77 protein-coding genes (2 of these 77 running past the window's edge) are annotated in these 115,343 nt (G+C 51.1%); 76 read left to right on the top strand and 1 reads right to left on the bottom strand.

From position 1 onward, the window contains the following. The 17 genes from K7B67_RS14830 to K7B67_RS14750 form a co-directional block, all read left to right on the top strand. Positions 1 to 980 carry the 3' portion of a C2H2-type zinc finger protein gene (locus K7B67_RS14830; RefSeq protein WP_252176672.1) on the top strand. 883 nt of this gene lie to the left of the window's left edge, so the window shows 980 of its 1,863 coding nt (coding positions 884-1,863); the start codon falls outside the window, past its left edge; its stop codon occupies positions 978 to 980. 106 nt (positions 981 to 1,086) lie between these two features. Further along, positions 1,087 to 2,355, top strand: a complete 1,269-nt coding sequence (locus tag K7B67_RS14825) for a hypothetical protein (RefSeq protein WP_252176671.1) — start codon at positions 1,087 to 1,089, stop codon at positions 2,353 to 2,355. Positions 2,356 to 2,454: 99 nt separating this feature from the next. Next, positions 2,455 to 3,876, top strand: coding sequence for a C2H2-type zinc finger protein (locus K7B67_RS14820; protein WP_252176670.1), 1,422 nt, complete (start codon positions 2,455 to 2,457; stop codon positions 3,874 to 3,876). Positions 3,877 to 3,982: 106 nt separating this feature from the next. Beyond that, on the top strand, positions 3,983 to 5,344 hold the full coding sequence (locus K7B67_RS14815; RefSeq protein WP_252176669.1) for a hypothetical protein: 1,362 nt from the start codon (positions 3,983 to 3,985) through the stop codon (positions 5,342 to 5,344). A 75-nt stretch (positions 5,345 to 5,419) separates the two neighbouring features. After that, positions 5,420 to 6,919, top strand: coding sequence for a hypothetical protein (locus tag K7B67_RS14810; protein WP_252176668.1), 1,500 nt, complete (start codon positions 5,420 to 5,422; stop codon positions 6,917 to 6,919). 99 nt (positions 6,920 to 7,018) lie between these two features. Continuing rightward, on the top strand, positions 7,019 to 8,758 hold the full coding sequence (locus K7B67_RS14805; protein WP_252176667.1) for a C2H2-type zinc finger protein: 1,740 nt from the start codon (positions 7,019 to 7,021) through the stop codon (positions 8,756 to 8,758). 99 nt (positions 8,759 to 8,857) lie between these two features. Next, on the top strand, positions 8,858 to 10,276 hold the full coding sequence (locus K7B67_RS14800; protein ID WP_252176666.1) for a C2H2-type zinc finger protein: 1,419 nt from the start codon (positions 8,858 to 8,860) through the stop codon (positions 10,274 to 10,276). 99 nt (positions 10,277 to 10,375) lie between these two features. Further along, positions 10,376 to 11,581: a hypothetical protein gene (locus K7B67_RS14795; protein WP_252176665.1), complete on the top strand. Its 1,206-nt coding sequence runs from the start codon at positions 10,376 to 10,378 to the stop codon at positions 11,579 to 11,581. Positions 11,582 to 11,680: 99 nt separating this feature from the next. Beyond that, positions 11,681 to 13,279, top strand: coding sequence for a C2H2-type zinc finger protein (locus K7B67_RS14790; RefSeq protein ID WP_252176664.1), 1,599 nt, complete (start codon positions 11,681 to 11,683; stop codon positions 13,277 to 13,279). A 99-nt stretch (positions 13,280 to 13,378) separates the two neighbouring features. After that, the gene (locus K7B67_RS14785) at positions 13,379 to 14,623 is read left to right on the top strand and encodes a hypothetical protein (protein ID WP_252176663.1); all 1,245 of its coding nucleotides are present in this window, start codon (positions 13,379 to 13,381) and stop codon (positions 14,621 to 14,623) included. A 99-nt stretch (positions 14,624 to 14,722) separates the two neighbouring features. Continuing rightward, complete coding sequence (locus K7B67_RS14780; protein ID WP_252176662.1) at positions 14,723 to 16,426, top strand: C2H2-type zinc finger protein; 1,704 nt, start codon at positions 14,723 to 14,725, stop codon at positions 16,424 to 16,426. A 3-nt stretch (positions 16,427 to 16,429) separates the two neighbouring features. Next, positions 16,430 to 17,935 (top strand): hypothetical protein, encoded by a 1,506-nt coding sequence (locus K7B67_RS14775; RefSeq protein WP_252176661.1) that lies wholly within the window; start codon positions 16,430 to 16,432, stop codon positions 17,933 to 17,935. Positions 17,936 to 17,938: 3 nt separating this feature from the next. Further along, positions 17,939 to 19,393: a C2H2-type zinc finger protein gene (locus K7B67_RS14770; protein ID WP_252176660.1), complete on the top strand. Its 1,455-nt coding sequence runs from the start codon at positions 17,939 to 17,941 to the stop codon at positions 19,391 to 19,393. Next, the gene (locus tag K7B67_RS14765; RefSeq protein WP_252176659.1) at positions 19,390 to 21,372 is read left to right on the top strand and encodes a C2H2-type zinc finger protein; all 1,983 of its coding nucleotides are present in this window, start codon (positions 19,390 to 19,392) and stop codon (positions 21,370 to 21,372) included. Before K7B67_RS14770 ends, K7B67_RS14765 begins: the two co-directional genes overlap by 4 nt. Before the next feature lie 99 nt (positions 21,373 to 21,471). Next, complete coding sequence (locus K7B67_RS14760; RefSeq protein ID WP_252176658.1) at positions 21,472 to 23,073, top strand: hypothetical protein; 1,602 nt, start codon at positions 21,472 to 21,474, stop codon at positions 23,071 to 23,073. A gap of 97 nt (positions 23,074 to 23,170) precedes the next feature. Further along, positions 23,171 to 24,781 (top strand): C2H2-type zinc finger protein, encoded by a 1,611-nt coding sequence (locus K7B67_RS14755; RefSeq protein WP_252176657.1) that lies wholly within the window; start codon positions 23,171 to 23,173, stop codon positions 24,779 to 24,781. A gap of 143 nt (positions 24,782 to 24,924) precedes the next feature. Then, positions 24,925 to 25,425: a hypothetical protein gene (locus K7B67_RS14750; protein WP_252176656.1), complete on the top strand. Its 501-nt coding sequence runs from the start codon at positions 24,925 to 24,927 to the stop codon at positions 25,423 to 25,425. On the opposite strand, the gene K7B67_RS14745 is transcribed toward K7B67_RS14750, so the two are convergent. Then, positions 25,422 to 25,586: a hypothetical protein gene (locus K7B67_RS14745; RefSeq protein WP_252176655.1), complete on the bottom strand. Its 165-nt coding sequence runs from the start codon at positions 25,584 to 25,586 to the stop codon at positions 25,422 to 25,424. The genes K7B67_RS14750 and K7B67_RS14745 overlap by 4 nt on opposite strands. A 77-nt stretch (positions 25,587 to 25,663) precedes the next feature. Between K7B67_RS14745 and K7B67_RS14740 the strand changes: the two genes are divergently transcribed. The 59 genes from K7B67_RS14740 to K7B67_RS14450 form a co-directional block, all read left to right on the top strand. Further along, positions 25,664 to 27,223: a hypothetical protein gene (locus tag K7B67_RS14740; protein ID WP_252176654.1), complete on the top strand. Its 1,560-nt coding sequence runs from the start codon at positions 25,664 to 25,666 to the stop codon at positions 27,221 to 27,223. Further along, positions 27,220 to 27,813, top strand: coding sequence for a hypothetical protein (locus tag K7B67_RS14735; RefSeq protein WP_252176653.1), 594 nt, complete (start codon positions 27,220 to 27,222; stop codon positions 27,811 to 27,813). The genes K7B67_RS14740 and K7B67_RS14735 overlap by 4 nt, the downstream gene beginning before the upstream one ends. Positions 27,814 to 28,056: 243 nt before the next feature. Next, positions 28,057 to 29,829: a C2H2-type zinc finger protein gene (locus tag K7B67_RS14730; RefSeq protein WP_252176652.1), complete on the top strand. Its 1,773-nt coding sequence runs from the start codon at positions 28,057 to 28,059 to the stop codon at positions 29,827 to 29,829. 74 nt (positions 29,830 to 29,903) lie between these two features. Next, complete coding sequence (locus K7B67_RS14725; protein ID WP_252176651.1) at positions 29,904 to 31,046, top strand: hypothetical protein; 1,143 nt, start codon at positions 29,904 to 29,906, stop codon at positions 31,044 to 31,046. Between the two features lie 99 nt (positions 31,047 to 31,145). Then, positions 31,146 to 32,564 (top strand): hypothetical protein, encoded by a 1,419-nt coding sequence (locus tag K7B67_RS14720; RefSeq protein WP_252176650.1) that lies wholly within the window; start codon positions 31,146 to 31,148, stop codon positions 32,562 to 32,564. A gap of 99 nt (positions 32,565 to 32,663) precedes the next feature. Next, a complete protein-coding gene (locus K7B67_RS14715; protein ID WP_252176649.1) occupies positions 32,664 to 34,010 on the top strand; it encodes a hypothetical protein in 1,347 nt (448 codons plus the stop codon). A 98-nt stretch (positions 34,011 to 34,108) separates the two neighbouring features. Further along, positions 34,109 to 35,776, top strand: coding sequence for a hypothetical protein (locus tag K7B67_RS14710; RefSeq protein ID WP_252176648.1), 1,668 nt, complete (start codon positions 34,109 to 34,111; stop codon positions 35,774 to 35,776). A 99-nt stretch (positions 35,777 to 35,875) separates the two neighbouring features. Next, positions 35,876 to 36,988: a C2H2-type zinc finger protein gene (locus K7B67_RS14705; protein ID WP_252176647.1), complete on the top strand. Its 1,113-nt coding sequence runs from the start codon at positions 35,876 to 35,878 to the stop codon at positions 36,986 to 36,988. Between the two features lie 74 nt (positions 36,989 to 37,062). Further along, entirely contained in the window at positions 37,063 to 38,541 is a 1,479-nt protein-coding gene (locus K7B67_RS14700) for a C2H2-type zinc finger protein (RefSeq protein ID WP_252176646.1), read from the top strand. Positions 38,542 to 38,650: 109 nt separating this feature from the next. Further along, the gene (locus K7B67_RS14695; RefSeq protein WP_252176645.1) at positions 38,651 to 40,231 is read left to right on the top strand and encodes a hypothetical protein; all 1,581 of its coding nucleotides are present in this window, start codon (positions 38,651 to 38,653) and stop codon (positions 40,229 to 40,231) included. Positions 40,232 to 40,278: 47 nt separating this feature from the next. Beyond that, positions 40,279 to 41,895, top strand: a complete 1,617-nt coding sequence (locus tag K7B67_RS14690) for a hypothetical protein (protein WP_252176644.1) — start codon at positions 40,279 to 40,281, stop codon at positions 41,893 to 41,895. A gap of 99 nt (positions 41,896 to 41,994) precedes the next feature. Further along, positions 41,995 to 43,890: a hypothetical protein gene (locus K7B67_RS14685; protein ID WP_252176643.1), complete on the top strand. Its 1,896-nt coding sequence runs from the start codon at positions 41,995 to 41,997 to the stop codon at positions 43,888 to 43,890. Between the two features lie 99 nt (positions 43,891 to 43,989). Then, the gene (locus K7B67_RS14680; protein WP_252176642.1) at positions 43,990 to 45,711 is read left to right on the top strand and encodes a hypothetical protein; all 1,722 of its coding nucleotides are present in this window, start codon (positions 43,990 to 43,992) and stop codon (positions 45,709 to 45,711) included. A gap of 99 nt (positions 45,712 to 45,810) precedes the next feature. Next, entirely contained in the window at positions 45,811 to 47,025 is a 1,215-nt protein-coding gene (locus tag K7B67_RS14675) for a hypothetical protein (RefSeq protein ID WP_252176641.1), read from the top strand. A 99-nt stretch (positions 47,026 to 47,124) separates the two neighbouring features. Then, positions 47,125 to 48,630 (top strand): hypothetical protein, encoded by a 1,506-nt coding sequence (locus tag K7B67_RS14670; protein ID WP_252176640.1) that lies wholly within the window; start codon positions 47,125 to 47,127, stop codon positions 48,628 to 48,630. 99 nt (positions 48,631 to 48,729) lie between these two features. Continuing rightward, positions 48,730 to 50,442 carry a C2H2-type zinc finger protein gene (locus K7B67_RS14665; RefSeq protein ID WP_252176639.1) on the top strand — a complete coding sequence of 571 codons (1,713 nt, stop codon included), beginning with the start codon at positions 48,730 to 48,732 and terminating at the stop codon, positions 50,440 to 50,442. A 77-nt stretch (positions 50,443 to 50,519) separates the two neighbouring features. Next, positions 50,520 to 52,088: a hypothetical protein gene (locus K7B67_RS14660; protein ID WP_252176638.1), complete on the top strand. Its 1,569-nt coding sequence runs from the start codon at positions 50,520 to 50,522 to the stop codon at positions 52,086 to 52,088. 99 nt (positions 52,089 to 52,187) lie between these two features. Continuing rightward, positions 52,188 to 53,690, top strand: a complete 1,503-nt coding sequence (locus K7B67_RS14655; RefSeq protein WP_252176637.1) for a hypothetical protein — start codon at positions 52,188 to 52,190, stop codon at positions 53,688 to 53,690. A gap of 99 nt (positions 53,691 to 53,789) precedes the next feature. Then, positions 53,790 to 55,133 carry a hypothetical protein gene (locus K7B67_RS14650; RefSeq protein WP_252176636.1) on the top strand — a complete coding sequence of 448 codons (1,344 nt, stop codon included), beginning with the start codon at positions 53,790 to 53,792 and terminating at the stop codon, positions 55,131 to 55,133. A gap of 87 nt (positions 55,134 to 55,220) precedes the next feature. Continuing rightward, the gene (locus K7B67_RS14645) at positions 55,221 to 56,834 is read left to right on the top strand and encodes a C2H2-type zinc finger protein (protein ID WP_252176635.1); all 1,614 of its coding nucleotides are present in this window, start codon (positions 55,221 to 55,223) and stop codon (positions 56,832 to 56,834) included. 99 nt (positions 56,835 to 56,933) lie between these two features. Further along, on the top strand, positions 56,934 to 58,259 hold the full coding sequence (locus K7B67_RS14640; protein ID WP_252176634.1) for a hypothetical protein: 1,326 nt from the start codon (positions 56,934 to 56,936) through the stop codon (positions 58,257 to 58,259). Between the two features lie 99 nt (positions 58,260 to 58,358). Then, entirely contained in the window at positions 58,359 to 59,396 is a 1,038-nt protein-coding gene (locus K7B67_RS14635; protein ID WP_252176633.1) for a hypothetical protein, read from the top strand. Between the two features lie 99 nt (positions 59,397 to 59,495). Next, complete coding sequence (locus K7B67_RS14630) at positions 59,496 to 60,533, top strand: hypothetical protein (RefSeq protein WP_252176632.1); 1,038 nt, start codon at positions 59,496 to 59,498, stop codon at positions 60,531 to 60,533. A gap of 99 nt (positions 60,534 to 60,632) precedes the next feature. Beyond that, positions 60,633 to 61,979, top strand: coding sequence for a hypothetical protein (locus K7B67_RS14625; RefSeq protein ID WP_252176631.1), 1,347 nt, complete (start codon positions 60,633 to 60,635; stop codon positions 61,977 to 61,979). Between the two features lie 27 nt (positions 61,980 to 62,006). After that, a complete protein-coding gene (locus tag K7B67_RS14620) occupies positions 62,007 to 63,446 on the top strand; it encodes a C2H2-type zinc finger protein (protein ID WP_252176630.1) in 1,440 nt (479 codons plus the stop codon). A 99-nt stretch (positions 63,447 to 63,545) separates the two neighbouring features. After that, positions 63,546 to 64,781: a hypothetical protein gene (locus K7B67_RS14615; RefSeq protein ID WP_252176629.1), complete on the top strand. Its 1,236-nt coding sequence runs from the start codon at positions 63,546 to 63,548 to the stop codon at positions 64,779 to 64,781. A 99-nt stretch (positions 64,782 to 64,880) separates the two neighbouring features. After that, positions 64,881 to 66,257, top strand: coding sequence for a hypothetical protein (locus tag K7B67_RS14610; RefSeq protein ID WP_252176628.1), 1,377 nt, complete (start codon positions 64,881 to 64,883; stop codon positions 66,255 to 66,257). A 99-nt stretch (positions 66,258 to 66,356) separates the two neighbouring features. Then, the gene (locus K7B67_RS14605; RefSeq protein ID WP_252176627.1) at positions 66,357 to 68,297 is read left to right on the top strand and encodes a hypothetical protein; all 1,941 of its coding nucleotides are present in this window, start codon (positions 66,357 to 66,359) and stop codon (positions 68,295 to 68,297) included. Positions 68,298 to 68,394: 97 nt separating this feature from the next. Then, positions 68,395 to 69,672 carry a hypothetical protein gene (locus tag K7B67_RS14600; protein ID WP_252176626.1) on the top strand — a complete coding sequence of 426 codons (1,278 nt, stop codon included), beginning with the start codon at positions 68,395 to 68,397 and terminating at the stop codon, positions 69,670 to 69,672. Between the two features lie 99 nt (positions 69,673 to 69,771). Next, the gene (locus tag K7B67_RS14595) at positions 69,772 to 71,982 is read left to right on the top strand and encodes a C2H2-type zinc finger protein (protein ID WP_252176625.1); all 2,211 of its coding nucleotides are present in this window, start codon (positions 69,772 to 69,774) and stop codon (positions 71,980 to 71,982) included. A 99-nt stretch (positions 71,983 to 72,081) separates the two neighbouring features. Next, entirely contained in the window at positions 72,082 to 73,629 is a 1,548-nt protein-coding gene (locus K7B67_RS14590; RefSeq protein WP_252176624.1) for a C2H2-type zinc finger protein, read from the top strand. Positions 73,630 to 73,672: 43 nt separating this feature from the next. Beyond that, positions 73,673 to 74,848 carry an MSCRAMM family adhesin SdrC gene (locus K7B67_RS14585; protein WP_252176623.1) on the top strand — a complete coding sequence of 392 codons (1,176 nt, stop codon included), beginning with the start codon at positions 73,673 to 73,675 and terminating at the stop codon, positions 74,846 to 74,848. 75 nt (positions 74,849 to 74,923) lie between these two features. Continuing rightward, positions 74,924 to 75,952: a hypothetical protein gene (locus K7B67_RS14580; protein WP_252176622.1), complete on the top strand. Its 1,029-nt coding sequence runs from the start codon at positions 74,924 to 74,926 to the stop codon at positions 75,950 to 75,952. Between the two features lie 75 nt (positions 75,953 to 76,027). Then, positions 76,028 to 78,133, top strand: a complete 2,106-nt coding sequence (locus tag K7B67_RS14575) for a hypothetical protein (protein WP_252176621.1) — start codon at positions 76,028 to 76,030, stop codon at positions 78,131 to 78,133. Between the two features lie 78 nt (positions 78,134 to 78,211). Beyond that, positions 78,212 to 79,840, top strand: coding sequence for a hypothetical protein (locus K7B67_RS14570; RefSeq protein ID WP_252176620.1), 1,629 nt, complete (start codon positions 78,212 to 78,214; stop codon positions 79,838 to 79,840). A 96-nt stretch (positions 79,841 to 79,936) separates the two neighbouring features. Then, positions 79,937 to 81,121 (top strand): hypothetical protein, encoded by a 1,185-nt coding sequence (locus K7B67_RS14565; RefSeq protein ID WP_252176619.1) that lies wholly within the window; start codon positions 79,937 to 79,939, stop codon positions 81,119 to 81,121. A gap of 99 nt (positions 81,122 to 81,220) precedes the next feature. Then, positions 81,221 to 82,525: a hypothetical protein gene (locus tag K7B67_RS14560; protein WP_252176618.1), complete on the top strand. Its 1,305-nt coding sequence runs from the start codon at positions 81,221 to 81,223 to the stop codon at positions 82,523 to 82,525. A gap of 100 nt (positions 82,526 to 82,625) precedes the next feature. Beyond that, the gene (locus K7B67_RS14555) at positions 82,626 to 83,876 is read left to right on the top strand and encodes a hypothetical protein (protein ID WP_252176617.1); all 1,251 of its coding nucleotides are present in this window, start codon (positions 82,626 to 82,628) and stop codon (positions 83,874 to 83,876) included. Between the two features lie 99 nt (positions 83,877 to 83,975). Continuing rightward, positions 83,976 to 85,181 carry a hypothetical protein gene (locus K7B67_RS14550; RefSeq protein ID WP_252176616.1) on the top strand — a complete coding sequence of 402 codons (1,206 nt, stop codon included), beginning with the start codon at positions 83,976 to 83,978 and terminating at the stop codon, positions 85,179 to 85,181. Between the two features lie 99 nt (positions 85,182 to 85,280). Then, positions 85,281 to 86,636 carry a hypothetical protein gene (locus K7B67_RS14545; protein WP_252176615.1) on the top strand — a complete coding sequence of 452 codons (1,356 nt, stop codon included), beginning with the start codon at positions 85,281 to 85,283 and terminating at the stop codon, positions 86,634 to 86,636. Between the two features lie 99 nt (positions 86,637 to 86,735). Beyond that, on the top strand, positions 86,736 to 88,877 hold the full coding sequence (locus K7B67_RS14540; RefSeq protein WP_252176614.1) for a hypothetical protein: 2,142 nt from the start codon (positions 86,736 to 86,738) through the stop codon (positions 88,875 to 88,877). A 99-nt stretch (positions 88,878 to 88,976) separates the two neighbouring features. Beyond that, the gene (locus tag K7B67_RS14535; RefSeq protein ID WP_252176613.1) at positions 88,977 to 90,578 is read left to right on the top strand and encodes a hypothetical protein; all 1,602 of its coding nucleotides are present in this window, start codon (positions 88,977 to 88,979) and stop codon (positions 90,576 to 90,578) included. 99 nt (positions 90,579 to 90,677) lie between these two features. Beyond that, a complete protein-coding gene (locus K7B67_RS14530) occupies positions 90,678 to 91,877 on the top strand; it encodes a hypothetical protein (protein WP_252176612.1) in 1,200 nt (399 codons plus the stop codon). A 99-nt stretch (positions 91,878 to 91,976) separates the two neighbouring features. Beyond that, positions 91,977 to 93,053: a hypothetical protein gene (locus K7B67_RS14525; RefSeq protein WP_252176611.1), complete on the top strand. Its 1,077-nt coding sequence runs from the start codon at positions 91,977 to 91,979 to the stop codon at positions 93,051 to 93,053. 98 nt (positions 93,054 to 93,151) lie between these two features. Continuing rightward, on the top strand, positions 93,152 to 94,624 hold the full coding sequence (locus K7B67_RS14520; protein WP_252176610.1) for a C2H2-type zinc finger protein: 1,473 nt from the start codon (positions 93,152 to 93,154) through the stop codon (positions 94,622 to 94,624). A gap of 75 nt (positions 94,625 to 94,699) precedes the next feature. Then, a complete protein-coding gene (locus K7B67_RS14515; RefSeq protein ID WP_252176609.1) occupies positions 94,700 to 96,037 on the top strand; it encodes a hypothetical protein in 1,338 nt (445 codons plus the stop codon). 75 nt (positions 96,038 to 96,112) lie between these two features. Continuing rightward, positions 96,113 to 96,922, top strand: a complete 810-nt coding sequence (locus K7B67_RS14510) for a C2H2-type zinc finger protein (protein ID WP_252176608.1) — start codon at positions 96,113 to 96,115, stop codon at positions 96,920 to 96,922. A gap of 99 nt (positions 96,923 to 97,021) precedes the next feature. After that, on the top strand, positions 97,022 to 98,365 hold the full coding sequence (locus K7B67_RS14505; RefSeq protein WP_252176607.1) for a hypothetical protein: 1,344 nt from the start codon (positions 97,022 to 97,024) through the stop codon (positions 98,363 to 98,365). Between the two features lie 97 nt (positions 98,366 to 98,462). Beyond that, positions 98,463 to 100,049, top strand: a complete 1,587-nt coding sequence (locus K7B67_RS14500; protein WP_252176606.1) for a C2H2-type zinc finger protein — start codon at positions 98,463 to 98,465, stop codon at positions 100,047 to 100,049. 261 nt (positions 100,050 to 100,310) lie between these two features. After that, positions 100,311 to 102,377: a hypothetical protein gene (locus tag K7B67_RS14495; RefSeq protein ID WP_252176605.1), complete on the top strand. Its 2,067-nt coding sequence runs from the start codon at positions 100,311 to 100,313 to the stop codon at positions 102,375 to 102,377. A gap of 99 nt (positions 102,378 to 102,476) precedes the next feature. Next, on the top strand, positions 102,477 to 104,102 hold the full coding sequence (locus K7B67_RS14490; protein WP_252176604.1) for a hypothetical protein: 1,626 nt from the start codon (positions 102,477 to 102,479) through the stop codon (positions 104,100 to 104,102). Between the two features lie 75 nt (positions 104,103 to 104,177). Beyond that, positions 104,178 to 105,209, top strand: coding sequence for a hypothetical protein (locus K7B67_RS14485; protein WP_252176603.1), 1,032 nt, complete (start codon positions 104,178 to 104,180; stop codon positions 105,207 to 105,209). Between the two features lie 75 nt (positions 105,210 to 105,284). Then, positions 105,285 to 106,394, top strand: coding sequence for a hypothetical protein (locus K7B67_RS14480; protein ID WP_252176602.1), 1,110 nt, complete (start codon positions 105,285 to 105,287; stop codon positions 106,392 to 106,394). Between the two features lie 99 nt (positions 106,395 to 106,493). Continuing rightward, entirely contained in the window at positions 106,494 to 107,849 is a 1,356-nt protein-coding gene (locus K7B67_RS14475; protein ID WP_252176601.1) for a hypothetical protein, read from the top strand. Positions 107,850 to 107,924: 75 nt separating this feature from the next. Next, positions 107,925 to 109,319: a hypothetical protein gene (locus K7B67_RS14470; RefSeq protein WP_252176600.1), complete on the top strand. Its 1,395-nt coding sequence runs from the start codon at positions 107,925 to 107,927 to the stop codon at positions 109,317 to 109,319. A gap of 99 nt (positions 109,320 to 109,418) precedes the next feature. Continuing rightward, the gene (locus K7B67_RS14465; RefSeq protein WP_252176599.1) at positions 109,419 to 110,750 is read left to right on the top strand and encodes a hypothetical protein; all 1,332 of its coding nucleotides are present in this window, start codon (positions 109,419 to 109,421) and stop codon (positions 110,748 to 110,750) included. Positions 110,751 to 110,918: 168 nt separating this feature from the next. Continuing rightward, the gene (locus K7B67_RS14460; protein WP_252176598.1) at positions 110,919 to 112,754 is read left to right on the top strand and encodes a hypothetical protein; all 1,836 of its coding nucleotides are present in this window, start codon (positions 110,919 to 110,921) and stop codon (positions 112,752 to 112,754) included. 99 nt (positions 112,755 to 112,853) lie between these two features. Continuing rightward, positions 112,854 to 114,290, top strand: coding sequence for a hypothetical protein (locus K7B67_RS14455; protein WP_252176597.1), 1,437 nt, complete (start codon positions 112,854 to 112,856; stop codon positions 114,288 to 114,290). Between the two features lie 99 nt (positions 114,291 to 114,389). Next, positions 114,390 to 115,343: the 5' portion of a hypothetical protein gene (locus K7B67_RS14450; protein ID WP_252176596.1), read on the top strand. Its footprint extends 762 nt past the window's final position; the window shows 954 of its 1,716 coding nt (coding positions 1-954); its start codon is at positions 114,390 to 114,392; its stop codon lies off the right edge, out of view.

The raw sequence follows: 115,343 nt of genomic DNA, 5'->3' as shown, positions 1-115,343 counted from the left end.
AAGGCTGCAACTACAGAACCCGCTTTCCGGCCCATTTGAAAACACACAAACAGACCCACCTGCCTGCCGACCAGAGACCCAAGCGGCACCGGTGTGACCATCAGGGCTGCAACCACAGCACCGACAACGCGAGCGATCTGAAAAGGCACAAACAGACCCACCTGCCTGCCGACCAGAGACCCAAGAGACTGAAGGTGCATCTGTGTGACCAGGAGGGCTGCAACTATAGCACCGCCCAGACGAGCGATCTGAAAAGGCACAAACAGATTCACTTGCCTGCCGGCCATAGACCTAAGAGACCTAAGATCCACCAGTGTGACCATGAGGACTGCAACTACAGCACCGAGCATGCGAGCGATCTGAAAAGGCACAAACAGACACACTCGCCTGCCGACCAGAGACCCAATGGATCCAAGAACCTCCAGTGTGACCATGAGGGCTGCAACTACAGCACCGATCGGGCGAGTAATATGAAAAGACACAAACAGACCCACCTGCCTGCCGACCAGAGACCCAAGCGGCACCAGTGTGACCATCAGGGCTGCAACTACAACACCGGCCAGGCGAACGATCTGAAAAGGCACAAACAGACACACTTGCCTGCCGACCAGAGAGCCAATCGGCACCAGTGCGACCATAAGCGCTGCAACTATAGCACCGAGCAGGCGAGCGATCTGAAAAGGCACAAGCAGACCCACTTGCCTGCCGACCAAAGAGTCAAGGTGTACCAGTGTGATCATGAGGGCTGCAACTACAACACCGACAAGGGGAGCGATCTGAAAAAACACAAACAGACTCACTTGCCCGCCGACCAGAGACTCAAGATGCATCAGTGTGACCATGAAGGCTGCGACTACAGCAGCGACCGGGTGGGCAATCTGAAAAAACACAAAAAGACCCACTTTTCTGCAGGCCAGAGCTCTAAAAGGAAAGCCTGTGACCAGCCGTCATCTAATAAGAAAAGAAAGAAGGTAGATTAAAAAATGATCCTCCTTCCAACCCGCTTCAAAGGAAGTTCCGACCTCCCTCCAGATTTTGACTAACCTGATTTCCAAATAAACAGTTCAACGATTGGGAACCCGGGCCTTGCTATCCAAAAAACCATTGATTTTGACCTTGGTCATTGCCTTTTCTGTGCATTGCTTCAATGGCTATGCTCAGGAAAACAGGTTGCCTTTGCGCTTCGCTCTGGCTGTCGGCAAGGCGCTGCGGGATGGGCTACCAGATCAACAAGAAAGCGAAGCCATTGAATGGTGGGAGTTGAAGGTTCACAGTCGGGCAGCCTCTGATGATAGTGCCTACAGCGAAGACAGTGACAGCGAAGACAGTGACAGTGAAGGCAGCAGCACCTCTGATGAAAGCAACGACAAACGCTCAAACGAAGATGAAGACGAAGCTAGTGCTGAATCTGATGTTTGGTATGAAACCACAACACTGAATCCCTTTCGGGTAGCCAATGAAACCAGTCAGTATTGTACAACTCTGGAGTTTAAAAACATTAAGCAGGAGCCCGTTTCAGACAGTGAAATACTCACTGAGTCAGAGATAGACGTGATAAAAGTGGACGCTGCTAAGCACCAGTGTGACTATGAGGGCTGCAACTACAGAACCGACCACAGGGGCAGTCTGAAAAGGCACAAAAAGACCCACTTGCCTGCCGACCAGAGACTCAGGGCGCACCGGTGTGACCATGAGGGCTGCAATTACAGCACCGACCACAGGAGCAATCTGAAAAGGCACAAACAGACCCACTTGCCTGCCGAACAGAGAGTCAAGGTGTACCAGTGTGATCATGAGGGCTGCGACTACAACAGCGACTGTACGAGCGTTTTGAAAAGGCACAAAAAGACCCACTTGCCTGCCGACCAGAGACTCAGGGCGCACCGGTGTGACCATGAGGGTTGCAACTACAGCACCGGCCACCTGGGCAATCTTAAAAAGCACAAAGAGACCCACCTGCCTGCCGACAGGAAACCCAAAGTGCACCAGTGTGATCATGAGGGCTGCAACTACAACACCGACCAAAAGATCGATCTGAAAAAGCACAAACAGATCCACCTGCCTATCAAGCAGAAAATTAACGTGTACCAGTGTGATCGTGAGGGCTGCAACTACAGGACCGACTGGGCGGGCAATCTGAACAGACACAAACGGACCCACCTGCCTGCCGACCAGAGACCTAAAAGAGCCAAGGTGCACCAGTGTGACCATGAGGGCTGCGACTACAGGGCCGAGTATGTGTGCCGTCTGAAAAAGCACAAACAGAACCACCTGCCTCCCGGCCAGAGACCCAAAAGAAAAGCCCGTGCCCAGCCGCCATCTAACGCGAAAAGAAAGAAAGGCGATAAAGAATGATCCGTCTTCCAACCTACCTCAAAGAAACCTCCGACCTCTCTCCAGATTTTGACTAACCTGATTTTCCAATAAACATTTCAATGACTGGGAAGACAAGCTTTGCTATCGAAAAAAACATTGATTTTGACCTTGGTCATTGCCTTGTCTGTGCATTGCTCCAATGGCCGCGCTCAGGAAAACAGGTTGCCTTTGCTGGTTGCTCTTGCTGTCGGCAAGGCGCTGATCAACGCCCCGAAGCCCTTTATTAAGGTCTTATCCACGAAAGGAGCCTACGTTATGGGCATTGAAACTATTCTTCTCCCTCTTTTCCCGGTCCGGGATGGGCTACCAGATGAACAAGAGAGCGAGGCCATTGAATGGTGGGAGTTGAAGGTTCACAGTCGGGCAGCCTCTGATGATAGTGCCTACAGCGAAGACAGTGACAGTAAAGGCAGCAGCACCTCTGATGAAAGCAACGACAAACGCTCAAACGAAGATGAAGACGAAGCTAGTGCCGAATCTGATGTTCAGTATGAAACCACAACACTGAATCCCTTTCGGGTAGCCAATGAAACCAGTCAGTATTGTACGACTCTGGAGTTTAAAAACATTAAGCAGGAGCCCGTTTCAGTCAGTGAAATAGCCACTAACGGCACCTCTGATGAAAGCAGCAACCGTTCAAACGAAGACGAATCTGATGTTCGGTATGAAACCACGACACTTAATCCCTTTCGAGTATCAAATGAAATCAGTCAGTATGGTGCGACTCTGGAACTTAAAAAGATTAAGGAGGAGCCCGTTTCAGACAGTGAAATACTCACTTACAGCACCGACGACCAGAGAATCAAGAAACCCAAGATCCACCAGTGTGAGCATGAGGGTTGTGACTACAGCACGAACCGGGCGGAGAATCTGAAAACACACAAACAGACCCACCTGCCCGCCGACCAGAGACCCAAGAGACCCAAGATCCACCAGTGTGACCATGAGGGCTGCAACTTCAGCACCTACCGCATGAGCAATCTGAAAATGCACAAAAAGACACACTTGCCCGCCGACCAGAGAGTCAAGGCGTACCAGTGTGATCATGAGGGCTGCGACTACAACACCGACTGGGCGAGCGTTCTAAAAAAGCACAAAGAGACCCACCTGCCTGCCCACCAGAGACTCAAGGAGCACCAGTGCGACCATCAGGGCTGCAACTACAGCACCGACAACAGTGGCAGTCTGAAAAAGCACAAAAAGACACACCTGCCCGCCAACCAGAGACCCAGGAGACTCAAGGTGCACCAGTGTGACCATGGGAGCTGCAACTACAGCAGCCAACATCTGGGACATCTGAAAAGGCACAAACAGATCCACCTGCCTGCCGACCAGAGAGTCAAGGTGTACCAGTGTGATCATGAGGGTTGCGACTTCAGCACCATCCATGCGAGCAATCTGAAAAGGCACAAACAGACCCACCTGCCTGCCAACCAGAGAGCCAAAAGGAAAGCGTATGACCAGCTGCCATCTAACGAGAAAAGAAAGAAGTGTGATTAGAGAATGACCCGCCTCCCAACCCACATTAAAGAAACTTCTGACCTCTCTCCAGATTTTGACTAACCTGAATTCTCAATAAACAGCTCAATGATTGGGAATCCGGGCTTTGCCATCCAAAAAACCATTGATTTTGACCTTGGTCATTGCCTTGTCTGTGCATTGTTCCAATGGCCGCGCTCAGGAAAACAGGTTGCCTTTGCTGGTTGCTCTTGCTGTCGGCAAGGCGCTGAGCAACGGCCCAAAGCCCTTTATGGAGTTCTTATCCACGAAAGGAGCTTACGTTACGGGCATTGAAACTATTCTTCTCCCTCTTTTCCCGGTCCGGGATGGGCTACCAGATGAACAAGAGAGCGAGGCCATTGAATGGTGGGAGTTGAAGGTTCACAGTCGGGCAGCCTCTGATGATAGTGCCTACAGCGAAGACAGTGACAGTGAAGGCAGCAGCACCTCTGATGAAAGCATCGACAACCGTTCAAACGAAGACGAATCTGATGTTCAGTATGAAACCACAACACTGAATCCTTTTCGGGCATCCAATGAAATCAGTCAGTATTGTACGACTCTGGAGCTGAAAAACATTAAGCAGGAGTCCGTTTCAGACAATGAAATACTCACTGATTCAGCGGTAGATGTGACAAAAGTGGACGCTGCTAAGCACCAGTGTGACCATGAGGGCTGTAACTACAGCGCTGCTTACGCGAGCTATCTGAAAAGGCACAAACAGACTCACCTGCTTGCCGACCAGAGACTCAAGAGACCCAAACCCAAGCTCCACTATTGTGAGCATGAGGCCTGCAACTTCAGCACGGAATATTCAAGCAATCTGAAAATACACAAACAGATCCACCTGCCCGCCGACCAGAGACTCAAGGTGCATCAGTGTGACCATGAGGGCTGCAACTACAGCACCGACCATAAGCACCATTTAAAAAAACACAAACAGACCCACCTGCCTGCCGACCAGAGACCTAAAAGAGCCAAGTCGTACCAGTGTGAGCATGAGGGCTGCGACTATAAGGCCTACTATGAGTGCAATCTGAAAAAGCACAAACAGATCCACCTGCCTGTCGACCAGAGACCTAAAAAAGCCAAGCCGCACCAGTGTGACCATGAGGGCTGTGACTACAGGTCCGACCGTAGGTGCCGTCTGAAAAAGCACAAACAGACCCACCTGCCTGCCAACCAGAGACCTAAAAGAGCCAAGGTTCACCAGTGCGACCATGAGGGCTGCGACTACAGAGTAGAACAAGCGTACGCTTTGAAAAGGCACAAACTGACCCACCTGCCTGCCGACCAGAGAGTCAAGGTGTACCAGTGTGATCATGAGGGCTGCGATTACAACACACACTGGCCGTACAATCTGAAACGGCACAAACAGGCCCACCTGCCTGCCGACCAGAGGCTCAAGAGAAAAGCCTATGACCAGCCACCCTCTAACAAGAAAAGAAAAAAGGGTGATAAAGAATAGAAATCTCCGACCTCGCTCCAGATTTTGACTAACCTGATTTTCGAATAAACATTTCAACGACTGGGAAACCAGACCTTGCTATCCAAAAAAACGTTGATTTTGACCTTGGCCGTTACTTTTTCTGTGCATTGCTCTAATGGCCAGGCTCAGGAAAATAGCTTGCCTTTGCTGTTCGTTGAATGGTACCACTGCGATATGGCACGGGTTTGCTTCGGTGATGACATTCTCTTAAAGCCACTCTTAAAGTCAGACAGTCGCTATTGCTTTTCTCCTGATCTTGATCTTTACGCGACGGCTTACCGTCAGGCAGCCTCTGATAATAGTGCCTACAGCGAAGACAGTGACAGTGAAAACAGTAACAACTCTGATGAAAACAGCGACAACCCTTCAGACGAAGACGAAACTGAGACCGAAACGGATGCTCAGTGTGTAAACACGACAACTGACCCTTATCGAGCATTAAACATAATCAGTCAGTATTGCGATACTCTGAGACTGGAACTGATTCAGCAGGAGTCCATTTCAGACCCCACGGACCATCTGAAAACACACAAACAAACCCACCTGCCTGCCGACCAGAAACCCAAGTTGCACCTGTGCGATCATAAAGGCTGCAACTACAACACCAACCATATAGGAAATCTGAAACAGCACAAACGGATCCACCTGCCTATCGACCAGAGACCCAAGGTGCACCTGTGTGACCATGACGGCTGCAACTTCAGCACCGACAGAAAAGGCAGTCTGAAAAGGCACAAAGAGACCCACCTGCCTGCCGACCAGAGAATTAAAGTGCACCAGTGTGACCATAAGGGCTGCGAATACAGCACGGACCTGGCCGGCAATCTGAAAAAGCACAAACGGATCCATCTGCCTATCGACCAGAGAATTAAAGTGCACCAGTGTGACCATGAGGGCTGCGAATACCGCACGGACCTGACAGGCAATCTGAAAATACACAAGCAGATCCACTTGCCTATCGACCAGAGAATTAAGGTGCACCAGTGTGACCATGAAGGCTGCAACTACATCACCAACTACATGAGCGATCTAAAAAAGCACAAATGGATACACCTGCCTATCGAACAAAGACTCAAGCTGCACACGTGTGACCATGAAGGCTGCAATTACAACTCCAAGCAGAAAAAAAATCTGAAAAGGCACAAACAGACCCACCTGCCTGACGACCAAAGACTCAAGGTGCATCAGTGTGACCATGAGGGCTGTAACTACAGGACTGAACAGTTGTGCCGTTTAAAAAAGCACACACAAACTCACCTGCCTGCGCACCAGAGATCCAAGGTGTACCAGTGTGACCATGAAGGCTGCGACTACAGCAGCGACCACAAGAGCGATCTGAAAAAGCACAAAGAGACCCACCTGCCTATCGACCAGAGAATTAACGTGTACCAGTGTGATCATGAGGGCTGCGACTACAGCTCCGGCTGGGCGGGCAATCTGAAGCGGCACAAACAGACCCACCTGCTTGCCGACCAGAGATCTAAAAGACCCAAAAGAAAAGCGTCTGACCAGCTGCCATCTAACGCGAAAAGAAAGAAAGGCGATAAAGAATGATCTGCCTTCCAACCCACTTCAAAGAAACCTCCGACCTCGCTCCAGATTTTGACTAACCTGATTTCCAAATAAACAGTTCAACGATTGGGAAACCAAGCCTTGCCATCCAAAAAACCATTGATGTTCATCTTGGCCATTGCCTTCTCTGTGCATTACTCTCATGGTCACGTTGAGGAAAATAGGTTGCCTTTGCTTTTCTCTATGGTTGTCGGCAAGGCGCTTATCAACACCCCAAGGCCCTTTATCAACCACAGCGATATGGCACGGGTTTGCCTCGGTGATGACATTCTCTTAAAGCCAGGCACTCGTTATTGCTTTTCTCCTGACTCTGGCGTCGAAGCTAAGGTTCACAGTCGGGCAGCCTCTGATGATAGTGCCTACAGCGAAGACAGTGACAGTGAAGACAGTGGCAACTCTGATGAAAACAGCGACAATCCTTCAGACGAAGACGACACTGGAACCGAAACGAATGTTCAGTGTGTAAACACGACAACTGACCCTTATCGAGCATTAAACATAATCAGTCAGTATTGCGATACTCTGAGACTGGAACTGATTCAGCAGGAGTCCATTTCAGATCCCACGGACCATCTGCAAACACACAAACAAACCCACCTGCCTGCCGACCAGAGACCCAGGGCTCATCAGTGTGACCATGAGGGCTGCAGCTACAGCACCGATCTGGTGTCTAACTTCAAGAGGCACAAAAAGATCCACCTGCCTGCCGACCAGAGACCGAAGGAGCACCTGTGCGATCATGGAGGCTGCAACCACCGCTCCGACCAGAAGAACAATCTGAAAAAGCACAAACGGACTCACCTATGTGCCGGCCAGAGACCCAAGGAGCACCAGTGTGACCATGAGAATTGCAACTACAGGTCCGACGATAAAGGCAACCTGAAAGTGCACAAGCGAACCCACCTGCCTGCCGACCAGAGATCCAAGAGATTCAATGTGCACCGGTGTGACCATCAGGGCTGCGACTACAGCACCGACCGGACGAGTCATCTGAAACAGCACAAAAAGATCCACTTGCCTGCCGACCAGAGAGTCAAGCTGTACCGGTGTGATCATGAGGGCTGCGACTACAACGCCGACTGGAGGAGCGATCTGAAAAAGCACAAAAAGACCCACTTGCCTGCCGACCAGAGAGTCAAGGTATACCAATGTGATCATGAGGGCTGCAACTACCGCACCGACAACAGTGGCAATCTGAAAAAGCACAAACAGACCCACCTGCCTGCCGACCAGAGACTCAGGGTGCACCAGTGTGACCATGAGGGCTGCAACTACCGCACCGACCAGACGGGCGATCTGAAAAAGCACAAACGGACTCACCTACCTGCCGACCAGAGACCCAAGGTGCACCAGTGTGACCATGAGAATTGCAACTACAGGTCCGAACATAAAGGCAACCTGAAAGTGCACAAGCAGACCCACCTGCCTGCCGACCAGAGATCCAAGGTGCACCAGTGTGACTATCAGGGCTGCAACTACAGAACCGACCACAGGATCATTCTGAAAAGGCACAAACAGACCCACTTGCCTGCCGACCAGAGAGTCAAGGTGTACCAGTGTGATCATGAGGGCTGCGACTACAACACCAACCAGGCGAGCGATCTGAAGAAGCACAAAAGGACCCACCTGCCTGCCAACCAGAGACTCAAGGTGCACCAGTGTGACTATGCGGGCTGCAACTACAGCACCGACAACAGCAGCAATCTGAATAAGCACAAACAGATCCACCTGCCTGCTGACCAGAGACCTGAAAGACTCAAAAGGAAAGCGCATGGCCAGCTGACATCTAACGCGAAAAGAAAGAAGGGTGACAAAGAATGATCCGCCTCCCAACCCACCTTAAAGAAATCTCCGACCTCTCTCCAGATTTTGACTAACCTGATTTTCCAATAAACAGTTCAACGACTGGGAAGCCAGACCTTGCTATCCAAAAAACCATTGATGTTCATCTTGGCCATTGCCTTCTTTGTGCATTACTCTCATGGTCACGTTGAGGAAAATAGTATGCCTTTGCTTTTCTCTCTGGTTGTCGGCAAGGCGCTTATCAACACCCCAAGGCCTTTTATCAACCACAGGGATATGGCAGGGGTTTGCCTCGGTGATGACATTCTCTTAAAGCCAGGCACTCGTTATTGCTTTTCTCCTGACTCTGGCGTCGAAGCTAAGGTTCACAGTCGGGCAGCCTCTGATAATGGTTCTGACAGTGAAGACAGTGGCAACTCTGATGAAAACAGCGACAACCCTTCAGACGAAGACGAAACAGGGAACGAAACGGATGTTCAGTGTGTAAACACGACAACTGACCCTTATCGAGCATTAAACATAGTCAGTCAGTATTGCGATACTCTGAAACTGGAACTGATTCAGCAGGAGTCCATTCCAGACCCCACGGACCATCTGAAAACACACAAACAAACCCACCTGCCTGCCGACCAGGGACCCAGGGCACATCAGTGTGACCATGAGGGCTGCAGCTACAGCACCGATCTGGTGTCTAACTTCAAAAGGCACAAAAAGATCCACCTGCCTGCCGACCAGAGACCCAAGGAGAACCAGTGTGACCATGAGAATTGCAACTACAGGTCCGACGATAAAGGCAACCTGAAAGTGCACAAGCGAACCCACCTGCCTGCCGACCAGAGATCCAAGAGATTCAATGTGCACCAGTGTGACCATCAGGGCTGCGACTACAGCACCGACCGGACGAGTCATCTGAAACAGCACAAAAAGATCCACTTGCCTGCCGACCAGAGAGTCAAGCTGTACCGGTGTGATCATGAGGGCTGCAACTACAGAACCGACCACAGGATCATTCTGAAAAGGCACAAAAAGACCCACTTGCCTGCCGACCAGAGAGTCAAGGTGTACCAGTGTGATTATGAGGGCTGCGACTACAACACCGACCAGGCGAGCGATCTGAAGAAGCACAAAAGAACCCACCTGCCTGCCAATCAGAGACTCAAGGTGCACCAGTGTGACTATGCGGGCTGCAACTACCGTACCGACCGAGCTGAGAATCTGAAAAAGCACAAACAGACCCACCTGCCTGCCGACCAGAGACTCAGTGTGCACCAGTGTGACCATGAGGGCTGCAGCTACAGCACCGATCTGGTGTTTAATTTCAAAAGGCACAAACAGACCCACCTGCCTGCCGACCAGAGACCCAAGGCGCACCAGTGTGACCATGAGGGCTGCAACTACCGCACCGACAACAGTGGCAATCTGAAAAAGCACAAACAGACCCACCTGCCTGCTGACCAGAGACCTGAAAGACTCAAAAGGAAAGCGCATGGCCAGCTGATATCTAACGCGAAAAGAAAGAAGGGTGACAAAGAATGATCCGCCTCCCAACCCACCTCAAAGAAATCTCCGACCTCTCTCCAGATTTTGACTAACCTGATTTTCCAATAAACAGTTCAACGACTGGGAAGCCAGACCTTGCTATCCAAAAAACCATTGATGTTCATCTTGGCCATTGCCTTCTCTGTGCATTACTCTCATGGTCACGTTGAGGAAAATAGTATGCCTTTGCTTTTCTCTCTGGTTGTCGGCAAGGCGCTTATCAACACCCTAAGGCCCTTTATCAACCACAGGGATATGGCACGGGTTTGCCTTGGTGATGACATTCTCTTAAAGCCAGGCACTCGTTATTGCTTTTCTCCTGACCCTGACGTCAAAACCAGGACTTACTGTCGGGCAGCCTCTGATAATGGTTCTGACAGTGAAGACAGTGGCAACTCTGATGAAAACAGCGACAACCCTTCAGACGAAGACGAAACTGGGACCGAAATGGATGCTCAGTGTGTAAACACGACAACTGACCCTTATCGAGCATTAAATATAATCAGTCAGTATTGCGATACTCTGAGACTGGAACTGATTCAGCAGGAGTCCATTCCAGACCCCACGGACCATCTGAAAACACACAAACAAACCCACCTGCCTGCCGACCAGAGACCCAGGGCACATCAGTGTGACCATGAGGGCTGCAGCTACAGCACCGATCTGGTGTTTAACCTCAAAAGGCACAAACAGACCCACCTGCCTGACGACCAGAGACCCAAACTGCACCAGTGTGACCATGAAGGCTGCAACTACCGCACCGACTGGAGGAGCGATCTGAAAAAGCACAAACGGACTCACCTACCTGCCGACCAGAGACCCAAGGTGCACCAGTGTGACCATGAGAATTGCAACTACAGGTCCGAATATAAAGGCAACCTGAAAGTGCACAAGCAGACCCACCTGCCTGCCGACCAGAGATCCAAGGTGCACCAGTGTGACTATCAGGGCTGCAACTACAGAACCGACTACAGGATCATTCTGAAAAGGCACAAAAAGACCCACTTGCCTGCCGACCAGAGAGTCAAGGTGTACCAGTGTGATCATGAGGGCTGCGACTACAACACCGACCAGGCGAGCGATCTGAAGAAGCACAAAAGGACCCACCTGCCTGCCAACCAGAGACTCAAGGTGCACCAGTGTGACTATGCGGGCTGCAACTACAGTACCGACAACAGTAGCAATCTGAATAAGCACAAACAGACCCACCTGCCTGCTGACCAGAGACCTGAAAGACTCAAAAGGAAAGCGCATGACCAGCTGACATCTAACGCGAAAAGAAAGAAGGGTGACAAAGAATGATCCGCCTCCCAACCCACCTCAAAGAAATCTCCGACCTCTCTCCAGATTTTGACTAACCTGATTTCCAAATAAACAGTTCAACGACTGGAGACAAAGGCCTTGCTATCCAAAAATCCATTGATTTTGACCTTGGTCGTTGCCTTTTCTATGCATTCCTCTAATAGTCATGCTAAGGAAAACAGGTTGCCTTTGCGCTTCGCTCTGGCTGTCGGCAAGGTGCTCCCGGTCCGGAATGGGCTACCAGAACTTGACTCTACGGCTAAAGCGATCGCCACTGAGACACAGCAAAGAGAGGATCAGCAACGGGAAATCATTGCAACAGCCAAACAAAGTTGGAGTCTGGTGCTCTCTTGCTTTATAGGCTGGCTTGGGGAACCAGAAGAAGAGGGCATTGAAGAAGAGGGCATTGAAGAAGAGAGCGAGGCCATTGAATGGTACCACTTCGATATGCCACGAATTTGTTTCGGTGATGATATCCTCTTAAAGCCACTCTTAAAGTCAGACAGTCGCTATTGCTTTTTGCCTGCCACCGGCGTCTTTCCTGCCACCGGCGTCGAAGCTAAGGCTTACAGCCAGGCAGCCTCTGATGAGGATTCTGACACCGAAGACAGTAGCACCTCTGATGAAAGCATCGACAACGATTCAGACGAAGACGAATCTGATGTTCGGTATGTAACCACGATGCTTAATCCCTTTCGAGCATCAAATGAAATCAGTCAGTATGGTGCGACTCTGGAACTGAAAAAGATTAAGGAGGAACCTGTTTCAAACAGTGAAATACTTACTGATTCAGAGGTAGACGTGACAAAAGTCGACGCTCCTGGGCACCAGTGTGACCATGAGGGCTGCAACTACAGCGCCGACTATAAGAGCCATTTAAAAATGCACAAACAGGCTCACCTGCCTGCCGACCAGAGACCCAAGGTGCACCAGTGTGACCATGAGGGCTGCAACTACAGAGCCTACCACGGGATCATTCTGAAAAGGCACAAAAAGACCCACTTGCCTGCCGACCAGAGAGTCAAGGTGTACCAGTGTGATCATGAGGGCTGCAATTACAGAACTGACGAAAAGAGTAGTCTGAAAACCCACAAACAGATCCACCTGCCTGCCAACCAGAGGCTCAAGGTGCACCAGTGTGACTATGTGGGCTGCAACTACAGCACCGACAACAGTAGCAATCTGAAAAAGCACAAACAGACCCACCTGCCTGTCAGGCAGAGGGCCAAAGTGCACCAGTGTGACCATGAGAAGTGCAACTACAGAACCGACCTCGTAAGCAATCTGAAAAGGCACAAACAGATCCACCTGCCGGCCGACCAGAGGTCCAAGGTGCACCAATGTGACCATCAGGGCTGCAACTACAGCACCGACTTCAAGAACCATCTGAAAAAGCACAAAAAGACCCACCTGCCTGCCAACCAGAGAGCCAAGGTGCACCAGTGTGACCACGAGAAGTGCAACTACAGCACCGAACACTTAAGCGATCTGAAAAAGCACAAACAGACCCACCTGCCTGTTGACCAGCGACTCAATGTGCACCAGTGTGACTATGCGGGCTGCAACTTCAGTACCGACCGCGCGAGCAATCTGAAAGCGCACAAACAGACCCACCTGACTGCCAACCAGCGACTTAAAAGAAAAGCCTATGACCAGCCGCCGTCTAACAAGAAAAGAAAGAAAGGTGATAAAGAATGATCCGCCTCCCAAGCCACCTCAAAGAAACCTCCGACCTCTCTCCAGATTTTTACTAACCTGAATTTTCAATAAACAGTTCAATGACTGGGAACCCGGGCTTTGCCATACAAAAAACCATTGATTTTGACCTTGGTCATTGCCTTTTCTGTGCATTGCTTCAATGGCCACGCTCAAGAAAACAAGTTGCCTTTGCGCTTCGCTCTGGCTGTCGGCAGGGTGCTCCCAAAGTCAGACAGTCGCTATTGCTTTTTTCCTGCCACTGGCGTCTTTCCTGCCACTGGCGTCGAAGCTAAGGTTCACAGTCGAGCAGTCTCTGATAATGGTTCTGACAGTGAAGACAACAGCACCTCTGATGAAAGCATCGACAACCGTTCAAACGAAGACGAATCTGATGTCCAGTATCAAACGACAACACTTAATCCTTTTCGGGTATCCAATGAAATCAGTGAGTATTGTGCGGCTTTGGCACTGAAAAATATTAAGCAGGAGCCTGTTTCAGACAGTGAAATACTTACTGATTCAGAGGCAGACTTGACAAAAGTGGACGCTGCTAAGCACCAGTATGACCATGAGGGCTGCAACTACAGAACCGACCACAGGGCCAGTCTGAAAAGGCACAAACGGTCCCACTTGCCTACCGACCAGAGAGTCAAAGTGCACCGGTGTGACCATGGGGGCTGTGACTACAACACCGGTCAGGCGAGCGATCTGAAAAAGCACAAAAAGACCCACTTGCCTGCCAACCAGAGACTCAATGTGCACCAGTGTGACTATGCGGGCTGCAACTACAGTACCGACCGCGCGGACAATCTGAAAACGCACAAACAGATCCACCTGCCTACCGACCAGAGACTCAAGAGGTATCGGTGTGACCATGAGGGCTGTAGTTTCAGCACCAACCGAAGGGACGACCTGAAAAAGCACAAATGGATCCACCTGCCTGCCGACCAGAGACCCAAGATGCACCGGTGTGACTATGCAGGCTGCAACTACAGCACCGACCGTGCGGGCAATCTGAATAAGCACAAGCAGACCCACCTGCCTGCCGACCAGAGACTCCGGAAACCCAAAGTGCACCAATGCGATCATGAGGGCTGCAATTACAAAACCGACCAGAAGTGCAATCTGAAAGCGCATAAGCAGATCCACCTGCCTGCCGACCAGAGACTCCGGAAACCCAAAGTGCACCACTGCGATCATGAGGGCTGCAATTACAGCGCCGGCCAGGCGGGTAATCTGAACAGACACAAACAGACCCACCTGACTGCCAACCAGCGACTTAAAAGAAAAGCCTATGACCAGCCGCCGTCTAACAAGAAAAGAAAGAAAGGCGATAAAAAATGATTCGCCTCCCAAGCCACCTCAAAGAAACCTCTGACCCCTCTCCAGATTTTGACTAACCTGAATTTTCAATAAACAGTTCAATGACTGGGAACCGGGGCTTTGCCATCCAAAAAACCATTGATTTTGACCTTGGTCATTGCCTTTTCTGTGCATTCCTTCAATGGCCAGGCTCAAGAAAACAAGTTGCCTTTGCGCTTCGCTCTGGCTGTCGGCAAGGCGCTGATCTACTCTCCAAAGCCCTTTATTGAGGTCTTATCCATGAAGGGAGTCTACGTTACGGGCGTTGAAACTGTTCTTCTCCCTCTTTTCCCAGTCCGGGGTCGGCTACCAGAACTTGACCCTACGGCTAAAGCGATCGCCACTGAGATAGAGCAAAGAGACGATCGGCAACGTGAAATCATTGCAACAGCCAAACAAAGAGGGAGTCTTATGCTCTCTTGCTTTGGAGGCTGGCTTGAGGAACCAGAAGAAGAGGGCATTGAAGAAGAGAGCGAAGCCATTGAACGGTACCACTTCGATATGTCACGAATTTGCTTCGGTGATGATATCCTCTTAAAGCCACTCTTAAAGTCAGACAGTCGCTATTGCTTTTTTCCTGCCACTGGCGTCTTTCCTGCCACTGGCGTCAAAACCAAGACTTACCGTCGGGCAGCCTCGGATGAGGGGTCTGACAGTGAAGACAGCGGCGCCTCAGATGAAGAAAGCAACAACCGTTCAGACGAAGGCGAAGCTGATGCTGAATCTGATGTTCAGTATGTAGCCACGGCGCTGAATCCTTTTCCGGTATCAAATGAAATCAGCCAGTATTGTGCAACTCTGACACTGAAAAAGATTAAGCAGGAGCCCGTGTCAGACAGTGAAGTAGCCACTGAGTCAGAGGTAGACGTGACAAAAGTGGACGCTGCCAAGCACCAGTGTGACCATGAGGGCTGTAAATACAGCACCCGAAATCCGAAGAATCTGAAAAAGCACAAACAGATCCACCTGCCTGCCAACCAGAGACCCAGGGTGCACCACTGTGACCATGCTGGCTGCAACCACAGCGCCTACCGCGGGAGCGATCTGAACAAGCACAAAAAAACCCATCTGCCCGCTGACCAGAGATTCAAGGTGCACCACTGTGACCATGCTGGCTGCAACCACAGCGCCTACCGCGCGAGCGATCTGAACAAGCACAAAAAAACCCACCTGCCCGCTGACCAGAGATTCAAGGCGCACCAGTGTGATTATGCGGGCTGCAACTACAGCACTGACTTCGCGGGCCATCTGAAAAGGCACAAACAGATCCATCTGCCTGCCGACCAAAGACCTAAGAGACCTGAGAAACCCAAGGTGCACCAGTGTGACCATGAGGGCTGCAACCACAGCTTCCAATATCCGGAGAATCTGAAAAAACACAAACAGACCCACTTGCCTGCCGACCAGAGAGTCAAGGCGTACCAGTGTGATTATGAGGGCTGCGACTACAAAACCAACTGGGGGAGCGATCTGAAAAAGCACAAACAGACCCACCTGCCTGCCAACCAGAGACCCAGAGTGCACCAGTGTGACCATGCTGGCTGCAATCACAGCACCTACCGCGCGAATCATCTGAAAAAGCACAAACAGATCCACTTGCCCGCCGACCAGAGACCCAAGGTGCACCAGTGTGACCACGAAGGCTGCGACTACAGCACCGACCGGGCGAACAATCTGAAAACGCACAAACAGATTCACCTGCCCGCCGACCAGAGACCTCAGAGACCTAAAAGGAAAGCCTGTGCCCAGCCATCATCTAACAAAAAAAGAAAGAAGGGTGATTAAAAAATGATCCGCCTTCCGATGTTGACCTTGGTCATTGCCTTTTCTGTGCATTGCTCCAATGGCCGCGCTCAGGAAAACAGGTTGCCTTTGCGCTTCGCTCTGGCTGTCGGCAAGGCGCTGATCAACGCCCCGAGGCCCTTTATTGAGGTCTTATCCATGAAAGGAGCCTACGTTGCAGGCGTTGAAGCCAAGGTTCACAGTCGGGCAGCCTCTGATGATAGTGCCTACAGCGAAGACAGTGACAGTGAAGGCAGCAGCACCTCTGATGAAAGCAACGACAAACGCTCAAACGAAGATGAAGACGAAGCTAATGCTGAATCTGATGTTCAGTATGAAACCACAACACTGAATCCTTTTCGGGTAGCCAATGAAACCAGTCAGTATTGTACGACTCTGGAGCTGAAAAACATTAAGCAGGAGCCCGTTTCAGACAGTGAAATACTCACTGATTCAGAGGTAGGCGCGACAACAGTGGACGCTGTTAAGCACCAGTGTGACCATGAGGGTTGCGACTACAAGACCAAGCGGTCGAATGATCTGAAAAGGCACAAACAGAGACACCTGCCTGCCGACCAGAGACTTAAGGTCCACCAGTGTGACCATAAGGGCTGTAACTACAGAAGCGACTTGGTGGGCAGTCTGAAACGGCACAAACAGATCCATCTGCCCGCCGACCAGAGAACCAAGGTGCATCAGTGTGACCATGAGGGCTGCAACTACAGCGGCAACCGGGCGGAACGTCTGAAAATGCACAAACAGACCCACCTGCTCGTCGACCAGAGACCCAAGGTGCACCATTGTGACTATGAGGGCTGCGACTACAGAGTCGAACACGCGTACAGACTGAAAAGGCACAAACAGATCCACTTGCCTGCCGACCAGAGACCCAAGAGACCTAAGAGACCTAAGATCCACCACTGTGAGCTTGAGGGCTGCAACTACAGTGGCAACCGGGCGGAACATCTGAAAAAGCACAAACAGACCCACCTGCCCGCCGACCAGAGACCCACAAGATGCAAGGTGCACCAGTGTGACCGTGAGGGCTGCGACTACAGCACCGACCGGGCGTACGATCTGAAAAAGCACAAACAGACCCACCTGCCCGCCGACCAGAGACCCAAGGTGCACCAGTGTGACCATGAGGGCTGCGACTACAGCACCAACCGGAAGCATCATCTGAAAAGGCACAAACAGACTCATCCGCCCGCCGACCAGATTCCCAAGGTGCACCAGAGACCCAAGGTGCACCATTGTGACCATGAGGGCTGCAACTACAGCAGCAAGTGGGTGAGTAATCTGAACAGACACAAACAGACCCACCTGCCTGCCGACCAGAGACCCAAGCGGCACCGGTGTGACCATCAGGGTTGCAACTACAGCACCGACAAGGTGAGCGATCTGAACAGACACAAACAGACCCACTTGCCTCCCGACCAGAGACCCCAGAGACCTAAAAGGAAAGCCTGTGCCCAGCCATCATCTAACAAAAAAAGAAAGAAGGGTGATTAAAAAATGATCCGCCTTCCGATGTTGACCTTGGTCATTGCCTTTTCTGTGCATTGCTCCAATGGCCACGCTCAGGAAAACGGGTTGCCTTTGCGCTTCGCTCTGGCTGTGGGCAAGGCACTGATCAACGCCCCTAAGCCCTTTATTGAGGCCTTATCCATAAAAGGAGTCTACGTTACGGGCGTTGAAGAAGAGAGCGAGGACATTGAATGGTACCACTTCGATATACCACAAATTTGCCTCGGTGATGACATCCTCTTAAAGCCACTCTTAAAGCCAGGCAGTTGCTATTGCTTTTTTCCTGCAACTGGCGTTTTTCCTGCCACTGGCGTTTTTCCTGCCACTGGCGTTTTTCCTGCCACTGGCGTTTTTCCTGCCACTGGCGTTTTTCCTGCCACTGGCGTTTTTCCTGCTACTGGCGTCGAAGCTAAGGTTCACAGTCGAGCAGCCTCTGATAATAGTGCCTACAGCGAAGACAGTGACAGTGAAGACAACAACACCTCTGATGAAAGCAGCGACAACTGCTCAAACGAAGACGAATCTGATGTTCAGTATGAAACCACAACACTTAACCCTTTTCGGGTAGCCAACGAAATCAGTCAGTATGGTGCGGCTCCGGCACTAAAAAACATTAAGCAGGAGTCTGTTTCAGACAGTAAAATAGCCACTAATGGCACCTCTGATAAAAGCATCGACAATCGTTCAAACGAAGACGAATACGATGTTCAGTATGAAACCACAACACTTAATCCTTTTTGGGTAGCCAACGAAATCAGTCAGTATGATGCGACTCTGGAACCGAAAAAGATTAAGGAGGAGCTTGTTTCAGACAGTGAAATACTTACTGATTCAGAGGTAGACGTGACAAAAGTGGCCGCTGCCAAGCACCAGTGTGACCACCAGGGCTGCAACTACAGTAGCAACCGGCTGGACAGTCTGAAAAAGCACAAATGGATCCACCTGCCTGCTGACCAGAGACCCAGGGTGCACCAGTGTGACTATGAGGGCTGCAACTACAGAACCGACCACGGGACCACTCTGAAAAGGCACAAACAGACCCACTTGCCTGCCGACCGGAGAGTCAAGGTGTACCAATGTGATCATGAGGGCTGCGACTACAACGCCAACTGGGCGAGCGATCTGAAAAGGCACAAACAGACCCACCTGCCTGCCGACCAGAAACTCAAGTTGCACCAGTGTGACCATGCGGGCTGCAACTTCAGCACCGGTCGCGCGAGCAGTCTGAAAACGCACAAGCAGACCCACCTGCCTGCCGACCAGAGACTTAGGATACCCAAAGTGCACCAATGCGATCATGAGGGCTGCAATTACAAAACCGGCTACGCGAGCAATCTGAAAAATCACAAACAGATCCACCTGCCTGCCGACCAGAGACTCAAAAGAAAAGCCTGTGACCAGCCGCCATCTAACGCGAAAAGAAAGAAAGGCGATAAAGAATGATCCGTCTTCCGATTTTGACCTTGGTCATTGCTTTTTCTGTGCATTGCTCCAATGGCCACGCCCAGGAAAACAGGTTGCTTTTGCGCTTCGCTCTGGCTGTCGGCAAGGCGCTGATCAACGCCCCGAAGCCCTTTATTGAAGTCTTATCCATAAAAGGAGTCTACGTTACCGGCATTGAAGAAGAGAGCGAGGCCATTGAATGGTGGGAGTTGAAGGTTCACAGTCGGTCAGCTTTTGAGAATGGTTCTGACAGTGAAGGCAGCAGCCCCTCTGATGAAAGCAACGACAACCGTTCAAACGAAGATGAAGACGAAGCTAATGCCGAATCTGATGTTCAGTATGAAACCACAACACTGAATCCTTTTCGGGTATCAAATGAAAGCAGCCAGTCTTGTGCGACTCTGGCACTGAAAAAGATTAAGCAGGAGCCCATGTCAGACAGTGAGATAGCCACTAACACCTCTGATGAAAGCAGCAACCGTCCAAACGAAGACGAATCTGATGTTCAGTATGAAAGCACGACACTTAATCCCTTTCGAGTATCCAATGAAATCAGTCAGTATGGTGCGACTCTGGAACTGAAAAAGATTAAGGAGGAGCCCGTTTCAGACAGTGAAATACTCACTGATTCAGAGGTAGGCGCGACAAAAGTGGACGCTGTTAAGCACCAGTGTGACCATGAGGGCTGCGACTACAACACTGACCATAAAGGTCATCTGAAAGCACACAAACAGACTCACCTGCCTGCCGACCAGAGACTCAAGAGACCCAAGGCGCATCAGTGTGACTATGAGGGCTGCAACTTCAGCAGCGGCTATAAGAGTCATCTGAAAGCACACAAACAGATCCACCTGCCTGCCGACCAGAGACCCAAGAAACCTAAAGTGCACCAGTGTGCCTATGAGGGCTGCGACTATAGAGCTAACCATTCAGGCAATCTGAAAATGCACGAACAGATCCACCTGCCTGCCGACCAGAGACTCAAGGTGCATCGGTGTGACCACGAGGGCTGCAACTACTCCACCGACCGGATGGGCAGTCTGAAAAAGCACCAACAGACCCACTTGCCCGCCGACCAGAGGCTCAAGGTGCTCCAGTGTGACCATAAGGGCTGCGACTACAGGACTGACCAGTCGGGCAATCTGAAAAAGCACAAACAGATCCACCTGCCTGTCGACCAGAGGCTCAAGGTGCGCCAGTGTGACCATGAAGGCTGCGACTACAGGACCGACCGGATGGGCAGTCTGAAAAAGCACCAACAGACCCACTTGCCTGCCGACCAGAGACTCAAGGTGCACCAGTGTGACCATGAGGGCTGCAACTACAGCACCGGCCATAAGGGCCATTTAAGAATACACAAACAGATCCACCTGCCTGCCGACCAGAGACCTAAAAGAGCCAAAGTGCACCAGTGTGACCATGATGGTTGCGACTACAGAACCGACTATGTGTACTTTCTGAAAAGGCACAAACAGATCCACCTGCTTGCTGACCAGAGACCTGAAAGAGCCAAGGTGAAGCAGTGTGACCATGAGGGCTGCGACTACAGGACCGATAGGCAGGAGTATCTGAAAAGGCACAAACAGATCCACCAGCCTGCCGACCAGAGACCCAAGGTGCACCAGTGTGACCATGAGGGCTGCAACTTCAGCGCGGGTCATTCAAGCCATCTGAAAGAGCACAAACAGACCCACCTGCCTGCCGACCAGAGACTCAGGGTGCACCAGTGTGACCACGAGGGTTGCAACTACGCTACCGACCGGATGGGCAATCTGAATATGCACAAACTGACCCACTTGTCCGCCGACCAGAGACTCAAGGTGCACCAGTGTGACCATGAGGGCTGCGACTACAGCACCAACCGGGTGGGCAATCTGAAAAAGCACAAACAGACTCACCTGCCCGCCGACCAGAGACCTAAAAGGAAAGCCGATGACCAGCCGTCATCTAATAAGAAAAGAAAGGTGATTAAAAAATGATCCTCCTTCCAACCCACATCAAAGAAATCTCCAACCTCTCTCCAGATTTTGACTAACCTGATTCCCCAATAAACATTCCAACGACTGGGAACTCAGCCCTTGCTATCCAAAAAACAACTGATTTTGACCTTGGTCATGGCCTTTTCTGTGCATACTTCTAATGGTCATGCTCAGGAAAATACTATGCCTTTGTTCTTCGCTCTGGCTGTTGGCAAGGTGCTTATTAGTACCTCGAAGCTCTTTATTGAGGTCTCAGTACGGCAGGGAAACAACCAACCCACTTTGATAAGGCTTCTACCTGACGGAAGTGAAGAGAGTGAGACCATTCAATGGTCTTACACTCGGGCAGCCTCTGATGATAGTGCCTACAGCGAAGACAGTGGCAGTGAAGACAGCGACACTGCTGATGAAAACAGCGACAACTGCTCAAACGAAGACGAAACTGATACCACAACAGTTCAGTGTGTAAACACGACGGTTGATCCTCTTCGAGTATTAAACGAGTTCAGTGACTATTGTGCGACTCTGAGACCGAAAATGATTAATCAGGAATCCATTTCAGAAAGCAAAATACCCACTGAGTCAGAGTCAGAAATGACAAAAGTAGACCCTGCTAACCATCAGAAAACCACCTCACCTGCTCACAGCAGTGACCAGGCGGGTCATCTGAAAAGGCACAAACAGACCCACCTGCCTGCTGACCAGAGACTCAAAAAAACCAAGTTGCACCCGTGTGACCATGAGGGCTGCTACTACAGAGCTGGCCGGGCGGACCATCTGAAAGTGCACAAACAGACCCACTTGCCTGTTGACCAGAGACGCAGGAATCATCGGTGTGACCATGAGGGCTGCAACTACAGGACCGATCACTTGAGCCATCTGAAAACGCACAAAGAGAGCCACCTGCCTGCTGACCAGAGATCCAGGAATCACAAGTGTGACCATGAGGGCTGCGACTACAGCAGCGACCGGGCGAACTCCCTGAAAAAGCACAAAAAGAGCCACCTGCCTGCCGACCATAGACGCAGAGATCACAAGTGTGACCATGAGGGCTGCAACTACAGCAGCGACTATTCAAACAATCTGAAAGCGCACAAACAGACCCACCTGCCTGCCGACCAGAGAGTCAAGATGTACCAGTGTGACCATGAGAGCTGCAAGTACAGAACCAATCACCTGGGCCATCTGAAAAAGCACAAAAAGACCCACCTGCCTGCCGACCAGAGACCCAGGGTGTGCCAGTGTGACTATGAGGGCTGCAACTACAGCAGCGGATGTGCGAGCTTTGTAAAAAGGCACAAACTGACCCATCTGCCTGCTGACCAGAGACCCAGGGTGCACCAGTGTGACCATGAGGGCTGCGACTACAGCACTGACCGGGTGGATCATCTGAATAAGCACAAACAGACCCACCTGCCTGCTGACCAGAGACTCAGGGTACACCAGTGTGACCATCAGGGCTGCGACTACAGCAGTGACCGGGCGGAACATCTGAAAAAGCACAAAAATATTCATCTGGATGCGAGCCAGAGACCCAAGGTGCACCATTGTGATCATGAGGGTTGCGATTACCGCACCGACTTGATGGGCAATCTGAAAAGGCACAAACAGATTCACCTGCCTGCCAACCAGAGACCCAAAAGAAAAGCGTATGACCAGTTGCCATCTTCCGGGAAAAGAAAGAAGGGTGATAAAGAATGATCCATCTCCCAACCCACATCAAAGAAACTTCCGACCTCTCTGGATTTTGACTAACCTGATTTTCCAATAAACAGTTCAACGACTGGGAAGCCAGGCCTTGCTATACAAAAAACCATTGATTTTGGCCTTGGCCCTTGCCTTTTCTGTGCATAGCTCTAGTAGCCAGGCTCAGGAAAACAGTGTGCCTGACACAGAGTGCTTAGGTGATGACATCCTCTTAAAGCCAGACACAGGCTACTGTTTTTCTCCCGACCCTGGCGTCAAAGCCAAGGCTTGCACCCGGGCAGCCTCTGGTGATAGTGCCTACAGCGAAGACAGTGGCAGTGAAGACAGCGACACCTCTGATGAAAACAGCGACAACGGTTCAAACGAAGATGAAACTGATACCCCAACTGAAGTTCAGTGTGTCAACACGACGGTTGATCCTCTTCGACTATTAAACGAGTTCAGTGAGTATTGTGCGACTCTGAGACTGAAAATGATTAATCAGGAGTCCATTTCAGACAGCAAAATACCCACTGAGTCAGAGTCAGAAATGACAAAAGTAGACCCTGCTAACCATCAGAAAATCACCTCACCTGCTCACAGCAGTGACCAGACGGGTCATCTGAAAACGCACAAACAGACCCACCTGCCTGCCGACCAGAGACCCGAGAGACCCAAAGTGCACCAGTGTGACCATAAGGGCTGCGACTACAGCAGCGCATGGGCGGAAAATCTGAAAAGGCACAAACAGATCCACCTGCCTGCCGACCAAAGACCCAAGAGACCCAAGAGACCCAAGAGACCCAAAGTGCACCAGTGTGACCATGAGGGTTGCGACTACAGAACTGACCGGACGAACAATCTGAAAAGGCACAAACAGATCCACCTGCCTGCCGACCAGAGAGTCAAAAGACCCAAGGTGCACCATTGTGACCATAAGGGCTGCAACTACAGCACCGACCGGGGGGACAGTCTGAAAGCGCACAAACAAACCCACCTGTCTGCCGACCAAAAACTCAAGAGACTCAAGCTGCATCAGTGTGACCATGAGGGTTGCGACTACAGAACTGACCGGATGAACCATCTGAAAAAGCACAAACAGATCCACCTGCCTGCCAACCAGAGACCTAAAAGAGCCAAGGTGCACCAGTGTGACCATGAGGGTTGCGACTACAGCGTCGAACAAGCGTACAGACTGAAAAGGCACAAACAGACCCACTTGCCTGCCGACCAAAGACCTAAGGTGCACCAATGTGACCATGAGGGTTGCGATTACAGGGCCGGGCAGTCGGAGGATCTGAAAAGGCACAAACAGACCCACTTGCCTGCCGACCAGAGACCCAAGCTGCACCGGTGTGACCATGAGGGCTGTGACTACAGCACCGACCGGAAGGACAATCTGAAAAAGCACAAGCAGATCCACCTGCCTGTCGACCAGAGGAGACCCAAGAGAGGCAAGATTTACCAGTGTGACCATGAGGGCTGCAGCTACAGCACCGATCACATGGGCAATCTGAAAATGCACAAACAAACCCACCTGCCTGACGACCAGAGAGCCAGGGCGTACCAGTGTGACCATGGGGGCTGCAACTACAGAACCGACCTGTCGAGCAATCTGAAAAGGCACAAAAAGATCCACCTGACTCCTGACCGGAGACCCAAAAGGAAAGCGTATGACCAGCCGCCATCTAACAAGAAAAGAAAGAAGGATAATCAAGAATGATCGGCCTCCAGTGTTTCATCCAGGTGGTCAGCGTCCGGCTGTCTGCCGTGCTGGCGGGTGGGTCAATAATGCCCGGTTTTTTGTTGTTAGCGTCGTTCATGGTCTATGCTTACGCCTCTTTCATCCATTAACAGGGGCTGAGCGTGTCGGAATCGCTGTTTAAACAACTCAAAGACATCGGCATTGATGAGGAACTGGCGGCAAAGGTCAGTGCCTCCCTCGACCCGGAACACAATGCCACCAAGAAAGACCTGCTTAATATGCAAGAGGCCATCTTGCAGCACCAAGCCCGCAGCGATCAAAAAATGGCCGACATGAACGCCAAGTTCGATGCCGAATTCAAAGCAATGAACGCCAGGTCAGATGCCGAATTCAAAGCAATGAACGCCAAGTCAGATGCCGAATTCAAAGCAATGAAAGTCGAGGCTGACGCTCGCAAAGCCGAGGCTGACGCTCGCTACTACGAACTTAAAATGGAAAGTTCCAAGATAGATGCCGAACTGAAAGTTAAACTCGCCAATGCCTACGCCGAACTGAAAACCGAAATCCACACTGTCATCAACCGGCAATACCTGGCCACCTTTGGCAGCGCCCTGATGACCATTGCTTCCGTACTGGCGGTTAACTGGTACTTTAATGTTTAAATCAACTCACTCACACTCTGCGCCACTTCCATCTGCCGCACCGGACTGGTGCCTGCCACCTCAATCTGCACCACACGACCAGCGTAGCCTGAAGGCATCTGAAACGGTTTTTTTTCGGTAACCACCTGTTCATGGCGCATCACATCATCCACAAACCTCAAAGAAACCTCCGACCTCTCTCCAGATTTTGACTAACCTGATTTCCCAATAAACAGTTCAACGACTGGGAAGCCAGGCCTTGCTATACAAAAAACCATTGATTTTGGCCTTGGCCCTTGCCTTTTCTGTGCATAGTTCCAATGGCCACGTTCAGGAAAACAGTGTGCCTGACACAGAGTGTTGGCACACTGAAATTTTTTTCCCACTCCGGGATGTGTTACCGGAACTCGATGCTATGGCTAAAGCTATCGCTACTGTGATGCAGCAAAGAGGCAGCCAGCAACGTGATGACATCCTCTTAAAGCCAGACACAGGCTACTGTTTTTCTCCCGACCCTGGCGTCAAAGCTAAGGCTTGCACCAGGGCAGCCTCTGGTGATAGTGCCTACAGCGAAGACAGTGGCAGTGAAGACAGCGACAACGGTTCAAACGAAGACGAAACTGATACCCCAACTGAAGTTCAGTGTGTAAACACGACGATTGATCCTCTTCGACTATTAAACGAGTTCAGTGAGTATTGTGCGACTCTGAGACTGAAAATGATTAATCAGGAGTCCATTTCAGACAGCAAAATACCCACTGAGTCAGAGTCAGAAATGACAAAAGTAGACCCTGCTAACCATCAGAAAATCACCTCACCTGCTCACAGCAGTGACCAGGCGGGCCATCTGAAAAGGCACAAAAAGGCTCACCTGCCTGCCGACCAGAGACCCAAGAGACCCAAAGTGCACCAGTGTGACCATAAGGGCTGCGACTATAGCAGCGCATGGGCGGAAAATTTGAAAAGGCACAAAAAGACGCACCTGCCTGCCGACCAAAAACCCAAGAGACTCAAGAGGCTCAAGATGCACCAGTGCGACCATGAGGGCTGCGACTACAGCACGGATAGGACGATCGTTCTGACAAGGCACAAACAGATCCACCTGCCTGCCGACCAGAGAGACTTTGAGCACCATTGTGACCATGAAGGCTGCAACTACGCTACTGACCAGATGGGCAGTCTGAAAAGGCACAAACAGACCCACCTGCCTGCTGACCAGAGAGTCAAGATGCACCAGTGTGACCATGAGGGCTGCAACTACATCACTGACCACATGGGCAATCTGAAAATGCACAAACAGGCACACTTGCCTGTCGACCAGAGAGGCAAGGTGTACCACTGTGACCATGAGGGCTGCAACTACATCACTGACCACACGGGCCATCTAAAAACACACAAACTGACTCACCTGCCTGCCGACCAGAGACCCAAGAGACCCGAGAGACCCATGCACCACTGTGACCACAAGGGCTGCGGCTACAGCAGCGACCGGATGAGCAATTTGAAAACGCATAAACAGTCCCACCTGCCTGCCGACCAGAGACTCAAAGTGCACCAGTGTGACCATGAGGGCTGCGACTACAGCACCGACTGTGCAGGCAGTCTGAAAGCACACAAACAAACCCACCTTCCTGCTGACCAGAAAATCATGCACCGGTGTGACCATGAGGGCTGCAACTACAGCTCCGACCGGATGGGTAATCTGAAAATACACAAACAAACCCACGTGCCTGCCAACAAGAGACCTGAAAGACCCAAAAGGAAAGCGAATGACCAGCCGCCATCTAACAAGAAAAGAAAGAAGGATAATCAAGAATGATCGGCCTCCAGTGTTTCATCCAGGTGGTCAGGGTCCGGCTGTCTGCCGTGCTGGCGGGTGGGTCAATAATGCCCGGTTTTTTGTTGTTAGCGTCATTCGTGGTCTATCCTTCCACTTCTTCCATCCATTTACAGGAGCTGAGTGTGTCGGAATCGCTGTTTAAACAACTCAAAGACATCGGCATTGATGAGGAACTGGCGGCAAAGGTCAGTGCCTCCCTCGACCCGGATCACAATGCCACCAAGAAAGACCTGCTTAATATGCAAGAGGCCATCTTGCAGCACCAGACGCTTTTCAATCAAAAAATGGCCGACATGAACGCCAAGTTCGATGCCGAATTCAAAGCAATGAACGCCAAGTCAGATGCCGAATTCAAAGCAATGAAAGCCGAGTCAGACGCTCGCTACTTCGAACTTAAAATGGAAAGTAACAAGATAGATGCCGAACTGAAGGTTAAACTCGCCAATGCCTACGCCGAACTGAAAACCGAAATCCACACTGTTATCAACCGGCAATACCTGGTCACCTTTGGCAGCGCCCTGATGACCATTGCTTCCGTACTGGCGGTTAACTGGTACTTTAATGTTTAAACCAACTCACTCACACTCTGCGCCGCTTCCATCTGCCGCACCGGACTGGACTGGTGCCTGCCACCTCAATCTGCACCACACGACCAGCGTAGCCTGAAGGCATCTGAAACGGTTTTTTTTCGGTAACCACCTGTTCATGGCGCATCACATCATCCACAAACCTCAAAGAAACCTCCGACCTCTCTCCAGATTTTGACTAACCTGATTTCCAAATAAACAGTTCAACGACTGGGAAGCCAGGCCTTGCTATACAAAAAACCATTGATTTTGGCCTTGGCCCTTGCCTTTTCTGTGCATAGTTCCAATGGCCACGTTCAGGAAAACAGTGTGCCTGACACAGAGTGTTGGCACACTGAAATTTTTTTCCCACTCCGGGATGTGTTACCGGAACTCGAAGCTATGGCTAAAGCTATCGCTACTGAGATGCAGCAAAGAGACAATCAGCAACGTGAAATCATTGCAACAGCCAAACAAAGAGGGAGTCTTATACTCTCTTGCTTTAGAAGTGACAAAAGGTCTGAGGCACCAGGAGAAGAGGGTGTTGAAGAAGAGAGCGAGGCCATTGAAGACACAGGCTACTTTTTTTCTCCCGACCCTGGCATCAAAGCCAAGGCTTACACCCGGGCAGCCTCTGATGATAGTGCCTACAGCGAAGACAGTGGCAGTGAAGACAGCGACACCTCTGATGAAAACAGCGACAACGGTTCAAACGAAGACGAAACTGATACCCCAACTGAAGTTCAGTGTGTCAACACGACGGTTGATCCTCTTCGAGTATTAAACGAGTTCAGTGAGTATTGTGCGACTCTGAGACTGAAAATGATTAATCAGGATTCCGTTTCAGGCGTTCAGATACCCGCTGGGTCAGAGGCAGACGTGGACTCTGTTAACCACCCGGAAATTACCTCACCTGCTCACAGCAGCGACCACATGGCTCACCCGAAAAAGCACAAACAGAGCCACCTGCCTGCCGACCAGAGAGCCAAAAGACCCAAAGTGCACCAGTGTGACCATGAGGGCTGCGACTACAGCACCAACCGGAAGCATCATCTGAAAAGGCACAAACGGACCCACCTGGCTGCCGACCAGAGAACCTGTGAGCACCAGTGTAACCATGAAGGCTGCAACTACATCACTGACCACAGGGGTCATCTAAAAACGCACAAACAGACCCATCTGCCTGCCGATCAGAGATCCAATAGGCACCGGTGTGACCATGAGGGCTGCAACTACAGATCCGATCTGGTGGGTAATATCAAAAAGCACAAACAGATCCACCTGCCTCCCGACCAAAGACCCAAGAGACCCATGAGACCCAAGGGACCCAAAGTGCACCAGTGTGATCATGAGGGCTGCGACTACAGAACCAACCGGAGGAATCATCTGAAAAAGCACAAACAGATCCACCTGCCTGCCGACCAGAGACCCAAGGTGCATCACTGTGACCATGAGGGCTGCAACTACAGCGCCTACCGGGCGGGTGATCTGAAAAAGCACAAACAGATCCACCTGCCTGCTGACCAGAGACCCAAGGTGCATCAGTGTGACCATGAGGGCTGCAACTACAGAACCGACAACAGTAGCAGTCTGAAAAAGCACAAACAGACTCACCTGCCTGCTGACCAGAGACCCGAGAGACTCAAGGTGTACCAGTGTGACCATGAGGGCTGCAACTACAGCACGGGCCATTCAGGCAATATGAAACAGCACAAACAGACCCACCTGCCTTTCGACCAGAGAAAGAGATTAAATGTGCACCAATGTGACCATGAGGGCTGCGACTACAGCGTTAACCGAACGGACCATCTGAAAAAGCACAAACAGACCCACCTGCCTGCCGACCAGAGAATCAAGGTGCACCAGTGTGACCATGAGGGCTGCAACTACAGTACCGACCGCAAGAGCAATCTGAAAGCACATCAACAGATCCACCTGACTCCCGGCCGGAGTCCCAAAAGGAAAGCGTATGACCAGCCGCCATCTAACCGGAAAAGAAAGAAGGGTGATTTAGAATAAAACCTCCAACCTCTTTTCAGATTTTGACTAACCTGATTTCCCAGTAAACAGTTCAACGACTGGGAACCCAGGCCTTGCTATCCGAAAAACCATTGATTTTGGCCTTGGCCATTGCTTTTTCTGTGTGGGGGGCTAATGCCCTGCCATTCTCTGACATCCAGTGCTTAGGTGATGACATCCTCTTATTAAAGCCAGACACAGACGAATGTTTTTCTCCCGACTCTGGCGTCAAAGCCAAGGCTTACATCCGGGCAGCCTCTGATGATAGTGCCTACAGCGAAGACAGTGGCAGTGAAGACAGCGACACCTCTGATGAAAACAGCGACAACGGTTCAAACGAAGACGAAACTGATACCGAAGCTGAAGTTCAGCGTGTAAACACGACAGTTGATCCTTTTCGGGCATTAAACGAAATCAGTCAGTATTGTTCGGCTCTGAGACTGAAAATGATTGAGCAGGGCTCCATTTCAGACAGTGAAATACCCACTGAGCCAAGGCCCCACCTGCCTGCCGACCAGAAACCCAGGAACCCCAGGTTGCACCAATGTGACCATGAAGGCTGCAACTACAGCACCGACCGGGCGGGTCATCTGAAAAGGCACAAACAGATCCACCTGCCTGCCGACCAGAGAGCCAAGGTGCACCAGTGTGACCATGAGGGCTGCAACTATCGCACCGACTACACGAGCGATCTGAAAATGCACAAACAGACCCACCTGCCTGCCGACCAGAGACCCAAGATGCACCAATGTGACCATGAGGGCTGCAATTACCGCACCGAACGGTCGGGCGATCTGAAAAGGCACAAAAAGAGCCACCTGCCTGCTGACCAGAGACCCAAGATACACCAGTGTGACCATAAGGGCTGCAACTACCACACCGACTTCATTAGCAGTCTGAACAGGCACAAAAAGCGCCACCTGCCTGCCAGGCAGAGAGCGAAAATGCACCGGTGTGACCATGAGAAGTGCAACTACAGAACCGACGTCATAACCAATCTGAAAAGGCACAAACAGACCCACCTGTCGGCCGAGCAGAGACTCAGCAGGCACCGGTGCGACCATGAGGGCTGCAACTACATCACCCACTACACGGGCAATCTGAAAAGGCACAAGCGGACCCACCTGCCTGCCGACCAGAGAACCAAAAGACACAAAAGGAAAGCGGATGAACAGCGGCCATCTAATACGAAAAGAAAGAAGGGCAATGAAGAATGATCCGCTTCCCAGCTCGCCTCAAAGAAACTTCCGACCTTTCTCCAGATTTTGACTAACCTGATTTCCCAATAAACAGTTTAACGACTGGGAAGCCAAGTCTTGCTATTCAAAAAAACATTGATTTTGATCTTGGTCATGGCCGTTTCTGTGCATTGCTGTCATGGCCACGCTCAGGAAAACAGGTTGCCTTTGCTTTTCGCTCTGGCTGTCGGCAATGCGCTTATCAATATACAGATCGAAAACATTCTTCTCCCTCTTTTCCCAGTCCGGGATGGGCTACCTGAACTTGACTTAAAATCAGGCATCCGCTATTGCTTTTCACCTGACCCAGGTGTCGAAGCTGAGGCTTACCGTCGGGCAGCCTCTGATGATAGTGCCTACAGCGAAGACAGTGACAGTGAAGACAGCGGTACCTCTGATGACAGCAGCGACAACTGTTCTGACGAAGACGAAACTGATGTTCAACCTGTAAACAAGGCACCTGATTCTTTTCAAGCATTAAACGAATTCAGTCAGTATTGTGCGACTCTGAGACTGAAAATAATGGATCAGGAGTCCATTTCAGACAGTAAAATACCCACCGAGTCAAAGCCCCATCTGCCTGCCGACCAGAAACCCAAAAAGCAGCACCAGTGTGACCATGAGGGATGCAATTACAGCTCCAACTATGCGGGCGATCTGAAAAGGCACAAGCAGACCCACCTGCCTGATGATCAGCGTCTCAGGGGGCACCATTGTGACCACGGAGCCTGCAACTACAGAACCGACACGATGCAGAATTTGAAAAGGCACAAACAGACCCACCTGCCTGCCGACCAGAGAGCCAAGGTGCACCAGTGTCGCCATGAGGGCTGCGACTACAGCACTGACACGAAGCAGCATCTGAAAAGGCACAGACTGATCCACCTGCCTGCCGACCAGAGACCCAGGGGGCACCAGTGTGACCATGAGGGCTGCAATTACAGCAGCGACCATTCGAGTGATCTGAAAAAGCACCAGCAGAGCCACCTGCCTGCCGACCAGCGGCCCAGGGTGCATCAGTGCGACCGTGGGGGCTGCAATTTCAGAACTGTCTATGTGAGCGATCTGAAAAAGCACAAGCAAACCCACCTGCCTGTCGACCAGCGGTCCGGGGTGAAACAGTGTGACCATGAGGGCTGCAACTACATCACCAACTACCCGGGCAATCTGAAAAAGCACCAACAGACCCACCTACCTGCTGACCAGAGACCCAAGGTGCACCAGTGTGACCATGAAGGCTGCAACTACAGCAGCGACCAGAAGGGCAATCTGAAAAAGCACCAACTGACCCACCTGCCTGCTGATCAGAGAGTCCAAAAGCTCAAACTGCACCGGTGTGACCATGAGGGCTGCAACTACATCACCAACTACACGAGCAATCTGAAAAAGCACAAACAGACCCACCTGGCTGCCAACCAGAAAACCAAAAGACACAAAAGGAAAGCGAATGAACAGCGGCCATCTAGTAAGAAAAGAAAGAAGGGCAATGAAGAATGATCCGCTTCCCAACCCGGTTCAAAGAAACCTCCGACCTCTTTCCAGATTTTGACTAACCTGACTTCTCAATAAACAGTTCAGCGACTGGGAAGCCAATCCTTGCTATCCAAAAAACCATTGATTTTAACCTTCGCCATTGTTTTTTCTGTTTACTGCTCCAATGGCCACGCTCAGGAAAACAGGTTGTCTTTGCTCTCCACTCTGGCTGTCGGCAAGGCGCATATTGAATGGTACTACTTCGATATGCCACGGGTTTGCTCAGGCACCCGCTATGGCTTTTTGCCTGCCACAGGCGTCTCTCCTGACTCTTCTCCTGACTCTGGCGTCGAAGCTAAGGCTTACAGCCGGGCAGCCTCTGATGCTAGTGCCTACAGCGAAGACAGTGACAGCGAAGACAGTGACAGTGAAGACAAGGGTACCTCTGATGAAAACAGCGACAACCGTTGTGAAGAAGACGAAACTGATACCGAAACCGATGTTCAGTGTGTAAACACGACACCTGAGCCTTTTCGAGCATTAAACGAATTCAGCGAGTACTGTGCGACTCTGAGACTGCAAATGATTAATCAGGAGTCCACTTCAGGGAGTGAAATAGCCACCGAGTTACACAAACAGACCCACCTGCCTGCCGACCAGAGACCCAAGGTGCACCAGTGTGACCATAAGGGCTGCAACTACAGCACCAACCAGAGGGGGCATCTGAAAAGGCACAAACAGACCCACCAGCCTGCCGACCAGAGACCCAAGGTGCACCAATGTGACCATCAGGGCTGCAACTACAGCACCGACCTGAAGGGCAATCTGAAAAAGCACAAACAGACCCACCTGCCTGCCGACCAGAGACCCAAGGTGCACCAATGTGACCATCAGGGCTGCAACTACAGCACCGACCTGAAGGGGAATCTGAAAAAGCACAAACAGACCCACCTGCCTACCGATCGGAGAACCAAAGGACTCAAGATTCACCAGTGTGACTATGAGGGCTGCGACTACAGCACCAACCGGACGCACCATCTGAAAACGCACAAACAGACCCACCTGCCTGTCGACCAGAGACTCAGGGCGTACCAGTGTGACCATGAGGGCTGCAACTACAAAACCGACCACAGGGGCAGTCTGAATAGACACAAAGAGACCCACCTTCCTGCTGACCAGAGGCCCAGGAAGCCCAAGATGCACCAGTGCGATCATGAGGGCTGCAACTACGACACAAGCAACAAAAACCATCTGAAAAGGCACAAACAAATCCACCTGTCTGCCGACCAGAGACCCAAGGTGCACCAGTGTGACCATCAGGGCTGCGATTACAGCACCGACCGGGCGAGCGATCTGAAAAAGCACAAAGAGACCCACCTGCCTGCCGACCAGAGACCCAAGAGACCCAAAAGAAAAGCCTATGACCCGCCGCCATCTAACAAGAAAAGAAAGAAGGGTGATAAAGAATGATCCGCATCTAACCCGACCTAAAGAAACCACCCACATCTCTCCAGATTTTGACTAACCTGAATTTCCAATAAACAGTTCAACGACTGGGAAGCCAGGCCTTGCTATCCAAAAAACCATTAATTTTGACCCTGACCATTGCTTTTTCTGTGCACTGCTCCAATGGTCACGCTCAGGTAAAACCAGACACCCACTATGGCTTTTCTCCTGATTATGACTTCGGAGCCAGGACTTACAGCCGGGCAGTCTCTGATGATAGTGCCTACAGCGAAGACAGTGGCAGTGAAGACAAGGGTACCTCTGATAAAAACAGCGACAGCAGTCCTGAAGAAGACGAAACTGATACCGAAACCAATGTTCAGTGTGTAAACACGACACCTGAGCCTTTTCGAGCACTAAAAGAAATCAGTGAGGTTTGTGCGACTCTGAGACTAGAAATGATTAATCAGGAGCCCACTTCAGACAGTGAAATAGCCACCGAGTTACACAAACAAACCCACCTGTCTGCTGACCAGGGACCCAAAGAGCATCAGTGTGACCATGAGGGCTGCAACTACAGCACCGGCAACAAATGCCATCTAAAAACGCACAAACAAACCCACCTGCCTGCTGACCAGAGACCCAAAGTGCACCAGTGTAGCCATGAGGGCTGTAACTACAGCACCGGCTACAAAAGCCATCTGAAAAGCCACAAACGGACCCATCTGCCTGCCGACCAGAGACCCAAGGTGCACCAGTGTAACCATCGGGGCTGCGATTACAGCACCGACCGGGCGAGCGATCTGAAAAAGCACAAACAGATCCACCTGCCTGCCGACCAGAGACCCAAGGTGCACCAGTGTGACCATCAGGGCTGCGATTACAGCACCGACCGGGCGAGCGATCTGAGAAAGCACAAACAGATCCACCTGCCTGTCGACCAGAGACCCAAAGTGCACCAGTGTGATCACCAGGGCTGCGATTACAGCACCGACCGGGCGTGCGATCTGAAAAAGCACAAACATATCCACCTGCCTGTCGACCAGAGACCCATAAGACCCAAGGTGCATCAGTGTGACCATGAGGGCTGCAACTACAGAACCTACCTGAAGGGCAATCTGAAAACGCACAAAAAGACCCACCTGCCTGCCGACCAGAGACCCACAAGACCCAAGGTGCACCATTGTGGCCATGAAGGCTGCAACTTCAGCACTGGCCTCAAGGGCAATCTGAAAACGCACAAAGAGACCCACCTGCCTGCCGACCAGAGACCCATAAGACTCAAAGTGCACCAGTGTGACCATGAGGGCTGCGATTACCGCAGCAAATGGGCGAGCGATCTGAAAAAGCACAAACGGATCCACCTGCCTGCCGACCAGAGACCCATAAGACTCAAGGTGCACCAGTGTGACCATGAGGGCTGCAACTACAGAACCTACCTGAAAGGCAATCTGAAAACGCACAAACAGACCCACCTGCCTGCTGACCAGAGACCCATAAGACTCAAGGTGCACCAGTGTGACTATGAAGGCTGCAACTACAGCACCGACCTGAAGGGCAATCTGAATAAGCACCAACAGATCCACCTGCCTGCCGACCAGAGACCCATAAGACTCAAGGTGCACCAGTGTGACCATGAGGGCTGCGATTACCGCAGCAAATGGGCGAGCGATCTGAAAAAGCACAAACGGATCCACCTGCCTGCCGACCAGAGACTTAAGAGACCCAAAAGAAAAGCGAATGACCAGCCGCCATCTAACAAGAAAAGAAAGAAGGACGATAAAAAATGATCCACCTCCCAACCCGCCGCAAAGAAACCTCCAACCTCGTTCCAGATTTTGACTAACCTGAATTTACAATAAACAGTTCAACGACTGGGAAGCCAAGTCTTGCTATTCAAAAAAACATTGATTTTGATCTTGGTCATGGCCGTTTCTGTGCATTGCTCTCATGGTCATGCTCAGGAAAACAGGTTGCCTTTGCTCTTCGCCCCGGCTGTCGGCAAGGCGCTCATTAATATCCCGAAGCTCGTTATTGAGGTGTTCTTCGGAAATAACCAACCCACCCGGATAAGGCTTCTACCTGCACCTGACCCTGGTGTCGAAGCTGAGGCTTACCGTCGGGCAGCCTCTGATGATAGTGCCTACAGCGAAGACAGTGACAGCGAAGACAGTGACAGCGAAGACAGCGGTACCTCTGATGACAGCAGCGACAACTGTTCTGACGAAGACGAAACTGATGTTCAACCTGTAAACAAGGCACCTGATTCTTTTCAAGCATTAAACGAATTCAGTCAGTATTGTGCGACTCTGAGACTGAAAATAATGGATCAGGAGTCCATTTCAGACAGTAAAATACCCACCGAGTCAAAGCCCCACCTGCCTGTCGACCAGAGACCCAAAAAGCAGCACCAGTGTGACCATGAGGGATGCAATTACAGCTCCAACTATGCGGGCGATCTGAAAAGGCACAAGCAGACCCACCTGCCTGCCGACCAGAGACCCAGGAAACTCAAGGTGCACCTGTGCGACCATGAGGGATGCAACTACAGCAGCAACCTGGCGGGCAATCTGAAAAAGCACAAACAGACCCACCTGCCTGTCGACCAGAGACCCAGGGTGCACCAGTGTGATCATGAGGACTGCGACTACAGCACCGACCAGCCGTGCCATCTGAAAAGGCACAAACAGACTCACCTGCCTGCCGACCAGAGACCCAGGAAACTCAAGGTGCACCTGTGCGACCATGAGGGTTGCGACTTCAGCTCCAACCAGGCGGGCAATCTGAAAAGGCACAAACAGACCCACCTGCCTGTCGACCAGAGACTCAGGGTGCACCAGTGTGACCATAAGGGCTGCAGCTACAGCACCGACCTGGCAAGCAATCTGAAAACGCACAAACAGACCCACCTGCCTGCCGACCAGAGAACCAAAAGACCCAAAAGGAAAGCGTATGACCAGCCACCCTCTAACGAGAAAAGAAAGAAGGGTGATCAAGAATGAAACCTCCGACCTCTCCCCGGATTTTGACTAACCTGACTTCTCAATAAACAGTTCAACGACTGGGAAGCCAGACCTTGCTATACAAAAAACTATTGATTTTGACCTTGGTCTTTGCCTTTTCTGTGCATTGCTCTGATGGCAATGCTCATGAAAATAGGTTGTCTTTGCTCTTCGCTCTAAGGCTGCTATCTGAGGACAACTTGAAAATCGGTCTTTACTCCCCGGGCGTCGGAACTATTCTTCTCCCTCTTTTCCCAGTCCGGGATGGGCAACCGGAACTTGACTCCATGGTTAAAGCGATCGCCACTGAGATACAGCAAAGAAACGATCAGCAACGTGAAATCATTGCCACAGCCAGACAAAGGGGCAGCCTGATGCTCTCTTGCTTCAGAGACAGCAAAAGGGCTGAGGAACCAGCAGAAGAGGGCATTGAAGAAGAGAGCGAGACGATTGAATGGTGGCAGTTGCAGCAAGAACCCGAGGTGGAGCACCGCGACATGCTACGAGTTTGCTTCGCTGATGACATCCTCTTAAAGCCGGGCACTCGCTATTGCTTTTCTCCTGACTCTGGCATCGAAGCTAAGGCTTACCGTCGAGCAGCCTCTGGTGATAGTGCTTACAGCGAAGACAGTGGGAGTGAAGACAGTGGAAACTCTGATGAAAGCAGCGACAACCCTTCAAACGAAGACGAAACTGATAGCGAAACGGGTGTCTTGTTTATAAACACGACACCTGATCCTTTTCAAGCATTAAACGAAATCAGTGACTATTGTGCGACTCTGAGACAGAAAATGATTGACCAGAACTCCATTTCAGATGGTGAAATAACCACTGAGCCAAAGCCCCACCTGGTTGCCGACCAGAAACCCAGAACGCACCGGTGTGACCATGAGGGCTGCAACTTCAGCGCCGTATGGCTGAGCCGTCTGAAAAAGCACAAACAGACTCACCTGGCAGCCGACCAGAAACTCAGGACGCACCGGTGTGACCATGAGGGCTGCAACTTCGGCGCCGGATGGGTGAGCCATCTGAAAAGGCACAAACAGACCCACCTGCCTGTCGACCAGAGGTTCAAGCCGCACCAGTGTGGCCATGAGGGCTGCAACTTCAGCACCGACCACACGGGCAATCTGAAACTGCACAAACAGACCCACTTGCCTGCCGACCAGAGACTCAGGATGCACCAGTGTGACCATGAGGGGTGCGACTACAGCACCGACCACAGGGGCCATCTGGAAAGGCACAAACAGACTCACCTGTCTGCCGACCAGAAATCCAAGAGACTCAAGATGCACCAGTGTGACCACGGGGGCTGCGACTACAGCACCGTCAGCATGAGCCATCTGAAAAGGCACAAACAGATCCATCTGCCTGCCGACCAGAGACTCTGGGTGTCTCAGTGTGACCATGAGGGCTGCAACTTCAGAACCAACTATGCGAGCAATCTGAAAACGCATAAACAGACCCACCTGCCTGCCGGGCAGAGACTCAAGAGGAAAGCGTATGGCCAGCCGCCATCTGACAAGAAAAGAAAGAAGGGTGATAAAGAGTGATAAAGAGTGATCCACCCTCCGAGCCACCTCAAAAAAAACTCCGACCATTCTCCAGACTTTGACTAACCTGAACTTCTAATAAACATTTCAACGACTGGGAAGCCAGACCTTGCTATCCAAAAAAACGTTGATTTTGACCTTGACCATTGCCTTTTTCGTGCATTGCTCTAATGGTCACGCTCAGGAAAACAGGTTGTCTTTGCTCTTTGCTCTGGCTGTCGGCAAGGCACATATCAAGACCCCGAGGTCTTTTATTGAAGTGTTATCCACGAAAAGAGTTTACCTCAGGGAAGCTGATGCCCTGCCAGTCTCTGACACACAGTATTGGCATACTGAAATTTTTTTCCCAGTCCGGGATGCGCTACCAGAACTTGACTCTATGGTTAAAGCTATCGTCAGAGAGATACAGCAAAAAGACGATCAGCAACGTGAAATCATTGCCACAGCCAGGCACAGGGGGAGACTGATGTTCTCTCGTTTTAGCAGCGACAAAAGCTCTGAGGAACCAGAAGAGGAGGGTATTGAAGAGGAGAACGAAGCCATAAAATGGTGCCACTTCGACATGCCAGAAGTTTGCTTCGGTGACGACCTACTCCTGAAGCCAGACACTCGCCATTGCTTTTCTTCTGATTCTGGCGTCGAAGCTAAGGCTTACCGTCAGGCAGCCTCTGATGATAGTGCCGACAGCGAAGACAGTGGCAGTGAAGACAGCGGCAGCCCTGATAAAAGTAGCGACAACCCTGCAAATGAAGACGAAACTGATACCGAAACCGAAACCGAAACCGAAACCGAAACCGAAACTGATACCGAAGCTGATGTTCTGTGTGTAAGCACGGCACCTGACTCTTTTCTAGCATTACATGGAATCAGTCAGTATTGTGCGACTCTGAATGAGCACCAACAGACCCACCTGCCTGCCGACCAGAGACCCAAGGTGCACCACTGTGACTATGAAGGCTGCAACTACAGCACCGACCGGTTGAGCGATCTGAAAAAGCACACACAAATTCACCTGCCTGCCGACCAGAGAACCAAGAGACCCAAGGTGCACCACTGTGACCATGAAGGCTGCAACTACAGCACCGAGTATACGTTCAATCTGAAAAGGCACAAACAGACCCATTTGCCTGCCAACCAGAGACCCAGGGGACCCCGAGTGCATCAGTGTGACCATAAGGGCTGCAACTACAGAACCGACCTGAAGGGCAGTCTGAAAAGGCACAAACAGACCCACTTGCCTGCCGACCAGAGAGTCAAGAGACACAGGCTTCAGTGTGACCATGAAGGCTGCAACTACGAAGCCAGCTACATGAGTCATCTGAAAATGCACAAACGGACCCATCTGTCTGCCGACGAGAGACTCAAGTTGCGCCAGTGTGACCATGAGGGCTGCAGCTACAGCACAGACCATAAGGGCAATCTGAAAGCGCACAAACTGACCCACTTACCTGCCGACCAGAGAGCCAAGAGGCTCAAGGTGCACCAGTGTGACCATGAGGGCTGCAACTACAGCACCGGCTACTTGGGCAATCTGAAAATGCACAAAAAAATACACCTGCCTCTCGACCAGAGACTCAAAAGGAAAGCGTATGACCAGCCGCCATCTAACGGGAAAAAAAGAAGGTTGATAAAGAATGATCCGCCTCCGAACTGGCCTCAAAAAAATCTCCGACGTCTCTCCAGATTTTGACTAACCTGATTCCCCAATAAACATTTCAATGACTGGGAAGCCGGACCTTGCTATTCAAAAAACTATTGATTGTGATCTTGGCAGTTGCTTTTTCTATGCATTGCTCTAATAGTCACGCTCGGGAAGCCTGGGATGCTCGGAAAACTTGGAAAAATAGTATGCCTTTTCTCTTCGCTCTGGCTGTCGGCAAAGCGCTTATCAATATCCCGAAGCCCTTTATTGAGGTGTGCTTGGGAAATAGCCAACCCACCCGGATAATGCTTCTACCTGACGAAAGTGAAGAGAGCGAGGCTATTGAATGGTGGGAGTTGCAGCAAGAATCCGACGAGAACCACAGTGACATGCCACGAGTTTGTTTCGGTGATGATATCCTCTTAAAGCCACTCTTAAAGTCAGACACTCGCTATTGCTTTTTTCCTGCCACCGGCGACTCTCTTGACCCTCAACCTGACCCTCAACCTGACCCTCAACCTCAACCTGACCCTGGCGTCGTAGCTAAGGCTTACCGTCGGGCAGCCTCTGATAAGGGTTCTGACAATCAAGAAGACGGCAGCTCCGCTGAAAACAGCGACAGCTATTCAAACGAAGAAGAAACTGATGTTCAGTGTGCAAGCACGACCGTTGATCCTTTTCAGACATTAAACGAAACGAGTCAGTATTTTTTGGCTCTGGGACTGAAAATGATTAGCCAGGACTCCACTTCAGACAATAAAATACCCACTGAGTCAGGGGCAGAAGCGCCTGCCGACCGGAGAGCCAAGCGGCACCAGTGTGAACACGAGGGCTGCAACTACAGCACTGACCGGGTGGCCGATCTGAAAAAGCACAAACCAATCCACCTGCCTGCCGACCAGAGAGCCAAGGTACACCAATGTGACCATGAGGGCTGCAACTACAGAACTGACTACAAGGGTAGTCTGAAAATCCACAAACAGATCCACCTGCCTGCCGACCAGCGACCCAGGAACCCCAAGGTGCACCAGTGTGACCATGAGGGCTGCGACTATAGGACTGATCACAAGGGCAGTCTGAAAACCCACCAACAGATCCACCTGCCTGCCGACCAGAGAACCTGGCTTCACCGCTGTGACCGTGAAGGCTGCGACTACAGCACCAACCAGCTTGGTCATCTGAAAAGGCACAAATGGACCCATCTGCCCGCCGACCAGAGAGCCAAGGTGCACCATTGTGACCATGAGGGCTGCAACTACAGCAGCGACTACAAGGGCGATTTGAAAACGCACAAACGGACCCACCTGCCCGCCGACCAGAGAGCCAAGGTGCACCGGTGTGACCATGAGGGCTGCGACTACAGCACCGACTGGGCGAGTGATTTGAAAAAGCACAAACAGACTCACTTGCCTGAAGACCAGAGAGACAAGATACACCGGTGTGACTATGATGACTGCAACTACCGCAGCAACTGGCTGAGCCATCTGAAAAAGCACAAGCAGACCCATCTGCCTGTCGACCAGAGATCCAGGGCACACCCCTGTGATCATGAAGGCTGCGATCACAGCGCCTACAACAGGAGCGATCTGAAAAAGCACAAAAAGACCCACCTGCCTGCCGATCAGAGATCCGAAAGACCCGAAAGACCCAAAAGAAAAGCGTATGACCAGCCGCCCTCTAACGGGAAAAAAAAGAAGGTTGATAAAAGATGATCCGCCTCCGAACCCACCTCAAAGAAACCTGCGACCTCTCTCCAGATTTTGACTAACCTGATTTCCCAATAAACATTTCAATGACTGGGAAGCCAGACCTTGCTATCCAAAAACACATTGATTTTGATCTTGGCCGTTGCCGTGCATTGCTCTAATGGTCAGGCTCAGGAAAACAGGTTGCCTTTGCTGTTCGTTCTGGGCATCGAAACTATGCTTCTTCCTCTTTCTCCAGTCCGGGATGCGCTACCAGAGCCTGACTCTACGGTTAAAACTATCGCCATTGAGATATTCGGTGATGACATCCTTTTAAAACCAGGCACTCGTTATTGCTTTTCTCCTGCCACCGGCGACTCTCCCGACTCTGATGTCAAAGCTAAGGCTTACCGACGGGCAGCCTCTGATGATAGTGCCGACAGCGAAGACAGTGACAGCGAAGACAGTGACAGCGAAGACAGTGACAGCGAAGACAGTGACAGTGAAGACAGCAGCACCTCTGATGAAAACAGCGACAACCCTTCAAACGAAGACGAAGCTGATGACGAAACGGATGTTCAGTGTGTAAACACGGCACCCGATCCTTTTCAGGCATTAAATGAATTCAGTCAGTATTGTGCGACTCTGAGACTGAACATGATTAATCAGGGATCCATTTCAGACAGTGAAATACCCGCCGAGTCAGAAGAGGTGACAGAAGCAGACTCTGCTAACCATCTGGAAATTAGCTCACCTGCTTACAACGCCGGCGACATGAGTCACCTGAAAGCGCACAAACAAACCCACCTGCCTGCCGACCAGAGACCCAAGAGACCCAAGATGCACCAGTGTGACCATAAGGGTTGCAACTACATCACCGACTATGTGAGCCATCTGAAAAGGCACAAAAAGACCCACCTGCTTGGCGACCAGAGACCCAAGGTGCACCAGTGTGACCATGAGGGCTGCGACTACAGGACCGATAGGCAGGAGTATCTGAAAAGGCACAAACAGATCCACCTGCCTGCCGACCAGAGATCCAGGGAGCACCAGTGTGACCATGAGGGGTGCGACTATAGCACCGACTACATGAGCCATCTAAAAAAGCACAAACTGACCCACCTGCCTGCCGACCGGAGACCCATGAATCACAAGTGTGACCATGAGGGCTGCAATTACAGAACTGACCACAAGGGTAGTCTGAAATCCCACAAACAGATTCACCTGCCTGCCGACCAGAGAGTCAAGGCGCACAAATGTGACCATGAGGGCTGCGACTTCAGCAGCGTTCACAAGGGCAGTCTGAAAACCCACAAAGAGACCCACCTGCCTGCCGACCAGAGAGTCAAGGCGCACCAATGTGACCATGAGGGCTGCGACTACAGAACCGACTACACGGGCAATCTGAAAAAGCACAAGCAGACCCACCTGCCTGCCGACCAGAGAGCCAAGGTATACCAGTGTGACCATGAGGGCTGCAATTACAGCACCGACTACACGGGCAATCTGAAAAAGCACAAGCAGACCCACCTGCCTGCCGACCAGAGAGCCAAGGTATACCAGTGTGACCATGAGGGCTGCAATTACAGCACCGACCGGGCGGGTGATCTGAAAAAGCACAAAAAAATCCACCTGCCTGCCGACCAGAGACCTAAGGTGCACCAGTGTGACCATGAGGGCTGCGACTACAGCACCGATTACAAGGGCAGTCTGAAAACCCACAAACAGATCCACCTGCCTGCCGACCAAAGACCCAAGGTGCACCAGTGTGACCATGAGGGGTGCGACTATAGCACCGGCCACACAAGCCATCTGCAAAGGCACAAACAGACTCACCTGCCTGCCGACCAGAGACCCAAGGTGCACCAGTGTGACCATGAGGGGTGCGACTATAGCACCGGCCACACAAGCCATCTGCAAAGGCACAAACAGACTCACCTGCCTGCCGACCAGAGACCCAAGAGAAAAGCCTATGACCAGCCGCCATCTGACAGGAAAAGAAAAAAGAGTGATAAAGAATGATCTACCTCCCAACCCACCTCGAAGAAACCACTGACCTCTCTCCATATTTTGACTAACCTGATTTCCCAATAAACATTTCAATGACTGGGAAGCCAGACCTTGCTATCCAAAAACACATTGATTTTGATCTTGGCCGTTGCCGTGCATTGCTCTAATGGTCAGGCTCAGGAAAACAGGTTGCCTTTGCTGTTCGTTCTGGACATCAAAACTATGCTTCTTCCTCTTTTTCCAGTCCGGGATGCGCTACCAGAACCTGACTCTACGGTTAAAGCTATCGCCATTGAGATATTCGGTGATGATATCCTTTTAAAACCACTCTTAAAGTCAGACAGTCGCTATTGCTTTTTTCCTGCCACCGGCGATTTTCCTGCCACCGGCGATTTTCCTGCCACCGGCGATTTTCCTGCCACCGGCGACTCTCCCGACTCTGATGTCAAAGCTAAGGCCTACAGTCGGGCAGCCTCTGATGATAGTGCCGACAGCGAAGACAGTGACAGTGAAGACAGCAGCACCTCTGATGACAACAGCGACGACCGTTCAAACGAAGACGAAGCTGATGCCGAAACGGATGCTCAGTGTGTAAACACAGCACCCGATCCTTTTCGGGCATTAAATGAATTCAGTCAGTATTGTGCGACTCTGAGACTGAACATGATTAAGCAGGGAGCCATTTCAGACAGTGAAATACCCGCTGAGTCAGAAGAAGTGACAGAAGTAGACTCTGCTAATAATCTGGAAATTATCCCACCTGCTTACAACATCGGCGAGATGAGTCACCTGAAAGCGCACAAACAAACCCACCTGCCTGCCGACCAGAGACCCAAGAGGCCCAAGAGACCCAAGATGCACCAGTGTGACCATAAGGGTTGCAACTACATCACCGACCATGTGGGCCATCTGAAAAGGCACAAAAAGACCCACCTGCTTGCCGACCAGAGACCCAAGGAGCACCAGTGTGACCATGAGGGCTGCGACTACAGAACCGACGACAGTAGCAGTCTGAAAACGCACAAACGGATTCACATGCTTGCCGACCAGAGACCCAGAGTGCATCAGTGTGATCATGAGGGCTGCAACTACAGCAGCGATCAGGCGACCCATCTGAAAATGCACAAACTGACCCACCTGCCTGCCGACCGGAGACCCATGAATCACAAGTGTGACCATGAGGGCTGCAATTACAGAACTGACCAAAAGGGTAGTCTGAAAACCCACAAACAGATCCACCTGCCTGCCGACCAGAGAGTCAAGGCGCACAAATGTGACCATGAGGGCTGCGACTACAGCAGCGTTCACAAGGGCAGTCTGAAAACCCACAAACAGATCCACCTGCCTGCCGACCAGAGAGTCAAGGCGCACCAGTGTGACTATGAGGGCTGCAATTACAGAACTGACCACAAGGGTACTCTGAAAACCCACAAACAGATCCACCTGCCTGCCGACCAGAGAGTCAAGGCGCACAAATGTGACCATGAGGGCTGCAACTACAGGACCGACCGGGCAGCCGATCTGAAACAGCACAAGCAGACCCACCTGCTTGCCGACCAGAGACCCAAGAAGCACCAGTGTGACCATGAGGGCTGCGATTACAGAACCGACCATGTGAGCCATCTGAAAACGCACAAAAGAACCCACCTGCCTGCCGACCAGAGACCCAAGGTGCACCAGTGTGACCATGAGGGCTGCGACTACAGCACTGATCACAAGGGCAGTCTGAAAACCCACAAACGGATCCACCTGCCTGCCGACCAGAGACCCAAGAGAAAAGCCTATGACCAGCCGCCATCTGACAGGAAAAGAAAAAAGAGTGATAAAGAATGATCTCCCTCCCAAGCCACCTCAGAGAAACCACTGACCTCTCTCCATATTTTGACTAACCTGATTTCCCAATAAACATTTCAATGACTGGGAAGCCAGACCTTGCTATCCAAAAACACATTGATTTTGATCTTGGCCGTTGCCGTGCATTGCTCTAATGGTCAGGCTCAGGAAAACAGGTTGCCTTTGCTGTTCGTTCTGGGCATCGAAACTATGCTTCTTCCTCTTTTTCCAGTCCGGGATGCGCTACCAGAACCTGACTCTACGGTTAAAGCTATCGCCATTGAGATATTCGGTGACGACATCCTTTTAAAACCACTCTTAAAGTCAGACAGTCGCTATTGCTTTTTTCCTGCCACCGGCGATTTTCCTGCCACTGCCGACTTTCCTGCCACCGGCGACTTTTCCGACTCTGATGTCAAAGCTAAGGCTTACCGACGGGCAGCCTCTGATGATAGTGCCGACAGCGAAGACAGTGACAGCGAAGACAGTGACAGCGAAGACAGTGACAGTGAAGACAGCAATACCTCTGATGAAAACAGCGACAACCCTTCAAACGAAGACGAAGCTGATGTCGAAACGGATGTTCAGTGTGTAAACACGGCACCCAATCCTTTTCAGGCGTTAAATGAATTCAGTCAGTATTGTGCGACTCTGAGACTGAACATGATTAATCAGGGAGCCATTTCAGACAGTGAAATACCCGCCGAGTCAGAAGAGGTGACAGAAGCAGACTCTGCTAACCATCTGGAAATTAGCTCACCTGCTTACAACGCCGGCGACATGAGTCACCTGAAAGCGCACAAACAAACCCACCTGCCTGCCGACCAGAGACCCAAGAGACCCAAGATGCACCAGTGTGACCATAAGGGTTGCAACTACATCACCGACCATGTGGGCCATCTGAAAAGGCACAAAAAGACCCACCTGCCTGCCGACCAGAGAGCCAAGGTGCACCAGTGTGACCATGAGGGCTGCAATTACAGAACTGACCATACGAGCCATCTGAAAACGCACAAACGAACCCACCTGCCTGCCGACCAGAGGCCCAAGGTGCACCAGTGTGGCCATGAGGGCTGCGACTACAGCACCGATCACAAGGGCAGTCTGAAAGCCCACAAAGAGATTCACCTGCCTGCCGACCAGAGAGTCAAGGCGCACCAGTGTGACCATAAGGGCTGCAATTACAGAACCGATCGTAGGTTCAGTCTGCAAAGGCACAAACTGACCCACCTGCCTGCCAACCAGAAACTCAAAAGAAAAGCGTATGACCAGCCGCCATCTGACAGGAAAAGAAAAAAGAGTGATAAAGAATGATCCCCCTCCCAACCCACCTCAAAGAAACCACTGACCTCGCTCCAGATTTTGACTAACCTGATTTCCCAATAAACATTTCAATGACTGGGAAGCCAGACCTTGCTATCCAAAAACACATTGATTTTGATCTTGGCCGTTGCCGTGCATTGCTCTAATGGTCAGGCTCAGGAAAACAGGTTGCCTTTGCTGTTCGTTCTGGACATCAAAACTATGCTTCTTCCTCTTTTTCCAGTCCGGGATGCGCTACCAGAACCTGACTCTACGGTTAAAGCTATCGCTATTGAGATATTCGGTGATGACATCCTTTTAAAACCACTCTTAAAGTCAGACAGTCGCTATTGCTTTTTTCCTGCCACCGGCGATTTTCCTGCCACCGGCGACTCTCCCGACTCTGATGTCAAAGCTAAGGCCTACAGTCGGGCAGCCTCTGATGATAGTGCCGACAGCGAAGACAGTGACAGTGAAGACAGCAGCACCTCTGATGAAAACAGCGACACTCCTTCAAACGAAGACGAAGCTGATGACGAATCTAATGTTGAGTATCTGACAACGATACTTAATCCTTATCGAGTATCAAATGAAATCAATCAGTATTGTGCGACTCTGGAACTGAAAAAGATTAAGCAGGAGTCTATTTCAGACAGTGAAACACTGGCTGACTCAGAGGTAGACGTGGCAGAAGCGGACTCTGTTAACCACCCAAACATCACCCCACCTGCTTACAGCACCAACCAGGCGCGCCATCTGAAATCGCACAAAAATACCCGCATGCCTGTGAGACCTGGGAAAATCAAGGTGCACCAGTGTGACCATGAGGACTGCGACTACAGAACCGACCGGGCGGACTATCTGAAAAAGCACAAACAGATCCACCTGCCTGCCGACCAAAGACTCAAGGTGCACCAGTGTGACCATAAAAACTGCGACTACAGAACCGACCTCAGGTGCAGTCTGAAACGGCACAAACAGACCCACCTGCCTGCCGACCAGAGACCCAGGGTGCACCAGTGTGGCCATGAGGGCTGCAACTACAGCACCGCCCGGGCGTCCGACCTGAAAAAACATAAACAGATCCACCTTCCTGCCGACCAGAGATCCAAGAAACCCAAGGTGCACCAGTGTGACCATGAGGGCTGCGATTACAGAACTGACAAGATGAGCGGACTGAAAAGGCACAAACAGACCCACCTGCCTGCCGACCAGAGACCCAGGAAACCCAAGATGCACCAGTGTGACCATGAGGGCTGCGATTACAGAGCTGACATGATGAGCGGACTGAAAAGGCACAAACAGACCCACCTGCCTGCCGATCAGAGACCCAGAAAACCCAAGGTGCACCAGTGTGAACATGAGGGCTGTGATTACAGAACTGACAATAGGCACAATCTGAAAAAGCACAAACAGACCCACCTGCCTGCCGATCAGAGACCCAGGAAACCCAAGGTGCACCAGTGTGACCATGAGGGCTGCGACTACAACACCGACCGGGCGAGCGATCTAAAAAAACACAAACAGACCCACCTGCCTGCCAACCAGAAACTCAAAAGAAAAGCGTATGACCAGCCGCCATCTGACAGGAAAAGAAAAAAGAGTGATAAAGAATGATCCCCCTCCCAACCCACCTCAAAGAAACCACTGACCTCGCTCCAGATTTTGACTAACCTGATTTCCCAATAAACATTTCAATGACTGGGAAGCCAGACCTTGCTATCCAAAAACACATTGATTTTGATCTTGGCCGTTGCCGTGCATTGCTCTAATGGTCAGGCTCAGGAAAACAGGTTGCCTTTGCTGTTCGTTCTGGACATCAAAACTATGCTTCTTCCTCTTTTTCCAGTCCGGGATGCGCTACCAGAACCTGACTCTACGGTTAAAGCTATCGCTATTGAGATATTCGGTGATGACATCCTTTTAAAACCACTCTTAAAGTCAGACAGTCGCTATTGCTTTTTTCCTGCCACCGGCGACTTTCCCGACTCTGATGTCAAAGCTAAGGCCTACAGTCGGGCAGCCTCTGATGATAGTGCCTACAGCGAAGACAGTGACAGTGAAGACAGCAGCACCTCTGATGAAAACAGCGACGACCGTTCAAACGAAGACGAAGCTGATGACGAATCTAATGTTGAGTATCTGACCACGACACTTAATCCTTATCGAGTATCAAATGAAATCAATCAGTATTGTGCGACTCTGGCACTGAAAAAGATTAAGCAGGAGCCTGTTTTAGACAGTGAAATAGTTAATGACTCAGAGGTAGACGTGGCAGAAGCGGACTCTGTTAACCACCCGAACATCACCCCACCTGCTTGCAGCACCAACCAGGCGCGCCATCTGAAATCGCACAAAAATACCCGCCTGCCTGTGAGATCTGGGAAACTCAAGGTGCACCAGTGTGACCATGAGGACTGCGACTACAGAACCGACCGGGCGAACTATCTGAAAACGCACAAACAGATCCACCTGCCTGCCGACCAGAGGCCCAAGGTGCACCAGTGTGACCATGAGGACTGCAACTACAGAACCGACCGGGTGGACGATCTGAAAAAGCACAAACAGATCCACCTGCCTGCCGACCAAAGACCCAAGGTGCACCAGTGTGACCATAAAAACTGCGACTACAGAACCGACTTCAGGTGCAGTCTGAAACGGCACAAACAGACCCACCTGCTTGCCGACCAGAGACCCAGGGTGCACCAGTGTGACCATGAGGGCTGCAACTACAGCACCGCCCGGGCGTCCGACCTGAAAAAACACAAACAGATCCACCTTCCTGCCGACCAGAGATCCAAAAAACCCAAGGTGCACCAGTGTGACCACGAGGGCTGCGATTACAGAGCTGACAAGATGAGCGTACTGAAAAGGCACAAACAGACCCACCTGCCTGCCGATCAGAGACCCAAAAAAACCAAGGTGCACCAGTGTGACCACGAGGGCTGTAACTTCAGCACCAACCTGACAAGCAATCTGAAAAAGCACAAGCAGACCCACCTGCCTGCCGACCAGAGACCCAGGAAACCCAAAGTGCACCAGTGTGACCATGAGGGCTGTGATTACAGAACTGACAATAGGCACAATCTGAAAAAGCACAAAAAGACCCACCTGCCTGCCGACCAGAGACCCAGGGTGCACCAGTGTGACCATGAGGGCTGCAACTACAGCACCGTCCGGGCGTCCGACCTGAAAAAACACAAACAGACCCACCTGCCTGCCGACCAGAGACCCAGGAAACCCAAGGTGCACCAGTGTGACCATGAGGGCTGCCACTACAGCACCGACCGGGCGAGCGATCTAAAAAAACACAAACAGACCCACCTGCCTGCCAACCAGAAACTCAAAAGAAAAGCGTATGACCAGCCGCCATCTGACAGGAAAAGAAAAAAGAGTGATAAAGAATGCCCCCCTCCCAACCCACCTTAAAGAAACCACTGACCTCTCTCCAGATTTTGACTAACCTGATTTCCCAATAAACATTTCAATGACTGGGAAGCCAGACCTTGCTATCCAAAAACACATTGATTTTGATCTTGGCCGTTGCCGTGCATTGCTCTAATGGTCAGGCTCAGGAAAACAGGTTGCCTTTGCTGTTCGTTCCGGGCATCGAAACTATGCTTCTTCCTCTTTTTCCAGTCCGGGATGCGCTACCAGAACCTGACTCTACGGTTAAAGCTATCGCCATTGAGATATTCGGTGATGACATCCTTTTAAAACCAGGCACTCGTTATTGCTTTTCTCCTGCCACCGGCGACTTTCCTGCCACCGGCGATTTTCCCGACTCTGATGTCAAAGCTAAGGCCTACAGTCGGGCAGCCTCTGATGATAGTGCCTACAGCGAAGACAGTGACAGTGAAGACAGCGGCACCTCTGATAAAAACAGTGACAACCCTTCAAACGAAGACGAAGCTGATGACGAATCTAATGTTGAGTATCTGACCACGACACTTAATCCTTATCGAGTATCAAATGAAATCAATCAGTATTGTGCGACTCTGGAACTGAAAAAGATTAAGCAGGAGTCTATTTCAGACAGTGAAACACTCGCTGACTCAGAGGTAGACGTGGCAGAAGCGGACTCTGTTAACCACCCGAACATCACCCCACCTGCTTGCAGCACTGACCAGGTGCGCCATCTGAAATCGCACAAAAATACCCGCCTGCCTGTGCGATCTGGGAAACTCAAGGTGCACCAGTGTGACCATGAGGACTGCGACTACAGAACCGACCGGGCGGACTATCTGAAAAAGCACAAACAGATCCACCTGCCTGCCGACCAGAGGCCCAAGGTGCACCAGTGTGACCATGAGGACTGCAACTACAGAACCAACCGGACGGACTGTCTGAAAAACCACAAAAAAATCCACCTGCCTGCCGACCAGAGAGCCAAGGTATACCAGTGTGACCATGAGGGCTGCAATTACAGCACCGACCGGGCGGGTGATCTGAAAAAGCACAAAAAAATCCACCTGCCTGCCGACCAGAGAGTCAAGGTGTACCAATGTGACCATGAGGGCTGCAATTACAGAACTGACCACACGGGTAGTCTGAAAATGCACAAAAGAACCCACCTACCTGCCGACCAGAGGCCCAAGGTGCACCAGTGTGACCATGAGGGCTGCGACTACAGCACCGATCACAAGGGCAGTCTGAAAATCCACAAACGGATCCACCTGCCTGCCGACCATAGATTCAAGAAACCCAAGGTGCACCAGTGTGACCATGAGGGCTGCGACTACAGCACCGACCGGGCGATCGATCTAAAAAAACACAAACAGAACCACCTGCCTGCCGACCAGAGACCCAAGGTGCACCAGTGTGAGCATGAGGGCTGTTATTACAGAACCGACCATGTGGGCCATATGAAAATGCACAAAAGAACCCACCTGCCTGCCGATCAGAGGCCCAAGGTGCACCAGTGTGGCCATGAGGGCTGCGACTACAGCACCGATCACAAGGGCAGTCTGAAAACCCACAAACGGATCCACCTGCCTGCCGACCAAAGACCCAAGAGAAAAGCCTATAACCAGCCGCCATCTGACATGAAAAGAAAAAAGAGTGATAAAGAATGATCCCCCTCCCAACCCACCTTAAAGAAACCACTGACCTCTCTTCAGATTTTGACTAACCTGATTTCCCAATAAACATTTCAATGACTGGGAAGCCAGACCTTGCTATCCAAAAACACATTGATTTTGATCTTGGCCGTTGCCGTGCATTGCTCTAATAGTCAGGCTCAGGAAAACAGGTTGCCTTTGCTGTTCGTTCTGGACATCAAAACTATGCTTCTTCCTCTTTTTCCAGTCCGGGATGCGCTACCAGAACCTGACTCTACGGTTAAAGCTATCGCCATTGAGATATTCGGTGATGACATCCTTTTAAAACCACTCTTAAAGTCAGACAGTCGCTATTGCTTTTTTCCTGCTACCGGCGACTTTCCTGCCACCGGCGACTTTCCCGACTCTGATGTCAAAGCTAAGGCTTACCGACGGGCAGCCTCTGATGATAGTGCCGACAGCGAAGACAGTGACAGCGAAGACAGTGACAGCGAAGACAGTGACAGTGAAGACAGCAGCACCTCTGATGAAAACAGCGACAACCCTTCGAACGAAGACGAAGCTGATGACGAAACGGATGCTCAGTGTGTAAACACGGCACCCAATCCTTTTCGGGCATTAAATGAATTCAGTCAGTATTGTGCGACTCTGAGACTGAACATGATTAAGCAGGGAGTCATTTCAGGCAGTGAAGTACCCGTTGAGTCAGAAGAAGTGACAGAGAGACCCAAGGTGCACCAGTGTGACCATGAGGGGTGCGACTACAGCGCCCACCGTGCGGGCAATCTGCAAAGGCACAAACAGGTCCACCTGCCTGCCGAACAGAGACCCAATATGCAGCAGTGTGACCATGAGGGTTGTAACCACAGCACCAACCATACAGGCAATCTGAACAGGCACAAACAGACCCACCTGCCTGCCGACCAGAGGCCCAAGTTACACCAGTGTGACCATGAGGGTTGCGACTACAGCAGCCACCGTTCGGGCAATCTGAAAAGGCACAAGCAGACTCACCTACTTGCCGACCAGAGACCCAAGCCACACCAGTGTGACCATGAGGGCTGCAACTACAGGACCGACCATGGGGGCCATCTGAAAGCGCACAAACGGATCCACCTGCCTGCCGACCAGAGACTCAGGGGGCACCAGTGTGACCATGAGGGGTGCGACTATAGCACCAACTACATGAGCCATCTAAAAACGCATAAACGGATCCACCTGCCTGCCGACCAGAGGCTCAGGGTGCACCAGTGTGACCGTGAGGGCTGTGATTACAGAACTGACAATAGGCGCAGTCTGAAAGAGCACAAACAGACTCACCTGCCCGCCGACCAGAGACTCAGGAAACCCAAGTTGCATCAGTGTGATCATGAAGACTGCAACTACAGAACCAACCATGTGAGCAATCTGAAAAGGCACAAGCCGACTCATCTGCCTGCCGACCAGAGACTCAAGGTGCACCACTGTGACCATGAGGGCTGCGATTACAGAACCGACCATACAGGCCATCTGAAAACGCACAAAAGAACCCACCTGCCTGCCGACCAGAGACCCAAGAGAAAAGCCTGTGACCAGCCGCCATCTGACAGCAAAAGAAAGAAGGGTGATAAAGAATGATCCGCTTCCCAACCCACCTCAAAGAAACCACTGACCTCTCTCCAGATTTTGACTAACCTGATTTCCAAATAAACAGTTCAATGATTTGGAAGCCGGGCCTTGCTATCTAAAAAACCATTGATTTTGACCTTGGTCATTGCCTTTTCTATGCATTGCTCCAATGGCCGTGCTCAAGAAAACAGGTTGCCTTTGCGCTTCGTTCTGGGCATCGAAACTATGCTTCTTCCTCTTTCTCCAGTCCGGGATGCGCTACCAGAACCTGACTCTACGGTTAAAGCTATCGCCATTGAGATATTCGGTGATGACATCCTCTTAAAGCCAGACATTCGCTATTGCTTTTCTCCTGCCACCAGCGTCTTTCCTGACCCTGCCGTCGAAGCTAAGGCTCACAGTCGGTCAGCCTCTGATGATAGTGCCGACAGCGAAGACAGTGACAGCGAAGACAGTGACAGCGAAGACAGTGACAGCGAAGACAGTGACAGCGAAGACAGTGACAGCGAAGACAGTGACAGCGAAGACAGTGACAGCGAAGACAGCGGCACCTCTGATCAAGGCAGTGACAACCGTTCTGACGAAGATGAAGCTGATGTTGAGTATGTAACCACGACACTTAATCCTTTTCGAGTATCAAATGAAATCAGTCAGTATTGTGCAGCTCTGGCACCGAAAAAGATTAAGCAGGAGTCCGATCCAGACAGTGAAATACCCACCCCAAAAACGCACAAACAGAGGCACCTTCTTGCCGGGCAGAGACCCAGGGGGCATCAGTGTGACCATGAGGGCTGCAATTACAGAACCAACCGGGCGAGCAATCTGAAAATTCACAAACGAACCCACCTGCCTGCCGACCAGAAAGTCATGTTGCAGTGTGACCATGAGGGCTGCAATTACAGCACCGACTGTCGGAGCCATTTGAAAAGGCACAAACAGATTCACCAGCCTGCCAACCGGAGAGCCAAGTTGCAGTGTGACCATGAGGGCTGCAACTACAGCACCTATAACAAGAGCCATCTGAAAACGCACAAACAGACCCACCTGCCTGTCGAGCAGAGAGTCAGAAGGCTCCAGTGTGGCCATGAGGGCTGCAATTACAGTACCTATCACACGGGCAATTTAAAAATGCACAAACAGAACCATCTGCCTGCCGACCAGAGAGTCAGGTACCAATGTGACTATGAGGGTTGCAACTATATCTCCCAACAGCGGCACCATGTGAAAATGCACAAACAGACTCACCTGCCTGCCGACCAGAGACCTAAGGTGCACCAGTGTGACCATGCGGGCTGCAACTACAGCACCGACCGGGTGAGCGATCTGAAAAAGCACAAACAGATCCACCTGCCTGCCGACCAGAAACCCAAGAGATCTAAAAGAAAAGCGTACGACCAGCTGCCATCTAACAAGAAAACGGCGAAGGGTGATCCAGATTGGTCCGCCTCATAGCTCACCTCAAAGAAAGCTCCGGCCTTTCTTCAGATTTTGACTAACCTGATTTCCAAATAAAACGTTCAACGATTTGGAAGCCGGGCCTTGCTATCTAAAAAACCATTGATTTTGACCTTGGTCATTGCCTTTTCTGTGCATTGCTCCAACGGTCACGCCCAAGAAAACAGGTTGCCTTTGCGTTTTGCTCTGGCTGTCGGCAAGGCGCTGATCAACGCCCGGAAGCCCTTTATTGAGGTCTTATCCATAAAAGGAGTCTACGTTTCGGGCGTTGAAACTATTCTTCTCCCTCTTTGCCCGGTCCGGGATGGGCTACCAGATGAAGAAGAGAGCGAGGCCATTAAATGGTGGGAGTTGAAGGTTCACAGTCGGGCAGCCTCTGATGATAGTGCCTACAGCGAAGACAGTGACAGCGAAGACAGTGACAGTGAAGAGAGCAGCACCTCTGATGAAAGCAACGACAACCATTCAAACGAAGACGAAGCAGATGCCGAGCCTGAGGTTGAGTATGTAACCACGACATTTAATCCTTTTCCAGTAGCCAAAGAAATCAGTCAGTACTGTGTAGCTATGGCACTGAAAAAGATTAAGGAGGAGCCTGTTTCAGCCAGTGAAATAGTTACTGACCCAGAGGTAGACGTGACAAAAGTGGACGCTGCCAAGCACCAGTGTGACCATGAGGGCTGCGACTACAGGACCAAGTGGTTGGGTGATCTGAAAAGGCACAAACAGATCCACCTGCCTGCCGACCAGAGACCCAAGAGACCCAAGATCCACCAGTGTGATCATGAGGGCTGTGACTACAGCTCGGACCGGGCGGAGAATCTGAAAGGGCATAAACAGATCCACCTGCCTATCGACCAGAGACTCAGGGTGCACCAGTGTGACCATGAGAACTGTAACTACAGCACTGGCCAGAGGAGTGATCTGAAAAAGCACAAACAGATCCACCTGTCTTCCGACCGGAGACCCAGGAAACCCAAGATCCACCAGTGTGATCATGAGGGCTGCAGCTACAGCACCAACCAGTCGGGTAATCTGAACAAACACAAACAGACCCACCTGCCTGATGACCAGAGAGTCAAGGTGTGCCAGTGTGATCATGAGGGCTGCGACTACCGCACCGACCGAACTAGCAATCTGAAAATGCACAAACAGACCCACCTGCCCACCGATCAAAGACTCAAGGTGTACCAGTGTGACCATGAGGACTGCAACTACAGCACTGACTATAAGGGGCATCTGAAAACACATAAACAGACTCACCTGCCTGCCGACCAGAGACCCAAGAGACCCGAGAGGCCCAAAAGACTCAAGAGACCCAAGGTGCAACAGTGTGACTATGAGGGCTGCAACTACTCCACCGACCGGACGGACAATCTGAAAAACCACAAACAGACCCACCTGCCCGCTGACCAGAGGCCCAAGGTGCACCAGTGTGACCATGAGGACTGCAACTACAGCACCGACTGGGCGAGTAATCTGAACAGACACAAACAGACCCACCTGCCTGCCGACCAGAGGCTCAAGCGGCACCAGTGTGACCGTCAGGGCTGCAACTACAGCACCGACCAGTCGAGCGATCTGAAAAGGCACAAACAGACCCACCTGCCAGTCGACCAGAGATTCAGGAAACCCAAAAGGAAAGCCTATGACCAGCCGCCATCTAACGCGAAAAGAAAAAAAGGCGATAAAAAATGATCCATCTTCCAACCTGCCTCAAAGAAACCCCCGGCCTCTCTCCAGATTTTGACTAACCTGACTTCCCAATAAACAGTTCAATGACTGGGAAGCCAGACCTTGCTATCCAAAAAACCATTGATTTTGACCTTGGTCATTGCCTTTTTTATGCATTGCTCCAATGGCCGTGCTCAGGAAAACAGGTTGCCTTTGCGCTTCGCTCTGGCTGTCGGCAAGGCGCTGATCAACGCCCGGAAGCCCTTTATTGAGGTCTTATCCATAAAAGGAGTCTACGTTTCGGGCGTTGAAACTATTCTTCTCCCTCTTTTCCCGGTCCGGGATGGGCTACCAGATAAAGAAGAGAGCGAGGCCATTGAATGGTGGGAGTTGAAGGTTCACAGTCGGGCAGCCTCTGATGATAGTGCCTACAGCGAAGACAGTGACCGTGAAGACAGCAGCACCTCTGATGAAAGCAGCGACAACCCTTCAAACGAAAACGAAGCGGATGCCGAAACGGATGATGAGTGTGTAAACACGGCACCCGATCCTTTTCGGGCATTAAATGAATTCAGTCAGTATTGTGCGACTCTGAGACTGAACATGATTAAGCAGGGAGTCATTTCAGACAGTGAAATACCCGCTGAGTCAGAAGCAGCGACAGAAGTAAACTCTGCTAACAACCCGGAAATCACCTCACTTGCTTACAGCGTCGGCGACATGAGTCGCCTGAAAACGCACAAGCAGACCCGCCCGGCTGCCGACCTTAGACCCAAGGTGCACCAGTGTGACCATGAGGGGTGCAAATACAGCAGCCACCGTGCGGACAATCTGAAAATGCACAAACAGACCCACCTGCCTGCCGACCAGAGACTCAAGGTGCACCAGTGTGACCATGAGGGGTGCAAATACAGCAGCCACCGTGCGGACAATCTGAAAAAGCACAAACAGACCCACCTGCCTGCCGACCAGAGACTCAAGGTGCACCAGTGTGACCATGAGGGCTGTGACTACAGCACCAACCATCCGGGCAATCTGAACAGGCACAAAAGGACCCACCTGCTTGCCGACCAGAGACCCAAGGTGCACCAGTGTGACCATGAGGGCTGCAACTATAGGACCGAGCATGCGAGCAATCTGAAAACGCACAAACAGATCCACCTGCCTGCCGACCAGAGATCCAGGATGCACCAGTGTGACCACGAAGGGTGTAACTACTGTACCTGGCAGGCGACCAATCTGAAAATGCACAAACAGACCCACCTGCCTGCCGACCAGAGACTCAAGGTGCACCAGTGTGACCATGAGAGCTGTGACTACAGCACCAACCATCCGGGCAATCTGAACAGGCACAAAAAGACCCACCTGCCTATCGACCAGAAACTCAAAAGAAAAGCGTATGACCAGCCGCCATCTGACAAGAAAAGAAAGAAGGCTGATAAAGAATGATCCGCCTCCCAACTCACTTCAAAGAAATCACCGACCTCTCTCCAGATTTTGACTAACCTGATTTCCCAATAAACATTTCAACGACTGGGAAGCCAGACCTTGCTATCCAAAAAAACCTTGATTTTGACCTTGGCCGTTACTTTTTCTGTGCATTGCTCTAGTGGCCAGGCTCAGGAAACTTCAAACGAAGACGAAGCGGATGCCGAAACGGATGTTCAGTGTGTAAACACGGCACCCGATCCTTTTCGGGCATTAAATGAATTCAGTCAGTTTTGTGCGACGCTGAGACTGAACATGATTAAGCAGGGAGCCATTTCAGACAGTGAAGTACCCGTTGAGTCAGAAGCAGTGACAGAAGTAGACTCTGCTAACAACCCGGAAATCACCTCACCTGCTCACAGCGTCGGCGACATGAGTCGCCTGAAAACGCACAAGCAGACCCACCCGGCTGCCGACCTTAGACCCAAGGTGCACCAGTGTGACCATGAGGGGTGCAAATACAGCAGTCACCGTGCGGACAATCTGAAAATGCACAAACAGACCCACCTGCCTGCTGACCAGAGACTCAAGGTGCACCAGTGTGACCATGAAGGCTGCGACTACAGCACCAACCATCCGGGCAATCTGAACAGGCACAAACAGACCCACCTGCTTGCCCACCAGAGACTCAAGGTGCACCAGTGTGACCATCAGGGCTGCAACTACATCACTGCCCATGTGAACCATCTGAAAAGGCACAAAAAGATCCACCTGCCTGCCGACCAGAGATCCAGGATGCACCAGTGTGACCACGAAGGGTGCAGCTACTGTACCTGGCAGGCGACCAATCTGAAAACGCACAAACAGACCCACCTGCCTGCCGACCAGAGACCCAAGTTGCACCGGTGTGACCATGAGGGCTGCAATTACAGAACCGACCGCATGGGCAGTCTGAAATCGCACAAAAAGACCCACCTGCCTGCCGACCAGAGACCCAAGATGAAGTGTGACCATGAGGGCTGTGACTACTGCACCAACCATCCGGGCAATCTGAACAGGCACAAAAAGACCCACCTGCTTGCCAACCAGAAACTCAAAAGAAAAGCGTATGACCAGCCGCCATCTGACAAGAAAAGAAAGAGGGGGGATAAAGAATGATCCGCCTCCCAACCCACTTCAAAGAAATCACCGACCGCTCTCCAGATTTTGACTAACCTGATTTCCCAATAAACATTTCAACGACTGGGAACCCAGACCTTGCTATCCAAAAAAACCTTGATTTTGACCTTGGCCGTTACTTTTTCTGTGCATTGCTTTAATGGCCAGGCTCAGGAAACTTCAAACGAAGACGAAGCGGATGCCGAAACGGATGTTCAGTGTGTAAACACGGCACCCGATCCTTTTCGGGTATTAAATGAATTCAGTCAGTATTGTGCGACTCTGAGACTGAACATGACTAAGCAGGGAGCCATTTCAGACAGTGAAGTACCCGTTGAGTCAGAAGAAGTGACAGAAGTAGACTCTGCTAACAATCTGGAAGTTACCCCACCTGCTCACAATGTCAGTGACATGAGTCACCTGAAAACGCACAAGCAGACCCACCCGGCTGCCTACCGTAGACCCAAGGTGCAAGAGTGTGACCATGAGGACTGCAACTACAGCACCGACTGGGTGAGTAATCTGAACAGGCACAAACAGACCCACCTGCCTGCCGACCAGAGACTCAAGGTGCACCAGTGTGACCATGAGGGCTGTGACTACAGCTCCAACCATCTGGGCAATCTGAACAGGCACAAAAAGATCCACCTGCTTGCCGACCAGAGACCCAAGGTGCACCAGTGTGACCATCAGGGCTGCAACTACATCACCGCCTATGTGAACGATCTGAAAAGACACAAACAGATCCACCTGCCTGCCGACCAGAGATCCAGGATGCAACAGTGTGACCACGAAGGCTGCAACTACTGTACTTTGCAGGCGATCAATCTGAAAAGGCACAAACAGACCCACCTGCCTGCCGACCAGAGACCCAAGTTGCACCAGTGTGACCATGAGGGCTGCAATTTCAGAACCGACCGTAAGGGCAGTCTGAAAACGCACAAAAAGACCCACCTGCCTGCCGACCAGAGACCCAAGACGAAGTGTGACCATGAGGGCTGCAACTACAGAACCGATCAGGTGGGCAATCTGAAAAGGCACAAACAGACCCACCTGCCTGCCAACCAGAAACTCAAAAGAAAAGCGTATGACCAGCCGCCATCTGACAAGAAAAGAAAGAAGGGTGATGAAGAATGATCCGCATCCCAACCCACTTCAAAGAAATCACCGACCTCTCTCCAGATTTTGACTAACTTGATTTCCCAATAAACATTTCAACGACTGGGAAGCCAGATCTTGCTATCCAAAAAAACCTTGATTTTGACCTTAGCCGTTACTTTTTCTGTGCATTGCTCTAATGGTCAGGCTCAGGAAAACAGGTTGTCTTTGCTGTTCGTTCCGGGCGTCGAAACTATGCTTCTTCCTCTTTTTCCAGTCCGGGATGCGCTGCCAGAACTTGACTCTACGGTTAAAGCTATCGCCATTGAGATATTCGGTGATGACATCCTTTTAAAACCAGGCACTCGTTATTGCTTTTTTCCTGCCACTGGCGACTTTCCTGCCACTGGCGACTTTCCTGCCACCGGCGACTCTCCCAATCCTGATGTCAAAGCTAAGACTTACCGTCGGGTAGCCTCTGATGAGGGTTCTGGCAGTGAAGACAACGGCAGCTCTGATAAAAACAGTGACGACCCTTCAAACGAAGACGAAGCTCATGCCGAATCTGATGTTGAGTATCTAACCACGACACTTAATCCTTATCGAGGATCAAATGAAATCAGTCAGTATTGTGGGACTCTGGAACTGAAAAAGATTAAGCAGGAGCCCATTTCAGACAGGGAAACACCCGCTGTCTCAGAGGTAGACATGGCAGGAGCGGACTCTGTTAACCACCCGAAAATCACCTCACCTGCTTACAGCACCGACTACATGGGTCACCTGAAAAAGCGCAAGCAGACCCATCTGCCTGCCGACCAGAGACCTAAAAGAACGAAGAGACTCAAGGTGCACCAGTGTGACCATGAGGGTTGTAACTACAGCACCAACCAGACGGGCAATCTGAAAAGGCACAAACAGATCCACCTGCCTGCCGACCAGAGACTCAAGGTGCACCAGTGTGACCATGAGGGCTGCAATTTCAGAACCGACCGTAGGGCCAGTCTGAAAACGCACAAAAAGACCCATCTGCCTGCCGACCAGAGACCCAAGTTGCACCAGTGTGACCATGAGGGCTGCAACTTCAGAACCGATCAGGTGGGCAATCTGAAAAGGCACAAACAGACCCACCTGCCTGCCGACCAGAGACCCAAGTTGCACCAGTGTGACCATGAGGGCTGCAATTTCAGAACCGACCGTAGGGGCAGTCTGAAAACGCACAAAAAGACCCACCTGCCTGCCGACCAGAGACCCAAGACGAAGTGTGACCATGAGGGCTGCAACTTCAGAACCGATCAGGTGGGCAATCTGAAAAGGCACAAACAGACCCACCTGCTTGCCAACCAGAAACTCAAAAGAAAAGCGTATGACCAGCCGCCATCTGACAAGAAAAGAAAGAGGGGTGATAAAGAAGGATCCGCCTCCCAACCCACTTCAAAGAAATCACCGACCTCTCTCCAGATTTTGACTAACCTGATTTCCCAATAAACATTTCAACGACTGGGAACCCAGACCTTGCTATCCAAAAAAACCTTGATTTTGACCTTGGCCGTTACTTTTTCTGTGCATTGCTCTAATGGTCAGGCTCAGGAAAACAGGTTGTCTTTGCTGTTCGTTCCGGGCGTCGAAACGATGCTTTTTCCTCTTTTTCCAGTCCGGGATGCGCTGCCAGAACTTGACTCTACGGTTAAAGCTATCGCCATTGAGATATTCGGTGATGACATCCTTTTAAAACCAGGCACTCGTTATTGCTTTTTTCCTGCCACCGGCGACTTTCCTGCCACCGGCGACTTTCCTGCCACCGGCGACTTTCCTGCCACCGGCGACTTTCCTGCCACCGGCGACTCTCCCAATCCTGATGTCAAAGCTAAGACTTACCGTCGGGTAGCCTCTGATGAGGGTTCTGGCAGTGAAGACAACGGCAGCTCTGATAAAAACAGTGACGACCGTTCAAACGAAGACGAAGCTCATGCCGAATCTGATGTTGAGTATCTAACCACGACACTTAATCCTTATCGAGGATTAAATGAAATCAGTCAGTATTGTGGGACTCTGGAACTGAAAAAGATTAAGCAGGAGCCTATTTCAGACAGGGAAACACCCGCTGTCTCAGAGGTAGACATGGCAGGAGTGGACTCTGTTAACCACCCGAAAATCACCTCACCTGCTTACAGCACCGACTATATGGGTCACCTGAAAAAGCGCAAGCAGACCCATCTGCCTGCCGACCAGAGACCTAAAGGAACGAAGGAACTCAAGGTGCACCAGTGTGACCATGAGGGTTGTAACTACAGCACCAACCAGTCGGGCAATCTGAAAAGGCACAAACAGATCCACCTGCCTGCCGACCAGAGACTTAAGATGCACCAGTGTGACCATGAGGGCTGCAACTACAGCACCGACCGTGCGGGCCATCTGAAAACGCACAAACAGATCCACCTGCCTGCCGACCAGAGAGCCAGAAAACTCAAGGTGCACCAGTGTGACCATGAGGGCTGCGATTACAGAACCAACCAGATGAACAGACTGAAAAGGCACAAACAGATCCACCTGCCTGCCGATCAGAGACTCAGCAAATCCAAGGTGCAACAGTGTAACCATAAAGGCTGCGATTACAGAACCGACAATAGGGACCGTCTGAAAAAGCACAAACAGATCCACCTGCCTGCCGACCAGAGACCACACCAGTGTGACCATGAAGGCTGCAACTACAGCACCAACTACAGGTCCAATCTGAAAAAGCACAATCAGATCCACCTGCCTGCCGACCAGAGATCCAAGGTGGACCACCAGTGTGACCATGAGGACTGCGACTTCAGAACCGCCCACAGGGGCAATATAAAAAGACACAAACAGACCCATTGGCCTGCCGACCAGAGACCTGAAAGACTCAAAAGGAAAGCGCATGACCAGCTGCCATCTGACAAGAAAAGAAAGAAGGGTGATAAAGAATGATCCACGTTCCAGCCCGCCTCAAAAAAACCACCGACCTCTCTCCAGATTTTGACTAACCTGATTTCCAAGTAGACAGTTCAACGACTGGGAAGCCAGACCTTGTTATCTAAAAAACCATTGATTTTGATCCTGGTCGTTACCGTGTATTGCTCTAATGGCCACGCTCAGGAAAGTAGAATGCCTTTGCTGTTCGTTCCGGGCGTCGAAACGATGCTTCTTCCTCTTTTTCCAGTCCGGTATGCGCTGCCAGAACCTGACTCTGGTGTCAAGGCCAGGGCTTACAGTCGAGCTGCCTCTGATGATAGTTCTGACGGTGAAGACAGCGGCACCTCTGATAAAAGCAGCGATAATCATTCTGACGAAGACGATGCTGATGCCGAATCTGATGTTCAGTATGCAATCACGACACTGAGTCCCTTTCCAGTATCAAATGAAATCAGTCAGTATTGTGCGACTCTGGAACTGAAAAAGATTAAGCAGGAGTCTATTTTAGACAGTGAAACACCCGCTGACTCAGAGGTAGATGTGGCAGCAGCGAACTCTGTTAACCACCCGAAAATCACCTCACCTGCTTACATCAGCGACTACAGAGCCCATCTGAAAAAGCACAAACAGACCCACCTGCCTGCCGAACAGAAGCTCAAGGTGCACCAGTGTGACCATGAGGACTGCAACTACAGTACCAACCGGCCGGAAGATCTGAAAAGGCACAAACAGACACACCTGCCTGCCGATCAGAGAGCCAGGAAACCCAAGGTGCACCAGTGTGACCATGAGGGCTGCGACTACCGCACCGCCCACGGGGGCAGTCTGAAAAGGCACAAACAGACCCACCTGCCTGCTGACCAGAGACCCAAGGTGCACCAGTGTGACCATGAGGGCTGCAACTACCGCACCGCCCGGGCGTACGACGTAAAAATACACAAACAGATCCACCTTCCTGCCGACCAGAGGGTCAGGAAACCCAAGGTGCACCAGTGTGACCATGAGGGCTGCGATTACAGAACCGACTATACGAGCGCACTGAAAAGGCACAAAGAGACCCACCTGCCTGCCGACCAGAGACCCAAGGTGTACCACTGTGACCATGAAGGCTGCAACTACAGCAGTGACTGCTTAAGCAGTCTGAAAAAGCACAAACAGATCCATCTGCCTGCCGACCAGAGACTCAAGGTGCACCAGTGTGACCATGAGGGCTGCAGCTACAGAACCCTCCGGCCGGAAAACCTGAAAAGACACCAACAGACTCACCTTTCTGCCAATCGGAGACTCAAGAGAAAAGCCTATGACCAGCTGCCATCTGACAAGAAAAGAAACAAGGGTGATAAAGAATGATCCGCCGCCCAACCCACCTCAAAGAAATCACCAACTTCTCTCCAGATTTTGACTAACCTGATTTTCAAATAAACATTGCAACGACTGGGAACCCAGGCCTTGTTATCTAAAAAATCATTGATTTTGATCTTGGTCGTTACCGTGCATTGCTCTAATGGCCACGCTCAGGAAAGTAGAATGCCTTTGCTGTTCGTTCTGGGCGTCGAAACTATTCTTCTCCCTCTTTTCTCAGTCCGGGACGCGCTACCAGAACTTGACTCTATGGTTAAAGCTATCGCCACTGAGATACAGCACGGAAACGATCAGCAATGTGAAATCATTGCCGTAGCCAAACAAAGGGAAAGCCTGATGCTTTTTCGCTTCAGAGGCGACAAAAGGCCTGAGGAACCAGCAGAAGAGGGTATCAAAGCTAAGGCCTACAGTCGTGCAGTCTCTGATGAGGGTTCTGACAGTGGAGACAGTGGCAGCTCTGATAAAAACAGTGACGACTGTTCAGACGAAGACGAAGCTGATGCCGAATCCAATGTTGAGTATCAGACCACGACACTTAATCCTTTTTGGGTGTCAAATGAAATCAGTCAGTATTGTGCGACTCTGGAACTGAAAAAGATTAAGCAGGAGTCTATTTCAGACAGTGAAACACCGGCTGACTCAGAAGTAGGCGTAGCAGAAGCGGACTCTGATCAGCACCCGAAAATCACCACACCTGCTCACAGCATCGACCAGGCGAGCCATCTGAAAACGCACAAACAGACCCGCCTGCCTGTGAGACCTGGGAAACTCAAGGTGCACCAGTGTGACAATGAGGACTGCGACTACAGAACCAACCGGGCGGTCGATCTGAAAAAGCACAAACAGATCCACCTGCCTGCTGACCAGAGGCCCAAGGTGCACCAGTGTGACCATGAAAACTGCGACTACAGAACCGACCTCAGGTGCAGTCTGAAACGGCACAAACTGACCCATCTGCCTGCCGACCAGAGACCCAGGGAGCACCAGTGTGACCATGAGGGCTGCAACTACAGCAGCACCCGGGCGCACGACCTGAAAAAACACAAACAGATCCACCTTCCTGCCGACCAGAGATCCAGGAAACCCAAGGTGCACCAGTGTGACCATGATGGCTGCGATTACAGAACTGACCAGGTGGGCGCACTGAAAAGGCACAAACAGACCCACCTGCCTGCCGATCAGAGACCCAGGAAACCCAAGGTGCACCAGTGTGACCAAGAGGGCTGTTATTACAGAACTGACAATAGGCGCAGTCTGAAAAGGCACAAACAGACCCACCTGCCTGCCGACCAGAGATCCAAGGAGCACCACTGTGATCATGAAGGCTGCAACTTCAGCAGCGACTACATAAACAATCTGAAAAAGCACAAACAGACCCACCTGCCTGCCGACCAGAGACTCAAGAGAAAAGCCTATGACCAGCTGCCACCTGACAAGAAAAGAAAGAAGGGTGATAAAGAATGATCCGCCTCCCAACCCACCTCAAAGAAATCACCAACATCTCTCCAGATTTTGACTAACCTGATTTCCAAATAAACAGTTCAACGACTGGGAAGCCAGGCCTTGCTATTCAAAAAACCATTGATTTTGGCCTTGGCAATTGCTTTTTCTTTGCATTGCTCTAATGGCCAGACTCAGGAAAACAACCAACCCACCCGGATAATGCTTCTACCTGACGAAAGTGAAGAGAGCGAGACCATTGAATGGTGGGAGTTGAAGCAAGAATCTGACGAGAACTACAGCGATATGCCAGACGTCTGCTTCGGTGATGACATCCTTGTAAAGCCAGGCACTCGCTATTGCTTTTCTCCTGACCCTGGTGTCAAAGCTGAGGCCTACAGTCAGGTAGCCTCTGATGATAGTGCCGACAGCGAAGACAGTGACAGTGGAGACAGCGGCAGTTCTGATAAAAACAGTGACAACCGTTCAAACGATGACGAAGCTGATGCCGAATCTGATGCCGAATCTGATGCCGAATCTGATGCCGAATCTAGAGTTGAGTATCTAATCACGACACTTAATCCTTTTCGGGTATTAAATGAAATCAGTCAGTATTGTGCGACTCTGGAACTGAAAAAGATTAAGCAGGAGCCTATTTCAGACAGTGAAACACCTGCTAACTCAGAGGTAGGTGTTCTACCTGCCGACCAGAGATCCAAAAGAACGAAGAGACTCAAGGTGCAGTGTGACCATGAGGGTTGTAACTACAGCACCGACCAGATGGGTAACCTGAAAAGGCACAAACAGACCCACCTGCCTGCCGACCAGAGACCTAAGATGCACCAGTGTGACCATGAGGGCTGCTATTACAGCAGCGACCACATGGGCAATCTGAAAAAGCACAAACAGACCCACCTTCCTGCCGACCAGAGAGCCTTGGTGCACCAGTGTGATCATGAGAGTTGCAACTACATCGCCAACTGTGGGCGCGACCTGAAAAAGCACAAAAAGAGCCACCTGCCTGCTGACCAGGGACTCAAAAGACCCAAGGTGCACCAGTGTGACCATGAGGGCTGCGACTACAGAACCGCCCGGGCGAGCGACCTGAAAAAACACAAACAGACCCACCTACCTGCCGACCAGAGACCCAGGAAACTCAAGGTGCACCAGTGTGACCATGAGGGCTGTGATTACAGAACCGACCAGAGGGTCAGTCTGAAAAGGCACAAACAGACTCACCTGCCTACCGATCAGAGAGCCAGGAAACCCAAGGTGCACCAGTGTGACCATGAGGGCTGTGATTACAGAACCGACATTAGGGGCAGTCTGAAAAGGCACAAACAGACCCACCTGCCTGCCGACCAGAGACCCAAGGTGCACCACTGTGACCATGAAGGCTGCAACTTCAGCAGCGACTACATAAGCAATCTGAAACACCACAAACAGACCCATTTGCCTGCCGAACAGAGACCCAAGGGGCACCACTGTGACCATGAAGGCTGCAACTTCAGCTCCTACGACATAAGCTATCTGAAAAAGCACAAGCAGACCCACTTGCCTGCCGAGCAAAGAACCAAGCCACACCAGTGTGACCATGAAGGCTGCAACTTCAGCAGCGACTACATGAGCAATCTGAAAAAGCACAAACAGACCCACCTGCCTGCCGAACAGAAACTCAAGGTGCACCAGTGTGACCATGAAGGCTGCAACTACAGCTCCCACGACAAAAGCTATCTGAACAAGCACAAACAGATCCACCTGCCTGCCGACCAGAGATCCAGGAAACCCAAGGTGCACCCGTGTGACCATGAGGGCTGCGACTACAGAACAGGCTTTACAAGCGATCTGAAAAAGCACAAACAGATCCACCTGCCTGCCGACCAGAGACCCAAGAGACCCAAGGTGCACCACTGTGACCATGAAGGTTGCAACTACAGCAGCGACTACATAACCAATCTGAAAAAGCACAAACAGATCCACCTGCCTGCCTGCCAGAGATTCAAGAGAAAAGCCTATGACCAGCTGCCATTTGACAAGAAAAGAAAGAAGGGTGATAAAGAATGATCCGCTCCCCAACCCACCTCAAAGAAACCTCCGACTTCTCCAGATTTTGACTAACCTGATTTCCCAATAAACATTACAACCTCTGGGAACCCAAGCCTTGCTATTCAAAAAACCATTGATTTTGGCCTTGGCTATTGCTTTTTCTTTGCATTGCCTTAATGGCCAGACTCAGGAAAACAACCAACCCACCCGGATAATGCTTCTACCTGACGAAAGTGAAGAGAGCGAGGCCATTGAATGGTGGGAGTTGAAGCAAGAATCTGACGAGAACCACAGTGACATGCCGCAAGTTTACTTCGGTGATGACATCCTTTTAAAACCAGGCACTGGTTATTGCTTTTCTCCCGACCCTGGTGTCAACGCTGAGTCCTACCGTCGGGCAGCCTCTGATGATAGTGCCGACAGCGAAGACAGTGACAGCGAAGACAGTGACAGCGAAGACAGTGACAGTGAAGACAGTGACAGTGAAGACAGCGGCGGCTCTGATAAAAACAGTGACAACCGTTCAAACGAAGACGAAGCTGATGCCGAATCTCATGTTGAGTATCTAACCACGACACTTAATCCTTTTCGGGTACCAAATAAAATCAGTCAGTATTGTGCGACTCTGGAACTGAAAAAGATTAAGCAGGAGCCCGTTTCAGACGGTGAAACACCCACTGACTCAGAGGTAAAGGTGACAGAAGTGGACTCTGTTAACCACCCGAAAATCACCCCAACTGCTTACAGCACCGACCAGGCGAGCCATCTGAAAACGCACAAACAGACCCTTCTGCCTGTTGACCGGAGACCCAGGATACAGCAGTGTGACCATGAGGGCTGCGGCTACAGCAGCTACTACAGGGGTCATCTGAAGAGGCACAAACAAACCCATCTGCCTGCCGACCAGAGACTCAGGAAACCCAAGGTGCATCAGTGTGACCATGAGGGCTGCAACTTCAGGACCCACTATCTGGGCCTTCTGAAAACGCACAAACGAACCCACCTGCCTGCCGACCAGAGACCCAAGTTGCACCAGTGTGACCATGAGGGCTGCTACTACAGCTCCCCCAACATAGGCAATGTGAAAAGGCACAAACAGACCCACCTGCCTGCTGACCAGAGGCCCAAGGTGCACCAGTGTGATCATGAGGGCTGCGACTACAGAACCGACCACAGAAGCAGTCTGAAAACGCACAAACGGATTCACCTGCTTGCCGACCAGAGACCCAAGGTGCATCAGTGTGATCATGAGGGCTGCAACTACAGAACTGATCGGGCGGGCAATGTGAAAAGGCACAAACAGACCCACCTGACTGCCGACCAGAGATCCAAGAGAAAAGCCTATGACCAGCCGCTATCTGACAAGAAAAGAAAGAAGGATGATAAAGAATGATCCGCTTCCCAACCCACCTCAAAGAAAGCACCGACCTCTCTCCAGATTTTGACTAACCTGATTTCCAAATAAACAGTTCAACGACTGGGAAGGCGAGCCTTGCTATCCAAAAAAACATTGATTTTGACTTTGACCATTGCCTGTTCTGTGCACTGCTCTAATGGTCTGGCTCAGGAAAATAGGTTGCCTGTGCTCTTAGCTCTGGCTGTCGGCACAGTGCTCATCAACACCCCGAAGTCCTTTATTGAGGTCTCATGTTTCGGAAAACATCTATCCGCCCGGATAAGGCTTCTACTTGACGATAACCCGACAATTGGCTTCCACTCCCCGGGCGTCGAAACTATTGACTCTGGTGTCAAGGCCAGGGCTTACAGTCGAGCTGCCTCTGATGATAGTTCTGACGGTGAAGACAGCGGCACCTCTGATGAAAGCAGCGATAATCATTCTGACGAAGACGATGCTGATGCCGAATCTGATGTTCAGTATGCAATCACGACAATGAGTCCTTTTCCAGTATCAAATGAAATCAACCAGTATTGTGCAACTCTGGCACTGAAAAAGATTAAGCAGGAGCCCGTTTCAGACACTGAAATAGCCATTGACTCAGAGGCAGACGAAACAGAAGCGGACTCTGTTAACCACCCGAAAGTCACCCCAACGGCTTACTGCACCGACCAGGCGGGTCATCTGAAGAGTCACCAACAGACCCACCTGCCTGCCGACCAGAGAGTCAAGGTATACCAGTGTGACTATGAGGGTTGCAACTACTACACCGACCACACGGGCCATCTGAATACACACAAATGGACGCATCTGTCTGCTGAAAGGCCCAGGGCGCACCAGTGTGACCATAAGGGCTGCAACTACAGCAGCCATCACTCGAGCCATCTGAAAAGGCACAAACAGACCCACCTGCCTGCGGATCAGAGACCCAGGGCGCACCAGTGTGACCATGTGGGCTGCAACCACAGCACCTATCATGCGAGCAATCTGAAAAAGCACAAACAGAGCCACCTGCCTGTCGACCAGAGAGCCACGAGAGCCAAGAGAGCCAAGAGAGTCAGTAGACCCAGGATATACCAGTGTGGCCATGAGGGCTGTAACTTCAGCACCTATTACGCGGGCAATCTGAAAAAGCACAAACAGACCCACCTGCCTGCCGACCTAAAGCCCAAGATGTACCCGTGTGACTATGAGGGCTGCAACCACAGAACTGACCGGTGGAGCAATCTGAAAGCGCACAAACAGACCCATTTGCCTGCCGACCAGAGAGTCAAGAAGCCGAAGGTGCACCAGTGTGACCATAAGGGCTGCAACTTCAGCACTGGCTACGCGTGCAACCTGAGCCAGCACAAACAGACCCACCTGCCTGCCGATCAGAGACCTGAGAGACCCAAAAGACCCAAGGTGCACCAGTGTGACTATGAGGGTTGCGACCACATCACGAACCGGGCGGGCAATTTGAGAATTCACAAACAGACCCACCTGCCTGCCGAGCAGAGACTCAAGGTGCACCAGTGTGACTATGAGGGCTGTCACTACAGTACCGACCACATGAGCCATCTGAGAATGCACAGACAGACCCACCTGCCTGTCGACCAGAGACCCAATATGCAGCGGTGTGACTATGAAGGCTGCAACTATTGCACCGCCCAGAAGGGCCATCTGAAAATGCACAAACAGACTCACCTGCCTGCCGACCAGAGAATCAAGAAGCACCATTGTGACCATGAGGGCTGCAACTACAGCACCGACCTGAGGAGCAATCTGAATAAGCACTGGCAGACCCACTTGCCTGCCGACCAGAGCCCCAGAAAACCTGTGAGATCCAAGGTGCACCAGTGTGGCCATGAGGGCTGCGACTACAGCACCCAATGGACGGCAGATCTGAAAAAGCACAAACAGACCCACCTGCCTGCCGACCAGAGACTCATGATGTACCACTGTGACCATGAGGGCTGCGACTACAGCACCCAGTGGACGGGAGATCTGAAAAAGCACAAACAGACCCACCTGCCTGCCGATCAGAGACTCAAGGTGCACCACTGTGACCATGAGGGCTGCGACTACAGCACCCAGTGGGCGGGAGATCTGAAAAAGCACAAACAGACCCACCTGCCTGCCGACCAGAGACTCAAGGTGTACCGCTGTGACCATGAGGGCTGCAACTACAGAACTGAGCATGCGGGTAATCTGAAAAAGCACAAAAAGATCCACCTGCCTGCCGACCAGAGACCAAGGAGACTTAAAAGGAAAGCGTCTGACCAGCCATCCTCTAACGGAAAAAGAAAGAAGGGGAATAAAGAATGATCCGCCTTCCAAGCCACCCCAAAGAAACCTCCCTCCTTTTTTCAGATTTCGACTAACCTGATTTTCCAATAAACAGTTCAACGACTGGGAAGCCGAGCCTTGCTATCCAAAAAACCATTGATTTTGATCTTGGCCGTTATCTTTTCTGTGTATTGCTCTAATGGCTACGCTCAGGAAAACAACCAACCCACCTGGATAAGGCTTCTACCAAAACCAGACACCCGTTATTGTTTTTTTCTTGCCACCGGCGTCTCTCCTGACCCTGGCGTCAAGGCTAAGGCTTACAGCCGGGCAGTCTCTGATGAGGGTTCTGATAGTGAAGACAGCGGTGCCTCTAATGACAACAGCAACAACCGTTCTGACGAAGACGAAGCTGATGCCGAATCTGATGTTGAGTATCTGACCACGACACTTAATCCTTTTCCAGTATCAAATGAGATCATTCAGTATTGTGCGATTCTGGAACTGAAAAAGATTAAGCAGGAGCCCATTTCAGACAGTGAAATGCCCACTGAGTCAGAGGCAGACGTGACAGAACCGAACCCTGTTAACCACCCGGCAACCACCTCACTTGCTTACAGCACCGACCGGGTGGAGAATCTGAAAAACCACAAACAGCCCCATCTGTCTGCCGATCATAGACTCAATGGATCCAAAATACACCAGTGTGACCACGAGGGCTGCTACTACAGAACTGGTCACAGGGGCCATCTGAAACTGCACCAACAGACCCACCTGCCTGCCGACCAAAGACCCAAGAGACACAAGAGACCCAAGGTGCACCAGTGTGACCATAAGGATTGCAACTACAGCAGCAACCAGTCGTCCAATCTGAAAAGGCACAAACAGACCCACCTGTCCGCCCTCAAGAAGCTTAAGAGACCGAAGCTGTACCAGTGTGACCATGGGGGCTGCAACTACAGCAGCTACCGGTCGGGCAATCTGAAAACGCACAAGCGAACCCATCTGCCTGTCGACCATAGACCCAGGGTGCACCAGTGTCACCATGAGGGCTGCAATTACAGTACCGACCAGCTGGGCAATCTGAAAAGGCACCAACAGATCCACCTGCCTGCCGACCAGAAATCCGAGAGACCCAAGAGGCACCAATGCGACCATGAGGGCTGCAACTACAGCGCCGACCAGTCGAGCCATATGAAAAAGCACAAAGAGACCCACCTGCCTGCCGACCAGAGACCCGAGAGGCCCAAGAGACCCAAGAGACCCAAGGTGCACCAGTGTGACCATGAGGGCTGCAACTACAGGACTGACCGAGCGGGCCAACTGAAAAAGCACACACAGACTCATCTGCCTGCCGACCAGAGACCTAAAAGACTCAAGCTGCACCAGTGCGACCATGAGGGCTGCAACTACAGGACCGACCGAGCGGGCCAACTGAAAAAGCACAAACAGACTCACCTGCCTGCCGACCAGAGAATCAAGAAGCACCATTGTGACCATGAGGGCTGCAACTACAGCACCGACCTGAGGAGCAATCTGAATAAGCACAAAGAGACCCATCGGCATGCCGACCAGAGACCCAGGAGACCCAAAAGAAAAGCGTATGGCCAGCTGTCATCTGACGAGAAAAGAAAGAAAGGTGATAAAGGCCCAGGAAACTCCGACCCCTCTCCGAATCTTTACTAACCTGATTCCACAATAAACAGTTCAACGGCTAGGAACTCAGGCCTTGCTATCTAAAAAGACATTGATTTTGACCTTGGTCGTTGCCTTTTCTGGGCATAGTTTTAATGGCTATGCTCAGGAAAACAACCAACCTACTCGGATAAGGCTTCTACCCGACGAAAGTGGAGAGAGTGAGGCCATTGAATGGTGGGAGTTGAAGCAAGAATCCGAGGCAAACGACAGCGACATGCCACCCGTTTGCTTCGGTGATGACATTCTCTTAGAGCCAGACACTTCCTATTGCTTTTCTTCTGACCCTGACATCGAAGCCAAAGCTTATCGTCGGGCAGCTTCTGATAAGGGTTCTGGCAGTGAAGGCAACGGCACCTCTGATAAAAACAGCGATAACCGTTCAAACGAAGACGAAGACGAAGCTGATGCTGAATCTGATGTCGAGTATGTAACTACAACACTGAATCCTTTTCCAGTATCAGATGAAATCATTCAGTATTGTACAACTCTGGTACTGAAAAAGATTAAGCAGGAGCCTGTTTCAGACAGTGAAATACCCACAAAGACCCATCTGCCTGCTGACCAGAGACTCAATAGATCAAAGAGGCACCAGTGTGACCATAAGGGCTGTAACTACGGCACCGACTACACGAGCCATCTGACAACGCACAAACAGACCCATCTGCCTGCCGACCAAAGACCCAAGAAACCCAAGAAACCCAAAGTGCACCACTGTGACCATGAGGGCTGCAACTACAGCAGCGACCAGTTGGCCAATCTGAAAAAGCACAAACAGATCCATCTGCCTGCTGACCAGAGACCCATTATATTGAAGAGACACCAGTGCGACCATGAGGGCTGCAATTACAGAACTGGCCACACAAGCCATCTGAAAGCGCACAAACAGACCCATTTGCCTGCCGACCAAAGACCCAAGAAACCCAAAGGGCCCAAGGTGCACCAGTGTGACCGTGAGGGCTGCAACTACAGCACCGACCACACGGGCAATCTGAACAAGCACAAAACGACCCACCTGCCTGCCGACCAGAGACCCAAAAGACCCAGAGTGCACCAGTGCGACCATGAGGGCTGCGACTACAGAACCAGCTACACAAGCCATCTGAAAACGCACAAACGGACTCACCTGCCTGCCGACCAGAGACTCAAAAGAAAAGCCCATGACCAGCCGCCATTTAACGAGAAAAGAAAGAAGGGTGATAAAGAATAGAAATCTTCGGTCTTTCCTCAGATTTTTACTAACCTGACTTTCCAATAAACATTTGAGCGATCGGGAAGCCAAGCCTTGCTATCCAAAAAACCATTGATTTTGATCTTGACCATGGCCTTTCTTATGCATTGTTCTAATGGCCACGCTCAGGAAAACAAAGACAGCGGCACCTCTGATGAAAGCAGCGACAACAGCCCAGGGGAAGACGACGCCGATGCGGACTCTGATGTTCAGTATGTCGCCACGACACTTGATCCTTTTCGAGTATCAAATGAAATCAGTCAGTATTGTGCGGCCCTGGAACTGAAAAAGATTAAGCAGGAGCCTGTTTTAGACAGTGAAATACCTACTGAGTCAGTGGCAGACCTGACAGAAGCAGACACTGTTAACCACCCGAAAATCAACGCCCCTGCTCACAACCACATGGGTCACCCGGAAACGTACAAACAGACCCACCTGCCTGTCGGCCAGAGACCCGGAAAACCCAAAATGCACCAGTGTGACCATGAGAGCTGCAACTACAGAACCCATTCCAGATTCAATCTAAAAACACACAAACAGACCCACTTGCTTGCCGACCAGAGAGTCAAGAGACCCAAGGTGTACCAGTGTGACCACGAGGGCTGCAACTACCGCACCAACCAGAAGGGCAATTTGAAAATACACAAACAGATCCACCTGCCTGCCGACCAGAGACCTAAGAGGCCCAAGGTGCACCAATGTAACCATAAAGGCTGCAACTATAGCACCGCTCAGGCGTTCCATCTGAAAATGCACAAAGAGACCCACCTGCCTGCCGACCAAAGATCCTGGATGCACCAGTGTGACCATAGGGGCTGCAACTTCAGAACCAACCACATGGGCAATCTGAAAGCGCACAAACTGATTCACTTGTCTGCCGACCAGCGAGCCAAGATACCCAAGCGACCCCAACGGCCCAAGATACACCAGTGTGACCATGAGGGCTGCCACTACAGCACCGGCAACACAGGTCATCTGAAAAAGCACAAACAGACCCATCTGCCTGCCAACCAGAGGGCCAAAAGGAAAGCGTATGACCAGCTGCCACCTAACAAGAAAAAAAAGAAGGGTGATAAACAATAGAAACTTCCGACTTCTCTCCAGATTTTGACTAACCTGACTTCCCAATAAACATTTCAACGACTGGGATGCCAAGCCTTGCTATCCAAAAAACCATTGATTTTGATCTTGGTCATGACCTTTCCTATGCATTGCTCTAATGGTTACGCTCAGGAAAACAGGTTGCCTTTGCTCTCCGCTCTGGCCGTCGGCAAGACACTTTTGCCAGTCCGGGATGTGCTACCGGAACTTGACTCTATGGTGAAAGCTATCGCCACTGAGATACGGCAAAGAGAGGCTCAGCATCGTGAAATCATTGCAACAGCCAAACAAAGGGGGGGTCTGAGACTCTCTTGTGTCAGAGGCGACAAAAGGCCTGAGGAACCAGAAGAAGAGAGCATTAAAGAAGAGAGCGAGACCATTGAATGGTGGTTGTTCAGACAAGAACCTGAGGCGAACTATGGCGATATGCCACGAGTTTGTTTCGGTGATGACATCCTGTTAAAGCCAGACACTCACTATTGCTTTTCTCCTGACTCTGGCGTCGGAGCTAAGGCTTACCGTCAGGCAGCCTCTGATGCGGGTTCTGACAGTAAAGACAGTAGTACCGCTGATGAGGGTTCTGACAGTGAAGACAGCAGCACCGTTGATGAGGGTTCTGACAGTGAAGACAGCAGCACCGTTGATGAGGGTTCTGACAGTGAAGACAGCAGCACCGCTGATGAGGGTTCTGACAGTGAAGACAGCAGCACCGCTGATGAGAGTAGCGACAATCGTTCAGACGAAACGGATGCCGACTCTGATGTTCAGTATGTAACCACGACACTTAATCCTTTTCGAGGAACAAATAAAATCAGTCAGTATTGTGCAACTCTGGCACAGAAAAACATCACGCAGAAGCCCGTTTCAGACAGTGAAATACCTACCCCAAAAACGCACAAACAGACTCACCAGACTGCCGACCAGGGACTCAGTGTGTACCACTGTGACCATGAGGGCTGCAACTACAGTACCTGCAACAATGGCCATCTGAAAACGCACAAACAGACCCACCTGCCTGCCGACCAGAGACTCAGGCACCAGTGTGACCATGAGGGCTGCAACTTCAGTACCTTCGGCAAGAGCAATCTGAAAAGGCACAAACAGACCCACCTTCCTGCCGACCAGAGACCCAAGTACCAGTGTGACCATGAGGGCTGCAACTACAGCTCCTACTGCAAGGTCTATCTGACAAAGCACAAAAAGATCCACCTGCCTGCCAACCATAGACCCGAGATACACCAGTGTGACCATGAAGGCTGCGCCTACAGGAGCAGTCGGGGGTGCGATCTGAAAAGGCACAAACAGATCCACCTGCCTGCCGACCAGAGACCCAGAATACACCACTGTGACCATGAGGGCTGCGTCTACAGCACCAACCGGGTGGGCAATCTGAATGCGCACAAAAATACCCACCTGCCTGCCGATCAGAAAGTCAGGAGATTCAAGGTGCACCAGTGTGACCATGAGGGCTGCAACTACCGCACCAGCCGGATCAGGGATCTGAAAAATCACAAACAGACCCACCTGCCTGTCGACCAGAGATCCAATAAGCACCAGTGTGACCATGAGGGCTGTAACTACAGCACCAACCTGACGAACCGTCTGAAAAGGCACAAACAGACCCACTTGCCTGCCGACCAGAGACCCAAGAGACCCAAGGTGCACCACTGTGACCATGAGGGCTGCAATTACAGCTCCGACCAGATGGGCGGTCTAAGAAAACACAAACGGATCCACCTGCCTGCCGACCTGAGACCTATGAGACCCAAGGTGAACCAGTGTGACCACGGGGGCTGCAACTTCAGAACCGACCGGAAGAGCGATCTGAAAAAGCACCAACAGACCCACCTGCCTCCCGATCAGAGATCCAGAAAGCACCAGTGTGATCATGAGGGCTGCGACTTCAGGAGCAACTATGCGAGCAATCTGAAAGCGCACAAACAGACCCACCTTCCTGCCGACCAGAGAACCACCAGACCCAGGAGACCCAGAGGACTCAGGTTGCACCAATGTGATCATGAGGGCTGCGACTACATCACCAACCATAAGGGCAATCTGAAAAAGCACCAACGGACTCACCTGCCTGCCGAGCAGAGACTCAAGAGGAAAGCGTATGACCAGTTGCGATCTAAAAAGAAAAGAAAGAAAGGTGATAAAGAATAGAACCCCTCCCCGACCTTTCTCCAGATTTTGACTAACCTGATTTCCAAATAAACGGTTTAACGATTGGGAAGCCAAGCCTTGCTACTCAAAAAACCATTGATTTTGACCTTGGCCATGGCCTTTTCTGTGTATTGCTCTAATGACAACACTCAGGAAAGCAGTATGCCTGTGCTTCTTGCCCTGCCACTCTCTGCCCTCCAGTGTTGGCACACTGAAATTTTTTTTCCAGTCCGGGATGCGTTACCAGAACCTGACTCTATGGTTAAAGCTATCGTCACTGAGATACAGCAAAGCGACAATCAGCAACGTGAAATTATTGCAACAGCCAGACAAAGGGGGAGCCTGATCCTCTCCCGCTTTAGAGGCAACAAAAAGCCTGAGGAAGCGGGAGCAGAGGGTATTGAAAAAGAGGGCGAGGCCATTGAATGGTGGGAGTTGAAGCAAGACCCCGAGGCGAACTACAGCGATATGCCACGAGTTTGCTTCGGTGATGACATCCTCTTAAAACCACTCTTAAAGTCAGACAGTCGCTATTGCCTTTCTCCTGACCCTGGCGTCGAAGCTAAGGCCTACCGTTGGGTGGGCTCTGATGATAGTGCCGACAGCCAAGACAGTGACAGCCAAGACAGTGACAGCCAAGACAGTGACAGCGAAGACAATGGCAGTGAAGACAGTGACACCTCTGATGAAAGCAGCGACAACCGCCCAAACGAAGACGAAGCGGGTGTTGGGTATGTAGCCACGACCCTTAATCCTTTTCGAGCATCAAATGAAAGCAGTCCGTATTGTGCAATTCTGGAACTGAAAAAGATTAAGCAGGAGTCTGCTTCAGACAGTGAAATAGTCACTGAGTCAGAGGCAGACGTGACAAAAGCGGACTCTGTTAACCTCCTGCCTGCCGACCGGAGACTCAAGCTGCACCAGTGTGACCATGAGGGCTGCAACTACGGGAGCCGTCGGACGGATCATCTGAAAGTTCACAAACGAACCCACCTGCCTGCCGACCAGAGACCCAGGATACATCAGTGTGACCATGAGGGCTGCAACTACAGGAGCGACCGGTTGGGCAATCTGAAAATGCACAAACAGACCCACCTGCCTACTCGCCAGAAACCCAGGGTGCACCAGTGTAACCATGAGGGCTGCAACTACAGCGCCAACCGGTCGACACATCTGAAACTGCACAAACAGATCCACCTGCCTGCCGACCAGAGACTCAGGGTGCACCGGTGTGACCATGAGGGCTGCAACTACAGCACCGACCTGCCGGGCAATCTGAACAAGCACAAACAGACCCATCTGCCTGCCGACCAGAGAGCCAAGAGAGCCAAAGTGCACCGGTGTGACCATGAGGGCTGCAACTACAGCACCAGCCACATAGGTCACCTGAAAAAGCACAAAGGAATCCACCTGCCTGCCGACCAGAGACCCAAGAGGCATCAGTGTGACCATGAGGGCTGTCACTACAGCAGCGACCTGAAGGGCAACCTGAAAATGCACAAAAATACCCACCTGCCTGCGGACCAGAGACCCAGAGTGCACCAGTGTGACCATGAGAGCTGCAACTATCGCAGCGACCAGGCGGGCAATCTGAAAACGCACAAACAAACTCACCTGCCTGCGGACCAGAGACCCAGGAGACCCAAAAGAAAAGCCTGTAACCAGCAACCATCAGACGAGAAAAGAAAGAAGGTTGATAAAGAATGATCCACCCAAACCGCCTCGAAGAAATCTCCGACCTCGCTCCGGATTTTGACTAACCTGACTTACCAATAAACACTTCAACGACTGGGAAGCCAGGCCTTGCTATCCAAAAAACCATTGATTTTGATCTTGGCCATCGCCTTTTCTGTGCATTGCTCTAATGGCCACGCTCAGGAAAAAAGTGTGCCTTTGCTCTTTGCCCTGCCATTCTTTGACATCCCAGTCTGGGATGGACTAAAGCAAGGGGGGAGTCTGATACTCTTTTGCTTTAGAGGCGATAACAGGCTTGGGGAACAAGGAGTAAAGTCAGACAGTCGCTGTTGCTTTTCTCCTGACTCTGGCGTCGAAGCCAAGGCTTACCGTCGGGCAGCCTCTGATGATAGTGCCGACAGCGAAGACAGTGGCAGTGAAGACAGCGACACCTCTGATGAAAACAGCGATAACCATTCTGACGAAGACGAAACGGATTCCGAAGCTGATGCTCAGTGTGCAAACACGAGAGTTGACCCTTTTCAGGCATTAAACGAAATCAGTCAGTATTGTTCGACCCTGAGACTGGAAATGATTCAGCAGGAGCCCATTTCAGACAGTGAAATACCTACTCCGAAAACGCATAAACAGACCCACCTGCCTGCCGACCAGAAACCCAAGAGACTCAAGCAACACCAGTGTGACCATGAGGACTGTAACTACAGAACCAACCGGGCGGACAGTCTGAAAAGGCACAAACAGACTCACTTGCCTGCCGACCAGAGACCCAAGAGACTTAAGGTGCACCAGTGTGATCATGAGGGCTGCAACTACATCAGCGACCGGGTGAGCAATCTGAAAGCGCACAAACAGACCCATCTGCCTGCCGACCAGAGACCTAACAAACCCAAAGTGCATCATTGTGACCATGAGGGCTGCAACTACTGCACCGAGTATCCGGGCAATCTGAAAACGCATAAACAGACCCACCTGCCTGCCGACCAGAGACCCAAGAGACCCAAGGGAGCCAAGAGGCGTAAGGTGTACCAGTGTGACCATGAGGGCTGCAACTACATCAGCGACCGGGTGAGCAATCTGAAAGCGCACAAACAGACCCACCTGCCTGCCGACCAGAGACTCAGGATGCACCAGTGTAATTACGAGGGCTGCGACTACGGCAGCGACCGGGCGGGCAGTCTGAAAAAACACAAACAAACTCACCTGCCTTCGAACCAGAGATCCAGGAGACCCAAAAGAAAAGCCTGTAACCAGCCACCATCAGACGAGAAAAGAAAGAAGTTTGATAAAGAATGATCCACCTCCCAACCTGCCTCAAAGAAATCTCCGACCTCGCTCCGGATTTTGACTAACCTGACTTACCAATAATCACTTCAACGACTGGGAAGCCAGGCCTTGCTATCCAAAAAACCATTGATTTTGATCTTGGCTATCGCCTTTTCTGTGCATTGCTCTAATGGCCACGCTCAGGAATATAGTGTGCCTTTGCTCTTTGCCCTGTCACTCTTTGACATCCCAGTCTGGGATGGACTAAAGCAAGGGGGGAGTCTGATACTCTTTTGCTTTAGAGGCGATAACAGGCTTGGGGAACAAGGAGTAAAGTCAGACAGTCGCTATTGCTGTTCTCCTGACTCTGGCGTCGAAGCCAAGGCTTACTGTCCGGCAGCCTCTGATGATAGTGCCGACAGCGAAGACAGTGACAGCGAAGACAGTGGCAGCGAAGACAGTGGCAATGAAGACAGCGACACCTCTGATGAAAACAGCGATAACCATTCTGACGAAGACGAAACGGATTCCAAAACTGGTATCCAGTGTGCAAACACGACAGTTGATCCTTTTCAGGCATTAAACGAAGTCAGTCAGTATTGTTCGACTCTGAGACTGGAAATGATTCAGCAGGAGCCCATTTCAGACAGTGAAATACCTACTCCGAAAACGCACAAACAGACCCACCTGCCTGCTGACCAGAAACCCAAGAGACCCAAGCGACGCCAGTGTGACCATGAGGGTTGCAACTACAGCAGCGACCGGGCAAGCAATCTGAAAGCGCACAAACAGACCCACCTGCCCGCCGACCAGAGACCCAAGAAACCCAAGAAACCCAAAGTGCATCATTGTGACCATGAGGGTTGCAACTACAGCAGCAACCGGGCGGGCAATCTGAAAACGCACAAACAGACCCACCTGCTTGCCGACCAGAGACCCAAGGTGCACCAGTGTGACCATGAGGGTTGCAACTACAGCACCGACAACAAGAGCCATCTGAAAAGGCACAAACAGACCCACCTGCCTGCCGACCAGAAACCCAAGGTGCACCAGTGTGACTATGAGAGCTGCAACTACTGCACCAACTATCCGTGCCATCTGAAAAAGCACAAACAGGTCCACTTGCCTGCCGACCAGAGACCCAAAGTGCACCAGTGTGATCATAAGGGCTGCGACTACAGCACCGACAATGTGATCTATCTAAAAAAGCACAAACAAGTCCACCTGCCTGCCGACCAGAGACCCAAGAGACCCAAGAGACGTAAGGTGCACTGTGACCATGAGGGCTGCAACTACATCAGCGACCGGATGAGCAATCTGAAAGCGCACAAACAGACCCACTTGCCTGCGGACCAGAGACCCAGGAGACCTAAAAGAAAAGCCTGTAACCAGCCACCATCAGACGAGAAAAGAAAGAAGGTTGATAAAGAGTGATCCACCTCCCAACCTGCCTTAAAAGAAATCTCCGACCTCGCTCCGGATTTTGACTAACCTGACTTCCCAATAAACACTTCAATAACTCGGAATCCAGGCCTTGCTATCCAAAAAACCATTGATTTTGATCTTGGTCATTGCCTTTTCTGTGCATTGCTCTAATGGCTACGCTCAGGTGCCACTCTTTGACACCCCAGTTCGGGATGGACTAAAACAAGGGGGGAGTCTGATACTCTTTTGCTTTAGAGGCGATAACAGGCTTGGGGAACAAGGAGTAAAGTCAGACAGTCGCTATTGCTTTTCTCCTGACTCTGCCGTCGAAGCCAAGGCTTACTGTCGGGCAGCCTTTGATGATAGTGCCGACAGCGAAGACAGTGGCAATGAAGACAGCGACACCTCTGATGAAAACAGCGATACCCACTCTGACGAAGACGAAATGGATTCCGAAACTGATGTTCAGTATGCAAACACGACAGTTGACCCTTTTCGGGCATTAAACGAAATCAGTCAGTATTGTTCGATCCTAAGACTGGAAATGATTCAGCAAGAATCCATTTCAAACAGTGAAAAATCTACTCCGAAAACGCATAAACAGACCCACCTGCCTGCCGACCAGAAACCCAAGACACCCAAGCAACAACAGTGTGACCATGAGGACTGTAACTACAGAACCAACCGGGCGTACAGTCTGAAAAGGCACAAACAGACTCACTTGCCTGCCGACCAGAGACCCAAGAGACTTAAGGTGCACCAGTGTGACCATGAGGGCTGCAACTACATCAGCGACCGGGTGAGCAATCTGAAAGCGCACAAACAGACCCATCTGCCTGCCGACCAGAGACCTAAGAAACCCAAAGTGCATCATTGTGACCATGAGGGCTGCAACTACAGCTGCGACCGGGCGAGCAGTTTGAAAGTGCACAAACAGACCCACCTGCCTGCCGACCAGAGACCTAAGAAACCCAAAGTGCATCATTGTGACTATGAGGGCTGCAACTACTGCACCGATCAGGTTTGTAATCTGAAAATGCACAAACAGACCCACCTGCCTGTCGACCAGAGACCCAAGAGACCCAAGTTGCACAAGTGTGACTATGATGATTGCGACTACAGCACCAGTTATAGTAGCCATCTGAAAATGCACAAACGGATCCACCTGCCCGCCGACCAGAGACGCAGGATGCACCAGTGTCATTACGAGGGCTGCGACTACTGCAGCGACCGGATGAGCAATCTGAAAGCGCACAAACAAACTCACCTGCCTGCGGACCAGAGACCCAGAAGATCTAAAAGAAAAGCCTGTAACCAGCCACCATCAGAGGAGAAAAGAAAGAAGGTTGATAAAGAATGATCCACCTCCCAACCTGCCTCAAAGAAATCTCCGACCTCGCTCCGGATTTTGACTAACCTGACTTCCCAATAAACACTTCAATAACTCGGAATCCAGGCCTTGCTATCCAAAAAACCATTGATTTTGATCTTGGTCATTGCCTTTTCTGTGCATTGCTCTAATGGCTACGCTCAGGTGCCACTCTTTGACACCCCAGTCCGGGATGGACTAAAACAAGGTTCTGGCAATGAAGACAGCGACACCTCTGATGAAAACAGTGATACCCACTCTGACGAAGACGAAACGGATTCCAAAACTGATGTTCAGTATGCAAACACGACAGTTGACCCTTTTCAGGCATTAAACGAAATCAGTCAGTATTGTTCGACCCTGAGACTGGAAATGATTCAGCAGGAATCCATTTCAGACAGTGAAAAATCTACTCCGAAAACGCATAAACAGACCCACCTGCCTGCCGACCAGAAACCCAAGAGACCCAAGCAACACCAGTGTGACCATGAGGGTTGCAACTACAGCAGCGACCGGGCGAGCAATCTGAAAGCGCACAAACAGACCCACTTGCCCGCCAACCGGAGACCCAAGAAACCCAAAGTGCATCATTGTGACCATGAGGGTTGCAACTACAGCAGCGACCGGGTAAGTAACCTGAAAACGCACAAACAGACCCACCTGCCTGCCGATCAGAAACCCAGGCTGCACCAGTGTGACCATGAGGGTTGCAACTACAGCACCGACAACAAGAGCCATCTGAAAAGGCACAAACAGACCCACCTGCCTGCCGACCAGAGACCCAAGGTGCACCAGTGTGATCATAAGGGCTGCGACTACAGCACCAACAATGTGAGCTATCTAAAAAGGCACAAACAAATCCACCTGCCTGCCGACCAGAGACCCAATAGACCCAAGAGGCGTAAGGTGCACTGCGACCATGAGGGCTGCAACTACACCAGCGACCGGACGAACAATCTGAAAGCGCACAAACAGACCCATCTGCCTGCCGACCAGAGACCTAAGAAACCCAAAGTGCATCATTGTGACCATGAGGGCTGCAACTACTGCACCGACTATCCGGGCAATCTGAAAGCGCACAAACAGACCCATCTGCCTGCCGACCAGAGACCTAAGAAACCCAAAGTACATCATTGTGACCATGAGGGCTGCAACCACAGCACCGACCACATAGGCAATCTGAAAGCGCACAAACAGACCCACTTGCCTGCGGACCAGAGACCCAGAAGACCTAAAAGAAAAGCCTGTAACCAGCTACCATCAGAGGAGAAAAGAAAGAAGGTTGATAAAGAATGATCCACCTCCCAACCTGCCTCAAAGAAATCTCAGACCTCGCTCCGGATTTTGACTAACCTGACTTCCCAATAAACACTTCAACAACTTGGAATCCAGGCCTTGCTGTCCAAAAAACCATTGATTTTGATCTTGGCCATTGCCTTTTCTGTGCATTGCCCTAATGGCCACGCTCAGGAAAATAGTGAGCCTTTGCTCTTTGCTCTGCCACTATTTGATACCCAAGTCCTAAAACAAAGGAGGGGTCTGATACTCTTTTGCTTTAGAGGTGATGACCTCCTCTTAAAATCAGACAGTCGCTATTGCTTTTCTCCTGACTCTGGCGTCGAAGCCAAGGCTTACTGTCGGGCAGCCTCTGATGATAGTGCCGACAGCGAAGACAGTGACAGCGAAGACAGTGACAGCGAAGACAGTGACAGCGAAGACAGAGACAGCGAAGACAGTGACAGCGAAGACAGTGACAGCGAAGACAGTGGCAATGAAGACAGCGACACCTCTGATGAAAACAGCGATAACCATTCTGACGAAGACGAAACGGATTCCAAAACTGATGTTCAGTGTGCAAACACGACAGTTGACCCTTTTCAGGCATTAAACGAAATCAGTCAGTATTGTTCGACCCTGAGACTGGAAATGATTCAGCAGGAATCCATTTCAGACAGTGAAAAATCTACTCCGAAAACGCATAAACAGACCCACCTGCCTGCCGACCAGAAACCCAAGAGACCCAAGCAACACCAATGTGACCATGAGGGCTGCAACTACAGCAGCGACCGGGTGAGCAATGTGAAAGTGCACAAACAGACCCACCTACCCACCGACCAGAGACCCAAGAAACCCAAAGTACATCATTGTGACCATGAGGGCTGCAACTACTGCACCGAGTATCCGGGCAATCTGAAAGCGCACAAACAGACCCACCTGCCTGCCGACCAGAGACCCAAGAGACCCAATAGGCGTAAGGTGCACCAGTGTGACCATGAGGGCTGCAACTACATCAGTGACCGGGTGAACAATCTGAAAGCGCACAAACAGATCCACCTGCCTGCCGACCAGAGACCTAAGAAACCCAAAGTGCATCATTGTGACCATGAGGGCTGCAATCACAGCACCATTCTGGTCGGCGATCTGAAAAGGCACAAACAGACCCACCTGCCTGCCGACCAGAGGCCCAAGAGACCCAAGTTGTTCAAGTGTGACTATGATGGTTGCGACTACAGCACCAGTTATAATAAGGATCTGAAAAGGCACGAACCGATCCACCTGCCTGCCGACCAGAGACTCAAGATGCACCAGTGTAATTACGCGGGCTGTGACTACCGCAGCGACCGGGCGGGCAATCTGAAAACGCACAAACAAACTCACCTGCCTGCAGACCAGAGACCCAGAAGACCTAAAAGAAAAGCCTGTAACCAGCCACCATCAGACGAGAAAAGAAAGAAGTTTGATAAAGAATGATCCACCTCCCAACCTGTCTCAAAGAAATTTCCGACCTCGCTCCGGATTTTGACTAACCTGATTTCCCAATAAACACGTCAATAACTCGGAAGCCAGGCTTTGCTATCCAAAAAACCATTGATTTTGATCTTGGCCATTGCCTTTTCTGTGCATTTCTCTAATGGCCACACTCAGGTGCCACTCTTTGACATCCCAGTCCGGGATGCACTAAAGCAAAGGGGAAGTCTGATGCTCTTTTGCTTTAGAGGCGATAACAGGCTTGGGGAGCAAGGAGTAAAGTCAGACAGTCGCTATTGCTTTTCTCTTGACCCTGGCGTCGAAGCTAAGGGTTACCGTCGGGCAGCCTCTGATGATAGTGCCGACAGCGAAGACAGTGACAGCGAAGACAGTGACAGCGAAGACAGTGACAGCGAAGACAGTGACAGCGAAGACAGTGGCAGTGAAGACAGCGACACCTCTGATGAAAACAGCGATAACCATTCTGACGAAGACGAAACGGGTTCCAAAACGGGTATTCAGTGTGCAAACACGACAGTTGATCCTTTTCAGGCATTGATCGAATTCAGTCAATATTGTACGACTTTAAGACTGAACATGATTGAGCAGGATCCCATTTCAGACAATAAAATAGCCACTGAGTCAGAGGCAGACCTCACAGCAACAGACTCTGCTAATAACCTGGAAATCACCTCACTTGACAACACTGGCCCCATGAGTCACCTGAAAGCGCAGAGGCAGACCCACCTGCCTGCCGACCAGAGACCCAAGAAACCCAAGGTGCACCAGTGTGACCATGAGGACTGTAACTACAGAACCAACCGGGTGGGCAGTCTGAAAAGGCACAAGCAGATTCACCTGCCTGCCGAGCAGAGACTCAAAAGACCCAAGGTGCACCAGTGTGATCATGAGGGCTGCCACTACATAACCGCCCAGGCGAGCAATCTGAAAGTGCACAAACAAACCCACCTGCCTGCCGACCAGAGACCCAAGAAACCCAAGAGACCCAAAGTGCACCGGTGCGACCGTGATGGCTGCAACTACAGCACGGGCTTCAAAGGCAATCTGAAAAAGCACAAACGGATCCACCTGCCCATCGACCAGAGGCCCAAGGTGCTCCGGTGTGACCATGAGGGCTGCAACTACAGTACCGACCACGCGGGTAATCTGAAAGTGCACAAGCGGATCCACCTTCCCATCGACCAGAGACGCAAGAGGCACCGGTGTGACCATGAGGACTGTAACTACAGCACCGACCGGGCGAACAGCCTTAAAGCACATAAACAGACCCACCTGCCTGCCGACCAGAGACTCAGGATGCACCAGTGTCATTACGAGGGCTGCGACTACCGCAGCAACCAAGCGAGCCATCTGAAAACGCACAAAAAAACTCACCTGCCTGCCGACCAGAAACCCGGGCTGCACCAGTGTGACCATGAGGGTTGCAACTACAGCACCGACAACAAGAGCCATCTGAAAAGGCACAAACAGGCTCATTTGCCTGCTGACCAGAGACCCAGACCCAAGGTGCACCAGTGTGACCACGAAGGCTGCAACTATAGAACCGACCACACGGGCAATCTGAAAGCGCACAAAAAGACCCACCTGCCTGCCGACCAGAAACTTAATAGACCCAAGATGTACCAGTGTGACCATGAGGGCTGCAACTACAGCACCGACCTTGTGGGCAATCTGAAAGCGCACAAACAAACCCACTTGCCTGCGGACCAGAGACTCAAAGTGCACCAGTGTGATCATAAGGGCTGCGACTACAGCAGCGACAGGGTGGGCGATCTGAAAAAGCACAAACGAATCCACCTGCCTGCCGACCGGAGACCCAAGAGACCCAAGTTGCACCAGTGTGACCATGAGGGCTGCAACTACAGCTGCGACCGGGCAAGCAATTTGAAAGTGCACAAACAGACCCACCTGCCTGCCGACCAGAGACCTAAGAAACCCAAAGTGCATCATTGTGACTATGAGGGCTGCAACTACAGCACCGATCAGGTTTGTAATCTGAAAACGCACAAACAGACCCACCTGCCTGCCGACCAGAAGACCAAGAGACCCAAGTTGCACCAGTGTGACTATGATGGTTGCGACTACAGAAGCAGTTATATTAGCCATCTGAAAAAGCACAAACGGATCCACCTGCCTGCGGACCAGAGACCCAGGAGACCCAAAAGAAAAGCCTATAGCCAGCTACCATCAGACGAGAAAAGAAAGAAGGTTGATAAAGAATGATCTTCCTCCCAATCCATCCCAAAGAAATCTCCCACCTCGCTCCGGATTTTGACTAACCTGACTTCCAAATAAACACTTCAACAACTCGGAAGCCAGGCCTTGCTATCCAAAAAGACACTGATTTTGATCTTGGCCATTGCCTTTTCTGTGCATTGCTCTAATGGTCACGCTCAGGAAAATAGTGTGCCTTTGCTTTTTGCCCTGCCACTCTTTGACCCTGGCGTCGAAGCTAAGGCTTACCTTCGGGCAGCCTCTGATGATAGTGCCGACAGCGAAGACAGTGGCAGTGAACACAGCGACACCTCTGATGAAAACAGTGATAACCATTTTGACGAAGACGAAACGGATTCCGAAACTGATGTTCAGTGTGCAAACACGACAGTTGATCCTTTTAAGGCATTAAACGAAATCAGTCAGTATTGTTCGACTCTGAGACTGGAAATGATTCAGCAGGAATCCACTTCAGACAGTAAAATACCTACTCGGAAAACGCACAAACAGACTCACCTGCCTGGCCACCAGAAAGCCAAGAGGCGTAAGGTGCACCAGTGTGACCATGAGGGCTGCAACTACAGCACCGACCACACGGGCAATCTGAAAACACACAAACAGACCCACCTGCCGGCCGACCAGAGACCCAAGAGACCCAAGGGGCCCAAGCGGCACCAGTGTGACCATGAGGGTTGCAACTACAGCACCGACAACAAGAGCCATCTGAAAAGGCACAAACAGACCCACCTGCCTGCCGATCAGAGATCCAGGGTGCACCAGTGTGACCATCAGGGCTGCAACTACAGCACCGACCACATGGGCAATCTGAAAGCGCACAAAAAGACCCACTTGCGTGCCAACAAGAGACCCAAGAACCCCAAGAACCCCAAGAGCCCCAAGAGACCCAGGGTGCACCAGTGTGACCATGAGGGCTGCAACTACAGCACCAACCACACGGGCAATCTGAAAGCGCACAAAAAGACCCACTTGCCTGCCGGCCAGAGACCCAAAGGGCACCAGTGTGATCATAAGGGCTGCGACTACAGCACCGACAAGCCGAACCATCTGAAAAGGCACAAAAAGACCCACCTGCCTGCCGACCAGAGACCCAAGAGACACAGGCTGTATCAGTGTGACTATGAGGGCTGCCACTACAGCACCGGCAACAAGAGCCATCTGAAAAGGCACAAACAGACCCACCTGCCTGCCGACCAGAGACCCAGGTTGCACCAGTGTGACCACGAGGGCTGCCACTACAGCACCGGCAGGACGGGCGATCTGAAAAAGCACAAATCGACACACCTGCCGACCGACCAGAGACTCAGAGAGCATCATTGTAATCATGAGGGCTGCAATTACAGTACCGACCGGGTGGAACATCTGAAAAGGCACAAAAAGACCCACCTGCCTGCTGACCAGAGACCCAGGAAACTCAAGGTGCACCAGTGTGACCATGAGGGCTGTAACTACAGCACCGACCACCGGGGCAATCTGAAAAAGCATAAACGGGCTCACCTGCCTGCGAACCAGAGACTCAGAATGCACCATTGTGATCATGAGGGCTGCAATTACAATACCGACCGGGTGGACCATCTGAAAAGGCACAAACAGAGCCACCCGCCTGCCGACCACCGACTCAAGGAACTTAAGAGGAAAGCGTGTGATCAACTACCCTCTGACGAGAAAAGAAAGAAGGTTGATAAAGAATGATCCGCCTCCCAACCCATCTCAAATAAATCTCCCACCTCGCTCCGGATTTTGACTAACCTGACTTTCCAATAAACAGTTCAACGACTGGGAAGCCAGGCCTTGCTATCCAAAAAACCATTTATTTTGATGTTGGCCATTGCCTTTTCTGTGCATTGCTCTAATGGTCACGCTCAGGAAGCTCAGGAAGCTCAGGAAAATAGTGTGCCTTTGCTTTTTACCCTGCCACTATTTGGTACTAAAGTACGATATGTATTACCGGAACTTGACTCTTCGGTTAAAGCTATCGCTACCGAGATTTACCTTCGGACAGCCTCTGATGATAGTGCCGACAGCGAAGACAGTGGCAGTGAAGACAGCGACACTTCTGATGAAAAGAGCGATAACCACGCTGACGAAGACGAAACGGATTCCGAAACAGAGGTTCAGTGTGCAAACACGACCGTTGACCCTTTTCAGGCATTAAACGAAATCAGTCAGTATTGTTCGACTTTGAGACTGGAAATGATTCAGCAGGAGCCCATTTCAGACAGTGGAATACCCGCTCCGAAAACGCACAAACAGAGCCACCTGCCTGCCGACCAGAAACCCAGGCTGCATCAGTGTGACCATGAGGGTTGCAACTACAGTACCGACAACAAGAGCCATCTGGAAAGGCATAAACGGACCCACCTGCCTGCCGACCAGAGACTCAAGGTGCACCACTGTGATCATGAGGGCTGCAACTACAGCACCGACCACATTGGCAATCTGAAAGCGCATAAAAAGACCCATCTGCCTGCCGACAAGAAACCCAGAAGACCCAAGAGACCCAAGGCACACCGGTGTAACCATGAGGGCTGCAACTACAGCACCGACCACCTGGGCAATCTGAAAGCGCACAAACAGACCCACTTGCCTGCCAACCAGAGACCCAAAGTGCACCACTGTGATCATAAGGGTTGCGACTACAGGACCAGCAGGGCAGGCGATCTGAAAAGGCACAAACAGACCCACTTGCCTGCCGACCAGAAGCCAGAGAGACCTAAGTTGCACCAGTGTGACTATGATGGTTGCGACTACGGCACCAGTTATATTACCCATCTGAAAATGCACAAACAGACCCACTTGCCTGACGACCAGAGAATCAGGATGCACAAGTGTCATTACGAGGGCTGCAACTACAGCAGCGACCAATCGGGTAATCTGAAAACGCACCAAAAAACTCACCTGCCTGCGGACCAGAGACCCAGGAGAGCCAAAAGAAAAGCTTGTAACCAGCCATCATCAGACGAGAAAAGAAAGAAGTTTGATAAAAAATGATCAACCTCCCAACCCATCTCAAAGAAATCTCCCACCTCGCTCCGGATTTTGACTAACCTGACTTCCCAATAAACAGTTCAACGACTGGGAAGCCAGGCCTTGCTATCCAAAAAACCATTTATTTTGATTTTGGCCATTACCTTTTCTGTGCATTGCTCTAATGGTCACGCTCAGGAAGCTCAGGAAGCTCAGGAAAATAGTGTGCCTTTGCTTTTTGCCCTGCCACTATTTGCTACTAAAGTACTATATGTATTACCGGAACTTGACCCTTCGGTTAAAGCTATCGCCACCGAGATTTACCTTCGGACAACCTCTGATGATAGTGCCGACAGCGAAGGCAGTGGCAGTGAAGACAGCGACACCTCTGATGAAAACAGCGATTACTATTCTGACGAAGACGAAACGGATTCCGAAACCGATGTTCAGTGTGCAAACACGACCGTTGACCCTTTTCAGGCATTAAACGAAATCAGTCAGTATTGTTCGACCCTGAGGCTGGAAATGATTCAGCAGGAGCCCATTTCAGAGAGTGAAATACCTGCTCCGAAAACACACAAACAGACCCACTTGCCCGCCGACCAGAGACCCAAAGTGTACCAGTGTGATCATAAGGGCTGTGCCTACAGCACCATCAGGGCGGGCGATCTGAAAAAGCACAAACGGACACACCTGCCTGCCGAGCAGAGACTCAGGGAACAGTGTGACTATGAGGGCTGCAATTACAGTACCGACCAGATGGAACATCTGAAAAGGCACAAACAGGTCCATCTGCCTGCTGACCAGAGAACCAAGAGACCCAAGGTGCACCAGTGTGACCATAAGGGCTGTAACTTCAGCAGCGACCACCTGGGCAATCTGAAAGCGCACAAAAAGACTCACCTGCCTGCGAACCAGAGACTCAAGATGCACCGGTGTGACCATGAGGACTGTATGTACAGCACCGACCGGAAGGGCACCCTTAAAACGCACAAATGGACTCACCTGCCTGCGAACCAGAGACTCAAGGTGCACCGGTGTGACCATGAGGACTGTAAGTACAGCACCGATCGGGCGAGCAGCCTTAAAAGGCACAAATGGACTCACCTGCCTGTCGACCAAAGACCCGGGAGACTCAAGAGGAAAGCGTATGATCAGCTACCCTCTAACGAGAAAAGAAAGAAGGTTGATAAAGAATGATCCACCTCCCACCTGCTTCAAAGAAAACTCTGACCTCGCTCCAGATTTTGACTAACCTGACTTTCAAATAAGCACTTCAACAACTCGGAAGCCAGGCCTTGCTATCCAAAAAACCATTACTTTTGATTTTGGCCATTGTCTTTTCTGTGCATTGCTCTAATGACCACGCTCAGGAAAATAGCGTGCCTTTGCTCTTTGCCCTGCCACGTGAAACCATGGCAACAGCCAAACAAAGGGGGAGTCTGATGCTCTTTTGTTTTAGAGGCGACAACAGCCCTGGGGAGCAAGGAGAAGAGGGGAGTGAAGAAGAGGGGAGTGAAGAAGAGAGCGAGGCAAACGACAGTGACACCACTGATAAAAACAGTGACAACAATCCTGACGAAGACGAAACTACCGAATCTGATGTTCAGTACGTAACCACGTCATTTAATCTTTTTCGAGGATCAAGTGAAGTCAGCCAGTATTGTGCGGTTCTGGCACTGAAAAAAATTAAGCGGGAGCCCGTTTCAGACAGTGAAATACCCAATGAGTCACAGACCCACCTGCCTGCCTACCAGAAAGCCAAGGCGTACCCGTGTGACCATGAGGGCTGCAACTTTAGAACCAACTATTCAAGCAATCTGAAAAAACACAAGCAGACCCACCTGCCTGCCGACCAGAGACCCAAGGTACACCAGTGTGACCATGAGGGCTGCAACTACAGAACCAACTATTCGAGCAATCTGAAAAAACACAAGCAGACCCACCTGCCTGCCTACCAGAAAGTCAAGGCGTACCCGTGTGACCATGAGGGCTGCAACTTCAGCACCAACTATCCGAGCAATCTGAAAAAGCACAAGCAGACCCACCTGCTCATCGACCAGAGACCCAAGGTGCACCAGTGTGACCATGAGGGCTGCGGCTACAGCACCAGATGGCCGAGGGATCTGAGAAACCACAAAGAGACCCACCTGCCTGCTGACCGGAGATCCGTGAGACTCAAGGTGCATAAGTGTGATCATGAGGGCTGCGATCACAGCACCAGCTGGCCGAGGGGTCTGAAAAGGCACAAACAGACCCACCTGCCTGCCGACCAGAGATTCAAGATGCACCACTGTGACCATGAAGGCTGCGGCTACAGAACCGACCGAACAGCGGATCTGAATAAGCACAAAGAGACCCACCTGCCTGCCGACCAGAGACCCATTAGACCCAAGGTGTACCAGTGTGACCATGAGGGCTGTAACCACAGCACCTACCATCTGGGCAATCTGAAAACCCACAAAAAGACCCACCTGCCTGCCGACCAGAGAGCCATTAGGCCTAAGGTGCACCAGTGTGACCATGAGGGCTGTAACTACAGCACCTACCATCTGGGCAATCTGAAAACCCACAAAAAGACCCACTTACCTGCCAAGCAGAGACCCAAGGTGCACCAGTGTGATCATGAGGGCTGTGACCACCGCACCAACAGGGTGAGCGATCTGAAAAAGCACAAATGGATCCACCTGCCTGCCGACCAGAGACCAAAAAGGAAAGCTTATAGCTCGCCGCCATCCAACAAGAAAAGAAAGAAGGGTAATCAAGAATAGAAATCTCCGACCTCTCTCCGGATTTTGACTAACCTGATTTCCCAATAAACAGTTCAACGACCGGGAAGCCAGTCCTTGCTATCCAAAAAAACATCGATTTTGATCTTGGCCATTGCCTTTTCTGTGCATTGTTCTAATGGCCATGCTCAGGAAAATAGTGTGCCTTTGCTCTTGCTACCGGAACCAGAAGAAGGCAGCGAGACCATTGAATGGTGGGAGTTGAAACAAGAATCTGAGGCGAACCATAGCGACATGCCACAAGTTTGCTTAGGTGATGACATCCTCTTAACGCCAGACACTTGCGCTCACAGCCGGGCAGCCTCTGATGATAGTGCCGACAGCGAGGACAGTGACAGCGAAGACAGTGGCAGTGAAGACAGCGGCACCTCTGATGAAAACAGCGATGACCATTCTGATGAAGATGAAACGGATTCCGAAACTGCTGTTCAGTGTGCAAACACGACAGCTGATCCTTTTCGGGCATTAAACGAAATCAGTCAGTATTGTTCGACTCTGAGACTGGAAATGATTCAGCAGGAGTCCATTTCAGACAGTGGCATACCTGCTACGCACAAACAGACCCACCTGCCTGCCGACCAGAAACCCAAGAGACCCAAAGTGCACCAGTGTGACCATGAGGGCTGCAACTACAGCACCGGCTATTCGGGCAATCTGAAAAAGCACAAGTATACCCACCTGCCTGCCGACCAGAGACCCGAAAGGCCCAAGGCGCACCAGTGTGACCATGAGGGTTGTGACTACCGCAGCAAGTGGGCCGGTGATCTGAAAAAGCACAAACAGGTCCACCTGTCTGCTGACCAGAGAACCAAGGAGCATCACTGTGACCATGAGGGCTGCAAATACAGCACTGACATGGTTGGCAATCTGAACAAACACAAGTATACCCACCTGCCTGCCGACCAGAGACCCACAAAACCCAAGGCGTACCATTGTGACCATGAGGGTTGTGACTACAGCTGCAAGTGGGCCAATGATCTGAAAAGGCACAAACAGACCCACCTGCCGCCTGCCGACCAGAGACTCAAGGTGTACCAGTGTGACCATGAGGGCTGCAACTACAGCTCCAGCTACCCGAGCCATCTGAAAATGCACAAGGAGATCCACCTGCCTGCCGACCAGAGACCCAAGGTGCACCAGTGTGATTATGAGGGCTGTGACCACCGCACCAACAGGGCGGGCGATCTGAGAAAGCACAAACGGGTCCACCTGCCTGCCGACCAGAGACTCAGGGGGCACCAGTGTGACTATGGGGGCTGCAATTACAGCACCGAATACATGAGTAATCTGAATAAACACAAAAAGACTCACCTGCCTGCCGACCAGAGACCAAAAAGGAAAGCTTATAGCTCGCCGCCATCTAACGAGAAAAGAAAGAAGGGTGATCAAGAATAGAAATCTCCGACCTCTCTCCGGATTTTGACTAACCTGATTTCCCAATAAACAGTTCAACGACCGGGAAGCCAGGCCTTGCTGTCCAAAAAAACATCGATTTTGATCTTGGCCATTGCCTTTTTTGTGCATTGTTCTAATGACCACGCTCAGGAAAATAGTGTGCCTTTGCTCTTGCTACTGGAATCAGAAGAAGACAGCGAGACCATTGAATGGTGGGAGTTGAAACAAGAATCTGAGGCGAACCACAGCGACATGCCACAAGTTTGCTTAGGTGATGATATCCTCTTAACGCCAGACACTTGCGCTCACAGCCGGGCAGCCTCTGATGATAGTGCTGACAGCGAAGACAGTGGCAGTGAAGACAGCGGCACCTCTGATGAAAACAGCGATGACTATTCTGATGAAGACGAAACGGATTCCGAAACTGCTGTTCAGTGTGCAAACACGACAGCTGATCCTTTTCGGGCATTAAACGAAATCAGTCAGTATTGTTCGACTCTGAGACTGGAAATGATTCAGCAGGAGCCCATTTCAGACAGTGGTATACCTGCTACGCACAAACAGGCCCACCTGTCTGCCGACCAGAAACCCAAGAGACCCAAAGTGCACCAGTGTGACCATGAGGGCTGCAACTACAGCAGCTACCAGCTGGGCAATCTGAAAAGGCACCAACAGACCCATCTGCCTGCCGACCAGAGACCCAAAAGGCCCAAGCTGCACCAGTGTGACCATGAGGGCTGCGACTTCAGCTTCGTCCGGGCGTACGATCTGAAAAGGCACAAACTGACTCACCTGCCTGCCGACCAAAGACCCAGGAGAGTGAAGAGGAAAGCGTGTGATCAGCTACCCTCTAACGAGAAAAGAAAGAAGGTTGATAAAGAATGATCCACCTCCCAACCTGCTTCAAAGAAATCTCCGACCTCTCTCCGGATTTTGACTAACCTGATTTTCCAATAAACAGTTCAATGACCGGGAAGCCAGTCCTTGCTATCCAAAAAAACATCGATTTTGATCTTGGCCATTGCCTTTTCTGTGCATTGTTCTAATGGCCATGCTCAGGAAAATAGTGTGCCTTTGCTCTTGCTACCGGAATCAGAAGAAGGCAGCGAGACCATTGAATGGTGGGAGTTGCAGCAAGAACCCGAGGAAAACGACAGTGGCAGTGAAGACAGCGGCACCTCTGATGAAAACAGCGATGACCACTCTGACGAAGACGAAACGGATTCCGAAACAGAGGTTCAGGGCGAAAACACGACAGTTGACCCTTTTCGGGCACTAAACGAAATCAGTCAGTATTGTTCGACTCTGAGACGGGAAATAATTCAGCAGGAATCCATTTCAGACAGTGAAATACCTACTCCGAAAACGCACAAACAAACCCACCTGCCTGCCAACCAGAGACCCACGATACCCAAGGCGCACCAGTGTGACCATGGGGGGTGCAACTACAGCAGCGACCAAAAGAGCCATCTGAAAAGGCACAAACAGACCCATCTGCCTGCCGACCAGAGACCCACGATACCCAAGGCGCACAAGTGTGACCACGAGGGTTGTGACTACAGCAGCAAGTGGGCCAGTGATCTAAAAAAACACAAACAGATCCACCTGTCTGCTGACCGGAGAACTAAGGTGCACCACTGTGACCATGAGGGATGCAACTACAGTACCAATTTTGCTTGCAATCTGAAAAAGCACAAGCAGACCCATCTGCCAGCTGAGCAGAGACTCAAGGTGCACCAGTGTGACCATGAGGGCTGCAACCACAGAACCGACCTGCCGGGCAGTCTGAAAAAGCACAAAAAGACCCACCTGCCTGCCAACCAGAGACCCAAACTGCACCAGTGTGACCATGAGAACTGCAACTACAGCACCGATCTGCCTACCCATCTGAAAAGGCACAAACAGACCCACCTGCCTGCCAACCAGAGACCCACGATACCCAAGGCGTACCAGTGTGACCATGAGGGTTGTGACTACCGCAGCAAGTGGGCCAGTGATCTAAAAAAGCACAAACGGATCCACCTGCCTGCCGACCAGAGACCTAGAGAGTGTCATTGTCGCTATGAGGGCTGCAACTTCAGCACTGACCGCATTGGTAGCCTGCAAAGGCACAAACAGACCCACATGCCTGCCGACCAGAGACCCAAAAGACCCAAGGTGCACCAGTGTGACCATGAGGGCTGCGACTTCAGCTGCGTCCGGGCGTACGATCTGAAAAGGCACAAACAGACTCACCTGCCTGCCGACCAAAGACCCAGGAGAGTGAAGAGGAAAGCGTGTGATCAGCTACCCTCTAACGAGAAAAGAAAGAAGGTTGATAAAGAATGATCCTCTCCAACCTGCCTCAAAGAAATCTCCGACCTCTCTCCGGATTTTGACTAACCTGATTTTCCAATAAACAGTTCAACGACCGGGAAGCCAGTCCTTGCTATCCAAAAAAACATCGATTTTGATCTTGGCCATTGCCTTTTCTGTGCATTGTTCTAATGGCCATGCTCAGGAAAATAGTGTGCCTTTGCTCTTGCTACCGGAACCAGAAGAAGGCAGCGAGACCATTGAATGGTGGGAGTTGAAACAAGCATCTGAGGCGAACCACAGCGACATGCCACAAGTTTGCTTAGGTGATGACATCCTCTTAACGCCAGACACTTGCTATTGCTTTTTTCCTGACTCTGTCGTCAAAGGCAAGGCTCACAGCCGGGCAGTCTCTGATGATGATAGTGCCGACAGCGAAGACAGTGGCAGTGAAGACAGCGGCACCTCTGATGAAAACAGCGATGACCATTCTGACGAAGACGAAACGGATTCCGAAACAGAGGTTCAGTGCGCAAACACGACAGTTGATCCTTTTCGGGCACTAAACGAAATCAGTCAGTATTGTTCGACTCTGAGACAGGAAATAATTCAGCAGGAATCCATTTCAGGCAGTGGAATACCTGCTCCGAAAACGCACAAACAGAACCACTTGCCTGTCGACCAGAAACCCAAGAGACCCAAAGTGCACCAGTGTGACCATGAGGGCTGCAACTACAGCACCGACTATCCCGGCAATCTGAAAAAGCACAAGTATACCCACCTGCCTGCCGACCAGAGACCCAAGATACCCAAGGCGCACCAGTGTGACCATAAGGGTTGCAACTACAGCACCGAACACAAGAGTAATCTGAAAACGCACAAACAGACCCACCTGCCTGTCGACCAGAGACCCAAGGTGTACCAGTGTGACCATGAGGGCTGCAGCTACAGAACCGACGTGACGAGCAGTCTGAAAAAGCACAAGTATACGCACTTGCCTGCCGAGCAGAGACCCAAGGTGTACCAGTGTGACCATGAGGGCTGTAATCACAGCACCTACCTGGTTGCCTACCTGAAAAGGCACAAGCAGATCCACCTGCCTGCCGACCAGAGACCCAAGGTGCACCGGTGTGACCATAAGGGCTGTGACTACCGCAGCAAGTGGGCCAGTGATCTAAAAAAGCACAAACGGATCCACCTGCCTGCCGACCAAAGACCCAAGGTGCACCAGTGTGGCCATGAGGGCTGCAGCTACCGCACCAACCGGATTGAAAACCTGAAAAAGCACAAACAGATCCATCTGCCTGCTCAACAGAGACCCAAGAGACCTAAGGTACACCAGTGTGACCATGAGGGCTGTAACTACAGAACCGACCGGGCGCACGATCTGACAAGGCACAAACAGAGCCACCTGTCTGCTGATCAGAGAGCCAGGGTGCATCACTGTGAACATGAGGGCTGCGACTACAGCAGCGACCGGAAGGACAATCTGAAAAAGCACAAACAGACTCACCTGTCTGCCGACCAGAGACCCGAAAGGCCTAAGGTGCATCAGTGTGAACATGAGGGCTGCGACTACAGCAGCGACCGGAAGGACAATCTGAAAAAGCACAAACAGACTCACCTGCCTGCCGACCAAAGACCCGAAAGACTCAAAAGAAAAGCCCATGACCAGCCGCCATCTAACAAGAAAAGAAAGAAGAGTGATAAAGAATAATCCGCCTCCTAGGAGCCTGACCGAGAATAGCTGCCCTACTGCGGCGGCAGCAAATTGGTCTGAAAATCCGCTTTTGTTCGTCAAATAGCTAGCTATTCTCCTCACAAAACCGAATTTTCATCCTCAATTTTCTGCCGTCCTCGCTACGGGCGCTATTCTCGGTCAGGCTCCTAGCCTGGCCCAAAGAAACTTCCGGCTTCTCTACAGATTTTGACTAACCTGATTTCCCAATAAACAGTTCAACGACCGGGAAGCCAGTCCTTGCTATCCAAAAAACCATTGATTTTGATTTTGATCCTGGCCATGGCCTTCTCTGTGCATAGTTCTAATGGCCACGCTCAGGAAAATAGTGTGCCTTTGCTCTTGCTACCGGAACCAGAAGAAGGCAGCGAGACCATTGAATGGTGGGAGTTGAAACAAGAATCTGAGGCGAGCCACAGCGACATGCCACAAGTTTGCTTAGGTGATGACATCCTCTTAACGCCAGACACTTGCTATTGCTTTTCTCCTGACCCTGGCGTCGAAGCTAAGGCTTACCTTCGGGCAGCCTCTGATGATTCTGATGATAGTGCCGGCAGCGAAGACAGTGGCAGTGAAGACAGCGGCAGCGAAGACAGCGGCACCTCTGATGAAAACAGTGATGACCATTCTGACGAAGACGAAACGGATACCGAAACTGATGTTCAGTTTGCAAGCACGACAGCTGATCCTTTTCGGGCATTAAACGAAATCAGTCAGTATTGTTCGATTCTGAGACTAGAAATGATTCAGCAGGAGCCCATTTCAGACAGTGAAATACCCACTTCGAAAACGCACAAACAGACTCACCTGCCTGCCGACCAGAGACCCAAAAGGCCCAAAAGACCCAAGTTGCACCAGTGTGACCACGAGGGTTGCAACTACATCAGCGACCGGGCGGGTAATCTGAAAACGCACAAACAGATCCACCTGCCTGCCGACCAGAGACCTGTGAAAGCCAAGGCGCATCATTGTGACCATGAGGGCTGCGACTACAGCAGCAAGTGGACAAACGATCTGAAAAAGCACAAACAGACTCACCTGCCTGCCGACCAGAGACCTGTGCAACCCAAGGTGCACGAGTGTGACCACGAGGGCTGCGACTACAGCTCCAGCTATAAGAGCCATCTGAAAAGGCACAAGCAGATCCACCTGCCTGCGGACCAAAAAACCAAGAGACCTAAGGTGCATCAGTGTGACCATGAGGGCTGCAACTACAGCACTTACCAAATGAGTAATCTGAACATGCACAAACAGACTCACCTGCCTGACGACCAGAGACTCAGGACGCACAAGTGTGACCATGAGGGCTGCGACTACAGAACCAACCAAGTGGGCCATCTGAAAAAGCACAAACAGACTCACCTGCCTGACGACCAGAGACCCAAGGTGCACCAGTGTGACCATGAGGGCTGCAGCTACAGAACCAACGTGGCGAGCAGTCTGAAAAAGCACCAACAGACCCACTTGCCTGCCGACCAGAGACACACGATACCTAAGGCGCACCAGTGTGACCATGAGGGTTGCAACTACAGCACCGAACACAAGAGCAATCTGAAAAAGCACCAACAGACCCACCTGCCTGCCGACCAGAGATCCACGATACCCAAGGCGCACCAGTGTGACCATGAGGGTTGCAACTACAGCACCGAATACAAGAGCAATCTGAAAGCGCACAAACAGACCCACCTGCCTGCCGACCAGAGACCCAAGGTGCACCAGTGTGACCATGAGGGCTGCAGCTACAGAACCGACGTGACGAGCAGTCTGAAAAAGCACAAGTATACCCACTTGCCCGCCGAGCAGAGACCCAAGCTGCAACAGTGTGACCATGAGAGCTGCAACTACAGTACCGACCTGGTTGCCGATCTGAAAAGGCACAAGCAGATCCACCTGCCTGCCGACCAGAGACCCGAAAGGCCCAAGGTGCACCAGTGTGACCATGAGGGCTGCAGCTACAGAACCGACGTGACGAACAGTCTGAAAAAACACAAGTATACCCACTTGCCTGCCGAGCAGAGACCCAAGCTGCACCAGTGTGACCATGAGGGCTGCAACTACAGCACCGACCTGGTTGCCTATCTGAAAAGGCACAAGCAGATCCACCTGCCTGCCGACCAGAGACCCGAAAGGCCCAAGGTGCACCAATGTGACCATGAGGGCTGCAACTACAGTTCCTACCAAATGAGTAATCTGAAAACGCACAAACAGACTCACCTGCCTGCCGACCAAAGACCCGAAAGACTCAAAAGAAAAGCCCATGACCAGCCGTCATCTAACAAGAGAAGAAAGAAGAGTGATAAAGAATAATCCGCCTCCCAACCTGCCCCAATGAAACTTCCGGCTTCTCTACAGATTTTGACTAACCTGATTTCCCAATAAACAGTTCAACGACTGGGAAGCCAGACCTTGCTATCCAAAAAACCATTGATTTTGATTTTGATCCTGGCTATGGCCTTCTCTGTGCATAGTTCTAATGGCCACGCTCAGGAAAATAGTGTGCCTTTGCTCTTGCTGCCGGAACCAGAAGAAGACAGCGAGACCATTGAATGGTGGGAGTTGAAACAAGAATCTGAGGCGAACCACAGCGACATGCCACAAGTTTGCTTAGGTGATGACATCCTCTTAACGCCAGACACTTGCTATTGCTTTTTTCCTGACTCTGTCGTCAAAGCTAAGGTTTACAGCCGGGCGGCCTCTGATGATAGTGCCGACAGCGAAGACAGTGGCAATGAAGACAGCAGCACCTCTGATGAAAACAGCGATAACCATTCTGACGAAGACGAAACGGATACCGAAACTGATGTTCAGTGTGCAAACACGACAGCTGATCCTTTTCGGGCATTAAACGAAATCAGTCAGTATTGTTCGAGTCTGAGACTGGAAATGATTCAGCAGGAGCCCATTTCAGAGAGTGGAATACCTGCTCCGAAAATGCACAAACAGACTCACCTGCCTGCCGACCAGAGACCCAAGAGACCCAAGAGACCTAAAAATCCCGAGTTGCACCGGTGCGACCACGAGGGCTGCAATTACAGCAGCGACCAGGCCTGCAATCTGAAAAGGCACAAACAAATCCACTTGCCTGCCGATCAGAGACCCAAAAGACCCAAGGTGCACCAGTGTGACCATGAGGGCTGCAACTACTGCACCGAGTATCCGGGCAATCTGAAAATACACAAATATACCCACCTGGCTGCCGACCAGAGACCCAAGAGGCTCAAAAGGCCCAAGTTGCACCAGTGTGACCACGAAGGCTGCAACTACATCAGCGACCGGGCGGGCAATCTGAAAACGCACAAACAGATCCACCTGCCTGCCGACCAGAGACCTGTGAAAGCCAAGGCGCATCATTGTGACCATGAGGGCTGCGACTACAGCAGCAAGTGGACAAGCGATCTGAAAAAGCACAAACAGACTCACCTGCCTGCCGACCAGAGACACAAGAAACCCAGGATGTACCCATGTGACCATGAGGGCTGCGACTACAGCACCTGCTATAAGAACCATCTGAAAAGGCACAAGCAGATCCACCTGCCCGCTGACCAAAAACCCAAGAGACCTAAGGTGCATCAGTGTGACCATGAGGGCTGCAACTACAGTACTGACCAAATGGGTAATCTGAACATGCACAAACAGACCCACCTGCCTGATGACCAGAGACTCAGGACGCACCAGTGTGACCATGAGGGCTGCGACTACAGCACCAACCAAGTGGGCCATCTGAAAAAGCACAAACAGACTCACCTGCCTGACGACCAGAGAGTCAGGATGCACCAGTGTCACTATGAGGGCTGCGGCTACAGAACTGACTGTCTGAGCAATCTGAAAAAGCACCAACAGACCCACTTGCCTGCCAACCTGAGACCTAAAGGGCACCACTGTGATCATGAGGGCTGCAACTACAGCACCGACCGGGCGAGCCATCTGAAAAGGCACAAACAGACCCACTTGCCTGCCAACCAGGGACTCAAAAGAAAAGCGTATGACCAGCCGCTACCTGACGAGAAAAGAAAAAAGGGTGATAAAGAATAGAAACCTCCGGCCTCTCTTCAGATTTTGACTAACCTGATTTTCAAATAAACAGTTCAACGACTGAGAAGCCAAGCCTTGCTATCCAAAAAACCTTTAATTTTGACCTTAGCCATTGCCTTTTCTGTGCATTGCTCTAATGGCCACGCTCAGGAAAATCGTTCAAGCGACAATCATTCAGACGAAGATGAATTTGATGCCCAATCCGATGTTCAGTATGTAAACACGACACTTAATCCTTTTCGGGTATTAAATGAAGTCAGTCAGTATTGTACGACTCTGGAACTGAAAAAGGTTAAGCAGGAGCCTATTTCAGATAGTGAAATATCCATGGAGTCAGAGGTGGGCGTGACAGAAGCGGACTCTGCCAACAACCTGGAAATCACCCTACCTGCTGACAGCACCAACCAGAGACCCGGGAAATCCAGGATGCACCAGTGTGGCCATAAGGGCTGCAACTACAGCACCGATCTGGTGAAGAGTCTGAAAAAGCACAAGGAGACCCATCTTCCTGCCGACCAGAGACCCAGGAAGCACCAGTGTGACCATGTGGACTGCAACTACAGAACCGACCGGTCGAGTAATCTGAAAGCGCATAAATGGACTCACCTGCCTATCGACCAGAGACCCAGGGTGCACCGGTGTGACCATGAGGGCTGCAACTTCAGCACTAACCGGGTGAGCTACGTGAGAACGCATAAACAGACTCACCTGCCTGCTAACCAGAGAGCCACGAGAACCAAGGTTCACCATTGTGATCATGAGGGTTGCAACTACAGCACGAAACAGGTCGGCAATCTGAAAGTGCACAAACGGACCCACCTGCCTGCCCACCAGAGACCCAAGGTGCATCAGTGTGACCATGAGGGCTGCGACTATAGAACCGACCATAAGAGCAATCTGAAAGTGCACAAACAGAAACACCTGCCTGCCGACCAGAGACTCAGGAGGCATCAGTGTGACCATGAGGGCTGCGACTACAGCAGCGACCATAAGGGCAATCTGAAAATGCACAAATGGAAACACCTGCCCGCCGACCAGAGACCAAAAAGGGAAGCGTATAACCAGCTGCCATTTAACGAGAAAAGAAAGAAGGGTGATAAAGAATAGAAAACTCCGACCTCTCTTCAGATTTTGACTAACCTGATTTCTCAATAAACAGTTCAGTGACTGGGAAGCCAAGCCTTGCTATCCAAAAAACCATTGATTTTTATTTTGGTCATGGCCTTTTCTGAGCATTGCTCTATTGGCCACGCTCAGGAAAACCACGCTCAGGGATTTAGAGGCGACAACAGGCCCGGGGAACAAAGAGAACACATCGACAACTCTGATGACAGCAACGACAACCATTCAGACGAAGACGGAACTGATGCCAACTCTGGTGTTCAGTATGTAACCACGACACTTGATCCTTTTCCGGTATCAAACGAAATCAGTCAGTATTGTGCAGCTCTGATACTGAAAAAGATTAAGCAGGAGCCTGTTTCAGACAGTGAACTATTCACTGAGTCAGAGCTAGACGTGACAGAAGTGGACTCTGTTAACCATCTGAAAACACACAAACAGACCTGCTTGCCTGCCAACCGGATACCCAAGATGCACCCATGTGACCATGAAGGCTGCAATTACAGCACCGAGTACATGGGCAACCTGAAAAGGCACAAACGGGTTCACCTGCGCGCCAACCAGACATTCAGAGTGCATCAGTGTGACCATGAGCGCTGCAGCTACAGCACCGACCAGATCAGCAATCTGAAAAGGCATAAACAGACCCATCTACCGGCCGACCAGAGACACAGGAGACCCAAGGTGCATCAGTGTGACCACGAGGGCTGCAACTACAGCACCGACCTGGCCAGCAATCTGAAAAGGCACAAACAGATCCACCAGCCTGACAACGAGAGCCGCAAGAGAGGCATGGTGCGCGAGTGTGACCATGAGGGCTGCAATTACAGCGCTTACCACATAGGTCACCTGAAAATGCACAAACAGATCCACCTGCCTGCCGACCAGAGACTCAAGATGCACCGGTGCGACCATGAGGGCTGCAACTACTGCACCCGACAGTCGAGCCATCTGAACAGGCACCAACAAACCCACCTGCCTGCCGACCAGAGACCCAAGAGACCCAAAGTGCACCAGTGTGACCACGATGGCTGCAACTTCAGCAACCAATGGATGCACCATCTGAAAAGGCACCAACAAACGCACCTGCCTGCCGACCAGAGACCCAAGAGAAAAGCGAATGATCAGCCGCCATCTAACGTGAAAAGAAAGAAGGGTGATAAAGAATGATCCGCCTCCCGGCCCGCCTCAAAGAAACCTCCGGCTTCTCTCCAGATTTTGACTAACCTGAATTTCCAATTAACAGTTCAACGATTGGGAGCTCAGGCCTTGCTATTCAAAAAACCATTAATTTTGACCTTGGCCATAGCCTTTTCTGTGCATTACGCTGATGGCCATGCTCAGGAAAAAAGCCTACCTTTGCTCTTCGCTCTGGCTGTCGGCAAGATGTTTATCAACACCCCGAAGTCCCTTATTGAGGTTTCATTCACGGAAAGAGTGCCAGAACTTGACGCGAGCGAGGCCATTGAGTGGTGGGAGTTGAAGCTTGGCGTCGAAGCCAAGGCCTACAGTAGAGCAACCTCTGATGGTTCTGGCAGTGAAGACAGCAGCTCTTCTGATGAAAACAGCAACAACAGTTCAAGCGAAGACGAAAACGTGGCAGAAGATGCCGAATCTGATGTTCATCATTCAAAGACGACACTTGATCCTTTGCCAGTATCAAATGAAATCAGTCAGTATTATACGGCTCTGGTACTGAAAAAGATTAAGCAGGAGCCCGTTTCAGACAGTGAAATGCCCACTGAGTCAGAAGTAGACGAGAGAGAACCGGACCCTGTTAACCACCAGGAAATCACCTTACCTGCTGACAACACCGACCAGAAACCCAAGAGATCCAAAAAACGCAAGATGCACCAGTGTGACCATGAGGGCTGCGACTACCTCACCGACCGGTCGGATCATCTGAAAAGGCACAAACCGATCCACCTGCCTGCTGACCAGAGACCCAAAGTGCACCAATGTGACCATAAAGGCTGCCGCTACAGCACCGACCTGAGAAGTGATCTGAAAAGACACAAACAGACCCACCTGCCTGCCGACCAGAAATTCAGGTTGTACTACTGTGACCATGAAGGCTGCGACTACGGCATCGACCGCATGAGTCACCTGGAAAAGCACAAGCAGACCCACCTGCCTGCTGACCAGAAACCCAAAGTGCACCACTGTGACCATGAAGGCTGCGACTACAGAACCCACCTGATGAAATATCTGAAAAGACACGAAAAGATCCACCTGCCTGACGACCATAGATTCAAGATACGCCACTGTGACCATGAAGGCTGCGACTACAGCAGCCACCTGACGAAATATCTGAAAAGACACGAAAAATCTCACTTGCCTATGGACCAGAGACCCAATGTGTACCATTGTGACCATGAGGGCTGCAACTACAGCAGCGACCAGACGGGCAACCTGAAAAAGCACAAACAGACCCATCTGCCTATGAACCAGAGACCCGACAAGCTGCACCACTGTGAACATGAGGGCTGCAACTACAGCACCGACTACACGAGCGGCCTGAAAAAGCACAAACAGACCCACCTTTCTGCCGACCAGAGACCCAAGAGAAAAGCATATAACCAGCCGCCATCTAACAAGAAAAGAAAGAAGGTTGATCAAGAATAGAAACCTCCGACTTCTCTCCAGATTTTGACTAACCTGATTTCCCAATAAACATTTCAACGACTGGGAACTCAGGCCTTGCTATCCAAAAAACCATTGATTTTGACCTTGACCATAGCCTTTTCTGTGCACTGCTCTTACGGCCACGCTCAGGAAAAGAGCAGGCCTTTGCTCTTCGCTCTGGCTCTTGGCAAAGCACTTTTCAACACCCCGAAGCCTTGTATTGAAGAAGAGAACGAGACCATTGAATGGTGGGAGCTGAAGCATCCTGTCGAAGCCAAGGTTTACCGTCGGGCGGTCTCTGATGATAGTGCCGACAGCGAAGACAGTGGCAGTGAAGACAGCAGCGCTTCTGATGAAAGCAGCGCTTCTGATGAAAGCAGCGCTTCTGATGAAAGCAGCAACAACTGTTCAGACCAAGACGAAGTTGATGCCGACTCTGATGTTCAGTATGTAAAAACGACACTTGATCCTTTTCGAGTATCAAATGAAATCAGTCAGTATTATGCGACTATGGTACTGAAAAAGATTAAGCAGGAACCCGTTTTAGACAGTGAAACAGCCACACCTGATTACAGCACCAATCAGACGAGCCATTTGACAACACACAAACAGCCCCTCTTGCCTGCCGACCAGAAACCTAAGGGACTCAAGGGTCTCAAAGTGCGCCAGTGTAAGCATGAAGGCTGCAACTACAGAGCTGAACAGGCAGGCAATCTGAAAAGGCACGAACAGACCCACCTGCCTGCCGACCAGAGAGCCAAGGTGCTCCAGTGTGACCATGAGGGCTGCAGCTACAGCACCCACCTGATGGGCAATCTGATAAGGCACAAATATAACCACCTGCCTATCGATCAGAGAGTCAGAAAATACCAGTGTGACCATAAGGGCTGCAACTACATCACCCAACGGCTGTACCATCTGAAAAGGCACAAGCAGACTCACCTTCCTGCCGACCGGAGACGCAGGATTTACCAGTGTGACCATGACGGCTGCCACTTCGACACTGACCGGGCGGACGGCCTGAAAAAGCACAAAAAGACCCACCTGCCTGCCGACCAAAGACTCAAGCTTCACCAGTGTGACCATGAAGGCTGCCATTACAGCACTGACCGGAGGAGCGATCTGAAAACCCACAAACAGAGTCACCTGCCTGCTGACCAGAGATCCAAAAAACCCAAGGTGCACCTGTGTAACCACGAAGGCTGCAACTACAGCACTGACCTGTCGAACAATCTGAAAAGGCACAAACAGATCCACCTGCCTGCTGACCAGAGACCCAAGAGACCCAAGAGACCCAAGAGACCCAAGGTACACCAGTGTGATCATGAGGGCTGCGACTACAGCACCGACCGGACGAGCGATCTGAAAAGGCACAAACAGGCCCACCTGCGTGCCGACCAGAAACTCAAGAGAAAAGCGCATGAGCAGCCGCCATCTAACCAGAAAAGAAAGAAGGTTGATCAAGAATGATTCTCCTTCCAGCCCCCCTCAAAGAAATCTCCAACCTCTCTCCAGATTTTGACTAACCTGATTCCCTAATAAACAGTTCAACGACTGGAAACTCAGGTTTTGCTATTCAAAAAACCATTGATTTTGACCTTGGCCATGGCCATTTCTGTGCATAGTTCTAATGGCCACGCTCAGGAAAAGAGCATGCCTTTGCTCTTCGCTCTGCAAGTATGCTGCGGAAATAACCAACCGACCCAGACAAGGCTTTCACCCGACGATAACCTGAAAATTGGCCTTCACTCTTTAGGCATATCACAGGCCGAAGAAGCAGAGAGCGAGGCTATTGAGTGGTGGGAGTTGAAGCTTGGCGTCGAAGCCAGGACTTACAGCAGGGCAGCCTCTGATGAGGGTTCTGGCAGTAAAGACAGCGATACCTCTGATGGAAACGGCGACAACCGTTCAAATGAAGACGAAGCGGATGCCGACCCCGATGTTCAGTATGTAAATACGACACTTAATCCTTTTCGAGTAGCCAATGAAATCAGTCATTATTGCGCAGCTCTGCCACTGAAAAAGATTGAGCAGGAGCCCGTTGCAGACAGTGAAAAAACCACTGAGTCAACCCACCTGCCTGCCGACCAGAGGCCCAAGAGGCACCAGTGTGACCATGAGGGCTGCAACTACAGCACCTACAGGATGTACGATCTAAAAAAACACAAACTGACCCACCTGCCTGCCGACCAGAAACCCAGGGTGCATCAGTGTGACCATGAGGGCTGCAACTACAGCACCGACCGGGCGAACCATCTGAAAAGGCACAAACAGATCCACCAGCCTGCCGACCAGAGACCTAAGAGACCCAAGAAACCCAGTGTGCACCTGTGTGACCATGAAGGCTGCAACTACAGCAGCAACCTGACAGCTAATCTGAAAAGGCATAAACAGACCCACCAGCATGTCTACTGGAGACCCAAGGTGTACCGGTGCGACCATGAGGGCTGCAACTACAGCGGCTACTTCAGGTGCCATCTGAAAACCCACAAGCAGATCCACCTGCCCGCCGACCAGAGACCCAGGGGGCTCCACTGTAACCATGAGGGTTGCAGCTATAGCACCGACCGGATAGGCGATCTGAACAGGCACAAACAGACTCACCTGCCTGCCGAACAGAGACGCAGGATGCACCATTGTGACCATGAGGGCTGCAACTACAGCACCGACCGGGCGGGCAATCTGAATAATCACAAACGGACCCACCTGTTTGCCGAGCTGCGACTCAAGAGACCCAAAGTGCACCGTTGTGACCATGAGGGCTGCAACTACAGCACCGACCTGATGGGAAATCTGAATATGCACAAAAAGATCCACCTGCCTGCCGAGCAGAGACTCAAACGAAAAGCGTATGATCAGCTGCGATCTAACGTGAAAAGAAAGAAAGGGGATAAAGAATGATCCGCCTTCCAACACACCCTCAAATGTTCATGACCTTATTTCCGGTCACCCCGCACAATGAAAATGATGCATTCGGGCATTTTCACGGCAAAGAAACCTCGGGTAGCTCTCCAGATTTTGACTAACCTGATTTCTCAATAAACAGTTCAACGACCAGGAAGCCAGGCCTTGCTATTTAAAAAAACATTGATTTTGATCTTGGTCATGGCTTTTTCCATGCATTGCCCTAATGGCCACGCTCAGGAAAACAGGTTGCCTTTGTTCTTTTCTCTGGCTGTCGGCAACTCTCTGGCTGTCGGCAACTCTCTGGCTGTCGGCAACTCTCTGGCTGTCGGCAACTCTCTGGCTGTCGGCAACTCTCTGGCTGTCGGCAACTCTCTGGCTGTCGGCAACTCTCTGGCTGTCGGCAAGGTGCTTATCAACACTCCGAGGCTCTTTGTTGAACAGAGGGGTAGCCTGTTCCTTTCTCGCTTTAGAAGCGACAAAAGGCTTACGAAACCGGGAGAAGAAGTTATTGAAGACGAGAACGAAGGCATCGAATGGTGGGAGTTGCAGCAAGAAGCTGAGGTAAGCGACAGTGACACATCACGAGTTTCTTTCGGTGATGACATCCTCTTAACGCCCCTCTTAAAGCCAGGCATCCACTATTGCTTTTCTCCTGACCCTGGCGTCGAAGCTAAGGCTTACCGTCGGGCAGCCTCTAATGAAGCTTCCGGCAGTGACGACAGCGGTACTTCCGATGAAAACAATGAAAACAATGAAAACAGTGAAAACAGTGAAAACAGTGAAAACAGGGACAACCATTCTGACGAAAACGAAACGGATTCCGAAACTGATGTTCAGTGTACAAACACGACAGTTGACCCTTTTCGGGCATTATACGAATTCAGTCAGTTTTGTTCGGCTCTGAGATTGAAAATGACTCAGCAGGAGTCAATTTCAGACAGTAAACTACCTACTGAGTCAGAGGCAGAAGTGGCAGAATCAGACTCTATTAACCCTCTGGAAACCTCCCCGCCTGCTTACCGCTCCGATCACATGGGTCAACTGAAAACGTGCAAACAAACCCACTTGCCTGCCGACCAGAGATCCAGGAGAACCAAGAGACCGAAAGTACACCAGTGTGATCATCAGGGCTGCGACTACTGCACGTGCTATCCGGGCAATCTGAAAATACACAAACAGACCCATTTGCCTGGCGACCAGAGACACCTGTACCAGTGTGGCCATGAGGGCTGCAACTACAGCAGCGACTTGTCTGGCAATCTGAAAAGGCACAAGCAAACTCATCTGCCCGCCGACCAGAGACCCAGGAAACCCAAGGTGCACCAGTGTGACCATAAAGGCTGCAACTACATCTCCAGCTACACAAACAATCTGAAAACGCACAAGCAGATTCACTTGCCTGTCGACCAGAGACGCAAAGTGTGCCAGTGTGATCATGAGGGCTGCGACTACAGCACCAGCAGGGCGAGCGATCTGAAAAAGCATAAACAGACCCACCTGCCGGCTGACCAGAGACTCAAGAAACTTAAGGTGCACCAGTGTGACCATAAGGGCTGTAACTTCTGCAGCGACCAGTTGTGCAATCTGAAAAGGCACAAAAATACCCACCTGCCTGTTGACCAGAGACTCAGGGAGCACCAGTGTGACCATGAGGACTGTAACTACAGAACCGACCGGGCGGGCAGCCTTAAAAAACACAAAAAGATCCACCTGCCTGCCGACCAGAGATTCAAGGAGCACCAGTGTCGCCAAGAGGGCTGCGGTTACAGCACCAACTGGGTGAACGATCTTAAAAAGCACCAACAGACCCACCTGCCTGCCGAACAGAGAGTCAATATGCACCAGTGTGACCATGAGGGCTGCAACTACAGCACCTACCTCAGGGGCAATCTGAAAAAGCACAAAAAGACCCACCTGCCTGCCGACCAGAGACCCAAAAGAAAAGCGTATGATCAGCCGCCATCTAACGTGAAAAGAAGGAAGAGTGATAAAGAATAATTCGCTTCCCAGCCCGCCTCAAAAAAACCTCCGGCCTCTCTCCAGATTTTAACTAACCTGATTTACCAATAAACATTTCAACGATCAGGAAGCCAAGCCTTGCTATCCAAAAAACCATTGATTTTGATTTTGGCCATGGCCTTTTCTGTGCATTGCTCTGCTGGCTACGCTCAGGAAAACAGGTTGCCTTTGTTCTTTTCTCCAGCTGTCGGCAACTCTCTGGCTGTCGGCAACTCTCTTATCGATACCCCAAAACCCTTTATTGAGGTCTCAGTATGCCTGAGCAACAACCACCCCACCTGGATAAGGCTTCTACCTGACGAAAGTGAAGAAAGTGAGGCTTACAGCCGGGCAGCCTCTGATGATAGTGCCGACAGCGAAGACAGTGGCAGTGAAGACAGCGATACCTGTGATGAAAACAGTGATAACAGCTCAAACGAAGACGAAACTGATACCGAAACTGATGCTCAGTGTGTAAACACGACAGTTGATCCTTTTCGAAGATTAAACGAAATCGCTCAGTATTGTGCGGCTCTGGGACTGAAAATGATTCAGCAGGAGTCTATTTCAGACAGTAAAATACTCACCGAGTCAGAGGCAGACGTGACAGAAGCAGACTCTGCTAGTACAGTCACCTCACCTGCTCACAGAACCGACCGCCATCTGAAAAGGCACAAACAAAGCCATCTACCTGCCGACCAGAGACCCAAGGCGCACCAGTGTGACCACGAGGGCTGTAACTACAGCACCCACCTGACAAGCAATCTGAAAAAGCACCAGCAGACCCACCTGCCTGCCGACCAGAGACCCAGGAAACCCAAAGTGCACCAGTGTGACCATGAGGCCTGCAACTACAGAACCGACCGGTTGGGCGATCTGAAAAAGCACAAACAGATCCACCTGCCTGCCGACCAGAGACCCAGGAAACCTAAGGTGCACCATTGTGACCATGAGGACTGCGACTACAGCAGCTACCGGTTAAGCCATCTGAAAAGGCATAAACGGACCCATCTGCCTGCCGACCAGAGACCTAAAGTGAAGTGTGACCATGAGGCCTGCAACTTTAGAACCGACCGGTCGGACGATCTGCAAAGGCACAAACAGACCCACCTGCCTGCTGACCAAAGACTCAAGAAGCTCAAGGTGCACCACTGTGACCATGGGGCTTGCAACTACAGAACCCATCGGTCGGACCATCTGAAAAAGCACAAACAGACTCACCTGCCTGCTGACCAGAGACCCAGGAAACCCAAGGTGCACCAGTGTGACCATGAAGCCTGCAACTACAGAACCGACCGGCCGGAGGATCTGAAAAGACACAAACAGACCCACCTGCCTGCCGACCAGAGACTCAGGAAACCCAAGGTGCACCAGTGTGACCATGAGGGCTGCAACTACAGCACCGACCGCATGAACGATCTGAAAAGACACAAACAGACCCACCTACCTGCCGAACAGAGACCCAGTGGATCCAAAAGGAAAGCGTATGATCTGCCGCCATCTGACAAAAAAAGGAAGAAGAGTGATAAAGAATGATCCCCCTCCCAACCCACCTCAAAGAAACCACTGACCTCTCTCCAGATTTTGACTAACCTGATTTCACAATAAACGTTTTAATGACTGGGAAGCCAGACCTTGCTATCCAAAAACACATTGATTCTGATCTTGGCCGTTGCCGTGCATTGCTCTAATGGTCAGGCTCAGGAAAACAGGTTGCCTTTGCTGTTCGTTCTGGACATCAAAACTATGCTTCTTCCTCTTTTTCCAGTCCGGGATGCGCTACCAGAACCTGACTCTACGGTTAAAGCTATCGCCATTGAGATATTCGGTGATGACATCCTTTTAAAACCAGGCACTCGTTATTGCTTTTTCCCTGCCACCGGCGACTTCCCTGCCACCGGCGACTCTCCCGACTCTGGTGTCAAAGCTAAGGCTTACCGACGGGCAGCCTCTGATGATAGTGCCGACAGCGAAGACAGTGACAGCGAAGACAGTGACAGCGAAGACAGTGACAGCGAAGACAGTGACAGCGAAGACAGTGACAGCGAAGACAGTGACAGCGAAGACAGTGACAGTGAAGGCAGCAGCACCTCTGATGAAAGCAGCGACACCCCTTCAAACGAAGACGAAGCTGATGACGAATCTAATGTTGAGTATCTGACCTCGGCACTTAATCCTTATCGAGTATCAAATGAAATCAATCAGTGTTGTGCGACTCTGGCACTGAAAAAGATTAAGCAGGAGCCTGTTTTAGATAGTGAAATAGCTAATGGCTCAGAGGTAGACGTGACAGAAGCGGACTCTGTTAACCAACCGAAAATTACCTTATCTGCTTACAACAGCGATCAGGCGAGCCATCTGAAAACGCAGAAACAGACTCACCTGCCTGCCAATGAGAGACCCGGGGTGCACCAGTGTGACCATGGGGGCTGCAACTACAGCAGCAACGATTCGAGCAATCTGAAAAAGCACAAACAGACTCACCTGCCTGCTGACCAGAGACCCAGGGTGCACCAGTGTGACCATGAGGGCTGCAACTACAACAGCAACCATTCGGGCAATCTGAAAAAGCACAAACAGACTCACTTG

Origin of the sequence: Endozoicomonas sp. 4G (assembly GCF_023822025.1) — a bacterium.
GTDB lineage: Bacteria > Pseudomonadota > Gammaproteobacteria > Pseudomonadales > Endozoicomonadaceae > Endozoicomonas_A.
Note: the sequence above shows the minus strand (reverse complement) of the source record. Positions and strands in the feature narration are given on the sequence as shown.

Bases quoted from the DNA above. Each gene is read 5' to 3' on its own strand.
- K7B67_RS14770 (WP_252176660.1), top strand. From the start codon at position 17,939: ATGATCCGCCTTCCGATGTTGACCTTGGTCATTGCCTTTTCTGTGCAT.
- K7B67_RS14765 (WP_252176659.1), top strand. From the start codon at position 19,390: ATGATCCGTCTTCCGATTTTGACCTTGGTCATTGCTTTTTCTGTGCAT.
- K7B67_RS14735 (WP_252176653.1), top strand. From the start codon at position 27,220: ATGATCGGCCTCCAGTGTTTCATCCAGGTGGTCAGGGTCCGGCTGTCT.
- K7B67_RS14775 (WP_252176661.1), top strand. From the start codon at position 16,430: ATGATCCGCCTTCCGATGTTGACCTTGGTCATTGCCTTTTCTGTGCAT.